Source organism: Streptomyces sp. TSRI0281 (assembly GCF_001905125.1).
Lineage (GTDB): Bacteria > Actinomycetota > Actinomycetes > Streptomycetales > Streptomycetaceae > Streptomyces.
The window spans coordinates 459,205-574,547 of sequence record NZ_LWLE01000023.1 but is presented as its reverse complement, the minus strand read 5'-3'; the positions used below and the strand labels follow the sequence as shown (position 1 = coordinate 574,547).

Here is a 115,343-nt window from a genome sequence, read left to right as displayed (position 1 = left end):
CCCTTCCCGGTGCGGGGCTCGGCCGCGTCACCGTGGCCGCCGCCCGGTCCGGCGCGCCCTCCTCGGCGTGTCACCCGTATGGCTCCGATCGGGTGACCAGGCCACGCGGCGAAGGTTGTTACCCCGTAGACCACTTGATGTCGTCCGTCCGGAAGGATCGTGCGCAGCGATGGCACCCCGTCTCACCGTCGTCGTCCCCCTCTACAACGTCGAGGAGTATCTCGGTGCCTGCCTGACCTCGCTCGCCGAACAGACCCTGCCGGACCTGGAGGTCGTCATGGTCGACGACGGCTCCACCGACGGCAGCGGGCGCGTCGCGGAGGAGTTCGCGGCGCGGGACCCGCGCTTCCGGCTGATCCGGCAGGAGAACGGGGGACTCGGCGCCGCACGCAACGCCGGGGTCCGTGAGGCCGGGAGCGGCGGGGAGTTCCTGGCGTTCGTCGACAGCGACGACCTCGTGCCGCCCGGCGCGTACGAGCGGATGATCGCCGAACTCGACCGCTCCGGCTCCGACTTCGCCACCGGCAATGTGCTCCGGATGCGGGCGAACGGGGCGCTCGAACAGTCCCCGATGTTCCGCAGGCCGATGGAGAAGGCCCGTCCCGGCACCCATGTCACCCGCGACTGGATCCTGCTCGGCGACCGTATCGCCTGCAACAAGGTGTTCCGCAGATCCTTCTGGGACGAGCACGCCTTCGCCTTCCCGTCCGGCGTGCTGTACGAGGACATCGCCGTCGTGCTGCCCGCCCACTTCCTGGCCCGCGCGGTCGATGTCGTCGAGGAGCCCGTCTATCACTGGCGGGACCGCGACGGGTCGATCACCAGCCGCCGCGCCGTGCCCAGGGGCATCCGCGACCGGGTCACCGCCGTGAGCACGGTCAGCCGGTTCCTCGCGGACCGGGAACTGCGCGACGCCAAGCGGAAGTACGACGCCCACGCGCTCTCGGGCGACCTGTGGCTGTTCATCGAGGCGCTGCCGGACGGGGACGCCGCGTTCCACGAAGCCTTCCTCGAACACGCCAACGCCTTCGCCGCCACCGTCGAACCGGGCGTACTCGCCGGGCTGCCGCTGCAGCTGCGGGTCAAGTGGCAGCTCATCCGCGAACGCCGGATGCCGGAACTCCTCGCCCTGCTCGCCGACGAGAAGGCCGACCGCGACGCCTTCCATGTACGCGGACGTCTGCGGCCCCATGCCCAGTACCCCTCCGTACAGGGCCCGTTGCCGTCCTCCGTCACCGCCCTGACCGCACCGGACCTCCCCGTGCACGCCCATCTCACCGAGGCGGTGTGGAAGGACGGGCTGTTGCGCCTCACCGGGTACGCCTACGTCCGCAACGCGCCGGGACGGTCGGCCGGAACCGGCTGGCTGCGGTCCGGGCGGCGGCTGATCCCGCTGCGGGTGCGGTCCGCGCCCACGGACGAGGCCGCCGCCCGCTCCGGCCGTTCGCTGCACCGCTACGAGCGCTCCGGGTTCGAAGCCGTCATCGACCCGCGCCGCCTCGCCGCCAAGGGGGCGGGGCGCGGCGGTCGCACCACGTGGAAGCTGGAGTCGGTCGTTCTCGGCGCCGGGCGGCCCCGGCGCGGACCGATGCGGCTGCTCGGGAACCCGGCCCCGCCCGCCATCGTCCACACCGACGAGCGCACCCGTATCGTCCCCGTCCTGTCCGGCAACAAGCTGGAGCTGCGTACCGAGCGCGTCGACGCCCTCCTCATCGCCCAGAGCGCGGTCGCCGGGGCGGTACGCCTGGAGGTGAAGGTCCTCGGCGACGGCGGACCGGTAGCCCTGCGCATCCAGGAGTGGCGCACCAAGGAGACGCGGGAATTCGCCCTGCGGGGAACGCCCGCCTCGCGCGTCGCCGACATCCCGCTCAGCGCCTTCCGGGGATGCGACGACGTCTGGGGCGTGCAACTGGTCGGCGGAAAGGGCCGGTTGACCGTCGCGGCCCGGCCGGACGGTGCGGAGGGGCGGTATCCGCTGCCCGGCGGCCGTGAGCTGTACGCGGCCGCCAACCCGTCCGGCGACCTGGTCCTCACCGACCGGGCCGTGCAGCCCGTGGTCACCTCGCTCACCTGGTCGGATGCCGGGCAGCTCGTCATCGAGGGCGCGTACCCGGAACGGCCCGGCCGCGCCCACGAGCTGGTCCTGCGGCACGGCGGACACCAGGAGGAGGCCGTCCTCGCGGTGCACGGCACACCGGGCGCGGGGGCGGACGGCGCCGCGGACGCTTCCGGGTTCCGTGCCGTGCTCGCTCCCGACGCCGTCGAGGGGCCGGGAGGTACGCTCCCGCTCGCCGAGGGCCGCTGGGACCTCTTCCTCCGCGAGCCGGGCGAGAGCGACCCGGAGCGGTACCGGCCGGTCCGCGTGCGGCCGACGCTGCACACCGCCCTCCCGCTCCACCGCGAGGCGGGCGGCCGGCGCTTCACCCTCCGGCGGCGCCTCCACGACCGGCTCGCCCTGGAGTCCGGCAGCGCCCTGCCCGTCCGGGAACGGGGGGCGTACGGGCAGCGGCGGCAGCGCGAGCGGTACGCCGCACTGCGCGCGGGCGGCGCCGGACTGCTCCCGGCCGTCCTGTACTCCAGCTTCGACGGGCGCCAGTACTCCGACTCGCCCCGCGCGATCCACCAGGAGCTGGCCGGCCGCGACTCCGGCATCGAACACCTCTGGGTCGTACGCGACCAGCAGGCCGCGGTCCCCGCCGGGGTCCGCGCCGTCACCCTGCACAGCGCCGAGTGGTACGAGGCCCTGGCCCGCAGCCGCTGGATCGTCACCAATACCCAGCTGCCCGAATGGTTCGAGCGGGCCGAGGGCCAGTTCGTCGTCCAGACCTGGCACGGCACCCCGCTCAAGCGCATCGGCCGCGACCTCGCGGGCACCCCGAACGCCGACGCCGCCTATATGGCGTCGATGCCCGCACGCGCTGCCCAGTGGAGTGTGCTCGTCTCCCCGAACAGCTTCTCCACCCCCGTCATGCGCCGCGCCTTCGGGCACACCGGCGAGGTCCTGGAGTGCGGCTACCCGCGCAACGACCTCCTGTACGCGCCCGACCGGGGGAAGGTCGCCGCCGCCGTACGGGAACGGCTCGCGATCCCCGACGACAAGCGGGTCGTCCTGTACGCGCCCACCTGGCGGGAGGACCGGCCCAAGCGGGGCGGCCGGTACGAGCCCGATCTCCCCCTCGACCCGGACCTGGTACGGCAGGCCCTCGGCGACGATCACGTACTCCTCGTACGGCGCCACTACCTCGTCGGCGGCAGCGTTCCGCAGGACGACTTCGTCCGCGACGTCTCGCGCTACCCGGACGTCACCGAGCTGATGCTGATCAGCGACTGCCTGGTCACCGACTACTCCTCCCTGATGTTCGACTTCGCGCAGACCGGCCGGCCGATGCTCTTCCACACCCATGACCTGGAGCACTACCGCGACACCCTGCGCGGCTTCTGCTTCGACTTCGAGAGCCGGGCCCCCGGACCGCTGATCCCCACGTCGGACGGCGTGGTGGAGGCCCTGCGCGATCCCGAGTCCGCCACCGCGGCCCACCGGGGGGCCTACGACCGGTTCCGCGAGGCGTTCTGCGACCTCGACGACGGCACCGCGGCCGCCCGCGTCGCCGACCTGATGCTCAAGGGGGAGCAGGCGTGAGCGACTTCAGCTGTGTGGTCACCGAGGGCGGTGGGACAGCGGCGCTGCGGTCCTCCGTGGAGTCCGTACTCGGCCAGTCCCTGCGCGCCTGCGAGGCCGTCGTGGTCCTCGCGGCGGACGGCGACGCCGCCTCCCGTGCCGCCGCCGAGGCGCTGGCCGCAAGCGCGGGAGGCCGGGTCCGGACGATCGTCGCCGAACCGGGGGAGCGCTCCCCCGGGGCGCTGCGCAACGCCGGTCTGGACGTGGCCTCCGGCCGGTACGTCCTGGTGCTCGGTACGGGCGAACAGCTCCAGCGGCACGCCTGCCGCAATCTGTGGGAGGCCGGTGAGCGCACCCGCGCCGATCTGGTCGCCGGGCGCTGGAGCCGGATCACCGCGGAGGGCGGCAAGGAGCAGGAGCCGCCCTGGCAGGAGGCACTGTACGAGCGCTCCCGCACCGTCGGCCGCTTCACCGAGGCACCCGAACTGACCGTCAGGGACGCCCTGGTGACCGGCTTCTGCCTGCGCCGGGAGGCCGTGGAGCGGCACGGTCTGCGGTACGAGGAGGACCTCGGCCACAGCGAGGTGCTCTTCGGCCCGGTGGCCGCCGCCTCGGTGGGCCGGATCGCCCTCGTCCGCCGGATGATCGTGACCGGGCGGGCCGCGCCCGACCGGGGCCGGGACCTCGCCGCGGCGGTGCGGGCGCACCGCCGCGTCGGCGACCTGCTGGCGGGGTGGGGGCTGCACGGGCTGCGGGAGGAGCGGGAGCGGGCCTTCGCACGCGACCATCTGGTGCCGCTGGTCCGGACGTTCCCGCGACTGCGCGCCGACGAGCGGGAGCGGGTCGCCGCAGCCGCCGCCCGTGCCCTGACCGGCCCGGTCCCGGCGGACCTGCCACCGCTCGAACTGGTCGCCGTACATCTGCTGGCACGGGGAGACGCGGAGGGGCTGCTCACGGCGGCGTACGCGCTGAGCCGGCCCGGCACGGTGGCCGCCCCGCTCACCGCGGGCGAGGACGGGCGGGTGCACTGGAAGGTCCCCGCCGCGGACGCGGCCGACACCGGACCGGACGAGACCCCCGGCGCGGCTCCCGGAAGCGGCCGGGACGAGACCCCTGGCGCCGCTCCCGGAAGCGGCCCGGACGAGACCCCCGGCGCGGGCGTCCCTTCCCGGGGCGGTCCCGAAGAGCCCCGTTCCGGCGCGGAGGCCGTGAGCGTCGACGTCAGCGAACTCGGCCACCAGCACCGCGTGTTCGGCGAACTCCGCCTCATGAACCGGCTCACGCGGTGCACCGCCGACGCGGGTCACCTGTTGCTCGAAGGGCGCCTCGTCCTGCCCGCGCATGCCGGCCCCGATCCCGAACTGCCCCTCACGGCCCGGCTGGAGTTCCGGGTACGGGACGGCTTCCGCGCCTTCGTCCTCCCCGTCGACGAGCTGCGGCGCGAGGCCACCGGGATCGTCTGGCGGACCCGCGCGGACCTGACCGGGGTCCTGCGGCCGTTCGGCGCGCGCGACACGGTGTGGGACGCCCGGATGACCGTGGAGGCGGGTGGCGCGCGGTCCGTCAGCGACCTCTTCGCCCCGCAGGACCTCGTGGGCGGGGCGGACGGCACCGGCCGTCTCCCCGCCCGTCCCCGGCTCGGCCGCCTCGCCGGGGACACCTGGCAGCCCTACATCACGCTCAAGGACCACCTGGCACTCCGGCTCCTCGCCCGCCGCCGCCCCGCCCGCCTGCTGCGCCGCCTGGTCCACTACGCCACGCACTTCCGCCCCGCCCGCAACGCGAAGCTCCTCCGGCGCGCCCTGCGCAAGCGGCTCGACCGCTACCGCTCCCGGGGATTCAAGGCGCCCGTCTACAACACCTGGCTCCGCCGCCTGCCGATGCGCAGGGGGTCCGTCGTCTTCGAGAGCCATATGGGCAAGTGCTACGGCGACAGTCCGCGCGCCCTCCACGAGGAGATCCGCAGACAGGGACTGAGGCTGCACTCCACCTGGTCCTACGAGGACTCCCCGACCGGCTTCCCGGGCGACGCGCGGCTCGTGCGGCGCTGGTCGTGGCAGTATCTGTGGGCGCTCGCCCGTGCCGAGTACTGGGTCGACAACCAGGGCTTCCCGCAGCACCTGCGCAAGCCCGCCCGCACCACGTACCTCCAGACCTGGCACGGCTCCGCGTACAAGCGCATGGGCTTCGACGAGACCCGCGTACGGATGCAGAACGCACCCCTGCGCCACCGGCTCCAGCAGGCCGTGCACCGCTTCGACCACTTCCTCGTCCGCTCCGAGCACGATGTGCGCACCCTGGCCCGCGCCTACCGGCTCCCCGAGGAGCGGCTGCTGCGGACCGGCTACCCGCGCAACGACGCCCTGTTCGCGGCACGGGCCCGAGACGAGGCCGGGGGAAGGCTGCCGCGCCCGCCGCTCGCCGAGGCACTCGGGCTGCCCGACCACAAGAAGGTCATCCTGTACGCGCCGACCTTCCGGGGCGGCCCCGGAACGTACCGTAAGCGTCGCCTGCCGTTGGACATCGCACGGTTCACCGAGCGCTTCGGCGACGAGTACACCCTGCTCGTGCGGGCGCACTACCTGGAGGCCGCGAAGCTTCCCGGCTGCCCGCCCGGCACCGTGGTGGATGTCTCGCGCCATCACGACACCGGGGAACTCCTCGCGCTCGCCGATGTGCTGATCACCGACTACTCGTCGATCATGTTCGACTTCGTGCTGCTCGACCGGCCGGTCGTCCTGTTCGCCCCCGATCTCGACACCTACGCGGCCACCCGGGGCAGCTACTTCGACCTCCGGAGGAAGGCGCCGGGCCCGGTGACGGAGACGGAGGACGAACTGTTCGCCGTACTGGCGAACCTGAAGGAGACCGACACGGAGTACGCCGGGGCGCGGAGCGCCTTCGCCGCCGAGTTCGGCGGCTACGACCTGGGCGACGCCGCCCGGCAGGTCGTCGGCCGGGTGTTCGCCCGGTACGCCACGAGCCACCAGGAGGCCGGTCGATGAGCCGCGACGTCTTCATCGTCTCCAACAGCACCGACGAACTCGGCGGGGTCACCGGCTGGATGCACCAGACCGCCCGGCTCCTCGCACGCCAGGGCCACCGGGTGCACACCGTCGGCATCCACGCCGCCGAGCTGAGGATGGCCCTGCCCACGCCGCCCGACTACCCGGTCACCGCCCTGTACCCGGCCCACCCGCCGACCCCCTGGACGCCCCGGGGCGTCGGGGACCGCTTCCGGCTCCCGTCCCGGCGGAGGGAAGCGGTACGGGCGGCCGAGAAGCGGCGCGCGGTGCGGCGGCTCTCGGAGCTGTTCCGCACCGCACGGCCCGGCGCCGTGGTGATCGTCACCCAGGTATGGGCGATGGAATGGGTCGGCGAGGCCGACACCACCGGGCTGCGGGTGATCGGGATGAGCCATGAATCCTACGACTACTCCCGCGCGAGCCACCGCTACCGCTGGATCAAGAAGCACTACAGCGACCTCGACCACTGGCTCGTCCTCACCGAGGAGGACGCCGACATCTGGGCGGGCGAGGGCATGAACAACGTCGGTTTCCTGCCCAACGCCCTGTCCGCACTGCCCGAGGTGCCGTCCCCGCGCAGTGCGCGGACCGTGGCGAGCATCGGCAGGCTCTGCGACCAGAAGGGCATCGACATGCTCCTCGACACCTGGGCCCTGGTCGCCCCCGAACGCCCCGACTGGCAGCTGCGCGTGTACGGCGCGGGCGAGGACGAGGCCGAACTGAGGGCGCGGTGCACGGCGTTGGAGCTGGACGGCTCCGTGCACTGGATGGGCCGCACGGACGATGTGGCGGGCGCCCTCGCGGACGCCTCCGTCTTCGTCCAGTCCTCGCGCGGCGAGGGCTTTCCGCTGGCGCTGCTGGAGGCGATGGCCAGCGGGGTGCCGTGTGCCGCGTTCGACTGCGCGCCCGGGGTGCGCGAGATCGTCCGGGACGGCGAGGACGGGCTGCTGGCGCCCGCCGGGGACAGCGCCGGACTCGCCGACCGGCTGCTGCGGCTGACCGGGAACCCGCGGCTGCGGGACGCGATGGGCAACCGGGCGCGGGTCAATGTGCAGCGGTTCTCCGAGACGGAGATCCTGCGGCGCTGGGAGGAGCTGTTCGCGTTCCTGGAGCGCTGAGACACCGGGAGGAACCGCCGGAGGGAACCCGGCGGGGGCGCGGGCCCGTTCTCAGTTGCTGAGGAACTCCCGGGCCGTCCCCTGCGCGGGCACGCCCCGGCTCGCGGGCCGCCGCTGCTTGACCGGTACCGGCAGCGGCAGCCCGGCCGTCTCGCCCAGGAAGAGCCGCCGCACCACCCGCTCGGCGGCGTACCCGTCGTCGTACGGACAGAACCTCGCCCGGAAGGCCGCCCGCAGCTCCGCGGAGCGGGCACCGCGCCAGTGGTCCGTGGAGAAGACGTCGAACAGCTCGTCCTGGCTGTGCGCCACGGTGCCGGGCGGGAAGGAGGGCAGGTCGAAGTAGGTGCCGCGGGCCGCCTCGTACGCCTGGCTGTCGTCGAGGTGGATGACGACCGGCCGGTCGAGATTGACGTAGTCGAACATCAGCGACGAGTAGTCCGTGATGAGCGCGTCCGAGGCGAGGGCGAGCGTCTCGACCGACGGATGGCCGGTGACGTCGATGATCCGAGGATGCGCGGTACGGCTGCCCGCCGGGGCGGGGCCGTACAGATAGTGCGAGCGGGTCAGGATCACGAACTGCGGTCCCAGGACCCGCAGGAGCCGTTCCAGGTCGAGGGCGGGGTGCTGGGCGCGCCGGTAGTCGCGGTGCGTCGGGGCGTACAGGAGGGCCGTGCTGCCGGCCGGGACCGACAGCGACTCGCGCAGCCGGGCCACCTGGGCCGCGCTCGTACGGTGGTAGACGTCGTTGCGCGGGGAGCCGTACTCCAGCGTTGTGTACGCGGACGGGTAGCACCGCTCCCACACGAGCGTGGAGTGCCGGTTGGCCGACAGGGAGAAGTCCCACTTGTCGGTGTTGCGCAGCAGCTGCTCGAAGTCCGTGTCACGGGCCGCCGCCGGACGGTCCAGGAGATCGGTGCCCATGGTCTTCAGCGGGGTCCCGTGGTGGGTCTGGAGCAGGATCTGGCCGCGCCGCTTCACCAGCCGCCGGTCGAAGTTGACGTTGTTCACCAGGTACTTGGAGCGGGCGAGCGCCGTCCAGTAGCCGAAGGTGCCCGGGGTGAGCCGGCGCGTGGCGGTCGGCACGGTGTGGGCGTCGGCGGGACGGCAGATCCAGGCGGTCCGCAGCCCCGGGACCAGCTCGCGGGCCTTCGCCTCGATGGCCGCCGGGCTGCACGCGTACCCACGGTTCCAGTACGCGGCGAACACCGCGTCCCGGGAGCGGACCGGCAGCCGGAGCTGTACGCGGTAGTGCGCCTGGAGCACGGCCCCGCGCACCACCCGGCGCACGGCCGCCGAGCCCCGCCGCAGCCTGCCGCGCAGCCGCTGTGCCGCCCACAGCGTCCGGTACGTGCGGTGGGCGCCGAGCCGGAACAGGCCGTGCCGCAGCCGGGCGCGGAGCGGGACGGGGGCGCCGGGGGTGCGGTAGCGGTGACAGTGCTCACGGGCGCGGCGGAAGAACGCGGCGCGGCTGCCGCGCGGCAGCCTGCCGTGCGAGGTGAACAGTGTGGAGAAGTGGTCGAGCATCCGGCGGAACATCGCCGGCCGCCACACGGCGAGTTCGGGGCGCGCGTCGATGAACGCGAAGACCCGGTCGTACTGGTCGAAGACGTCGAAGTGCCGCTCGCTGGTGGTGGAGAGGATGTTGCCGCGGCGGCGCTGCCGGTAGGAGACGCAGATCCGGTCCAGGACCGCGATCGATCCGGCGGCCATCAGCACCGGATAGGTCCAGGGGGTGTCCTCGTAGTAGCCGGGCGGGAAGGTGAAGCCCTCCGCCTGGACGAACTCGCGGCGGTACGCCTTGTTCCAGACCACCATCAGGACCTTGAGCAGCTCGGGGCGGTCGGCGAGCCGGAAGGTGGCGGGGCCGCACTCGGCGAGGGGGGCGGGGTACGCGCTGCGGACGCGCTCGCCGGACCAGTACGTGCGTGCGTAGTCGTAGACCAGCACATCGGGCCCGCCGGTCGCGTCGAGCCGGTCGGCGATGGCCTGCAGGGACTCCGGTTCGAGCGTGTCGTCGCCGTCGAGGAAGAGCAGGTAGTCCCCGGCGGCCCGGGAGACACCGGCGTTGCGGGCCGGGCCCAGACCGGCGTTGCGGGGCAGATGGAGCGCGGTGACCCGGTGGTCCCGGCCGCTGTACTCGTCGGCGATCGGACCGCAGGCGTCCGGCGAGCAGTCGTCCACCACGATGATCTCGTAGTCCTTGAAGGACTGGTTCAGCACGGAGTCCAGGCACTCGTGCAGATACGCCTGGACCCGGTACGCGGGCACGATGACACTGAACCGGGGCACTACACATCCAGGGGTCGTTCGCGGGGTTGCAGGTGGCCCGCAAACGGCCGAAGGAGTGACCTGGTTACGCCATACGCGGCATTCGGGGGACGCGCACGGCGAAGCGGCCCGGTTCCGGGGAGCCGGGCCGCTCGGTGTTGACGTACAGCCGTGCGGGGGCGGTTACTTGACCCCGCCCGCCATGACGCCGGAGACGAACTGCCGCTGGAAGGCGAAGAACACGACCAGCGGGATCACCATCGACACGAAGGCGCCGGGCGCCAGCACGTCGATGTTGTTGCCGAACTGGCGTACCTGCTGTTGCAGGGCGACGGTGATCGGTGGCGAATCGGAGTCCGCGAAGATCAGCGCGACCAGCATGTCGTTCCACACCCACAGGAACTGGAAGATCCCGAGCGAGGCGATCGCCGGACCGCCCAGCGGCATCACGACCCGGGTGAAGAGCCGGATCTCACCCGCTCCGTCGAGCCGTGCGGCCTCCAGCAGTTCGCGCGGGATCTCCGCGAAGAAGTTCCGCAGGAGGAAGATCGCGAACGGCAGGCCGAAGGCCGTGTGGAACAGCACCACGCCCAGCGTCGTCTCGAAGATCCCGATGGTGCCGAAGAGCTCGGACACCGGGATCAGGGCGACCTGTACGGGCACCACCAGCAGCCCGACGACCAGCAGGAACCACCAGTCGCGGCCGGGGAAGTCCATCCAGGCGAAGGCGTATCCGGCCAGCGAGCCGATCACCACCACCAGGACGGTGGACGGGACCGTGATCATCACCGTGCTGAACAGGGAATCGGTGATCGTCGAATTGTCCAGCAGGCGCTGGTAGTTGTCGAAGGTCATCTCGGACGGGGCGGTGAAGACCTTCCACCAGCCGGTCGCCGCGATGTCGTCCGCCCCGCGCAGCGAGGAGAGCAGCAGGCCGATCGTCGGCATCAGCCAGAACAGGGCCACCAGCAGGAGGACGACCCGCATGACGCCGCCGCCCGCACGCGTCGCCAGCCGTGCGCCGAGGGACCGCTTCTTCGTCGCGGCCGTGGTTGTCGCGCTCATCGGCGCCCCTCCTTTCGTATCCGGCGGATGTTGCTGTGTTCTCCCGGGGGACAGCCCCCGTACCCCCGGCCGGGGGGCGGTGTCAGGTCGACCGGACCCTTCATCGGCGCCCCTCCTTCCGTATCCGGCGGATGTTGAACAGCATCACCGGGATGACCAGCAGCAACAGCAGTACGGCGATGGCGCTGCCGATGCCCAGGTCCGCGTCCGTGCCGAACGAGGACCGGTACAGCTGGAGCGCCAGCACATTCGCGTCGTCCTGGGAGGAGCCCGGCGCGATGATGAAGACCAGGTCGAAGACCTTCAGGACGTTGATCATCAGCGTGACCAGCACCACCGCGAGGACCGGGGCGAGCATCGGCACGGTGATCCGGCGGAACACCTGCCACTCGTTGGCACCGTCCACCCGCGCCGCTTCGAGGAGTTCACGCGGCAGTCCCGCCAGGCCCGCGGCGATGAGCACCATCGCGAACCCGGCCCACATCCATACGTAACTGCCGATGATCCCGGGCGTCACCAGGGACGGGCCGAGCCAGTCGACACCGTTGTACGGTTCCCTGAAGTTGTCTGCCGGGAGCCGGAGTTGGGCTCCGTCGGCCGAGGCGGGCAGCGTGAACACGCCGTTCGCCCCGGCCGTCGCGGTGGCGACGACCTTGCCGTCCTTGACCGCTTCGACCTTGATGCCCTTGAGACCGAGCTCCTTCGGGTCGACGACATTGGGTTTGCCGCCGCCGCCCCGGGTGAAGTCCAGCCACGCGGTTCCGGTGATCTCCCCGCCCGACGCCGTGGGCGCCTTCGCGGGCTGTGCGTCGCCCGGCATCTTCGCCGGGGCCACGCCGACCAGCGGCAGCATCGCCGGCTGCCCCGCCCGCACCGGGTCCTTCGTGATGAACGATCCGGCGCCGCCCGGCTTCAGCGGATGCACGGGCAGCGGATGCGCCTTCGGGAAGCCCGCCGACTCGTTGAACGTGTCGTGCACTCCGACCCAGACGGCGTTGGCGACACCGCGCTCCGGGGCCTGGTCGTACACCAGACGGAAGATGATGCCCGCGGCGAGCATCGAGATCGCCATCGGCATGAAGACGATCAGCTTGAACGCCGTGCCCCAGCGGATGCGCTCGGTCAGCACCGCGAAGATCAGGCCCAGCGCGGTGGAGACCGTCGGGGCGAGCACGACCCAGATCGCGTTGTTCTTCACCGCCGTGCGGATGGTGCCGTCCGTGAACAGCGCCTTGTAGTTGTCGAAACCGGCGAACGCCGTGCCCGCTTGGTCGAAGAACGACCGGTAGACGGAGTACACGATCGGATAGACCACGAGCGCGCCGAGCAGCACCAGGGCGGGCAGCAGGAACGCCGCCGCGAGGAGCTTGCGGGTACCGGTCACGCTCCGGCGGGGTTTGTCCGGTGGGGGGGTGTGTGGGCTCTTGTCGGCGGGGGACGCCGCTGCGGCGTCCCCCGCGGTAGCTGTCGTCACCGCGTCAGCTCTTGTACGCCTTGGCCGCGTCGGACTCCAGTTTCGCCTGGGTCCCCGCGATGTCCTTCGGGTTCTTCAGGAAGTCCTGGAGGATCTTCCACTCGCCCTTCCCGGGCGTCCCGCCGAACGACTGCGGGGCCTGGTCGGACATGTCGAACCGGACGTCGTCACCGGCCGCGATCAGCGCCTCGGCCATCTTGCGCTGCACCTCGTTGGGGTACGCGCCGGCGTCCAGGCCCTTGTTCGGGGAGATGAACCCGCCCGCCTCGGCCCATATCCGCGCCGCGTCCGTCGAGGCCAGCCAGGTGAGCAGTGCCTGAGCGCCCTTGCTGTCCTTCAGGGCCACGGCCGCGTCGCCGCCGGTGACCACGGGGGAGTCCGTGCCGACCGCCGGGAACGGGAACACCTTGGCGTCCGTACCGACCTTGGCCTTGGTCTGCGCGATGTTGATGGAGACGAAGTCGCCCTCGAAGACCATGGCGCCCTTGGGCTGGTCGCCGCCGGTGAACGTCTGGGTGACGGACGCCGGGAACTCGGTCTGCAGCGCACCGTCGGCGCCACCCGTGATCAGGTTCGGCTTGCCGAAGAGCTGGGCCAGCGTGGTGAGCGCGTCCTTCACGGACGGGTCGGTCCACTTGATCTCGTGCTTGGCGAGTTGGTCGTACTTCTCCGGGCCCGCCTGGGAGAGATAGACATTTTCGAACCAGTCGGTGAGGGTCCAGCCGTCCGCGCCGCCGACCGAGACCGGGGTGACGCCGGAGGCGGAAACGGTCTCGGCGGTGGCCAGGAAGTCCTTCCAGGTCTTCGGCTCACTCGCGCCCGCGTTCTCGAACGCCTTGGTGTTGTACCAGATCAGGGACTTGTTGGCGGCCTTGAAGTAGACGCCGTACTGGGTGCCGTCCACCGCGCCGAGGTCCTGCCAGACCTTCGCGTAGTTCTTGGCGAGCTGCGCCTTCGCCTCGGCGCCGACCGGCTTGGCCCACTTCTTCTGCACCGCCTGCTGGACCGCGCCGACCTGCGGGATCATCGCGACGTCCGGCGGCTGACCTCCCGCGATCTTCGTACCGAGGAAGTTGACGATCGGGTCCTGCGCCGGGACGAAGGTCACCGTCGCGCCCGTGCGCTTCTCGAACTCGTCCAGCACCTTGGTGAAGTTGGCCTGCTCCGGTCCGGTCCAGACCGCGGCGACCGAGATCTTCTCACCGTTCAGTTTCGGCAACGTGACGCTCGACGGGCTCTTGCTGCCCTTCGCGGAGCCGTCGCCCGCTTTGTCCTTCCCGCCGTTGTCGTCACCGCAGCCGGTCAGCGCCAGTGCGCCTACCGCGGTGAACACCAGCGCGGCCCTACGTATCCGAAGGGTTGTGCTCATTACTGCCCCGTCTCTTCTGTACGCGCCCGACCACGTCTCTGTGCGCGGGCTACGTCGTCCGTGTCGACAGTCCTACGCCGGGCGCACGGGTGCCGCAATACCGTCCGGGGTTCCAACCGCCCTATCGTTGTGGGCTCGTGACGTCGCATCACTGCAGGGGAGGGGGTGTTTCCGCCACTTTTTCAGGAAGAGAACGGGATAAGCGGAGGGAGTCGTTCAGCGTTCACCGAACGGGCCGCGCGCTCCAGCGCACTGGCGAGCAGCGCCAGGTCCGTCGGCCCGTTGCCGAGCTCCCGCAGCGGCCGACGGGTGGGCGGATCGCCCATCCGCTCCCACTCCAGCGGTACGACGGTGGGGCGCAGGGTCGCCGTGCGGGGGATGCGGCCCGTGACCCGGCCGCCCTGGAACGGCGTCACCCGGCCGTCCGGGTGTCCCAACCGCCCACGTCCCGGCGCCGGTTCGTCCGGGGAGGGCGGCAGGACCGGCGCGTCGAGCACGATGCGCAGCCGGGCGCCGCGGGCCAGCTCCGTGTCCTCGGTGCGGTCCGGGCGGGCGGAGGTGGCGACCAGATGGACGCCGAGCCGTCCGCCGTCCCTGGCGACGGCCTCCAGCGCCCGTACGACCGAACCCGCGGCAGGGCGGCCGGGGCTGCCGAGCGCCGGGGCGACCAGGGCGTCGAAGTCGTCGGCGAGGACGACGAGCCGGGGCAGCGGGGAGGGGCCAGGGTCCATGGCCCGTACGGCGGCGGGCCGCAGTCGCAGGGTGCCGCCGGCGGGGGAGTCCAGGTCGCCGCGCTGTTCGGCGGCGCTGGGCGGACGCTGGCCCACGAGCCGCTGCGAGACCTCGTGCTGGGCGTGCCACGCGGCGAAGTCCAGCGGGCCGAGCAGCTCGGCCCGCCGCTTCAGCTCACCGCCCAACGCCTGTGCGAACTCGCGCATCCGTACGGGGTCGGACGCCATCAAATGCGTGAACACATGCGGGAGTTCCGTGCAGGGGCGCAGCCCTTCGCCACGCTCTCCGTGTTCGCCCGCGGCCCCGTCGACCAACAGGATGCCGAGCCGGTCGGGGCGGGCGGCGGAGGCGAGCGAGGCGGCCACGGCCCGCAGCAGCTCGGTGCGCCCGCTGCCCGCCGGTCCCTCGATGAGGAGGTGCGGCCCTTCGTCGGCCAGATCGACGCTGAGGGCGCCGCGCGGCCCCGCCCCGAGCACGAGCACCGGCCGCCCGGCGTAGACGGTGGCGCCCGACGCGGGCTGCGCTGCGGTCTGCGGGGCGGCGTGCGGGGCGGTCCGGGATGAGGGCTGTGGGGCGGCGTGGGGGGCGGTCCGGGACGAGGGCTGCGGGGCGGCGCTGCCGGGATACAGCGTGCGCCCGGAGCCACGGGAGTCCGTACCCGGGTAGGGCGTGCGCCCGGAGCCACGGGTGTCGGTGCCGAAGTACGGCGTGTGGTCGGAGGCGGTGCCGGGGTAAGGGGTGCGCCCCGAGCCCCGGGAGTCCGTGCCGGGATACGGCGTACCGCCCGAGCCCCGGCCGTCCGTGCCCGGATACGGCATGCGTCCTGAGCCCGTCGGTTCCGGGGCGCGGTGGTACGGGTCGTGGCCCGTGCGCTGGGCGCCCACGCGGGGGCCCGTGCTGAGGGTGCGGCCCGAGCCCGGGGTGTCGAGGTCCGACCGGGGCGCGGCGGCCGTGGGCCGGACCGTGGCGCCCGGCTGGCTCTCCGCCGTGGACGCCCAACGCGCCATCAGCGACGCCGGGGTGGCGCGGGCCAGCCCCAGCTCGTCGAGCAACCGGGCGGACGGCGGCAGGGCCGCTGCCGTCGGGCGGCCCGGCAGCGCGGCCGAGCCCTCGTCGCGCAACGGCGCCAGGGCCCGCCCGAACCGCTCGGCCCAGGCGGCCGACACCGCGTCCACCGCGGCAACCGTGCCGTGCCCCGCGACCTGGCCGCCCGCCGTGCGCAGCAACCGCAGCGCCGTCGCCACATCGCCGCTCAGCATGGCGACCGCCCCGCACTCGCGGAAGGCGATCGAGGTCTGGCACGCGGTCTCGTAGGTCGCGGTGACCGGCGACGTGGGAGACGCGGCGGGAGTCTCGGCGAGGCAGATCAGATGGATTCCGGCGGCAGCCCCCGCACCGGCCAGCCTGGCCGTGGTCTCGCGCAGCACCGAGGAACCGGGGTCGCCGTCGACGATCACCACGGTGTGCGGACCCGTATGGGCGCGGGCGGCCTCGGCCACCGCGGACCGGTCCACGCTCGGCCAGCCGGGGCCGAGCGGGCCCTCGTCCAGGCGGCGGACCAGCTCCGCCGTACGGGCCATGGCCTGCTCACGGTCGTACGCGAGGAGGAGCCGGCAGTCCTGGCCGTGCATCGGGCGCAGATGCGGCAGCCACCCCAGCCAGGCCCACTCCCGCCGCCGCTCGTCCGCGGAACGGGCCCGGTCCGTGCTGATCAGCACGATCTCCAGGTCGAACGGGGAGTGCAGCGCGGCGAGCTGCGCCACGGTCGAGCGGGCCAGACCCGCCAGCCGTTCGCGCGGTCCGGCGAGGCCGAGCGAACCGGCCTCCCGCAGCCCCACGGTCACCGGCACGGCGGGCAGCTCGGCCCGGTCGGTCGTCCCCAGCCGCACGACGAGCGCCTCCGGGTGCGCGGCGTCGCGCTCCCACAGCCGGGGTCCTGGGCCGAGCGCGGTCAGCAGCACGGCCGCCGGATCCGGCCAGGTCCCCGCGGGCGCGGAGGAGAAGGGAGAGGGAGAGGAGGAGGACGGGGAGAAGGAGGAGGGGGCGTCGAACGAGGCGTGCTCCGCGTGGGAGGACTGCGCCCGGTCCGGGGAGTCGGGTGCCGCTCTCCCCGGTGCGCCCGCGTCCGGGTCCTGTGCCGGATCGCCCTTGCCGCCGGTGAGCCGCCGGGCCCAGGCGCCTATGCCGCCGCGCCGGGGCGCCTCGCTCTCGCCGTACCGGGCGCCGCGTGCGTGCGTGGAGTGGCGCCGGACGGTGTCCGGCCCGTGCCCGTGCTCCCCGCGGCCTTCGTCGTCCTGCCGGTGCGCGTCGTGCCCCTGCGGTCCGGGATCACCGTGGGAGGGGGCCTGGCTGTAGGTGTGCCCGGAGCCGTCCGGGTCCTCGTCGCCGAAACCGCCCGCGGTGCCCGCGAAGCCGCCTCCGGCCATGGGGCCGCCCTCCGGGGCGTCGGCTTCCGCCCGAGCCACCCGCAGGTGCCCCTCACCGTCCGGCGCGGTCGCCAGCGTCGCCGTACGGGAGCCCGCGGTGAGCCGGAGCGTCGATTCGCCGAGCCGCAGCAGTGCGCCCGGGAGGAGCGGGACCGGGCGGTCGCGGACCTCCGTACCGTCCAGCGAGGTGCCGTTGGTGGAACCCAGGTCGGCGACCGAGACCCGGCCGTCCTCGGAGACCGTCACCGCGCAGTGCAGCCGGGACACGTCCGGGTCGTCGAGCGGGACGTCCGCGTCGGCCGAGCGGCCGATCCGGATCTGCCCGCCGTGCAGCAGGTGGACGCCGCCCGCGTCGGGGCCCGCGACCACATGCAGCTGCGCCGGGACGGTGTCGTCCGCCGCTTCGTCGTCACCGGGCATCTGGAGCGAGAGCACCGCGCCGTCCACCAGGGGCGGATCGCCCAGGGCGATGCGGTGCGCGTCGAGCCGTTCCCGTCCGGCGAACAGCACCACCGCTCCGCCGCCGAGAGAACTGTCGGGCCCCGAGACGGCCGCGGCCAGGCCGGAGGCGACGGCGGCGAGCGCCGTCCCGGCCGGGGCGGTGACGAGCACGTCGCAGGCGCGTGCCGGGGTCTGGCCGCTGCGCGGCGCGAGGACGGTCAGCCGGATCTGCATCGCCGTCAGCGGTCCCTTCTGCGCGGGGTGCCCGGCAGGGGAAACGCCCTGTGATGTCCCCCCGGCCGGCACGGACGCGTCGTCCGGTACAGGTCGACACGGACCGCGAGGTTCCCGACCCCATGGTTCCGTGCTGGAAGGCATCCTCGCACCTGCCACTGACAACACGCCCGGGGGCCACCTTCAAATGATCTTGAATGGCTGAGTGTGGACGTAAAAATGCCTGCTTGGGTCCGGTTCGAGCCGTCCGGGGAGATCCCGGCCGTACGCGGGGCAGCTTCATAGAACGTTTGTTCGGCAACCATCTGTCCCCTGTGTGCGTCTTCCTCCGGACACGGCAGGACACCCGCCGGGACGACTTCACGACGCGGCGGACCGAGACCGGAAGACGACCGGCCGGTGCCACCTCCGGCGGCACTAGAGTGGACCGGAACATCCGGGCGGGCCCGGGGGGACCGCAAGCACCACGATCAGCAGGGAGCGCATGACGTGCGGCCGGTAGGCAGCAAGTACCTGCTCGAGGAGCCGCTCGGACGCGGCGCCACGGGCACCGTCTGGCGAGCCCGCCAGCGGGAGACCGCGGGCGCCGAGGCGGCCGTCGCGGGTCAGCCCGGCGAGACCGTGGCGATCAAGGTCCTCAAGGAGGAGCTCGCCAACGACGCCGATGTGGTGATGCGGTTCCTGCGGGAGCGCTCCGTGCTGCTGCGGCTCACCCACCCGAACATCGTGCGCACCCGGGACCTCGTCGTCGAGGGCGATCTCCTCGCCCTGGTGATGGACCTCATCGACGGTCCCGACCTGCACCGGTATCTGCGCGAGAACGGCCCGCTCACCCCGGTCGCCGCCGCCCTGCTCACCGCTCAGATCGCGGACGCGCTCGCCGCCAGCCACGCCGACGGCGTCGTCCACCGCGACCTCAAGCCCGCCAATGTGCTGGTCGACGAGCGCGACGGCCAGATGCACCCGATGCTCACCGACTTCGGCATCGCGCGCCTCGCGGACTCCCCGGGGCTGACCCGGACCCACGAGTTCGTCGGCACCCCCGCCTATGTGGCGCCCGAGTCCGCCGAGGGCCGCCCGCAGACCTCCGCCGTGGACATCTACGGCGCGGGCATCCTGCTGTACGAACTGGTCACCGGACGACCGCCGTTCGCCGGGGGCACCGCCCTCGAAGTCCTGCACCGGCACCTCAGCGAGGAGCCCCGCCGCCCCAGCACCGTCCCCGCGCCGCTGTGGACGGTCATAGAGCGCTGCCTGAGCAAGGACCCCGACCGGCGGCCCAGCGCCGAGAACCTCGCCCGCGGACTGCGTACCGTCGCCGCGGGCATCGGCGTACACGCCAACTCGGCCCAGATCGCGGCCGCCGACGGTGTGGGCGCCCTGCTGGCACCCGACCCGGCGCCCGCCGCGGTCCCGGAGACCCCCGGGGCGGCCGACCCCACGCAGATGCTGCCGAGCAACGCGGGTTCGTACGACCCCGCCGCCCCGACCAGCGTCCTGCAGCAGACCCCGGGACAGGGCGGTTTCGGCCAGGGGGGTGCGGGTGACGCCGACCCGACCTCGGTCATGCCGCCCGTACCGCAGCACCCCGACGGCCCTCCGCAGCCCGACGGCCCGCACCCCTGGCAGGGGCAGCTCCAGGCCGCGCGTGACCGCAACGACCAGACACAGGTCCAGTACCTCGACCCGGGCCAGGACCCGCTGCGCCGTCGGCCCCAGCGCCAGCAGCCGCCCCAGCAGCCTCCGCAGCGGCAGCAACCGCCTCAGCACCAGCAGCGGCCTCAGCACCAGCAGTACCCGCCGCAGCAGCAACCCCAGCGCTACCAGCAACCGCAACCGCCTCAGCAGCCCCAGCGGCAGCAGTACGCGCCCCCGCAGCAACAGCAGTACGCGCCCCCGCAGCAGCCGCCGCCCCAGCAGCCGGCCGCGCCGCGCCAGCCGAGGCAGCGCAGCGCCAACCCCATGCGCATCCCGGGTCTCGGCTGCCTCAAGGGCTGCCTGTTCACTGTGGTGTTGCTGATCATCGCGGGCTGGCTGATCTGGGAGCTGACACCGCTTCAGGACTGGGTCGCCCAGGGCAAGAGCTTCTGGGAAGCGATCGGTGACGCGATCAGCGCCGTGACCGACTGGGTCTCGAAGATCGGTGACAGTGGCAGCAGCAGTAGCGGCAGCAGCGGCGGCGCCTGAACAGTCAACTCTGTACCTTTGTCGACTTCTCCGGGCCCATTTGGTCCGGAGAAGTGAAGGTTGGCGCCATCCAGGGCACGCAACACCCCGAACGCCGCGTAACTTTGTCGACCGGGGGTCCACCGCCAGCCGCTGAGGGAGCAGTCTTGGCACGGAATATCGGCAGCCGGTACACCGCCCACCAGATCCTGGGGCGCGGCAGCGCCGGCACGGTGTGGCTCGGCGAGGGGCCCGAGGGCCCCGTCGCCATCAAGTTGCTCCGCGAGGACCTCGCGTCCGACCAGGAGCTTGTGGGCCGCTTCGTGCGGGAGCGCACCGCCCTGCTCGGGCTCGACCATCCCCAGGTGGTCACCGTCCGCGACCTCGTCGTCGACGGCAACGACCTGGCCCTGGTCATGACGCTCGTACGCGGCACGGATCTGCGCACCCGCCTCGACCGCGAGCGCCGCCTCGCCCCCGAGGCCGCCGTCGCGATCATCGCGGACGTCGCCGACGGCCTCGCCGCCGCGCACGCCGCCGGGGTGGTCCACCGCGACGTCAAGCCGGAGAACATCCTGCTCGACATGGAGGGGCCGCTCGGCCCCGGCGGTTCGCACCCCGCCCTGCTCACCGACTTCGGCGTCGCGAAGCTGATCGACACCCCGAGCCGCACCAAGTCCACCAAGATCATCGGTACGCCGGACTATCTGGCCCCCGAGATCGTCGAGGGACTCCCGCCGCGCGCCGCCGTGGACATCTACGCCCTCGCGACGGTGCTGTACGAGCTCCTCGCCGGGTTCACGCCCTTCGGGGGCGGCCACCCCGGCGCGGTCCTGCGCCGCCATGTGACCGAGACCGTGGTCCCGCTCCCCGGCATCCCCGAGGAGCTCTGGCAGCTCCTGGTCCAGTGCCTGGCCAAGGCACCGGCCTCCCGGCTGCGCGCCTCGGAGCTCGCGCACCGGTTGCGCGAGCTGCTTCCGCTGCTGGCGGGGATACCCCCGCTCGACGTGGACGAGCCGGGCGCCGAGGAGACGGAACCCCAGGCACCGGCCTACGACGAGCAGCAGTACACACCGTCCGAGGAGCCCCGCCGCCGCGGCGCCGTCCCGCTGGTCCCCGGCTCCGCCCCGGACTCCAACCGCGACACCCACACGAGCATGCGCGTCCCGGCCCCCGACGAGCTGGCCGGCGGCCCGCTGGGCACGGCCCGGGCCCCCCGGGCGCCGGGCCGCCCCCGCCCCGGATCGGCCCGCAACAAATCCGCCGCCGTCCGCAAGCGCCGCATCACGCTGGGCGCCGCCGCGGTCGCCCTGTGCGCGGCCGTCGCCGTGGGTGGCTGGCTGGCGGCGGGCGGCGACGACGCCGACGCGACTCCCCAGGACACCAAGAACTCGGCCCCCTCGTCCCCGTAGGGCCGGTTCGCGGGTAAGCCGGGACGGGGGCCGTGCGGGACCCGCCCCCGGAGCCTTCGGGGACCGTTCGCGGGAGCCCGCTCACGGTCCGGCCACCCCGCCCGGCACGGGTCCGGACCGGCTTCGCGACGGGTCGGGACCGGGTCAGGTCCGGGTTCGGATCCGGACCGCACCGGGACCGGGTTCCGGGTGAGGGCAAGCTTCATCCGCCCAGCCGTTACGCTGGACCCGTGGCAGTCGTCGATATTTCCGAAGAGCTGAAGTCCCTCTCCTCGACCATGGGGTCGATCGAGGCCGTCCTGGACCTGGATGCGCTGAGGGCGGACATCGTCGCGCTCGAGGAGCAGGCGGCGGCGCCGTCCCTCTGGGACGACCCGGACGCGGCACAGAAGATCACCAGCAAGCTTTCGCACCTCCAGGCCGAGGTCCGCAAGGCCGAGACCCTGCGCGGCCGCATCGACGACCTCGAAGTCCTCTTCGAGCTCGCCGAGGACGAGGGCGACGCCGATGCCCTCGCCGAGGCCGAGTCCGAGCTGGAGTCCGTCAAGAAGGCGCTGGACGAGATGGAAGTCCGCACGCTTCTGTCCGGCGAGTACGACGCCCGTGAGGCCCTCGTCAACATCCGGGCCGAGGCGGGCGGCGTGGACGCGGCCGACTTCGCCGAGAAGCTCCAGCGCATGTACATCCGCTGGGCCGAGCGGCACGGCTACAAGACCGAGGTCTACGAGACGTCGTACGCCGAAGAGGCCGGCATCAAGTCGACCACCTTCGCCGTCCAGGTGCCGTACGCCTACGGCACCCTCTCCGTCGAGCAGGGCACCCACCGCCTGGTCCGGATCTCGCCCTTCGACAACCAGGGCCGTCGCCAGACGTCCTTCGCGGGCGTCGAGGTGCTCCCCGTCGTCGAGCAGACCGACCACATCGAGATCGACGAGTCGGAGCTGCGCGTCGACGTGTACCGCTCCTCCGGCCCCGGTGGTCAGGGCGTCAACACCACGGACTCCGCGGTGCGCCTGACGCACCTGCCGACCGGCATCGTCGTCTCCTGCCAGAACGAGCGCTCGCAGATCCAGAACAAGGCCTCCGCGATGAACGTCCTCCAGGCGAAGCTCCTTGAGCGCCGCCGCCAGGAGGAGCAGGCCAAGATGAACGCACTCAAGGGCGACGGCGGCAACTCCTGGGGCAACCAGATGCGTTCGTACGTCCTGCACCCCTACCAGATGGTGAAGGACCTCCGTACGGACTTCGAGATCGGCAATCCGGAAGCGGTCTTCAACGGCGAGATCGACGGCTTCCTGGAAGCCGGCATCCGCTGGCGCAAGCAGCGGGAGAAGTAACCCCGGTCGTACGTCGGTTGAGCCCGGACAGGCAGCTGTCCGGGCTCAGTCGTGTGGTGCGGGACCGCACGCAGTTGCGGGGAAGTCGTGCTCAATGCGTCACAGTCGTGATTCCGAATAGCCGTCAAGAAGCCCCATAACGGTGCGTATTACACGGAACGGCCTTGACGTAATCCTTAACTCTGGCCAGGGTGCTAGAGCAGCATGCGTATGTCTGGGACGGGTGTGAACCGGGGGGCGGGCGGGAGACCACGGCACGATGTGGCCCTGCCCCGAGAGCGAACCCCGCAGGGCCGTGGCCCCGCACATATGGCTGCTCCACTGACGAGATCGGCTACTGGGGGTAGCAACAGATGACCAAGAAGACGCGCATCCGCGTCGCGCGGATAGCCGCTGGTGCGGTTATTGCCGCGGGTGCCTCGCTGACCGCGGCCGGTGCGGCGCAGGCCGTCGGCATCGGCATCGGGATCGGTGTTGACGGCGAGGACGGCGTCACCGCCAAGGCCGAAGTGAACGGCGGCGACAACCCGGCGGGCGGTGCTGACCAGGGCGGAACGTCCGGTGAGAACCCCATCGGCGGCGCTGACGCCGGTGCCGACGGTGGCTCGGACGGTGGCGCTGACGGCGGTGCCGATGGTGGCGCTGACGGCGGTGCCGATGGTGGCGCCGATGGCGGTGCTGACGGTGGTGCTGATGGTGGCGTCGACGGCGGTGCTGACGGCGGTGCTGACGGTGGTGCCGATGGTGGCGCTGACGGTGGCGCTGACGGTGGTGCTGATGGTGGCGTCGACGGCGGTGCTGACGGTGGTGCCGATGGCGGTGCTGATGGTGGCGCCGATGGTGGTGCTGACGGCGGTGCCGATGGTGGCTCGGGCAACAACGGCGGTTCGGGCAACAACGGTGGTTCGGGCAACAACGGTGGCTCGGGCAACAACGGTGGCTCGGGCAACAACGGTGGCTCGGGCAACAACGGCGGTTCCGGTAACAACGGCGGCACCACCGACGGCGGCGGCGACAACGGTGGTTCCAGCAATGGCACCTCCGGCTCCGCCACCTCCGGTTCGACCACCGGTGGCGGCGACGCCGGTACCTGCACGGTGGACCTCGACGGTGCCGAGTGCGCCGACAACACCGACACGGACAGCGTCGGCAACCAGCCGGTCGAGCAGGGCAAGGGCAAGGACGAGCTCGCCGAGACCGGTGCGGCCGAGACCACGTTCCTGCTGGTCGGCGCCGCGACGATGATCGCCGGTGGCATCGGCTTCCGTATGCTGCCGCGCCTGGTCGGCGGCGGTCGTACGGTCGCCTAAAGGCCCGTACACGCACGGAGAGGGCCCGGGAGGCCGCGTACAGCCTTCCCGGGCCCTCTCGGCGTACGCGGCGGTCCTGCGGCCCGTACGTGGACGTATCAGCCCTCCGGCTCCCGCGGCGGGCGTACCCGGCCGGACAGGGGGCGCCGGACCGGTCAGGCGGCCTGGTGCGCCAGCAGCGCGAGCGCCGCCACCAGGATCACCATCAGAGCGATCAGCATCGCCGGATTCAGTCCGGCGAGCGGGCCCTGGTCCTGCTCGTCCTCCAGCTGCTGCCGCACGGCCCGGCAGACGCGGCAGCGTCCCTCGTTCACCGGCGCCGCGCAGTTCGCGCACACCAGTCGGTCATAGGTCATGCGCTTTCCTCCTCCCGCGCGGCGGAGCCGCTTTCTGCTTCCTCTCCGCACAACGCTCCGGGAAACGCAACCGTTCCCCCCACCACTGTGCCAGCTCGCGCCGATTTCGGCGCGGCCCGCCGGACAAGGTCCGGCACGACCCGTTTCGTTCCGACCCAGGTTCTGCCATAAATCACCCATTGCCGGACGCCGCCTGCACGCGTGAGCCCGGTTCGCGTATGGTCACGCACACCTACTCCCGGCCGACCGTGGTGCATCCGTGATCCGATTCGACAACGTCTCCAAGACCTACCCGAAGCAGACCCGCCCGGCTCTGCGCGATGTCTCGCTCGACATCGAGAAGGGCGAGTTCGTCTTCCTGGTGGGCTCCTCCGGCTCCGGCAAGTCGACCTTCATGCGACTGATCCTGCGCGAGGAGCGCGCCAGCACGGGCATGGTCCATGTGCTCGGCAAGGATCTCGCGCGGCTGTCCAACTGGAAGGTGCCGCAGATGCGCCGCCAGCTGGGCACGGTCTTCCAGGACTTCCGGCTCCTGCCCAACAAGACCGTCGCCGAGAACGTGGCCTTCGCGCAGGAGGTCATCGGCAAGCCGCGCGGCGAGATCCGCAAGGCGGTGCCCCAGGTCCTCGACCTCGTCGGTCTCGGCGGCAAGGAGGACCGGATGCCCGGTGAGCTCTCCGGTGGTGAGCAGCAGCGCGTGGCGATCGCGAGGGCCTTCGTCAACCGCCCCATGCTGCTGATCGCGGACGAGCCGACCGGCAACCTCGACCCGCAGACCTCCGTCGGCATCATGAAGCTGCTGGACCGGATCAACCGGACCGGCACCACTGTGATCATGGCGACGCACGACCAGAACATCGTCGACCAGATGCGCAAGCGCGTCATCGAGCTCGAACAGGGCCGTCTCGTACGCGACCAGGCACGCGGCGTGTACGGATACCAGCACTGAAGAGGGTCCGCCCTCCGAGCATCGAGTACTGAAAGGACGCCATGCGCGCCCAGTTCGTCCTGTCGGAGATCGGCGTCGGTCTTCGTCGCAACCTCACGATGACCTTCGCGGTCGTGGTCTCCGTCGCCCTCTCGCTCGCCCTGTTCGGCGGCGCGCTGCTCATGCGCGAGCAGGTCAGCACGATGAAGGACTACTGGTACGACAAGGTCAACGTCTCGATCTTCCTCTGCAACAAGAGCGACGCCAAGGACGTACCCAAGTGCGCCAAGGGTGCCGTCACTCCGCAGCAGAGGAAGGAGATCAAGTCCGATCTCGAAGAGATGGACGCTGTCCAGAAGGTCAGCTTCGAGACGGTCGACGAGGCGTACAAGCACTACCAGGAGCAGTTCGGCGATTCGCCGATGGCGGGCAACATCACGCCCGACCAGATGCAGGAGTCGTTCCGGGTCAAGCTCGACGACCCGAAGAAGTACAAGGTCGTCGCCACGGCCTTCGCGGGGCGGGACGGGGTGCAGTCCGTCCAGGACCAACGCAGCATCCTGGACAACCTCTTCGGGCTGATGAACGGCATGAACGTCGTCGCGATATACGTGATGGTGCTGATGCTGGTCATCGCGCTGATCCTGATCGTCAACACCGTCCGGGTCTCGGCGTTCAGCCGCAGACGTGAGACGGGCATCATGCGGCTCGTCGGTGCCTCCGGCTTCTACATCCAGATGCCGTTCATCATGGAGGCGGCCGTCGCCGGCCTGATCGGCGGTCTGCTCGCCTGCGCCATGCTGCTCGGCGGCCGTTACTTCCTGATCGACGGCGGACTGGCGCTCAAGGACAAGCTGAACCTGATCGACTTCATCGGCTGGGACGCGGTCCTGACCAAGCTGCCGCTCGTCCTCGCGATCGGGCTGCTGATGCCCGCCGTTGCCGCGCTGTTCGCGCTCCGCAAGTACCTCAAGGTGTGACATGCGCCCCCTGGGGCGTGCGGCCGAGTAGCCGTGCGCCCCAGGGGGCTTGTCCTAGACTCGACGCCATGTCAGGCCCCACGCACCGTTTCGGGCCCCGCGGTCTCTGCCGCGGGGCGGCTCTGACATTGGTCTTCGGATGCGTCCTCGCCACGGCCGCGGCCACCGGGTCCTTGCCGTACGACGGGGAACAGGGCCCGGACATCCAGGCCCGCTCCATCGCCTCCACCTTCGCCCCCGTCGACCGCGCCGAGATCGAGGACGCCGCGGCCGACGCCGAGGCCGACGGGAAGTCCGGCACCGCCGCGGCCGAGGAAGCCGTCAGCCGCAGCGGGGACCGCTGGGGCGCGGTGTACGACGAGCGGGAGTACGAGGAGTTCGAGCAGGCCCTCGACGGCTCGTACACGGGTGTCGGGCTCTCCGCCCGGCGCACCTCCGGCGGCAGGGTCGCCGTGGCCCGGGTGCAGGGCGGCAGCCCCGCGGACCGGGCCGGTATCCGCAAGGGTGACCTGCTGCGTACGGTCGACGGCGGCCGGGTCGCCGAGCGTCCCGTCGCCGAGGTCGTCGCCCTGCTGCGCGGGGACGGTACGGGAGCGGCCGAGGGCAGCACCGTGGTCCTCGGCCTCGAACGGGGCGGGCGCGCCTGGACCACGACCCTGAGCCGGGCCCGGCTCACCACCGAGGCGGTCACCGTCCGGCGCCTGGGCGACGAGCCCTCGTCGGCGGTCCTGATCAAGGTCGCCGCGTTCACCAAGGGGGCCGGCGGCGAGGTCCGCGACGCGGTACGCGCCGCACCGGGCGACGCCGGGATCCTGCTGGACCTGCGCGCCAATTCCGGCGGCCTGGTCACCGAGGCGGCCGACGCCGCCTCCGCCTTCCTGGACGGCGGGCTGGTCGCCACGTACGACGTGCACGGCGACCAGCGCGCCCTGTACGCCGAGACCGGCGGCGATACGGCCCGGCCCGTCGTCGTTCTCGTCGACGGGGGCACGATGAGCGCGGCCGAGCTGCTGACCGGCGCCCTCCAGGACCGGGGGCGCGTCGTCACCGTCGGCTCGCCCACCTTCGGCAAGGGCTCCGTACAGATGCCGAGCAAGCTTCCGGGGGGTTCGGTGGCCGAGCTGACCGTCGGGCACTACCGCACACCGGAGGGCCGCAACGTCGACGGCCGGGGCATCACACCGGACGTCGTGGTCGACGCGCGGGCCCAGGAACGGGCCGAGACAGTATTGAGTGGCCTCGGGGGTGGGTCGTAGTGCGAAAATGACCGCACTATGGCCAAGGAAAAAGACACCGGGCGCAAGATGATCGCGCAGAACAAGAAGGCGCGGCACGACTACCACATCCTCGACACCTACGAGTGCGGGCTCGTCCTCATGGGTACCGAGGTCAAGTCCCTGCGGATGGGCAGGGCCTCGCTGGTCGACGGGTTCGTCCAGATCGACGGCCACGAGGCGTGGCTGCACAACATCCACGTCCCCGAGTACGTCCAGGGCACCTGGACCAACCACGCGGCCAAGCGCAAGCGCAAGCTGCTGCTGCACCGGGCCGAGATCGACAAGCTGGAGTCGAAGTCCCAGGAGACGGGCCACACCATCGTGCCCCTCGCCCTGTACTTCAAGGACGGCCGGGTGAAGGTCGAGATCGCGCTCGCGAAGGGCAAGAAGGAGTTCGACAAGCGTCAGACGCTGCGCGAGAAGCAGGACACGAGGGAGACGAACCGGGCGATCGCGGCGGTCCGCAGGCGTCAGCGGAGCGCCTGAGCAGGAATACGCTGGCATCGTCCGGCGTTGGTCACGTACGATGGGCCGTGCACCTCACAGCGGGTGCGCGTTTGAAAAATCAACATGGGGATGATCGGTTTCGACAGCGGATGTCGAAGCAGGGGAAGCGAGTCGAGGAAGCGGCAATGATCTCGTAAACCATATGTCGCAAACAATAATCGCCAATTCCAAGCGCGATTCCTCCGCCTTCGCCCTCGCTGCCTAATTAGCAGCTAGCGAAGACTCTGCGGAGTGTCAGCCCGGGGGTGATCCCGACCCGGATCCTGGCATCAACTAGGGATCTAAACTTCTCAGCCCGGTCACGGGGCTGAGAAGGAAATCAAACAGTGACTGGGCCTGTCGGAGGCTTGTTCGTGTGACCTCCGGGGCCGAGAAAAGCGCAGCGAACTGCACTCGGAGAAGCCCTGGTTCTGCACCGTTGGACGCGGGTTCGATTCCCGCCATCTCCACCACCACCCCATGTAAGCCTCCGCCCCGCGAGTTCACTCGCGGGGCGGAGGTTTTTTCCTGCCCTGCGGCGCGGGCGGATCATCGAGGCCCCGGTCCCGCGCGGCCCGATCGAGGCCCCGGTCTCGCGCCGCCCGCCGGTCATACCGCTCGGCGGGTGCGCCGTGCGGCGGTCGCCGCCGCGATGACCAGGGCCAGCCCCGCCGCGCACATCGGTGCCGCGTAGCCGGTCACCGTCCCGGCGTGCTCCACCAGCCAGCCGCCGGCCGCCGCCCCCGCCCCGATCCCGCCCAGCAGCGCGGTGACCGCGAGCGTCATGCCCTCGTTCAGCTGTCCCGCGGGTGTCAGGCGCTGGACCACCGTCATGCCGGTGACCATGGTGGGCGCCGTCGCCGCGCCCGCCAGCAGCAGACAGAGGGCGAGCACGGTCAGGGAATCGGTGGTGGCGGCGGCCAGCAGCGGCAGCGACATCAGCGCCGTCATGCCCGCGAGGCAGAACAGCAGCCGGTGCCCGACGTTCGCGGCGGGCCGCAGCGACCCGTACAGCAGCCCCGCCACGCACGAACCGCCCGCCTGAAGGGCGAGGATCGCGCCCCCGGCGTGCGCGATCGAGACGACCTCCATGGTCCCGAACACCGCCCCCGTGGCGAGGAAGACGCTGAGCAGGGCGGGCATGCCGGGGGTACGGAGGGGAGAAGCCGCGTGGGTCCGGGGGGCGACCGGCGGTTCGGTCGCGCGCTGGGCGGCGAAGATCAGCATGCCGGTCATCAGCAGGACCGCGCCGACGAGCGTGCCGGCCTCGGGGAACAGCCCCGCGCACAGGAACGCGGCGATGACCGGGCCGAGCATGTAGCAGAGTTCGTCGACGGACTGCTCGAAGGAGTTCGCGGTGTGCAGGGCCGCCGGATCGCCCCGGTGCAGATACGCCCAGCGGGCCCGGGACATGCCGCCGGTGTTCGGGGTGGTCGCGGTCGCGGCGTACGCGGCGAAGAGCGTCCAGGCGGGGGCGTCGTAGTGCACGCAGAGCAGGAGGGCCACGGACCCGAGCACGGCGATCGCGGTGGCGGGCACGGCGATCCGGGCCTGCCCGTGGCGGTCCACGAGCCGTGCGGTCCAGGGGGCGACCACCGCCGTCGCGGCCAGGCCGGTCGCGGTGACGGCCCCGGCCAGGGCGTACGAATCGCGTGACCCGGCGATCATGATGACCGCGCTGACGCTGAACATGCCCTGGGGCAGCCGGGCGATGAGGTTGCCCGCGGTGAAGGCCCGAGCGCCGGGGGTGGCGAGCAGACGGCGATAGGGGTTGGCCGTGGGAGGGAGCTTCGCGGGGGGTTCTGCCCCGGGCGGCCGTTCCCCGACGGTTTCCGCCTCGGGGCGGAGCGGGGCGGAAACCGTCTCGGGGCGGACCTGGACGGCCTCCGCCTCGGGAGGGACGGCTACGGCCTTCGCCCCGGGCCCGGCCGGCGCCACCGGATTCCGGGGGGCGATGATCAGCAGGTCGCCGCAGACGGTGTGCAGCGGGCCGGTGGCGGGTCGATCGGGGGCGGCGGAGGGCATCGGCATGGCTCAAGCCTCATGGCGCCCGGTCCGTACGGTCCAACACCTTCTCCGTACCCATTCACGCACCCGTGTTGTAAATTCTGCGGGGTGAGCGTCCCCGACACCGACCCCCGGCTCCTGCGCGCGTTCCTCGCCGTCGCGGAGGAGCTGCACTTCACCCGCGCCGCCGCCCGGCTCTTCCTCGCCCAGCAGGCGCTGAGCCGGGACATCCGACGCCTGGAGCGCGAGCTCGGCGCGCAGCTGTTCGTCCGGACCACCCGCCAGGTCTCGCTCACCCCGGACGGCGAACGGCTGCTCCCGTACGCCCGGCGGGTCCTCGACGCGCACGCCGAACTCGCCGCGGCCTTCGCCGATCCGGCCGCCCGGCCGCTGCTCGTCGATCTGAACACCGACGGGATGACCGCGGCCAGGGTCCTGGCCCGTGCGCGGGATCTCGCTCCGGCGTGCGAGCTGATGGCGCGCTTCGAGTCCGGGCTGACCCGCGCGGCCGACGAGATCCTCGCCGGACGGCTCGACGTCTCGTTCGGGCGGGCAGCCGGGCTCGATCCCTCGGTGCGGGCCCGGCTCCGCGTACAGCCCGTGCGGTACGAGCCGATGGCCGTCCTGCTCCCGGTCGCCCACCCCCTGGCCACGCGGGAGTCCGTCGCACTGGACGACCTGGCCGGGGAGACCGTCTACGCGGGGGCCGGCAATGAACGCACCCGGGAGTGGACCGCCCTGGCCGCCCTGCTGTTCGGCGCGTACGGCATCGAGCTGGCGCCGCCCGCCCCGCTCGCCGTCGGGGTGGCCGAATTCCAGCGGGTGATGGCCAAGACGGGGAACCCCGTACTCGCGGTCGTCGGCTTCCCGCCCCTGCCGGGCACCGTGCTGCGCCCGCTCGTCGCTCCCGTGCCGCTCTCCCCGCTGATGATGGTCTGGCGCGAGGGTCTGCGTCATCCGGGACTGGACGCCCTGCGGGCGGCGGCCGGTCAACTCGCCGCGTCGGAAGGGTGGATGGTGCGGCCCCCCGGCTCCTGGCTGCCCGAGGGCGATGCGGCGCTGATGCGCGAACCCCCGCCGGCCACCGGGCGCTGAGGCGCGAACCCCCGCCGGCCACCGGGCGCTGAGGCGCGAACCCCCGTCGGGCCACCGGGTGCTGAAGCGGCACACCCCCACCGGGCGGTATACCTTCGGCGCGCCGTCACCGTGCCCGCGAAGCCCCGGCACGGCGCCGCGGAGGTGTGAGGATGACTCCTGGGCGTCGAGCGACGTAACGGCCGGGAAATACGGGCGAACCGAAGCCGACACGCGGGGTTGGCAGTCTCGGCCCTCCGCACCACCGAGCACCAGCGGGACCACGAGAGCCGGGTATCACGCCATGCAGGACGACGACGCAACGCACGGGCCCCTCGCGGGCTTCACGGTCGGGGTGACCGCCGCCCGTCGTGCGGAGGAGCTGGGCACCCTCCTCCGGCGCAGGGGCGCCGCTGTCATGCACGCCCCCGCGCTGCGGATCCTGCCGCTCGCGGACGACAGCGAACTCCTGGCCGCCACCGGGGAACTCGTCGAGCACGCCCCCGATGTCGTGATCGCCACCACCGCGATCGGCTTCCGGGGCTGGGTGGAGGCCGCCGACGGCTGGGGCCTGGGGGACCGGCTCCTGGACATGCTGCGGGGGGCCGAACTGCTGGCCCGTGGCCCGAAGGTCAAGGGCGCCATCCGGGCGGCCGGGCTGACCGAGTCATGGTCGCCCGGCTCGGAATCGTTGGCCGAAGTGCTCGACCGGCTCCTCGGCGAGGGCGTCGAGGGCCGCCGCATCGCCCTCCAGCTGCACGGCGAACCGCTGCCCGGATTCATCGAGTCGCTCCGGGCGGCGGGTGCCGAAGTCGTCGGCGTACCCGTATACCGCTGGATGCCGCCCGAGGACATCGCCCCGCTCGACCGGATGCTCGATGTCACCGCCGCCCGGGGCCTGGACGCGATCACCTTCACCAGTGCCCCCGCCGCCGCCTCGTTCCTGAACCGCGCCGAGGCCCGCGGCCTGTTCCCGGAGATCCTGGGCGCCCTGCACGACGACGTCCTGGTGGCCTGCGTCGGCCCGGTCACCGCGCTCCCGCTACAGGCCCGGGGCATCGGCACCCTTCAGCCGGAACGCTTCCGGCTCGGCCCGCTCGTCCAGCTGCTCTGCGCTCAACTCCCTTCCACAGTGCGTACGTTGCCGGTCGCCGGGCACCGCGTCGAGATCCGCGGGCACGCCGTGCTCGTCGACGACGAACTGTGCCCGGTGCCGCCTGCGGGCATGGCCCTGCTGCATGCGCTGGCCCGCCGGCCGGGCTGGGTGGTGGCCCGTGCCGACCTGCTGCGGGCGCTGCCCGGCAGCGGCTCCGACGAACACGCGGTGGAGACGGCGATGGCCCGGTTGCGCGGTGCGCTCGGCGTACCCCGGCTGATCCAGACCGTCGTCAAGCGCGGCTACCGGCTGGCGTTGGACCCGTCGGAGGGCACCACGCAAGCGGGGTAGGCCGGGGGTACACAAGGGGAGATAGCGTGATCGGATGATGAACGCCACCCACTCCCTCGCTCAGGACGTGATCCTGCGGCCCGCCGCGCTCACCGACGCCGAATCCTGCGCCGCCGCGCTCACCCGCAGCCGTGCCTACATGAGCCCTTGGGAGCCGATTCGCCACGAGTCCTTCTACACGACCCGGGGTCAGGCCGAACGTCTCGCCGGACTGCTGGCGGAGCGGGACGCCCGGCACGCCATGCCCTGGGTCCTGGCCGATGGTGAGGACCGGGTGATCGGCGCCCTCACGCTCACCGGCATCGTCCTCGGGCCCTTCCGCAGCGCGGCCCTCGGCTACTGGGTCGACGTCGACCGGGCGGGCCAGGGCCTGGCCACCTCCGCCGTCCGCGCCGTCTGCGACGCCGCCCGGGACGAGCTCGGGCTGCACCGGATCGAGGCCGGAACGATGCTCGACAACATGGCCTCGCAGCGGGTCCTCGCCAAGTGCGGCTTCGAGCAGTTCGGCACCGCCCCGCGCTATCTCCACATCAACGGCCAGTGGCGCGACCACCGGCTGTTCCAGCGGATTCTGCACGACGGTCCACCGCGGCTCTGATCCCCGCCGTACCCGCGTGGTGGCAGGGGTTCCGGCCCGGCCCGAGTACGGGCACTCTGGGGGTGGCATCCCGACGGAGACCGGTGACCTGAAGGCGGTGGCAGGCTCATGGCGACGGGCATGGGCGCGAACCGCTGGCGGTTCGACTCCGGCCGGCTCTGCCTCGATCTGGTGGCGACCGGGTACACCACGTCCGGTGTGGGCGAACAACTCGCCGGCCCCGAGCGGCTCGCCGAGTGGCTGGTGGCCGCCCGGCTGGTGCCGGAGGGGACCGTGCTGACCGCCCTGGACGGCACCTGGGTGACGCGCTTCCAGCAGCTGAGGGCGGGCATCGACCGGCTGCTGACCGCCGAACTCGCGGGTCGCGGCGCCGACGCGGCCCTGGAGCGGGTCAACGCCCTGGCAGCCGGTGCGCCGCCCGGAGTGCGGGCCGTGCGGAGCAGCGGCGGCACCCTCGTACGGAAGCTGAGCGCCGAGCCCGGCTGCGGGGCGCTGCTCGCGGCCGTGGCCAGGGACGCCGTGGAACTGCTGACGGACCCGACGGCCCGTGCGACGCTGCGGCGGTGCGAGGGGGACGCCTGCCGCCGCCTCTATCTGGACACCTCGCGCGGCGGGCGTCGGCGCTGGTGCTCCAGCGAGGTGTGCGGCAACCGGGAACGGGTCGCCAGGCACCGGCGCCGGGTGGCCGCGGTCGGCACCGACGCGTGACGGACACCCCCGCCCGTGGAGCGCCGGGGGCGCCCCGCCGGGGCAGCGATCCCGGTCGGCCGCACGCCCCGTGAGGAATCCCGGCCGCGGATTGAACACTTCGGCGCCCGCCCTCGTACCGATGGTCGAAGAGCTGGTCCAGGGTCTCGACCGGGAGGTACGGGTGCGCGAAGATGCCGCCGTGGCCGGTGACCGTCCGCACAGGTCCCGGCAACGCGGTGAACCGTCCGCGGGCTCCGGGGACCCCGCCGAGGAGCTGATGCGGGCGCTCTACCGCGAACACGCCGGGCCGCTGCTCGCGTACGTGCTCCGCCTCGTCGCCGGTGACCGGCAGCGGGCCGAGGACGTGGTGCAGGAGACGCTCATCCGCGCCTGGAAGAACGCCGGCCGGCTCGACCGGGCCACCGGCTCCGTCCGGCCGTGGCTGGTGACGGTCGCCCGGCGCATCGTCATCGACGGCCACCGCAGCCGGCGGGCCCGGCCCCGCGAGGTCGAGCCGTCGCCGCTGGAGGAGATGCCCGCGAAGGACGAGATCGACCGGGCGTTATGGCTGATGACCCTCGTGGACGCGCTCGACGACCTCACACCGGCCCACCGGGAGGCGCTGGTCGAGACGTACTTCAGGGGCCGCACGGTCAACGAGGCCGCCGAGGTGCTCGGTGTCCCCGGCGGGACCGTGCGGTCCCGGGTGTTCTACGCACTGCGTTCGATGAAGCTCGCGCTCGAAGAAAGGGGGATCTCCGCATGAGCGACCACGAGTGGGAGCCGTTCGGGCCGAACTCCCCGGACCTCTCAGCCCTCCCGGACCTCTCCGGCCTCTCCGGCCTCTCCGGCCTCTTCGCGCGGCCCGGCGAAGGGCCGGAACACGACGCGGCGGCGGCCTACGCCCTGGGTGTCCTGGACGATGCCGGGGCGAGCGCCTTCGAAGCCCATCTGGCCGGGTGCGCGCGGTGCGCCGCCCGTCTCGACGAGTTCGCCGGAATGGAACCCGTGCTCGCGATGCTGGCCGACGCGCCCGCCCCTGCCTCCACCGAGGTCTCCGGTGCCCGCCCCCTCCCGCATCTCTCCCCGGAGCCCCGGCCCCGGCTGCTCGACGGGCTGCTGGGCGAGGTCGCCCGCGGCCGGAAGGCGCGGCGGCGCCGCGCCCGGTATCTCGTGGCGGCGGCAGCGGCCCTGATCGTCGGCGGCCCGGTGATCGCCGTCGCGGTCACCGCGGGCGCCGGTGAGGACGGCGGGTCCGTCGCCCGGGGAGCCCCGTACCCCACCGGCCCCGCCGAGGACGCCTTCCCCGCCCGTATGGAGAAGGTGCGGGCCACCGACCCCACCACCGAGGTCGACGCCACGGTCGGCATGGAGGCCACGGCGTGGGGCACCCGCACGGTCCTGGAGCTCAAGAACGTCAAGGGGCCGCGGAAGTGCACCCTGATCGCGGTCTCCAGGAGGGGCGAGGAGGAGGTCGTCACCTCATGGTCCGTACCGGAACAGGGGTACGGAACCGGGGGCTCCCCGTACGGTGCCGCGACGGCCCCGCTCTATGTGCAGGGGGGCGCGGCGATGGCCCGCGCGGACATCGATCACTTCGAGGTACGCACCTTCGACGGCCGGCGGCTGGTGGAGATCGACACCTGAGCATCACACGCACCGGAACGGCAGGTGCGCAGGGGCCCCCGGGTCGCATAAGGTTGACGGCTGCCCAGTGCACGTCAGAAGGGGGTCTCAGTGGCCGCGCAGGATGCCGCTGTCGATTCGTTGCGGGACCGGGAAATCGGAGTCGAGCAGGAACATCTGGACCGGGTTTACCACCGCCTCGAAGAGAAGATCCACGAGGCGGAATTTCTCATGCACGACGCCGTCAAACGCGGGCAGGTCGGCACGCCCGGCGCGCTCGCCGAGCGGGACGCCCAGGTCTTCCGGGCCGGCGTCCACCTCAACCGGCTGAACAGCGAGTTCGAGGACTTCCTCTTCGGACGGGTCGATCTGCTGCTCGGCAAGGACGGTGAGCGCGGCCCGGACGGTGCGTTCACCTCCGTCGAGCCGGCCGACGACGCCGTCCGCGAGGACGCCACCGCCGATATCGCGGAGACGCTGCACATCGGCCGTATCGGAGTCCTGGACTCCGACTACGCGCCCCTGGTGATCGACTGGCGGGCCCCGGCCGCCGCGCCGTTCTACCGCTCGACCCCGAAGGAACCCGGCCGGGTGGTACGCCGCCGGGTCATCCGCTCCAAGGGCCGCAGGGTCCTCGGGGTCGAGGACGACCTGATGCGGCCCGAGCTGACCGCGTTCCTGGACGGCGACAAGCTGCCGGTGATCGGCGACGGCGCCCTGATGGCCGCGCTCGGCCAGGCCCGCAGCCACACCATGCGGGACATCGTCTCCTCCATCCAGGCCGAGCAGGACATGGTGATCCGGGCCCCCGCCGCCTCCGTCACGGAGGTCACCGGCGGACCGGGCACCGGGAAGACCGCGGTCGCCCTGCACCGGGCGGCGTACCTGCTCTACCAGGACCGGCGGCGGTACGCGGGCGGCATCCTGATCGTCTCGCCGACCCCGCTCCTGGTCGCGTACACCGAAGGGGTGCTGCCCTCGCTCGGCGAGGAGGGCCAGGTCGCGATCCGTGCGGTCGGCTCGCTGTCCGACGAGGCGGCGGGCGTCGCCGGGGCCACCACGTACGACGAACCGGCCGTGTCCCGCGTCAAGGGCTCCTCCCGGATGCTCCACGTGCTGCGCAAGGCCGCGCGCGGAGCCCTGGAGACACCGGGCACCCGTTCGGCGCCCCAGGAGGGTCAGCTCGCTTTCGGCGAGGAGGCGCCGGAGGGGCCCGAGGGCACCCCGACCCGGCTGCGGGTGGTCGCCTTCGGTGCCCGGGTCGAGCTGAACGCCGACGAGCTCCAGCGCATCCGGCACAACGTGCTGGGCGGCACCGCACCGGTCAACCTGTTGCGCCCGCGCGCCCGCAAGCTGCTGCTGGACGCCCTGTGGAGCAAGTCCTCGGGCCGGGGCCGCTACACCGACCCGGAGCTCGCGGCGGAGCTGCGTTCCTCCTTCGACGAGGACGTCTCCACGGAGACCCCGTTCCTGGTGTTCCTGAACGCCTGGTGGCCCGAGCTCACCCCGCGCGGGGTGCTCGCCGCGATGGCCGACGAGAAGCGGCTCGGCCGCTGGGCGCGGCGGGTGCTCAACCAGGGGGAGGTGCGGCGGGTGGCCCGTTCGCTGAAGCGGCTCGACGCCGAGGGGAAGGGCCCTCTGTCCGTGCACGACGTGGCGATCCTGGACGAGCTCCAGGCGCTGCTCGGCACCCTGTACCGGCCGAAGAAGAAGCGCGAGTTCGACCCGCTGGACCAGCTCTCCGGGCTGGAGGAGCTGATGCCGCAGCGTGAGGAGACCCAGCGCGAGCGGGCCGAACGGCTGGCGGCGGAGCGCACCGAGTACGCGCACGTCATCGTCGACGAGGCGCAGGACCTGACCCCCATGCAGTGGCGGATGGTCGGCCGCCGGGGCCGGCACGCCACCTGGACGATCGTCGGCGACCCGGCCCAGTCCTCCTGGTCCGACCCGGACGAGGCGGCGGCGGCCCGCGACGAGGCGCTCGGCAGCCGTCCGCGCCGTCGCTTCACCCTCACCGTCAACTACCGCAACCCGGCCGAGATCGCCGAACTCGCGTCGAAGGTGCTGGCGCTGGCGATGCCGGGGACGGAGTCTCCTTCGGCGGTGCGTTCGACCGGTGTGAAGCCGCGCTTCGAGACCGTGCGGGACGGCGACCTGGCCGGCACCGTCCGCGAGGAGGCGCGGCGGCTGCTCGCCGAGGTGGACGGGACGGTCGGCGTGGTGGTGGCGATGAACCGCCGCGCCCAGGCCCGTACCTGGCTCGCGGAGTTGGGGGAGCGGGTGGTGGCGCTGGGGAGCCTGGAGGCGAAGGGCCTGGAGTACGACGCCACGGTCGTCGTCTCTCCGGCGGAGATCGCCGACGAGTCCCCGGCCGGGCTGCGGGTGCTGTACGTGGCGCTGACCCGGGCGACGCAGCAGCTCACGGTGGTGTCGGGGGAGCGGGACATGCCGGACGAGGACGGTGTTCCGGACCTGCTGAGGGACTGAGGCCGACGACGGGCGGGCCGGGGGGACGATTCGATTTCGGGTCAACCCGTCGTGAAGGAATCACTTCTCGGGGGTGTTTGTTAGCCTGGTGTTGGCACCGGCTCGATCCAAGCCCCCGGGCCCAACCTTCGTCGCTTCGAGCGACCACTTGCCGCGAGGCGAGCATGGCGGGTCGGTGCCACCTAACTGAAGAAGACAGGCCCGCGTCACCTGATGGTGGCGCGGGCCTGTTCTTGTTGGGGGAAGCGGCAAGACCCTGCGCGGGAGGCGGCTGGGGGTTCCGCCGGGAGGGTGACTTCTCGTATGGTGGAAAAAACTTTCCGAAACGTGGCAGTCATTACCGGCTACCAGTCAGTAGGTGCGACGATCGGGAAGCGTGTACGGGGCGACTGCCCCGGCCGCGTAGCAATGAAGCTAAGGAAAGCGAAGGACTCGGCCATGGCAACGGCGCCCAGCGTCTCGTACTCGATGACGGTCAGGCTGGAGGTGCCCGCGAGCGGCACAGCAGTCTCCCAGCTCACCACGGCCGTGGAGTCCTCCGGGGGGTCTGTCACCGGCCTCGACGTGACCGCTTCCGGCCACGAGAAGCTGCGGATCGACGTCACCATCGCAGCTTCCTCCACCTCGCACGCGGACGAGATCGTCGAGGGTCTGCGCGACATCGAGGGTGTCGTGCTGGGCAAGGTCTCCGACCGTACGTTCCTGATGCACCTCGGCGGCAAGATCGAGATGCAGTCGAAGCACCCCATCCGCAACCGTGACGACCTCTCGATGATCTACACCCCGGGTGTCGCCCGGGTGTGCATGGCGATCGCCGAGAACCCCGAGGACGCCCGCCGCCTCACCATCAAGCGCAACTCCGTCGCAGTTGTGACGGACGGCTCCGCGGTGCTGGGCCTCGGCAACATCGGCCCGATGGCCGCGCTGCCGGTCATGGAGGGCAAGGCGGCCCTCTTCAAGCGCTTCGCCGGTATCGACGCCTGGCCGCTCTGCCTGGACACCCAGGACACCGATGCCATCGTCGAGATCGTCAAGGCGATCGCCCCGGGCTTCGCGGGCATCAATCTGGAGGACATCTCCGCACCCCGCTGTTTCGAGATCGAGGCGCGGCTGCGCGAGGCCCTGGACATCCCGGTCTTCCACGACGACCAGCACGGCACCGCGATCGTCGTCCTGGCCGCGCTGACCAACGCGCTGCGTGTGGTGGGCAAGGGAATCGGGGACGTACGGGTCGTCATGTCCGGTGCCGGAGCCGCCGGTACGGCCATCCTGAAGCTGCTCATCGCCGCGGGCGTCAAGCACGCGGTCGTCGCCGACATCCACGGTGTGGTGCACGCGGGCCGCGAGGACCTGGTCTCCGCCGACCCCGACTCGCCGCTGCGCTGGATCGCCGACAACACCAACCCCGAGGGCGTCACCGGCACCCTCAAGGAGGCCGTCGTCGACGCCGACGTCTTCATCGGCGTCTCCGCCCCCAACGTCCTGAACGGCGACGATGTCGCGGCGATGGCGGACGGCGCGATCGTGTTCGCGCTCGCGAACCCGGACCCCGAGGTGGACCCCGCGATCGCCCGTCAGACGGCGGCGGTCGTGGCCACCGGCCGTTCCGACTTCCCCAACCAGATCAACAACGTGCTGGTCTTCCCGGGTGTCTTCCGCGGTCTGCTGGACGCTCAGTCCCGCACCGTCAACACGGAGATGATGCTCGCGGCGGCCGGTGCCCTCGCCGACGTCGTCGCGGAGGACGAGGTGAACGCGAACTACATCATCCCGTCGGTCTTCAACGACAAGGTCGCGGGAGCCGTCGCGGGAGCCGTCCGGGCCGCCGCGAAGGCCGCGGGGGCCGACGGGGCGACCCCGTCCACCCTGGCATGACAGACGCGTTCCGCGGGTGCCGGCCACGGTCCCCGCGGAACGTGCCGTACCTCACGCGGGCCGTTGTACGGCGCGTCGTGGGTCGCGGCGCCCCAAACGTCCCTTTAGGGTGGGCGGGCAGCGGGCCCCGCACGGCCCGGCATCCGCTGCGGACCGCTCAGGCCAGTCGACGGAACGTCACCACGAGCAAACCGTGGCGGCTTTCGTGTGACCCCGGAGGGTTCCGGATTGGCTTTCCCGCCGCAGGTGGGGGCAGGATGCGTAATCGGGCGCGAGGGTCTGACATCAGACCCGGGTCCGGGGACTGTCAGAGGGCCCTGGCAGCATCGGCTTCGATCTCACGCCTCACAGGCAAGAAGAACACGGGAGTAACAACATGAACCGCAGTGAGCTGGTGGCCGCCCTGGCCGACCGCGCCGAGGTGACTCGCAAGGACGCCGACGCCGTGCTGGCCGCGCTCGCCGAGACCGTCGGTGAGATCGTCGCCAAGGGCGACGAGAAGGTCACCATCCCCGGCTTCCTGACCTTCGAGCGCACCCACCGTGCCGCTCGCACCGCTCGTAACCCGCAGACCGGCGACCCGATCAACATCCCGGCCGGCTACAGCGTGAAGGTCTCCGCGGGCTCCAAGCTCAAGGAAGCCGCCAAGGGCAAGTAAGTCTCCTACGGCCCGTCTCGGACGGCGGGCCCTGGACACGAGAAGGGCGGCCACCCCCGACCAGGGGTGGCCGCCCTTCGCCGTGCCGTGAAGTGTCCGCGGGGCGTCCGCGGAGTGTCCGCGGGGCGCGCGGCGCCCATAGGGGCCCCTCCACCCCGTGCGGCGGCCGGACGGGCTCGGGGCGCGGCAATGGCCTGTACGGGCCTGTACGGGCGCCCAGTGGCCCTGTAGGCCCCACGGGCCCGTGGGGCCTACAGGGCCACGACGCCGTACGGTCCCGCGGCCCGAAGCGCCGCACGAGCCGCGGTGCACGGCGAACAGCCCGCCGCCCCGGTCCCGAGTGACGGGGCCGGGGCGGCGGGCTGTTCGCCTGCGAACGTACGGGCGGACCTTGCCGTGCGGTGTGCGGCAGCACGGTACGGGCGGCCGTGGCCGACCGTCAGACGAGCGAGCCGCCGGGCAGTTCGACCTTCGCGCCGAGCTTTTCGAGCTTGTCCATGAAGTTCTCGTAGCCGCGGTTGATCAGGTCGATACCGTGCACCCGGGATGTGCCCTGGGCCGCCAGCGCGGCGATCAGGTACGAGAAACCGCCACGCAGGTCAGGGATGACCAGATCCGCGCCCTGGAGCTTCGTCGGCCCGGAGACGACCGCGGAGTGGAGGAAGTTGCGCTGGCCGAAGCGGCAGTCGGAGCCGCCCAGGCATTCGCGGTAGAGCTGGATGTGCGCACCCATCTGGTTGAGTGCCGAGGTGAAGCCGAGCCGGGACTCGTACACCGTCTCGTGGACGATGGACAGGCCCGCGGCCTGCGTCAGCGCCACCACCAGGGGCTGCTGCCAGTCGGTCTGGAAACCGGGGTGCACGTCGGTCTCCAGCGCGATGGCGTTCAGCGCGCCGCCGGGGTGCCAGAAGCGGATGCCCTCGTCGTCGATCTGGAAGGCACCGCCGACCCGGCGGAAGGTGTTGAGGAAGGTCATCATCGAGCGCTGCTGGGCGCCGCGCACATAGATGTTGCCCTCGGTCGCCAGCGCCGCGGACGCCCAGGAGGCCGCCTCCAGGCGGTCCGGGATCGCCCGGTGCGTGTAGCCGTCGAGCTTGTCGACACCCGTGATCCGGATCGTCCGGTCGGTGTCCATGGAGATGATCGCGCCCATCTTCTGCAGTACGCAGATGAGGTCCTCGATCTCCGGCTCCACGGCCGCGTTGGACAGCTCGGTGACGCCCTCGGCGAGCACCGCCGTCAGCAGCACCTGCTCGGTGGAGCCCACCGACGGGTACGGCAGCCGGATCTTCGTGCCGCGCAGTCGCTGCGGGGCCTCCAGATACTGGCCGTCCGCCCGCTTCTCGATGGTCGCGCCGAACTGGCGCAGCACCTCGAAGTGGAAGTCGATCGGCCGGCCGCCGATGTCGCAGCCGCCGAGACCGGGGATGAAGGCATGGCCCAGCCGGTGCAGCAGCGGGCCGCAGAAGAGGATCGGGATGCGCGACGAGCCGGCGTGGGCGTCGATGTCGGCGACGTTCGCGCTCTCGACGTGCGACGGATCGAGAATCAGTTCGCCCGGTTCATCACCGGGGCGCACGGTCACGCCATGGAGTTGCAGCAGTCCCCGGACCACCCGTACATCACGGATGTCGGGCACATTGCGGAGTCGGCTGGGCCCGCTGCCGAGCAGCGCGGCGACCATTGCCTTCGGCACCAGGTTCTTGGCGCCTCGGACGCGGATCTCGCCCTCCAGCGGGGTGCCGCCGTGGACAAGCAGGACATCGTCTGTGCCGGTCATGTATCTCGCGTTCCGGAGTGGTCGGGCGGGGGGCCAACGAAAAGGGTAATGGCCTCCTACCCCCCTTCCGTAAGGCGAAGGGGGGTGTACGAACGTCATGAATCCGCCACAACACGTTCCGCTCCCCGAATGTTGCGGAGGGTCACCGTCCGCAACGGCCGCCGCGCAGTGCGCTCCTTGTGCATCAGTGCGCCCTGAGCTGCGCTCGCCCGCCGCGGGTGGGCGGCCGCGCCATCCGGTGCCCGCGGGGGCCGAACATGCGGGATCATTTCTGTCATGACCGAGGTGTCCTCCCTCACAGGGCGATTGCTCGTGGCCACACCCGCCCTGGCGGACCCGAATTTCGACCGGGCGGTGGTGCTTCTTCTCGACCACGACGAGGAGGGCTCACTCGGCGTGGTCCTGAACCGGCCGACGCCCGTCGGCGTCGGTGACATCCTCGCGTCCTGGGCCGGTCTGACCGGTGAGCCGGACGTGGTCTTCCAGGGCGGCCCCGTATCGCTGGACTCCGCGCTCGGCGTGGCGGTGATCCCCGGCGACGAGGGCCCCCTCGGCTGGCGCCGGGTGCACGGGGCGATCGGTCTGGTGGACCTGGAGGCCCCGCCGGAGCTGCTGGCCGCGGCGCTGGGCTCGCTGCGGATCTTCGCCGGGTACGCCGGATGGGGCCCCGGTCAACTGGAGAGCGAGCTGACGGGCGGCGCCTGGTACGTGGTCGAGTCGGAGCCCGGGGACGTCTCCTCGCCGCGCCCGGAGAAGCTCTGGCGGGCCGTCCTGCGCCGCCAGCGCAGCGAGCTGGCGATGATCGCGACGTATCCGGACGACCCTTCGCTGAACTGACACCCGCGGCTTTCAGTACCCTTGGCGGTTATGAGCACTCTTGAGCCCGATCGTGGGGCAGGTACGGGGACCCTCGTAGAGCCGACCCCACAGGTGTCGAACGGCGACGGCGACCACGAGCGCTACGCCCATTACGTCCAGAAGGACAAGATCATGGCGAGTGCCCTGGAGGGCACTCCCGTGGTGGCACTGTGCGGCAAGGTCTGGGTGCCGGGGCGCGACCCCAAGAAGTATCCGGTCTGCCCCATGTGCAAGGAGATCTACGAGTCCATGGGCGCCGGCGGCGACAAGGACAAGGGCAAGGGCGGCAAGGACAAGAAGTAGTCCGCAGCCGGATGTGACCCTCCGGTACCTGGCCCCCGGGGTGTGCAGAGATGCGCGCCCCGGGGGCTTTCGCATGCCCGGCGGGTGTCCGGAAAGAGTTCTGTGAGGTGCTTCGCGTTGCACGGGCTGCACCCGCGGGTCACAGAGTGGTAGAGACCACTTGTCGGCGCTCAGGTCCGGACCTACCCTCCTGCCAGTTGTGCAGAACGAAACGCGCGTTGCGCATGATGCAACGACCGATCTGTAGGGGTTCCGGATGAAGTTATCTGCCCGAATTGCCGCCCCGGCCGCGGCGCTTGTGCTGGCGGGCCTCACCGCCACCGCGTGTGCGCCGCAGACCTCCGACACCAGCGCCAAGGGGGACGAGAAGTCCGGCACGCTGCGCGTCTGGCTCTTCCAGGAGGTCGGCAACAAGCCCAAGGAACAGGTCGTCGACGCGGCCGTGGCCGACTTCAGGAAGAGCCACAAGGACGCGAAGATCGAGATCGAGTACATACCCGTCGACACCCGCGCCCAGCGGATCAAGGCCGCCTTCAACGACCCCAAGAGCGCCCCGGACCTCATCGAGTACGGCAACACCGACACCGCCGGATACGTGAAGGACGGCGGACTGGCCGATGTCAGCGAGGAGTTCGCCGCCTGGGACGAGGCCAAGGACACCGACCCGACGGCCAGGCAGTCCGTCACCGTCGGCGGCAAGGTGTACGGGGCCCCGCTCTTCGTCGGCGTACGCGCGCTCTACTACCGCACCGACGTCTTCAAGGACCTCGGCATCGACGCCCCCAAGTCCCAGGCGGAGCTGATCTCCACCGCCAAGAAGATCCACAAGGCGAAGCCGGACCTCTACGGTCTCGCGGTCGGCGGCGCGTACACCTACGGGGCGATGCCGTTCATCTGGGCGAACGGCGGCGAACTGGCCGGGGAGAGCGGCGGTACGTACAAGGCGGCCATCAACAGCGACAAGGCGCGCAAGGGCATCGAGGCCTACACCTCGCTCTTCGGCGACGCCAACTGCCCGGCCGCCAAGTGCGCCTCCATGGGCGGCAACGCCACCGTCACCGCCTTCGCCTCCGGCAAGGCGGCCATGGCGATCGGCGGCGACTTCAGCCACGCGGCGGTCGAGGCCGGCGCCGTCAAGGGCAAGTACGCCGTGGTCCCGCTGCCCGGCGTGGCCGAGGGATCCATCGCTCCCGCCTTCGCGGGCGGCAACAACATCGGCGTACTCAAGAGCAGTGCGCACCGCACGCTCGCCGTCGACCTGCTGAAGTCGCTGACCGGCAAGCAGACCCAGGCGAAGCTGTTCGACGCGATGGGCTTCCTTCCCACGTACACCGACGTGCTGGCCAACGCCGCGAAGAAGCAGCCGTTCGTCGCGCCGTTCGTCCAGACGCTGGGCGCGGGCGCCAAGTTCGTACCGGCCTCGGCGGGCTGGGCCCAGATCGACGCCTCGCTGGTCCTGCCGACGATGTTCCAGGAGGTCGTCAGCGGCCGCAAGGACGTGGCGCGGGCCTCGGACGACGCGGCGAAGAAGATGGACGCGGCGTTCGCTGCCGCGGGCTGACGATGACCGCGGACACGACGGCGTACAAGTCTCCCGGTCCGGCCGGCCCGCCCGGCCGCGACGGCCCGGTCACCGGCCGCCCGCCCCGGCGGCGCCGCTCCGGCTCACCCGCGCGGCGCCCCGGCTGGACCCCCTGGCTCTACCTGCTGCCCGCGCTGGTCCTGCTGGCCGGGCTGCTGGTCTACCCGATCTACCAACTCGGCCTGATCTCCTTCCTGGAGTACACCCAGGCCCAGGTCAGCGGTGGCGAGCCGACCACCTTCAAGGGCCTGGGCAACTACGCGACCCTCTTCGACGACAGCCAGTTCTGGCAGGTCCTCCTCGCCACCGTCGTCTTCGCCTCGGTCTGCGTGCTGGCCACCCTGCTGGTCGGCTGCGCCCTCGCGGTCCTGCTGACCCGGATCCGCGCCCTGCCCCGGCTCGCGCTGATGGTGGCCGCGCTGGGCGCCTGGGCGACACCCGCGATCACCGGCTCCACCGTCTGGGTGTTCCTCTTCGACCCCGACTTCGGACCGGTCAACAAGGTGCTGGGGCTCGGCGACTTCTCCTGGACGTACGGGCGCTACAGCGCCTTCGCCCTGGTGCTCCTGGAAGTCCTCTGGTGCTCGTTCCCGTTCGTCATGGTGACCGTGTACGCGGGCATCCGGGCCATCCCCACCGAGGTGCTGGAGGCCGCGTCGCTGGACGGTGCCTCCCAGTGGCGGATCTGGCGGTCCGTCACGGCTCCGATGCTGCGCCCGATCCTCGTCGTCGTCACCATCCAGTCGATCATCTGGGACTTCAAGGTCTTCACCCAGATCTATGTCATGACCAACGGCGGCGGCATCGCGGGCCAGAACCTGGTGCTCAACGTGTACGCGTACCAGAAGGCGTTCGCGTCCTCGCAGTACAGCCTCGGATCGGCGATCGGCGTCGTGATGCTGGTGCTCCTGCTGGCCGTCACGCTGGTCTATCTGCGCCTGGTACGGCGCCAGGGGGAGGAACTGTGAGCCCGACCGGTGCCGGTACCGCTGCCACCGCGGGCGGCCGGCTGCGCTCCGCCCTGCGCATCCGGCGGCCCGGCAGGCTGGCCGCCGAGGCCGCCGCACTGCTCATCGCCGCGGCCGTCGCCTTCCCGCTGTACTGGATGGTGCTCTCCGCCGTGAAACCGGCGGGCGAGATCCAGTCGGCCGAGGCCCGCCCCTGGACCCTGTCCCCGTCGCTCGACTCGTTCCGCCGGGTCTTCGAACAGCAGGATTTCGGCCGCTACTTCCTCAACAGCCTGCTCGTGGCGGGCACGGTCGTCATCGCGTCCGCGCTGATCGCCTTCCTGGCCGCCACGGCCGTGACCAGATTCCGCTTCCGGTTCCGCACCACCCTGCTGATCATGTTCCTGGTCGCGCAGATGGTGCCGGTCGAGGCGCTGACCATCCCGCTGTTCTTCCTGATGCGGGACTTCGGGCAGCTGAACACCCTGGGCTCGCTGATCCTGCCGCACCTCGCCTTCTCGCTGCCGTTCGCGATCTGGATGCTGCGCGGCTTCGTCAAGGCGGTCCCGGAGGCGCTGGAGGAGGCCGCCTACATCGACGGGGCGAGCCGCACCCGCTTCCTGTGGCAGATCCTCTTCCCGCTGGTCTTCCCCGGCCTCGTGGCGACGAGCGTCTTCTCCTTCATCACGACCTGGAACGACTTCCTCTTCGCCAAGTCGTTCATCATCAGCGACACCTCCCAGTCGACGCTCCCGATGGCACTGCTGGTGTTCTTCAAGCCCGACGAGAACGACTGGGGAGGGATCATGGCAGCCTCGACGGTGATGACCATTCCCGTGCTGGTCTTCTTCGTACTCGTACAGCGACGCCTGGTCTCGGGACTGGGCGGAGCGGTTAAGGACTGACGTCATGCCCATCGACCTGATCCCGGCGCCCGGACGCCTCGGTGACGCGGGGCGGTGCGGATTCGTTCCGGACCGGTCCACCACCATCACCGCGGCTCCGGGCACCGAGAACACGGAACGCTGGCTGCGCGCCACGCTCGGGGCCGCGTTCGGCCTGCCCCTGGCGCCGGGCGCGGGGCGCGGGCCGGGCGCCGGGCACGCGGGGCATGCCGGGCACGCGGGGAGTACGGCGGGTGGCGGGGGCACTGTCCGGGCCGGGAACGCGGGGAATACGGCGGGTGGCGCGGACACCGTCCGCGCCGGGAACACCGTCGAGCTGCTGATCGACCCGGACCTGGCGCCCGAGGGCTACCGGCTGTCCGTCGACCCGGAATCCGGCGTCCGTGTCGCCGGGGGCAGCGCCGCGGGTGTCTTCTGGGGCGCGCAGACGCTTCGCCAGCTGCTGGGTCCCGACGCCTTCCGGCGGGCCCCGGTGACCGCGGAACCGCACCCGGGCATCCCCGCCCTGGAGATCGAGGACGCCCCCCGCTTCACCTGGCGCGGCCTCATGCTCGACGTCTCACGGCACTTCATGCCCAAGGACGAGGTCCTGCGCTACCTCGACCTCCTCGCGGCCCACAAGCTGAACGTCTTCCACTTCCACCTCACCGACGACCAGGGCTGGCGCGTCGAGATCAAGCGCCACCCGCGCCTCACCGAGGTCGGCGCCTGGCGTGCCCGTACCAAATACGGCCACCGGGCCTCCGAACTGTGGGACGAGACCCCGTACGGCGGCTACTACACGCAGGACGACATCCGCGAGATCGTCGCGTACGCGGCGGAGCGGCATATCAGCGTCGTCCCCGAGATCGACATCCCCGGCCACTCGCAGGCCGCCATCAGCGCGTACCCCGAACTGGGCAACACCGACGTCATCGACACCACCACCCTCTCCGTCTGGGACACCTGGGGCATCAACCCGAACGTACTCGCCCCCACTGACAACACCCTGCGCTTCTTCGAGGGCGTCTTCGAGGAGATCCTGGAACTCTTCCCCGCCGCCACCTCGCCGTTCATCCACGTCGGCGGCGACGAATGCCTCAAGGACCAGTGGCGGAAGTCCCCGACCGCCCAGGCCCGGATCACCGAACTCGGTCTGGCCGACGAGGACGGGCTCCAGGCATGGTTCATCGGGCACTTCGACACCTGGCTCACCGAGCGCGGGCGCCGCCTCATCGGCTGGGACGAGATCCTCGAAGGCGGCCTCCCCCAGGGCGCCGCGGTCTCCTCGTGGCGCGGCTACGCGGGAGGCATCGCCGCCGCCGAGGCGGGGCACGACGTCGTGATGTGCCCCGAGCAGCAGGTGTATCTGGACCACCGTCAGCACGGCGGCCCCGACGAGCCGATGCCGATCGGCTTCGTCCGCACGCTGGAGGACGTCTACCGCTTCGAACCCGTGCCCCCGGGCCTCTCCGAGGAGGCGGCCCGTCACATCCTGGGCACCCAGGCCAATGTCTGGACCGAGGTCATGCAGAACCGTGCCCGCGTCGACTACCAGGTCTTCCCGAGGCTCGCGGCCTTCGCCGAGGTCGCCTGGTCGGCCCTGCCCGCCTCCGTCGACCGGGACTTCGCGGACTTCGAGCGCCGCATGACCACGCACTACGCCCGGCTCGACGCCCTCGGCGTCGACTACCGCCCGCCGGGCGGCCCGTTGCCGTGGCAGCGGCGCCCCGGCATCCTCGGACGCCCGCTGGAAGGCCCGCCCCCGAACGTGTGAGCCGCCGCGCCGGGCGAGTTCCGGCCACTGCTCCGCCTCCGCGCCCGCGCGAAGACCCGCTCGGGCGCGGAGGGTGCGGAAGGCGCGGGGGTGCGGGACGGGGGTGCGGTGCGGGGGTGCGGTGCCGGCGTGCGGAAGGTGTGCGCAAGGCGCGCGGAAGACGGGAATTCGCGCGGGCGCGAGGCGTGCGCGACGTGCGCGACGTGCGGAACGAACCGAATAAGTCGTACAAGCCTCGCCGAAGAGTGGCAATTCACACTCTGCGCCGAAGACGTGCGAAAGCGGATTTACCCTCTGGTCAGGGACGGATGCGTCCTTCGTGGACCCTCGCGTCGGTCCGGTCGGAAGATGTGCCAGAGTTGCCACGTCCGGGCTGTGAGCACGTACCGTACGGCGGAACAGGCGGGACTGCCGGGACACCGGGAAGGGGCAGCTGGGTTGACCACGCACGCACCGCAGGCGATGCAGTCGGTGACGCTGCCGGCCTCGCTAGACGAGGCCGTGGCGGCACTCGGCGCCATGCCTGCCGCCGTCCCCGTGGCCGGTGGCACGGACCTCATGGCGGCCGTCAACAAGGGGCTGCTGCGCCCCTCCGGACTGGTCGGCCTCGGCCGGATCAGCGAGCTGCGCGGCTGGCACTACCAGGACGGTCACGCGCTGCTCGGCGCCGGACTCACCCACGCACGCATGGGGCGGCCCGACTTCGCCGCCCTCATCCCCGCGCTCGCCGCCTCCGCGCGCGCCGCGGGCCCGCCCCAGATCCGTAACGCCGGGACGCTCGGCGGCAACATCGCCACCTCCGCGCCGACCGGTGACGCCCTGCCGGTGCTGGCCGCCCTGGAGGCCGAACTCGTCATCGCGGGTCCCGGCGGCGCCCGCCGCGAGATCCCGGTGTCGCACCTGCTGGCCGGCCGGGAGATGCTCCAGCCCGCCGAGCTGATCGGCTTCGTCCGCGTACCGCTGCTGCACGCCCCCCAGGTGTTCCTGAAGGCGACCGGCCGCACCGGGCCGGGCCGCGCCACGGCCTCCGTCGCCATCGTCCTGGACCCGGCCCGGCGCGGCGTGCGCTGCGCGGTCGGCGCCATCGCGCCGATGCCGCTGCGGCCGCTGGAGGCCGAGCGCTGGATCGCCTCGCTGATCGACTGGGACGGCGAACGCGGACTGGCCCCCGACGCGCTGGCCGCCTTCGGCGAGTACGTCGCCGCGGCCTGCATCCCGGACCAGGAACCACCGGCCGACGGGGGAGAGGCGCCACCGCTGTCCCCGGCCGTACTGCACCTGCGGCGTACCGTTGCCGCGCTGGCCCGACGCGCGCTGGGGAGGGCACTGTCGTGAGCAACGAGGAACATCCCGAACACCAGGGCCACCCCGAGGGGCCCGATCCCAGGTACGGAGCCTGGCAGCCGACGCCGCAGACCGGTGAGTACGACGCCGACGCCACCGCGTTCGTCCACCTGCCGCCGGAGGACCTGGCCAACGCGCCGCTGGCCGCTCCCGGCCACGGGTACGTACCGCCGATGATCCTGCCGCTGACCCCGGCGGCGGGCCTGGACCCGGCGGCGACGGGCAGCTGGGTCGTGCAGACACAGACCCAGCAGGCCCAGGCCGAGGCGCGGGCGCGGAACGAGACCCCCGGGGCGGTGCACTGGCCGGACCCGAACCAGCAGAACGCGCACGCCCAGCAGCACGACCTGCCGGGTCAGCGGAGCGCGTACACCCCGCAGTACAACCTGCCCGGTCAGCGAAACGAGCGCGGCCAACAGGACATGCAGGCGCAGCAGGGTCTGCACGCCCAGCAGGACATGCAGGCGCAGCACGACATGCGCGCTCAGCAGGACATGCGCGCTCAGCAGGACATGCACCCCCAGCACGAGGTGCGGAGCCGGCAGGACCTGTCGGATCGGCACTCGGATCAGCAGGACCTGTCGCGCCCGTACATGTCGCCGTATCAGGAGACGTCGCACTCGACGGCCCAGTGGAACTTCAGCGAGGTCACGGGCGAGCCCGTGGCCGAGCAGGCGGGTGCGCCGGATTCCGTGCCCGTCGAGGCCGTGGGCCACACCGGCCAGTGGACGATCCCGGTGGCGGACGGCGACCTTCCGGACGAGTCGGGCGAGTTCATGGCCTCGGCACAGGCGTCCCAGTGGTACGCGGAGAGCGCGCCCCCGGCCACGCTGCCGGGCGGCGCACCCGCACCGTGGGCGACTCCGGAGCCCGCTCCCGAGGTGGCGGAAACGGCGGCAGAGGCCGAGCGCACGGCGCCCGCGGCCGAATCCGACGAGGGCCACGCCGAGTACGCCGGACGGACAGCTCTCGGGGACGTACCCGGCGACGCACCTCTTGAGGAGACCGCCGACCCGGTCACCGAAGAGGCTGCCGAAGCGATCACCGAGCCGGTGAATGAAGAGACGACCGAATCGGGCATCGGAGAGACTGCCGAACCGGTCACCGAAACGGTCACCGAATCGGTCGGGGAGACGACCGGAGCGTTCACCGACGAGACCGCCGAGACCGCCGAACCGGAACCGGTCACCGAAGCGATCACCGACGTCCCCAGTGAGCACCCCGCCGCCTCCTACCTCCTGCACGTCAACGGCGTCGACCGTCCGGTGACCGACGCGTGGATCGGCGAGTCCCTGCTCTACGTCCTCCGCGAACGCCTCGGCCTCGCCGGTGCCAAGGACGGCTGCTCCCAGGGCGAATGCGGGGCCTGCAACGTCCAGGTCGACGGCCGTCTCGTCGCCTCCTGCCTGGTCCCCGCGGCCACGGCGGCGGGCAGCGAGGTCCGTACGGTCGAAGGTCTCGCCGTCGACGGCGAGCCGTCCGACGTCCAGCGGGCCCTCGCCACCTGCGGGGCCGTCCAGTGCGGCTTCTGCATTCCCGGCATGGCCATGACCGTCCATGACCTCCTGGAGGGCAACCACGCCCCCAGTGAGCTGGAGACGCGTCAGGCACTCTGCGGCAACCTCTGCCGCTGTTCCGGCTACCGGGGCGTGCTCGACGCGGTGGCCGAGGTCGTCGCGACCCGCGAGGCGAGCGCCGAGGCGGCCGCGACCACCACCGCGCACGACGAGGACGAAGCGCGCATCCCGCACCAGGCCGCGCCCGGAGCGGGCAGCGTCCAGCAGCCCCACCCGCACCAGGGAGGCGGGCTGTGAGGCACGCACGCGGATCCGCCGCACAGCACCACGGCGCGACACCACAGGTCACCATCCGCTGCCGTCGCAGCGGGGCGAACGACAAGGAGGCGGCGTGAGCAGCGACGCAGCCACCGCGGCCAACGCGACCAGCACCACCCTGCCCAGGATCGACGTCGCGGGCAGCGGCCCCGGCCCGGACGAGGCGACGCCCGCGATCGGCCTCGGGGCCTCGCTCCCGCCCGCCGATGCCCGCGCCAAGACCGAGGGCACCTTCCCGTACGCGGCCGACCTGTGGGCCGAGGGCCTGCTGTGGGCGGCCATACTGCGCTCGCCGCACCCGCACGCCCGGATCCTGTCCGTCGACACCTCCGCCGCCACGGAGATGCCGGGGGTACGCGCCGTCGTCACGCACGAGGACGTGCCGGGGGACAGCGCCTACGGCCGTCAGGTCGTCGACCGCCCGGTGTTCGCGTCCGACCTGGTACGCCACCACGGTGAGCCGATCGCCGCGGTCGCCGCGGACCACCCGGACACGGCGCGTCTGGCGGCTGCGGCCATCGCCGTCGAGTACGAGGTCCTGGAACCGGTCACGGACCCGGAGAAAGCGTTCGCCGCCGAGCCCCTGCACCCCGACGGCAACCTCATCCGGCACATCCCGCTGCGCTACGGCGACGAGGAGGCCACCGGCGACGTCATCGTCGAGGGCCTCTACCGCATCGGCCGCCAGGACCCGGCCCCGATCGGCGCGGAGGCCGGGCTCGCCGTGCCCCGGCCCGACGGCGGCGTGGAGATCTACACGGCGTCCACCGACCCGCACACCGACCGCGACCTGGCCGCCGCCTGCTTCGGCCTGGCTGCGGACCGGGTGAAGATCGTCGTGACGGGCGTCCCCGGCGCGACCGGCGACCGCGAGGACCCGGGCTTCCAGATCCCGCTCGGCCTGCTCGCCCTGCGCACCGGCTGCCCGGTGAAACTGGCCGCCACCCGCGAGGAGTCCTTCCTCGGCCACGCCCACCGCCACCCGACGCTGCTGCGCTACCGCCACCACGCGGACGCGGCGGGCCGGCTGGTCAAGGTCGAGGCCCAGATCCTGCTGGACGCGGGTGCGTACGCCGACTCCTCGTCCGAATCCCTGGCCGCCGCCGTGGCCTTCGCCTGCGGTCCGTACGTCGTCCCGCACGCCTTCATCGAGGGCTGGGCGGTCCGTACGAACAACCCGCCCTCCGGCCATGTGCGCGGCGAGGGCGCGATGCAGGTCTGCGCCGCGTACGAGGGCCAGATGGACAAGCTGGCCGCCAAGCTGGGCCTGGACCCGGCGGAACTGCGCCTGCGCAACGCCCTGTCCACCGGCGACATCCTGCCCACCGGCCAGACGGTGACCTGCCCGGCCCCCGTGGCGGAACTCCTTGGCGCCGTACGGGACTTCCCCCTTCCTGCTCTGCCCAAGGACTCCCCGGAGGACGACTGGCTGCTCCCCGGCGGCCCTGAGGGCGCGGGCGAGCCCGGCGCCGTACGCCGCGGTGTCGGGTACGCGGTGGGCATGGTCCACATGCTGGGTGCCGAGGGCACGGACGAGGTCTCCACGGCCACGGTCCGGGTGCACGACGGCATCGCCACGGTCATCTGCGCGGCGGTGGAAACCGGCCAGGGATTCACCACGCTGGCCCGCCAGATCGTCCAGGAGACCCTGGGCATCGAAGAGGTCCACGTCGCCTCGGTCGACACCGACCAGCCCCCGGCCGGCCCGGCGACGCACGGCCGCCACACCTGGGTGTCGGGCGGCGCGGTGGAACGGGCCGCCAAGATGGTCCGCACCCAGCTCCTCCAGCCGCTGGCCCACAAGTTCGGGATGTCCACCGAGCTTCTCCAGATCGCCGACGGCAAGATCACCTCGTACGACGGCGTCCTGTCCACGACGGTCACGGAGGCGATGGACGGCAAGGAACTCTGGGCCACCGCCCAGTGCCGCCCGCACCCCACCGAACCGCTCGACGATTCCGGCCAGGGCGACGCGTTCGTCGGCCTCGCCTTCTGCGCGATCCGCGCGGTGGTGGACGTCGACATCGAGCTCGGCTCGATCCGGGTGGTCGAGATGGCGGTAGCCCAGGACGTGGGCCGGATCCTCAACCCCGCCCAGCTGGCGATCCGCATCGAGGCGGGCATCACCCAGGGCATCGGCGCGGCCCTCACGGAGAACCTCCGCACCGCCCGTGGCCTGATCCGCCATCCCGACCTCACGGGGTACGCGCTTCCGACTTCTCTGGACGCTCCGGACATTCGCATCGTCAAACTGATCGAAGAACGCGACGTCGTGGCCCCCTTCGGCGCCAAGCCGGTCTCGGCCGTCCCCGTCGTGACCTCCCCGGCAGCAGTGGCCGCCGCCGTCCGTTCGGCAACCGGCCGCCCCGTCAACCGCCTGCCCGTCCGGCCCCAGGCGGCAGTGGCAACACCCAGGTCCTGAATGGCCAATTGACGATGTGATCCGCGTTGCACGTGCAACCCAGGGGTGCGAGTTGTCAGTCATGCTGACTAAAGTGATCCCCAAAGCTGTAGCCAGCTGTAAACGGGGAGGGTGCTGTGGAGCCGACTGAGGCTGCCGTAGCGGGATTCGCGGCGATGCCGTTCGGACCAATCATCGGGGCCGCGCACAGCGCGGTAGGCGAGCTGGTCACCGAACTGTCGTCATTCACGAAGTTCCGCGATCGGATCGACGAGCTGCTGACGGACCTCAAGGCGTCCCCCGCCGCCCCGAACAAGCTGGGCGAAGACCCGGTCGGCAGGAGCGAGTTCGGCGACCCCAGCTGGGCCGAGGCGACCGGCCTGTACACGACGTACAACACGGTCATCACCGAGCTGGAGACCCTCTCGAAGCTCCTCTCGGACTCCATAGAGGGCATGGGCATCGCGGTACTCGCCTCCCACAACGGCTACGAGAACCTAGACATCGACATCCGGCGCCGCATGCTGGCGATCAGCGCGGACGCGACTCAGCACTACGGCGGGGCCTACGACCCGTCGAAGCACGATGGCAAGTCGACACCGGCGCCCACGTCCACCGAGTCCACCGGTGACGGCATCTGATGACAACGACGATCAATGGCATGACACGGGGATAGCGGGGGCTTGATATGGGAACGTCGTTCGAGAACATGTCTCATGAGCAGATGCTGGCCTGGCTGGACCAGGCGAACAGCGGCGCTGTTCAGGGGGCGGCCGACCGACTGCTGAGCGCGGCTACGGAGATCCGCAAGATCGCGGAAGACCTGAAGGTCCGCCCGCAGATGGTGGAATGGAAGGGCGAGGGCGCCGACGCCTTCCGCACGTGGAGCGCGGACCTGGCCAACTCGACGCTGCGCCTGGGCAAGTACAGCGAGGGCGCGTCGGAGTGGCTGGCCAGGGCCTCGGACGCGATCGCCTCGGCACAGGTGGCGATCCCCCGCACCCACGCCGGCGCGGCGGCGAACCTGGCAGCGGCCAAGGAAGCGCGCAACGACCCGGACGCGTCGTTGGTCGCGCAGGAGGCCGCGGCGACCCTGATCGCGGACAAGGAGGCGAACCGCCAGGAAGCGGCCGCGCAGATGCGGAAGCTGGCGGAGTCGTACGCGTTCTCGTCATCGCAGATAAAGGGCCTTGAGAAGCCGGTGTTTCCGCCGCCGCCGGCGATCATTGTGCCGGAGAATCAGGGAAATCTGGACAGTGAGAGTGGGAACTACGCAGTTGGGGGAGCGGGTACGGGCGGAGCCGCCGGACGTTTCACAGGGAGCGCTACGACGTACGCACATGGCCCTGAGTCGCCAGACGGCCAAGTAACACCGCCAGGCGTGCCTACGTCATCCCCCTTGTCGCACGCAACTGTGCCACGGCCGGTGGGCATGGAGATCGACAGTGTCGCTACGCTGCCTGACACTCCAACGGTGCCGTCGACGACTCCGCCCAGCTTGCCGAGTGGCGGCAAGCCTGATGGCGGATATCCGCCGGTAGTGGGAGCACCGCCGCCCGCTGTCGGTAGGAACCCCGCTATGCCTCCCTCGACAAGCGGTGGGGGCAGGGTTTCCCCTTCTGTTCGTCCGCCCGTGTCGGGTTTGGGAAACCCGGGCCCGGGCCTTACCACCCGGCCGCCCGCTACAAACGGAATTTCAGGCGGTCGCCAGGTCCCTCAAACCTCTGGCCGACCGATGGGCGGACTTCCCCGCGGGAATGTCATCGGCAATGAGAACACCCATGGGGGGCGTGCACCCATGGGGCATGGTCCGGCTATGGGTGGCGGTGGCGCGAACCAGAGCGGCATTGTTGGCGGTCGACGCCTTGCAGGTGAGACCGGTGGAATCGTTGGAGGGCGACCGCAGCAGCCCGGTCGCGCCAATGCCCGCCCGTTCACACCCGGCGGAACTGGTTTGGTGCGTGGTTCATCTGACGGTGGCCATGCCTCTGGCCCGATGGGTCGAGGCGGCGCCGGGGTGACGCCGCGTTCAGGTGAGTCACGTCGTGATGAGGGCAGCGACAGGCCGGATTACCTGCTGGAGGACGAGGAGACTTGGCAGCAGGGCGGCCGCCGTGTCGTGCCTCCGGTCATCGACTAAGGCAAGAAATCACTCAAGGGAAATGAATGCGTACCAGCAGTAGTCGCAAGGTAGTTGCTCGGCGAGGGACTGTGGCATCCACTGCGTTGGTTCTGCTGCTGGTTGGCGCTGCTCCTGCATCGGCGGACTCGGTGCGAGGGGATCAGTGGCATCTGGATGCCATGAAGGCTGAAGAGATGTGGGCGGTGAGCACCGGCGCGGACGTGACCGTTGCGGTGATTGATACCGGTGTGGATGCTTCAAACGCCGATCTGCTCGGACAGGTTCTCAAAGGCAAGGATCTTTCTCCTGGGTCACCGGGTGACGAGCGGGATGACTACGACACACATGGCACAGCGATGGCTGGCCTGATTGCTGGCACCGGCAAATCGAATGGAGGCAACGGCGCCTTCGGACTGGCTCCTGGGGTCAAGATTCTCCCTATCCGTATGAGAGATGACGCTGGCAAGGTCAACGGTGCTACGGGGAGTAAGAACTTTAGCGAAGATGTTTCTGCTGGTATCCGATTCGCGGCTGACAGTGGTGCCAAGGTAATCAACGTTTCTCAGGGTAATCAGGCCGGATCGCAAGAGCTGTCCGACGCCGTGAAGTATGCCCTCGAAAAGGGCTCGCTCATTTTTGCTGCGGTAGGAAATACTGGAAATTCCGGGAATCTTGCGCAATACCCTTCGGCAACGCCTGGAGTTGTTGGAGTAAGCGCTATTGATCGAGATCTGAAAAGATCTAAGGAATCTCAGTACGGAACCCAAGTGGACCTTGCTGCTCCTGGAGTGGAGATGGTCCACGCATGCGGGGGGGAAACAGGAATTTGTAAATCTCGCGGCACCAGTGATGCCAGTGCCCTTGCCTCTGCCTCCGCCGCCCTGATTTGGTCCAAGCATCCCGACTGGACCAATAACCAGGTGCTGCGCGTCATGCTCAACACGGCCGGTGGGCCGGTCAGCGGTGATGAGCGCACCGACGCCATCGGCTATGGCATCGTCCGCCCCCGCATCGCCCTGAAGACCCCGGGCGACCCCGGTCCCGCCGATGTCTACCCGCTTCCCGACCTCGCCGCAGCCGAGTCCGCCAAGCCTTCTGCCGAGCCGTCGCCAGCCAAGGGCGGCTCGGAGGCGAACGAGACCCCGGCAGCCGCTGCCCCCGCCGCCGACGACGAGGCCGGTAACACGGCGCTCTGGGTCGGACTCGGTGTCGGGGCGGCCGCTCTCATTGGTGGCGTGGTGGCCGTCACGGTCGTCCGGTCTCGCCGCCGTAGTGCGGCTACTTCCGCCGTACCGCCGTATCAGCAGAGTCAGCTGAGCTACCCGGGCTACGGCCCGCCCCCGGGAGCGCCGGAAGGCCAGCCCCCGTACGGCGGCCCGCCTGCACAGGGCCCGCGCACCTGAGTCCGTCGCCGTCACGGGCACCGGTGTCCACGACGACTTCATGCGGGAGTCGGGCTCCTGGCCGGAGCGACGGCTGTCTTCGTGCTCGTCCGGTCGGGCGGCCCGCCACAAGGTCGTGCCTGAGCTCGCCGAGTTCGGTGGTGAGCTGAGCCAGACCTTGCGGTGAAGGTGGTCGGCCCCTGTGGATAGCCGGGTCCGGCAGCCCTAGCCCTGCGAGCCCGGCTTTCAGTCCTGGACGAGGAGCCCGAGCGGCGTCTCGATCTGCAGCCTCTGCAGGCCGCGCACGATGAAACCGTAGTGGCACAGCGCCGCCGACCACTTCAGGTCGACGTCCAGATCGGCGGCCTGATCTCGGTGTCCAAGCTCAACGAGTATCTGAAGTAACCACGGGGAAAAGATCATGCTGAAGTACGAGGACATCGTCGACGCACCGGTCGACAAGCTGAAGGCGGCCGCGGACGACTGGTCGGAGATGGTCACCAAACTGGACCGGCTGGCCGAGGATGCCACCAACGGAATGAAGGCCAAGGCGGACAAGGCCGAGTGGGAGGGCGAGAACGCCGGTATCACCAAGGCGTTCATCGGCAAGACCGCGAAGGAATTCAAGGACGCGGCGGCCGAGGCCAAGGGTGTCAAGCTCATCCTTGAGGACGCCCACACCGCCATCAAGAAGGCCAAGGACGACCTGGTGGTTGTCCGGGACGTCGACGGCCCGGCGGCGGGCATCCATGTCGACGCCAAGGGCAAGGTCACGGCCCGGCATCCGCTGGAGAACGACAACACGGCGCGGCACGACCCGGACTACAGCGAACTCCTGCGCAAGCAGCGGGATTCGCTTGAGGCGTGGCAGAAGAAGATCGACCTGATCGTCGACAATTGCAACGAGACCGACGTATCGCTCAAGCGGGCCCTGGAGGCCAACGTCAACGAGGGTAAGGACTTCGACGCTCCCGCGTACGACAGTCTCGGTGAGGAGCGCGCGGCCACCAAGGCGGCAGAGGACATGGCGCTGCTGGCGAAGACCAAGGGCGACGATATGTCGCCCGAGGAGTTCAACCGGTTCAGTCAGCAGTTGGCGAAGTACAAGGATGATCCGCTCTTCCAGGAGACGTTCGCCACCACGCTCGGGCCGCGCGGAACACTCGACTTCTGGGCGGACCTCGCCGATCCGAACGACGGCGGTGATCTGGTGCGTAACCACCGGGGAGACATGGCCGAGTTGCAGAAGAACTTCAGCCTGGTGCTGGCGGGCGCCACACAGTCGGACAGCCCGGCGATGCAGAGCTGGGAGCGCGACATGGTGAAGCTCGGCGACGAGCGGATCCAGACCAAGGGTTCTCAGGCCTACGGCTTCCAGATCATGAGCAATTTCATGAGGGTCGGTGACTACGACGACAAGTTCCTCAAGGAATACGGTAACGCGCTGGTCTCCACGGAACAGAAGATGAAGCTGCCCTCCCACTACTGGGAGAACTCGCTGGGCGGACCTGCTGTTCCCAAGCTCAACTTCATGGGTGAGGAATTCGGCCGCGACCCGATGACCGGGTTCATGACCGCACTGTCCAACAGCCCCGATGCAGCGACCGATTTCTTCAATGCGAAGGAACCGAACGACAACGCGCAGTACCTCCTCTCGGGGAAGCGGGACACGTTCGACGACACCCCGCTGAACAGCGGCGATTCGAATCACGCCAATGCGGCAACGGGTAAGGCGCTGCTCGCGGCCGCCACAGGTATGAACCCCCACGACCCGGGCAGCGAGGTCGTGCCGCACACTCCCGAGCACCGGGAGGTGTTGGAGCGCTCGATGAAGTACATAGCCGAAGCAGGCGATGACTTTCCGTCGGAAATGCGGCAGGACATGGCCACGGTTCTGGGAAATCACTCCGATGAAGTGCACTACTCCGCAAGCGCCCAGGCCGATGATCCGAACGACCCGAAGCTCCTTGACCGCAATGATCTGATCGAGGTGACAAAGCAGGTCTCACGTGATCAGCAGGCGTACGGCGTCCTCAATGAGGCCCTCAACCAGGAGATGGTTCGGGACATCCACCAAGACCGTCCCACGGACCCCAAGGAGACCCTGGTGAGGGCCGGGCAGACTACGGGATTCCTTGAGGAAGCCCGCTACCAGGCACTGGAAACCGACAAGAGGGATCCTTCCTGGGACGCCAAGTGGCTCTACCACGGCTTCGGAGGCGCCGCAAACTTCATCCCGGTGGTCGGCGATGCCACCCAGCGCGGAGTGGATGCCCTCGCCTATCGGTGGCAGCTGGAGGAGCAGGGGCGTATCGACGACGAGAATCAGCAGCAGAACGGCAAGGTCTTCACCCAGCGGGAGCAGCAGCTCTCGGAGCTGGCCCGTCAGTGGTCGGCGGTCAACCCGGCCCACGGGCAGAATGCCTACACCCTGACAACTGACATCAATGCGGCGGCGTTCGACGGAAACGCCAGGGCCCGTGGACTCTCGGGGGATCAGTGAACACTCGAACGCACCGGAGCGTACGACGCTCCACCCGGTACACGGTGGCCGTCGGTCTGGGCATGGCCATTCTGGCCCTGACATCGTGCGGCGACGACGGTGGCCGTGGGTACGCCGTACCCGATCGTCTCTGCGGGATCGAAATCGACGCGGATGCCCTGGCCCCATTGCTGCCGGATGGCAAGGAGATCACGGAGCGAAAGTTTGATGTCGGGTCCGAACGGCTCTCCTGCACGCTTTCGGTCGACTCGGACTTCTCGCTGAGTGTGAAGGGAGACCTTCTGGCGGCCGACGCAGATCCCTTCAAGTCGGCCGACTGGAGCATGCGCCTGGGAGGCGACTCCAGGCCCTCGCCCAGCGCACTGGAAAGCGGCGCGTTGATCAGGGACAGCTTGGCGGTTGCCGTGAAACCGTGCCGTTATGAGGACTCCGCCAGGAGGTATGCCGTTCTGGTGGAATTGGTAGGCAGCAATCAATCGCCGGAGGACTCCGCGGAACGTGGTCTGGCTCTGTCGAAATTCGCCGATGATTTCGTTCCGGCCGCGGTCCAGGCCCAGGGCTGCGCCTGAGTCGGGCAGCGTCCCTGTGACTCGGTCACCGGTACGCCGTCCCGTGAGAAGCATGGCCGCAGGAAACGCTTCCGCGCCCTGATCCCCCCGCTCCCCCGCGGCGTACCTCGCGTCTCGGCTGACTTCAATGGCCGCCGCACAGGACATCACGGTGATCGCGGTCGATCCGGCCTGCACCAGCAGGTGGGGCACTCAGCACTGGCAAGACCCCCTGACCACCCCCACGCAACAGACCGCCTGGGATGATGCCGCAGGCATGGTGATCGGAAGGCGCGCCCAGGATTATGGGGCGCGGCGACGGGCGGCACCGCCCCATGTGACCTGAGCGATCGCATGGGGCATCGGACGGCCTCGGCCGCACACCCCGTCCCCTTGGGCATGAGGGAATCCGACCACCCCGGACCGGCCCACCACCACGAGTGGTGCCGTCGGCGGGACGCGAAAGCGGCAACCCACCTCGCCCAACACGCTTCGGGACGAGCGCAGCGAGCGGGAGTGGACGAGCGACCCACTCCCGCTCATGGAACAGAACGGTTATCAGCGGCGACCCCGAGCACCCCCGGCCTCCGCCGCTGACCAAAGTGATCTCCGAGCTTCGACGGGGAGGTTGCTGCGCTGCGGCCGTTCTTGTTGGTGCCGGTGTGGCGGTCGTGGCCGTCCGGTCGCGTCGCCGAAACGCAGCCGCAGCACCGCCGGCTGCTCCGTATCCGCCGCAGTACCCAGGGCAGGCGCCGCCCGCGTACCAGCAACAGCCGCAGGCTCAACTTCCGCACCTGGGCTACGGGCCGCTGCCGAGTCCTCCTCCGCCCAACCCGCCATACGGCGGCACTCCCGGGCAGGATCCCCGGGGCTGACTTGTACCGAAGCGGCGCGGTGCCGATATCGGACGGTCTACTGAGCCGTCTGCGCGTCGGAATCTCTGTGAGTCGGGAGCAGGTAACTGAGAGGTTGGCGGAGTGGCGGAAGCCTTAGGCGGCTGGCGGCCACTCCGTTCTCCCGAGGAAACCTCAAGGAACGGGTCAGTGTGAACGGGTCTCCCCGTACTTCCTGACGCGTACAGGTGCCGGGCGGGGCGGGGCGAGCCAGACGAGGGTGGTGGGACGTCGCGTGATGCGACGTCCCACCACCCTCGGTGCTGTTTCGGGTAGAGGCGGAGCGGCCGGAACGTAACCCTGCGGATGGCTATATGTAGTTGGCGCGGGAAAGTGGTCTCATTCTGGGCTGTGGGAGCCGATGCCGAGCGACTAACGTGGTTGCGCTTAGGGAAGAAGCGATCGGCTTCGGTGGCATCTGGGATTGAGTACGGGGGATTACGTGACGTTCGACTCAGAATGGGCGACGCTTCGTGCCGAATCGACGCAGCGGGTCGATATGAGATTGAACGGTGTGCTGTCGGGGCCGGGTAGTCCAGACGAGCCATCATCCGCCGATCTCGCTGTCAACCAGGACAGCTTGGCCACCATAGGACATGAGGCATACGCTCTGCGGACGCGACTGACGGCGGACAGTGATTGTGCCCGCGTCTCCACCTTCGACGCGTCCACCAAGCTCACCAACGGGAACTTCGATTGCGGATCGGGGCTTCTGAAGGTCCACGACCAGTGGAACACGCACCGCCACACGCTGCTCGACGCGTGTGCTCAGATTTCGAATCATCTCAATTACACGAAGTCGGCCCACCAGAAGGATGACGTCCAGATCGGCGCCGATCTGATTTCGGTGTCCAAGCTCAACGAGTACATGAAGTAATCCGCAGGGGAATAGATCATGTTGAAGTACGAGGACATCGTCGATGCGCCTGTCAGTCAGCTGAAGGCCGCCGCGGACGACTGGGACGAAATGTTCGCCAAGCTGACCAAGCTGGCCACCGCTGCCGAAGAGGGAATGAAGGCCAAGGCGGACAAGGCAGAGTGGGAAGGCGTCAATGCGGGTATCACCAAGAAGTTCATCGGGAAGACCGCCCAGGAGTTCAAGGATGCCGCTGCTGAGGCCAAGGGTGTCAAGAAGATCCTGAACGAGGCCCATACGGCGATCAAGAAGGCCAGGGATGACCTGGTGAACATCCGAGATGACGAAGGGCGCGCGGCGGGCATTCATGTCGATGCTAAAGGAAAGGTGACGGCACGCCACCCGCTGGGTAAGGACGATGCTGCACGGCGCGAGCCCGACTACGCCGAACTCCTGCGCAATCAGCGGGAAGCCGTCGAGATGTGGCAGAAGAAGGTCGATGTCATCGTGGACAACTGCAATGACGTGGATGCGGCGGTCAAGCGGGCACTTGAGGCCAACGTCTCCGAGGGGCGTGACTTCAGTGCACCCAAGTACAAGAACCTGGACCAGGAGGAGGCGGCCTATGCTGCCAATTTGGCATCCAAGGGTCCAGGCATCACACATACGGAACTGCAATCGCTGAATGAAGTGCTGCGCGAACGAGGGAAGTCCCCTGAGTTCGCTAAGGCGTTCTATGAAAAACTCGGCCCCGAGGAATCGCTCACCTTTTTCGGTCAACTCTCGACGAGCGCGCACGAGTACGGAAAGGTGGACAAGGAGCGGCTGGCAGATGTCCAGGCACTCCAGCGCAACCTAGGCCTGAACCTGGCTACCGCATCGCACGACAAGGCATTTTCGGTCGAATGGGGGCCGGAGCTGCGCAGGCTGGGTACGGAGCAGATTCCGCTGGCCAAGAATGACCGCGGTGGTGCGTATGGTTATCAGTTGCTGGGTGGGATTATGCGGTACGGGAACTATGATGCGAAGTTCCTCAACCCGATTGCCGAGCATGTTATGCAGCTGCACCAGAAGAACCCAAACTTTTTCGCGAATACCAATCAGGCCACTGCCTACGTGGGAAACCCGTTCAACCCTTCGGCGCAGAATGGATCCGGTTTCGATCCGACCACAGCGATGCTGGAGGCGTTGGGTCACAGTCCGGATGCCGCAAAGAAGTTCTTCACCGATGACCCGACTGCGTACAACGATGACGGCACGGTCAATAAAGAGGGTACGGCGGACTTGGGTAAAGGGGAGGGCGGTGAGCCGATTGAGAAGTATCTTGACTTCTTCGGTAACGATAAATGGAAGTCGTTCCCGGACACCGGCCTTGACAACCCAGGTGCTTCTGATGCGACCCGCCAGTACATGCCGGACGCGCTCGGGCATGCTCTGGAGTCGGCGACCCTCGGGTATCCGTACGACAGCCCGGATGCGAAGGTGGTGCGGGACTCCGACAATGCGGCGATCATGCAGCAGGTCATGGAGAAGTACGGTTCGGACGCGGGGCTCCTCAATGAGCAGAAGGCGATGGCGGACAGCCTGGGAGTCATGGGCGCCGGGTACATCGACGACATCAACTGGGCCCTGGAGAAGAACGAGAATGACAGTGTCTTCGCGCCCAGTAGGAACCTGGACGGGCATCTGAAATTTGACGATCTCAACGGCACGGAAAGTCGCTCCATCGCACGCGATTTTCTCAGTGTCCTTGGGCAGCACCCTGACGCTTATGCGACGATCTCCAAAGCGGAGCAGATTTATACAACCAGCGTGCTGGAAACACAGGTCGGCGATAGCGGGAAGATTGACATCGGTGGTGCACGGGCGGCCGTGGGCACCGGTGCCGAAGTGCAGGGAATGCTCGACCAGTCGAGGGCGGACCAGGTCGGGGCGGAGTACCAGAAGAAGCACGAGGAATACGAGAAGGCTGTAGCAGCCCGATCTGGATGGGTTGAGTTCGGTGCCACTACGGCACTTGTTGCTGGTGTTGCCTTTCTCCCGGTTACTGCCGCTGTGGGTGCCGCTGCGGTTCTTATCCCGTTGGCTACTGATACCGCTGCCGCCGGTATGGAGCAACTCATCGGACAGGTCATTGGTGATGTCTCCGCCAACTCGGTTGATGAGAACAAGGAGAAGATTGAAGACCTTAACGAGGAGCAGAGGAAGAGGATCTACTTCGCCGGTGAATACATGGCAGAGGCACCCATGGAAAGGTTTTTGAATTATCACGCGGCAGACGTGGACAGTAAATTCAAGCAGGATCTGAAGGAATCGATGCGGATCGGATACGCGGCTGGGAACGATCGGGAGAATCAGCAGGGAAGTGACCCTGAGACCGGCTGACCGCAGGGCGCGCCGGGTGGTGAAGGGTGCGAGGGCGAATGGAGCGTGAGCGGTGCGGGCGAAAAATGCGCTAACAGTAACGGCACTGCTGCTGGTCGTTGGGGCCAGCGCAGTTGCCTGCGGGGCCGAGGGGAGGCCGGAGCCGCCGTATGTCGGCGCGGGTGAAGTGTGCGGGGGCGTGTTCGCCGGGCCGTTGGAGGAGACGGTCGAATCCGTCGTGGGTGCCGCATCCTTCGACCGGTCGGACACCAAGGGCATGGATCGGGTGGTCGAGGCGCTCAGGGATGGTCACGCGTCGGGCCGCAGCTGGTCGTCCAGGAAAGAACTATGTGAAATGAGCCCTGAGGGCGTAAATCCTCGCAACGTTGCCAGGATCTCATTCTGGAACTATGCGCCGCGGGACGTAGGGGATCCGAATCTCGATAGCGGGGGCCGTCTGTTTGCTGTGGGCAAGGAGGCCACGGCGGGGCGTGCTTCTGCATCCCTCTATTTCGAGTGTTCAAGTCCCCTGCTCAAGGGGTCGCGGGAGCGTCCGGCGCGCATCGCGGGAGCGCTCGGGGCCGGGAAGGATCGAGGGGCGGAGGTGGAGTACCTGGCGGCCAATCTGACCGTTCTGCATGCCGCATCCCTCGCCGTCGCCAAGGAGCTCGAATGCGAGAACAACGCCGGGCTGCCCGAGAAGCTGGATCCGGACCTTCAGCCTCTGCCGTAGGGCTTGTGGGGGCTGAGTCCGTATGGCAGGGACGCCGCTCGGATCGAGCGGTCTGACCGTTTGTGTTGAGCGGATGACAGCGCCGGCAGCGAGCCGTCGGCACCGTTGTCCGATATCGGATTCGACAGGTGGTCTGACCGGACACCGTCGCGGCTGCCGGGTGGGACGGGACGTCGGTCCGGCTGCACGGGCATCGGCATCCGGTGAGTGGTGGGTGTCGTCATCTCTGAGCGGACGCTCTCCCGCGTGAGCGACTTCGGTGGACTCTGTGTCGGTGATCCGGTGATCCGGTGTCCGCGAGGGTGGGCCTCCCTGGGTGGCGGCCGACAGGGTGGTGCTCCGTCGTGGGCCGGGCGGGGTGGGCGGGGTGGTGGAGCGGTTCGTTCCGGGGGAAGGCGGCGCGCCGTGGAGTGGCCATCGGAAATGGAACCGTCTGCCTGGCTTTATGCGTTTGGGGGCGGAAAGTGATCTCGTCCCGACGTGACTTGGCCGAAACTGAGCCGCTAGCGTGGGTGTCATTGGTAGCGGAGCGGCAGGCTTCGGTGGCATCTGGGATTGAGTACGGGGGATTACGTGACGTTCGACTCAGAATGGGCGACGCTTCGTGTCGAATCGACGCAGCGGGTCGATATGCGGCTGAACGGTGTGCCGGCGGAGCCGGGAGGGCCCGGTGGGCCGGTCACCGCGGATCTTGCGGTGAACAAGGACAACCTGGGTGCTATCGGGCACGAGGCGTACGGTCTGCGGACCCGGGTGTCGAAGGATGGTGATCATGCCCGTCCTTCGACGTTCGACGCGGCCATCGCGCTCACCAACGGGAACTTCGAGAGCGGGTCGGGGCTTCTGAAGGTCCATGACCGGTGGAACACGCATCTGAAGACGCTGCTCGACGCGTGTGCGCAGATTTCGAATCACCTCAATTACACGACGTCGTCTCTCCAGAAGGACGATGTCCAGATCGCCGGGGATCTCATCTCGGTCTCCAAGCTCAGTGAGTATCTGAAGTAATCCCCGGGGGAATTGACGTGCTGAAGTACGCAGACATTGTCGATGCGCCCATCGGCAAGCTCCAGACGGCTGTGACCGACTGGACGGAGATGGTCACCAAGCTGGACAAGCTGGCCACGGATGCCAATGACGGGATGAAGACCAAGGCGGACAAGGCCGAGTGGGAGGGCGAGAACGCCGGTATCACCAAGGCGTTCATCGGCAAGACCGCCAACGAGTTCAAGGACGCCGCCGCCGAGGCCAAGGGTGTCAAGCTGATCCTGGAGGACGCCCACACGGCCATCAAGAAGGCCAAGGACGACCTGGTGAACATCCGGGACGTCGAGGGGCGTGACGCGGGCATCCACGTCGATGCCCAGGGCAAGGTGACGGCCCGGCATCCGCTGGAGGATGACAACACGGCCCGGCACGACCCGGATTACCCCCAGCTGCTGAGCAAGCAGCGGGCGTCCATCGAGGCGTGGCAGAAGAAGATCGACCTGATCGTCGACAACTGCAACGACACCGACGTGGCTTTCAAGAACGCCCTTGAGGCCAACGTCACCGAGGGCCAGGACTTCAGCGCCCCGAAGTACCAGAACCTCGACCAGGAGGAAGCGGCCCGCGCCGCCGACCTGGCCTCCAAGGGCCGCGACATCAATCACACCGAGCTCGCGGCGCTCAATGAACTCCTGCACGACAACAGCAAGTCGCCGGAGTTCTCGAAGAACTTCTACGAGAAGCTCGGCCCGGAGAAGGCCCTCGCGTTCTTCGGGCAGCTCTCGACCGACACGTACGACTACGGCAAGGTCGACAAGGAGCGCCTGAAGGACGTCCAGGACCTCCAGAAGAACCTCGGCCTCAACCTGGCCACCGCCTCGCAGGACCCCAAATTCACGGCCGAGTGGGGGCCGGAGCTGCGCAAGCTCGGCACCGAGCGCATCCCGCTGGCCAAGTACGACAGCAACGGGCCGTTCGGCTACCAGCTGCTCGGCGGCATCATGCGGTACGGGAACTACGACGCGAAGTTCCTCAACCCGATCGCCGAGCACGTGGCGCAGCTGCACCAGAAGGACCCGTACATGTTCGCCGACAACAAGCAGGTGAACAGCCCCTTCAAGAACCCGTTCAACCCGTCCGGGGTGAACGGTTCAGGCTACGACCCGTCCGTCGCCATGCTGGAGGCCCTCGGGCACAGCCCGGACGCCTCGAAGCACTTCTTCACCGATCCGCCGACCGCGTACAACGAGGACGGCACCGTCAACAAGGGTGCGACGGCCGACCTCGGCAAGAAGGACGGCGAGGCGATCGACAACTACCTCGACTTCTTCGGGAACGAGAAGTGGGAGTCCTACGGGGACGTCGACTCGCTCGACCCGGACGAGCTCAAGAGGTCGCTCAACTACATGCCGGACGCCCTGGGGCACGCCCTGGAGTCGGCGACCCTCGGGTACCCGTTCGACAGCCCGGACGCAACCGCCGTGCGGGACGCGGACAACGCCGATGTCATGCGTCAGGTGATGGAGAAGTACGGCTCGGACGCGGGTCTGCTCAAGCAGCAGGAATCGATGGCCGACAGCCTCGGGAACATGGGCGCGGGCTACATCGACGACATCAACTGGTCCTTGGACAAGAACAACCCGGACAGCGTGTTCGCGCCGACCAAGAACCCCGAGGGGCACCTCGACTTCTCCGACCTCGCGGGCCAGGACGGCGGCCGGGACGCCGCGCGCGGCTTCCTCAGCGCTCTGGGGCAGCACCCCGACGCGTACGCCACCGTCTCCAAGGCCGAGCAGATCTACACCACCAGTGTCCTGGAGGCGCAGTACCAGGACGGGAACATCAAGGAGGGCGCGGCCCGGTCGACCGTGCACGTCGGCGCCGAGGTGCAGGGCATGCTCGACCAGTCACGGGCCGACCAGGTCGAGGCGACGAACCTCAAGACCCACGAGGACTACGAGAAGGCCGTGGCCAAGCGGGCCGGCTGGGTCGAGTTCGGGGCCGGTGCGGCGGTCGCCGCCGGTGTCGCGTTCCTGCCGGTCACCGCGGCGGTGGGGACGGCGGCCGTCCTCATCCCGCTGGCGACGGACACGGCGAGCGGGGCCGCGGAACAGCTCATCGGCCAGGTCGTCGGCGATATCTCCGACAACTCCGTGGACAAGAACAAGGAGAAGGTCGAAGAACTCACCAGGGAGGAGAAGACCAAGGTCTACTCCGCCGGTGAATCGATGGCCGAGGCGCCCATGGAGAAGTTCATGGCCCTGCACCACATCGACATCAACAGCGATCTGGGCCAGGACCTCAAGGAAGCGATGCGAATCGGGTACGGGACCGGTAACGACCGCGAGAATCAGCAGGGCAACGACCCCGAGACCGGCTGACGCGGCGGGTGCGTGGACACGAGGGCTGTTCCGCCACGGAACGCGGGACAGCCCTCGGGCGGAAGGATCGGCGATGAAGGGCGTGGGACCGGTGCGAGTAGTGAGGGCGCTGTCCGTGATCGGGCTGGTGCTGACCGTCGGGGCGGGCGCGGTGGCGTGCGGTTCCGAGGAGAAGAAGGAGTCGCCGTACGTGGGCGCCGGGGAAGTGTGCGGGGGTGTGTTCGCCGGTCCGTTGGAGAAGACCGTCGAAACCGTCACGGGCGCCACGTCCTTCGACCGGACCGGCGGGAAGCGCATGGACCGGGTGGTCGAGGCGATCAAGAAGGGCCATGAATCGGGCCGCAGCTGGGCGACGGGCGCCGATCTCTGTGTCCTGGGTGCGGAAGGCGCCGGCCGGCGCGACGACGTGAAGATCAATTTCTCGATCTACGCGCCCCAGGATGTAGGAGACACGGACCTTCGCGGGGGCGCCCGCATGTTCTCCATGGGCAAGGAGGCCACGGCAGGGACTGTCGGGGCCCGTATCAACTTCGAATGCGTCAGCCCGCAGCTGGAGGGTTCGAAGGAACGGCCCGCGCGCATCAAGGGGGGCTTCGGGAACGCGAAGGACCGGGGGCCCGCCCCGGAGAATCTGGCAGCCAACCTGACTCTCGCCCATGCCGCGTCGCTCGCCGTGGCCAAGAAGCTCGGATGCGAGGACAACGGTGGTCTGCCGGAGAAGCCGGACCTCCAGCCCCTGCCGTAGCCGGTCCGCCCGCAGGCCGCGGCCCGCCCCCCGGTGAGCTGCGGCCCGCTGGAGGGGACCGCCGCGCCCCGCACGCGGAAGAGGCCGCCCCGACCGGGGCGGCCTCTTCTCGTGGATCGCGTACAGCGGAACCGGAGACCGTGACCGGATTCGAACCGGTGTAACTCGAGTTGCAGTCGAGCCCCTGAGCCTCTCGGGCACACGGTCGGGGTGTGGTGCCTCCTGCTTCGGGGTGTTTCCCCGTCGCTGCTGTCGACCGTAGAGCGGGCGGGGGTGGCACTCAAGGGGTTGGGGCGCGCCGCAATACGACTGCCATACGCCGTTCACGACCGGAGCCGCCGGGCCTACGACCAAGGGATGAGTCCGGGGCGGTACATCGACAGGGTTCAAACGTTTTGTCGCCCCTTACGCTTGGGCCATGACCGCCCCCGAACCCCGTGACGTCGACGTCGCGCCCCCTGTGCAGCACCCCGCCCCGGACCCGATGCCGGAACGGATATCCGACGTCGCCGTCGGCGACCCGGGCGATGCCGGAGAAGGGGTCCTCGGGCGGACCTACCGGGCGCTCAGCATCGGCATCGTCTCCGTCGTGCTCCTGATCGCGTTCGAGGCGACCGCCGTCGGTACCGCGATGCCGGTAGCCGCGCGGGAGCTGAACGGCATTCCGCTGTACGCGTTCGCGTTCTCCGCGTACTTCACCACCAGCCTGTTCGCCATGGTGCTCTCCGGGCAGTGGGCCGACCGGCGCGGGCCGCTCGGGCCGCTCGCCACCGGGATCAGCGCCTTCGCGGTCGGGCTGCTGCTCTCCGGCGCCGCGAGCGGCATGTGGATGTTCGTCGCGGGACGGGCCGTCCAGGGGCTCGGCGGCGGACTGGTGATCGTCGCCCTGTACGTGGTGATCGGGCGGGCCTACCCGGAGAGGATCCGGCCCTCCATCATGGCCGCCTTCGCGGCGAGCTGGGTGATCCCCTCCGTCGTCGGACCGCTCGCCTCCGGAACGGTGACCGAGCACCTCGGCTGGCGCTGGGTCTTCGTCGGTATCCCCGTGCTCATCGTCTTCCCGCTTGCCCTGGCGCTCCCGGCGATCCGACGCATGGCCTCCGGCCCTGCGGACCCGAACGCGCCCGCCCTGCCGTACGACCGCCGCCGCATCCGGCTCGCGCTCGGCATCTCGGTGGGCGCGGGGCTGCTCCAGTACGCGGGGCAGGAGCTGAACTGGTTCGCCCTGCTGCCCGCTGCCGCGGGGGTCGCGCTGCTGGTTCCGGCCGTGCGCGGGCTGCTCCCGCACGGCACGGTGCGGGCGGCGCGCGGGCTGCCTTCGGTGGTGCTGCTGCGCGGGATCTCCGCCGGTTCGTTCATCGCCGCCGAGTCCTTCGTACCGCTGATGCTGGTGACCCAGCGCGGGCTGACCCCGACGATGGCCGGGCTCTCCCTCGCCGTCGGCGGCGCGACCTGGGCGCTCGGTTCGTACGTGCAGTCCCGGCCGCGCCTGGAGGTGCACCGGGAGCGGCTCATGGTGACCGGCATGGTGCTGGTCGCCGCGTCGATCGCCGCCGCGCCCTCCGTACTGATCGAGGCCGTACCGGTCTGGGTCGTCGCCGTCGCGTGGGCCTTCGGGTGCTTCGGCATGGGCATGGTCATCGCATCGACGAGCGTCCTGCTGCTGAAGCTGTCGGCCCCCGAGGAAGCGGGGTCCAACTCCGCCGCGCTCCAGATCTCGGACGGTCTCTCGAACGTCCTGCTGCTGGCCGCCGGGGGCGCCGCCTTCGCCGCGCTCGGCGGCGGGGCGGTGGGGGCGGCGCACGGGGCGGTGGAGTCGGGAGCGTCCGGTTCGCACCCGGGGGCGTTCGCCGCGGTCTTCCTGCCGATGGCGGGGGTGGCGCTGGTGGGGGCGTGGGTGGCGGCCCGGGTACGGGTTAAGTAGCGGCACCGATGGTACCGCGCGGTACCATCGATCCATGGCTGGTCTGAATCTGCGGTTCACCGAGGAAGAGCTGGACGCCCTGCGCGCACGCGCCGAGGCGGAGGGGCGGAGCATGCAGTCGTTCGCCCATGACGCGGTGATCACCGCCATCAACGAGCACGCCCGGCTTTTCAATGAGGCTGCGGATCATGTCCTGAAGGCGAGCGAGGAGCTCAACCGGAGGCTCGCCTGATGCAGTACCTGACGCTGCCCGAGCTGCTGAGCCTCGCGGAGCGACTGGGAGCGGCCGAGGTACGCGACTACGGGCTGCTCGATTCGGCTCTGGCGAGGCCGCAGGCGAGTGTGTTCGGCCAGGACGCGTATCCGGACGTGTGGCAGAAGGCCGCGGCTCTGATGGAGTCCCTGGCGCGCAACCACTCGCTGGTGGACGGCAACAAGCGCATCGCCTGGTACGCGACCTGGGTCTTTCTGCACATGAACGGGCATCCGCTCAACGCGAGCTTCGATGTGGACGAGGCGGAGACGTTCGTGCTGGATGTGTGCCAGGGCGCCCTGGACATGCCCAAGATCGCCGAACAGCTGCCCGGGTTCGCCGTGTAGGCACTCCTGTGAAGAGCGTCTCAACGGGCCCGAACCACGGCTCGTTCGTACGGGGTTCCGGCCGGCCCGCCGGTAAGGTGGCCCGGTTGTCGTATCTCGTACGAGGTCGTGCGAGCTCACTACGGACAGCGCCCCACGTACCCGAGAGCCCCGAACCGGAGACCGTGACTACTACCGCCTCCCACCACCTCTCACCCGCCTTCCCCGGCCGTGCCCCCTGGGGCACCGCCGGCAAGCTGCGAGCCTGGCAGCAGGGCGCCATGGAGAGATACATCCAGGAGCAGCCGCGCGACTTCCTCGCCGTCGCGACGCCCGGCGCCGGAAAGACCACCTTCGCGCTGACCCTCGCCTCGTGGCTGCTGCACCACCATGTCGTCCAGCAGGTCACGGTCGTCGCGCCGACCGAGCACCTCAAGAAGCAGTGGGCGGAAGCCGCCGCCCGGATAGGGATCAGGCTCGACCCCGAATACAGCGCCGGTCCCGTCAGCAAGGACTACCACGGTGTCGCCATCACGTACGCCGGTGTCGGCGTCCGCCCGATGCTGCACCGCAACCGCTGCGAGCAGCGCAAGACCCTCGTGATCCTCGACGAGATCCACCACGCCGGTGACTCGAAGTCCTGGGGCGAGGCGTGCCAGGAGGCGTTCGACCCGGCCACCCGGCGGCTCGCGCTGACCGGTACGCCGTTCCGGTCGGACACCAACCCGATCCCCTTCGTCGCGTACGAGGAGGGGAACGACGGGATCCGCCGGTCGTCGGCCGACTACACGTACGGATACGGGAACGCCCTCGCCGACGGCGTCGTCCGCCCCGTCATCTTCCTCAGCTACAGCGGCAACATGCGCTGGCGCACCAAGGCCGGGGACGAGATCGCCGCACGGCTCGGCGAGCCGATGACCAGGGACGCCATCGGGCAGGCCTGGCGCACCGCGCTGTCGCCCACCGGTGACTGGATCCCGAACGTCCTCTCCGCGGCCGACAAGCGGCTCACCGAAGTGCGCAAGGGGATTCCGGACGCGGGCGGACTCGTCATCGCGACCGACCAGGAGTCGGCGCGCGAGTACGCCAAGATCCTCAAGAAGGTCACCGGCGAGAAGGCGACCGTGGTCCTCTCCGACGAGAGGGCCGCGTCGAAGAAGATCGACCAGTTCACCGAGGACGGATCGCGCTGGATGGTCGCGGTCCGCATGGTGTCGGAGGGCGTCGACGTCCCGCGCCTGGCCGTGGGGGTGTACGCCACCACCATCTCGACCCCGCTCTTCTTCGCACAGGCCGTCGGACGCTTCGTGCGCTCCCGCAGGCGAGGTGAGACGGCCTCCGTCTTCGTACCGACCATCCCGATGCTCCTCGACTTCGCCAACGAGATGGAGGTCGAGCGGGACCACGTCCTCGACAAGCCCAAGAAGGGCAGCGACGAGGAGAACCCGTTCTCGGAGGAGGACAAGCTCCTCGCCGACGCCGAGAAGCTGGAGGACGAGGAGACCGAGGAGCAGCTGCCCTTCGAGGCGCTGGAGTCCGACGCGGTCTTCGACCGGGTGCTGTACGACGGTGCCGAGTTCGGCATGCAGGCCCACCCCGGCAGCGCGGAGGAGCAGGACTACCTGGGCATTCCGGGGCTGCTCGAACCCGACCAGGTGCAACTGCTGCTCCAGAAGCGCCAGAGCCGGCAGATCGCGCACAGCCGCCAGAAGCCGGCCGAGGAGGCCGACCTCCTGGAGAAGCCCGCGGACGCGCGCCCGGTCGTCACGCACAAGCAGCTGCTGGGGCTGCGCAAGCAGCTCAACACGATGGTGTCGGCCTACACCCACCAGAGCGGCAAGCCGCACGGAGTGATCCACACCGAGCTGCGCCGGGTGTGCGGCGGGCCGCCGAGCGCGGAGGCCACGGCCGGGCAGATCCAGCAGCGGATCACGAAGGTCCAGGAGTGGGCCACCCGCATGACGTGAGGTGATGTCGTGAGGTGGCGTGAGGTGATGTGACGCGGGGGCGGTCCGGCGACGGGGGTTCCCGGTCGCGCCTTCCTGGCGGGAGGCCGGGGGTTGCCGGTCACCCTTTCCGGGCCGGAGGCCGGGGTTCCCGGTCACCCTTTCCGGGCCGGAGGCCGGCGGGTTCCCCGTACCCCTTCCGGGCCGGGGCAGGAGTGCGTCTCCTGCCCCGGCCCGGTCCCGTTTCCGGGGGCTACCAGACGAACGCCGCCGACTGGTTCGCCGTCGCCACGCACGGGACCGTCGCCGAGGTCGGGGACGAGGCGACGATCTGGAGCGACCAGTTGGTGGCGCTCGGGGGAGAGGGCAGCACCACGGAGTTCGTCGTGTCGCCCGCGGCCAGAGTGCCGGTCGTGAGCTTCAGCGGGCCCAGGCTGATCGGACTGCCACCGCTCATGCCCGGGTTGGTCTTCCCGGAGAACCGCACCTCGCTCGTGACACCGCCCGAGGTCTTCTTCAGCTTGAGCGTCGTGGTGATGCTGTTCGGGTTCGCGCTCGTGCCGGGCGGCATGGTGATCGCCGTGGAAGTGATCTTGATGGTCTTGCCCGCGGTGCTGTCGGCCGCTGTCAGCGTGGCCGACCCGCTGCCCCAGCTGCCGCAGTCGTACGTCGCGGTCGCGGTGAGCGGGGTGACGGCGGCCGAGGTGGTCGACAGGGCGAGCGTCGCCGCGACGGAACAGGCCGCGGTGACCGCCAGCAGGGACAGGTGTCTTCGGCCCGGCCGTCTCGGCGGGGTTGTTGCCTGTGATGTGTTCGACATGACGGGAAGAACTCCTTCCGGTTGAATTCCACAGATCTGCTTCGCTTGCCGATCTGGGTGCCGGGCCCGGCATGTCGGGTGCAGTGAAACGGCGCCCATCGGAGAAGTCAATAGACGCCGGGAGCGGGTAATTCGCTCGGGGAAATGCCTTTCGGGCATTTCCCAAAGGATCAAATAATTCTCTCTTGACTTCTCTGCACGCGACCTCCTCAATGTGCGCAATCAATGGGGTGTGGAGGGATGTGGTGCTGATGAGTCGAGTGACGCGGGTGACGCGAATGACCCGCCGGCGAAGATCCGGCAGGTCTCACCGGCCGGGCCGGGCCGGCCTGCTCGCCGCCTGCTTCGTGCTGTCGCTGAGCTGTGTCGGAGCCACCGCCGGTGCCGCCGGAGCGGGGCCGGGGGCAGGGTCGGGGGGTGGAGCCGAAGCCGGTGTCGGCGCGGCCGGTACGGTCACGCCGACCGTGCACTGCGTGCTGCCCGCCGGGCAGGGGGAGGCCACCGGACCCCAGGAGATCACGGTCGAGCTGACCCCCGCCGTCGTCGCCCCCGGGGGCACCGTGCACGCCGAGGTCACACTCGGGCCGTCGCCCGCCACCAGCGGCATCGCTCTGGAGGACGTGGCCACCATCCCGAGCCTCGACCTCGCGATGACGGGTGGGGCCACCGGCACGGTCACCGTGCGGGGCGCCGAGTTCACCATGGACATCCCGGCCGGACAGCCGATCGAGATCCCGCCGTACGAGGGGGACTTCCTGGTCCCGGCGGATGCCTCGGGCGAGATCTCGTTCGCCCCGCTGCGCACACTCACGCAGACCAAGCTCTTCGGATCGGTCTTCGAGACCCCGTGCGACGTGGTCGGCGGCTCCGGTCCCGTCGGTACGGTCGCGGTCGAGGGCGACGGCGGCGAGCCCGCCACCCTGAGCGCTCCCGCCGAACCCGTGCGTCCCCACACCGCCGTACGGCTGGGTGGTTCGGGGTGGACGCCGGACGCCTCCCCGGTGCCTTCGCTGTGCGCGGTCGGCGGCGGTGGCTGCGATCCGCTGAAGTTCCCGGCCCACGCCCTCCGTATCGACTCCTACGGGACCCTGAGCGGCACGGCGACCCTCGCCGAGGCCGGGGCGGTACCGGACGGGGTGTACGAGGTGAAGGTCAACGACGGTACGAAGGAGGCCACCGCCCCTCTGACCGTCAAGGCCGTCGCCGCGGGCAACCGGGAGATCTCCCTGTCGCGCGGCAGCGGCCCGGTGGGCAGCGTCGTCACCGTCAGCGGCAGGAACTACCACCCCGACCGCTGGATCAACGTCATCGGCCTCGACGCGGCGGGTGGCGTCCTCGATGACACGGCCGTCTACAGCAAGAGCGGTACGGACGGCACCTTCTCCGCCGACTTCACCGTCACCTCCGACGCCGTCGCCGCCATCCAGGCGGACGAGGGCAACGACCCCGCCACCGTACGGACGGCACCCTTCACCGTCACCACGGGCGGCGGCGGGGACGGCGGCACGGCCGAGCAGAAGCTCACCGCCTCCGTCCGGGCCGGCACGTTGAGCATGGTCCAGGACGGCGACACCGTCGACTTCGGTACGACGGTCCTGGGCACCGGCAGCGGTGTGCAGCGCGCCCGTCTCCACCGGGTCGAGGTGGAGGACGCGCGTGGCGTCAACAGCGGCTGGTCACTGACGGCCACGCTCACCGACTTCACCAGCACCGGTACCGGCGTCAGTGGCTCCGAACCGGCCACGATCCCGGCCGACGCGGTCCGCTGGACCCCCAAGTGCCGTGCACAGAACGGAAGTCTCGGTACGCCGGTGGCGGGGGCGCCCACCTCGCTCGGCAGTGCCGCCGCGAGCCTGTGCCGAATGGACCCGGACGGATCGCAGCCGTTCACCGGCGGACGCTTCGACGCCGACGCCGATCTCACCCTGACGGTCCCCGGGTCCGCACCTCCCGGGGACTACAGCGCCACGCTCACCCTCACCCTGCTCTGAGCCCTGCTCCGGGCCACGTTCCGGGGCTCGCTCTGAGCCGCGCCCCAGGTCCCGCTCCGGGGCACGCTCCGCGCATGGCTCCAAGTCCCGGTACGAGTACCGGTGTTCGCGAAGAGCCCGCCCGATCCGTATCGCCATGGACAGGGCGGGCTCTTCCCGGTCCGCGCCAGGTTCCGGTCCGCGCCCCTCGCCGGCACCTCTTCCCCGTCGTCCGCCCGCCCGCCCGAAGGAGAGACCCATGTCCCCGTATCCGTCCACGCATCCGCATCCGTATCCGTACCGAAGACGGTCCTTGCGCCGCGCCGTCGCCCTCGCCGCGGGCGCCGTCCTCGTCTGGACCGGCGGGGCCGTCGCCCTGGCCCCGGCGGCCCACGCCGGCACGGTCACCCCGACCGTCCACTGCACCCTGCCCGCAGGACAGGGCGAGGCCACCGGGCCGCAGCAGATGAACGTCGAACTCACCCCCGATGTCGTCGAACCGGGCGGCAAGGTGCACGCCGAGGTCACCCTCGGGCCGTCGCCCGCCACCAGCGGGCTGAGCCTGAACGACGTGCCCACCACGCCCAGCATCGACCTCGCGATGTCGGGCGGCGCCACCGGCACGGTCACCGTCACCGGGCCCGAGGTGAAACTGAACATCCCGTCCGGGCAGCCCATCGAAATCCCGCCGTACGAAGGGGACTTCCTCGTCCCGGCCACCGCGAGCGGGCCGGTCTCCTTCACCCCGCTGGGCAATCTGACCCGTACGAAGGTCCTGGGCGGTACCTATCGCACCCCCTGCGACGTCGTCAGCGGCAGCGGCTCCATCGGGACCGTCACCGTCGAGGGCGGCGCCGGACAGCCCGCCACCCTGATCGCGCCCGCCGGCCCGGCCCGGCCCAGTTCCCCCGTCGCTCTCTCCGGCAGCCGGTGGACCGTCGGCGGCACCCCCGTACCGTCCCTGTGCGCGCCCGGCGGAGGAGGCTGTGACGCCGGGGCGTTCGCCTCGCACTCGCTCACCGTCAACGGCTCCGGGCAGCTGACCGGCAGCGCCGTCCTCGCCGACGCGGCCACCGTGCCGGACGGGGCGTACCTGGTGAAGGTCAACGACGGCACGAAGGAGGCGACCGCGTCCCTCACCGTCCGGGCGTTCGTCCCGAGCGGCCCGCGCGCGGTCACGCTGTCGCGCACCGGCGGCCCGGTCGGCACGGTCGTCCGGGTGAGCGGCGTCAACTACCTCCAGGACCGGTGGATCAACACCGTCGGCCTCGACGCGACCGGCGCCACGCTCGACGACACCGCCGTGTACGTGAAGAGCGGGCCCGACGGCACCTTCTCCGCCGACTTCACCGTGCTCTCCGACGCCGTCGCCGCCATCCAGGTCGACGAGGGCAACGACCCCGCCACGGTCCTGACCCGCCCGTTCACCGTGACCGACACCGCCGCCACGCTCACCGCCGGAGCCGGGAAGGTGAAACCCGGCGGGACCCTCGCGCTCGGCGGGGGCGACTGGCCCACCGGCGCCACCCCGGCCGCCGCACTGTGCGCGGCCGACGGCACCGGGTGCGACCCGGCCCGGATCAGCGGCTCCACCCTCCGTATCACCGCCGAAGGCACGCTGGCCGGCACGGTCACCGTGGCGGGCTCGACGCCGAAGGCCGTGTACGCGCTCCAGGTCACGGCAGGTGCGGCGCAGGCCGTCGTCCCGCTGACCGTCGCCCCGTCCTTCGTCGTCCTCACTCCGTCGGCGGGCCCCAAGGGCACCGCGGTCACCGTCCTCGGGCAGGGCTTCGCCAAGGTGGCCACCGTCTCGATCGTGGGGCTGCGGGCAAACGGATCGCAGACCTCCGACCCGGCGCGGACCAAGGTGGTCGGGCTGGACGGGGCGTTCTCGCAGACGTTCACGGTCAACGCCACCGACACCGTCGCGATCCGGGTGCGGGAAGTCCTCGTCAACCCGAGGACGGAGACGGCGGCCTTCACCGTCCGGGACGGCACGGTCCCGGCCGGACCCTCCTTCCAACTCTCCCCGCCCGAAGGGCCGGCGGGCACCGTCGTCCAGGTGACCGGACGCGGCTTCGCACCCGTGGCGACGGTCGTGGCGACCGGGCGCACCGCGGACGGGAAGCAGACCGCGGACGGCTACGTCACCCGGATCGTCGGGCTCGACGGCACCTTCGCCCTCAACTTCACCGTCCGGGACCCGGCGACGAAGTCGATCAGGGTCTGCGAGGTCCTGGTGAACGGGAAAATCAGCCAACATGTGTTCACGGTGAGTTAACGCCGGTTCACGAGTGATGCACGGAGTGTCGCGAGGGCGTCGCCCGACCTGGACGCGCGTAGATGTTCGGTTTCCGGACGATGCCCCGCTGACCGGCGGTTATGCTCCACCGGCTCCGTCGCGTTCCGGCGGGCGACCGGATTCTGGACGAGGTCTTCCGCTGAGCGGACTGGCTCGCTACTGTCCCCCGCAATATGAACGCCCCGTGGCAATGTCGCCGCGGAGCGCAGCCGGTGCCTTGCCAGACCGGCGGCTTCTCCGTGCGTCGCCGCTGGGACCGGCGTCGCAACCGCCGGGAGACGGCCGCCGTCGCTCACCCGAAGAGGAGAGGGCGTCGTGACCGCGGAGACTTCCCAGACGCTCGACCGAGGACTGCGTGTCCTCAAACTGCTCGCCGACACCGATCACGGTCTGACCGTCACCGAGTTGTCCAACAAACTCGGTGTCAACCGCACCGTGGTCTACCGCCTGCTCGCCACCCTGGAGCAGCACGCCCTGGTACGACGTGACCTGGGCGGCCGTGCCCGGGTCGGCCTGGGGGTGCTGCGCCTCGGCCGTCAGGTGCATCCGCTCGTCCGGGAAGCTGCGCTGCCCGCGCTGCGCTCCCTGGCCGAGGACATAGGGGCCACCGCCCACCTCACGCTCGTCGACGGCAGCGACGCACTCGCGGTCGCCGTCGTCGAACCGACCTGGACCGATTACCACGTGGCCTACCGGGCCGGCTTCCGGCACCCGCTGGACAAGGGGGCCGCGGGCCGGGCCATACTCACCGCCCGGCAGAAGACGCTGGCCGACCACCCTGGCTACACCCTCACCCACGGCGAGCTGGAGGCCGGCGCCAGCGGCGCGGCCGCCCCTCTGGTCGGGGTGTCGGGGGTGGAGGGCAGCGTCGGAGTGGTGATGCTCGCCGACGCCGTACCGGAACGGGTGGGCCCGCGGGTCCTCGACGCGGCCCGCGAAGTGGCGGACGCGCTGCGGTAGCCCCCGCGACGGTGGCGGGCAGGCAGGGGCAGCCCCCGCGACGGTGGCGGGCAGGCAGGGGCAGCACCCGCGACGGTGGCGGGCAGGCAGGGGCAGCACCCGCGACGGTGGCGGGCAGGCAGGGGCAGCCCCCGCGACGGTGGCGGGCAGACAGCGGCCGGGGGCCGGGCAGATAGATTGGGCGGGTGCTCACTCGTCTCTCGCGCCCCCTTGTTCTCGCCCTCTGCGCGCTGCCGGTCCTCGCTCTGTTCGGTACGGCCGCCTTCGCACCGCTGCCGTTCACCCTGGCGCAGCCCGGCACGACCGCGAACGTCCTCGGGAAGAACGACGGCCGGCCCGTGATCACCATCACCGGCGCCCCCACCCGCACCACGGAGGGGCAGTTGCGGATGACGACCATCTTCGCGACCTCGCCGAACGCCGATGTCGGTATCGGTGATGTGCTCGACGGCTGGTTCAGGACGGACCGGGCCGTGATGCCCCGGGACTCCGTCTATCCGAGCGGCGGTTCCGAGAAGGAGATCGAGCAGCACAATCTGAACGACATGAAGGAGTCGCAGAACGTCGCCGTCGACGCGGCCCTGAACTACCTCGGCCGGGACCTCGGGTCGATGAGGATCGGCCTGGACCTCGGCGATGTCGGCGGTCCCAGCGCCGGGCTCTTCCTGACCCTCGGCATCATCGACAAGCTGGACGGCGACGGCTCGGGCGGAGATCTGACCGGCGGCCGCACCATCGCGGGTACGGGCACGATCGACGCGGACGGCAAGGTCGGCGCGGTCGGCGGGGTGTCGCTGAAGACGCAGGCCGCCCGCCGCGACGGGGCGACGGTCTTCCTGGTGCCGAAGGCCGAGTGCAAGCAGGCGAAGGCGGAGCGGCCCGACGGTCTCCGGCTGATCCCCGTCACGACGCTCAAGGGCGCCGTGGACTCGCTGCGCTCGCTGGAGCGGGGCGAAAAGGTCCCGAACTGCTGACCGCGCCGTCCTTGCTGTTTTTCCCTGCCGGGGTGGGTACGGGCTCGGACACGGGGACGCGCTCGGACTCCGGTACGGGATCGCGCCCGGACTCCGGTACGGAATCGCGCTCGGGCGCAGGCTCGCAATCGCGCTCGGGGGAGTCCGACGGTCCTTCCATCGTCCGCCACGCCGGGAACACCAGCGGGCTCAGGGTCGCCAGGAAGTACACCCCGCCCATCGCCAGCAGCGCCCCCGTCGCCCCCATGCTCTCCACCAGCAGGCCCGCCGCGAGGCCGCCCACCGGCATGGCGAGCTCGCAGCCCGCGGTGAGCGCCCCGGAGACGCGGCTGCGCAGCCGCTCGGGGACGCGTTCGTACGTCACCGTGGTCAGGATGGGGTTCAGCATGCCGCCCGCGACCCCGCCCAGCAGCATCGTCACGGCGAGCGGCAGCGTGCTGCCGGTCAGCGCGGCCACCAGGAACCGCGGCGCCCCGCACAGGATCACGCACACGGTGAACACGGTCCGCCGGGAGAACCGGTGCCCCACCGCCCCGTACAGCAGGGCCCCCGTCAGTCCGCCCGCGCCGAACAGGGCCGTGAGCAGCCCGAGGTCGGTGGCCCCGCCCAGCTCGCCCTCGGCGTGCACCGGCAGCAGGACGGCGTTCCAGCCCTGGTCGGTGCCGTTCATGAACATCACCATGATCACGACGGCCAGCAGCAGCCGGTTGCCGAGCAGGTAGGCGTATCCCTCGCGCAGTTCGGCGCGGTACGTACGCAGCGAGACCGGCGCCGCGGCCTTGCGGGGCTCGGCGGCCCGGACCCCTCGTACCCCTGCGGCCACCAGCAGCGCGGACAGCCCGAACGTGGCCGCGTCCAGCAGGAGTACGGTCTCCGCCCCGACCAGCGCGATCAGCAGCCCGGCGAGTGCCGCCCCGACCATGCGGGCGCCGCGCGAGACGGCGTCGAAGAGGCTGGCGGCGCGGGCGAGCGTGGTGCCCGCGTGCTCGGCGAGGTCGGGTACGAGGACGTAGCGCGCGGTGTTGCCGGGTGTGTGGACCAGGCCGTTGAGCGCCATCAGCGCACAGAGCGTCCAGAATTCCAGCGCCCCCGCGTAGTGCAGCAGCGGGATCGTGGCGATGGCGAGGCCGCAGACGGTGTCGGACGCGACGGCGACCCGGCGCCGGCCGATCCGGTCGATGACCGGTCCGCCGATCAGCGCGGAGATGACGATCGGCAGCGTGGCGCAGAAGGCGACGACGCCCGCCCGCCCCGCACTGCCCGTGGTTTCCAGGACGAACCACGGGACGCCGATCAGGGTGAGCGAAGTGCCCGCCGTGGATATGGAGTTGGCCGCGAGAACGGCGACGAGCGGTGTGCGGTGACCCATGTTCTTCCCCCCGGTCATGGTTACGCGGTACGCGGCATACGGCGCACCACCACGGGGGCGGGGCGCTCCTGGACCAGACGGAGGCCGAACTCGACCATCCTCCAGCCCACTTGGGACTTCAGTCCCTGACGGACCGGCCGGATCGCCGCGGCCTCGCGGTGCAGTTCGGCGGAGTGGTAGGTGTGCAGGAGGGAGTGGATGTCGGAGTGCATGGGGGTGATCCCTTCAGTCGAGGGGGCGGCAGGTTCGGCCGGGGCGGCACAGCGGTGCGGCGGCGGTGTCGGCTCAGGCGGTACGCCGGTGCGGTGCGGGGTCGGCTCAGGCGGTTCGCCGGTACGCCGGTGCGGTGGCGCGGCGGCACGTTCGGCTCGGGCGGTGCGTCGGCCCGGTCGGCTCAGTCGGAGTGGCGCGGGAAGACGTGCACATGGCTGCGGACGGTGGCCGATCCCTCGGTGCCTTCGGGGACCCGGCCGCGGTAGCTCTCGATGAGTTCGTGGATCTTCTCGGCCAGTTCCAGGGAGAGTTCGGGCGTGAGGCGCACCTTGAAGTCGCTGACGTCCCAGCTGTGCTGCCACTCCTCGGACCATTCGTGCAGGGTGCCGAGCCAGGTGTCGAGTTCCTGGGTGTGCGAGGTGGTGACCTCGCGCAGGACGACCCCGATGGCCTCGCGCACCTCCGGGTTCGGGTCGCGGAGGAAGTCCGCGCTCCTGTCGAACGATGTGCCCAGGTGAACGGCCCGCCACCACCGCTCGCGCCCCTTGCCGAGCTCCGGGGCGTCCTCCACGAAGTCGTACGAGGCCAGTTGGCGCAGGTGGTAGCTGGTGGCGCCGCTGGATTCACCGAGCCGGTCCGCGAGGCCGGACGCGGTGGCCGGACCGAACTCCCTCAGGGTGCTCAGCAGTCGCAGCCGCAGGGGGTGGGCCAGCCCGCGCAGGGTGCGGGCGTCCACCGTGTGGATGTTCGGGGTGCCGGTCGGCCGGGCGTCCCGGTCGGCCTCGTTCTCTGCCATGCCGCAACTGTAGAGTTACAAAGACTCCTTTGCAACAGGTTCTTTGTAGCGTGTTCTTTGGAACTCGTGGCCGGCTCCCCCCGTCACCCCTCCTCGATGAACCCCTCCGCCACCAGCCACTCCTTCGCCACCTCGTGCGGGTCCTCCCCGTCCACGTCCACCTTCGCGTTGAGCACCTGTGCGACCTCCGTCGTCAGCTTCCTGCTGACCGGGTCCAGCAGCCCCGCGATCTCCGGGTACTTCTCGAAGGTCGCCGTGTGGATGACGGGGGCCGCGTTGTAGTTGGGGAAGAAGTGCTTGTCGTCCTGGAGCACGTCCAGGTCCATCGCCTTGATCCGGCCGTCCGTGGTGAACACCTCGCCCAGCAGGCAGGAGCTGGACTTGGAGACCTGGGTGTAGATGATCCCGGCGTCCATCTTCCGGATGTGGGAGGCCGGGATCGACATCCCGTACGCCTTCTCCATGCCGGGCAGCCCGTCGTCGCGGGCGGCGAACTCGTTCTCCACGCAGATCGAGACCGCGTTCGGGTCCTTCTTCGCCAGCGCGGCGACGTCCGAGAGGGTCTTCAGCTTGTACTTCGTGTTGTTCTTCTTGCTGATGGCCAGCGCGTACGTGTTGTTGAGGGTGGACTGCGGAAGCCAGGTCACCCCGTTCTTCCGGTCCTCGTCCCGGACCGCCTCCCACTGCTTCAGCGGATCGACGATCGGCTCGGCGTGACCGAGATACGTGATCCAGGCGGTGCCCGTGTACTCGTACATCGCATCGGCGTCGCCCTTGACGATCGCCTCGCGCGCACTGATCGAGCCCGGCAGGTTCGTCCGGTCCAGGACCTCCGCACCGGCCGCCTTGAACACCAGGCCGATCATCTGGCCCAGGATGATGTTCTCGCTGAAGTTCTTCGAGGTGACCGTCAGGGAGGCGCCCTTGAGCGGCTCGCCCTGCCCGACCGACCCCGGCACCACGTCGTCCACCATCGGTGAGCCGCTCTTCAGCCCGCACCCGGCGAGCACCAGCGACAGGGCCAGGACGGCCGGCAGACCGGCCCCGGGCCGACGCATCACGGCACCTCCAGTCCGCGCGGCGTGAGCGACACCTCGACCAGCGAGGCCATCCAGTCCACCAGCAGCGCCAGCACCACCGTGAGCACGGACCCCAGTACCAGCACCGGCATCCGCTGCGTCTGGATGCCCGAGGTGATCAGGTCACCGAGCCCGCCGCCCCCGCCGAACGTGGCCAGCGTCGCCGTACCCACATTGAGCACCAGCGCCGTCCGCACCCCCGCCAGGATCAGCGGAACGGCGAGCGGCAGCTCCACCTTCCGCAGCGTCCCGAGCCCCGACATCCCGATCCCGCGCGATGCCTCCACGAGCGTCGGATCGATCGCCTTGAGGCCGGCCACCGTGTTGGACAGCACCGGCAGCACCGCGTAGATCACCATGCCCACGATCGCCGTCGACGGGCCGATGCCCAGCCAGATCACCAGCAGCGCCAGCAGACCGATCGCCGGGGTGGCCTGTCCGATGTTGGCGATCGCCGTGACCACCGGGGCGCCCTTGCTGAGCCCGCGCCGGGTCAGGGCGATGCCGAGCGGGATCGCGATGATCAGCACCCAGAAGGTGGAGATCGCCGTCAGCCTGATGTGCTGCCACAGCCGCAGCTGCACATTCCCGCCGGACAGCGAGTTCTCCGCGATCGAGTCGAGGTGGATGTTGGTGATCCACATGTAGGTGACCGCCAGGACGACCGCCAGCACGGCCGGCATCACCACCAGCTTGCGCCAGGTAATCCGGCGCGGCGGACCGGCGGGCGGGGGCGAGGGCTCCGACTCCTCGTCGCGGAAGGCGTGCCCCTTGACGTCGTGTTCGCCCGGCGGCCGTGTCTTGGACACGCCGGGCTCGGGAGACCCCGGATGGCTGGGACTCATACGCCGCCACCACCCCCCTCCAGCTCCTGCTCGGTCTGGTGGGTGCGCAGGTCCTCCAGATGGTGCTGGTGCTCCATGGCGGTGAGCCGGTCGGCCTCCAGGAGCTCCTGCACGTTGTCCATGAGGGTGTGCATGTCGACGACGCCGATGAACTCGCCGCGCCGCCCGGTCACCGCGACCCGCCCCCCGCTGTCGGTCAGCACCGCCTCCAGCGCGTCGTGCAGGGTGGCGTCCCGGGTCACCGTGTCGTGCACCAGCTGTCCGGCGCGGGCCAGCGAGCCGCGGGCCCGCATCAGGTCGCCGCGCCGCAGCCACTTGTACGGGCGGTTCCTGCGGTCCAGCATCAACAGCTCGTTGTGCGGGCCGCTGCGCAGCTTGTTGAAGATCGACTGGAGCGGGTCGTCGACGGTCACCGTCGGGAAGTCGGCGATGCCCACATCCCGTACGCGCGTCAGGTTGAGGCGTTTGAGCGCCGCGCCCGCGCCCACGAACCCGGAGACGAAGTCGTCCGTCGGGTTGGTGAGGATCGCCTCCGGGGTGTCGAACTGCGCGATGTGCGAACGCTCGCGCAGCACCGCGATCCGGTCGCCCAGCTTGATCGCCTCGTCGAAGTCGTGGGTGACGAAGACGATCGTCTTGTGCAGCTCGTGCTGGAGCCGGATCAGCTCGTCCTGGAGGTGGTCGCGGGTGATCGGGTCGACCGCGCCGAACGGCTCGTCCATCAGCAGCACCGGGGGATCGGCCGCCAGCGCCCGCGCGACCCCCACCCGCTGCTGCTGCCCGCCGGACAGCTGGCGCGGGTAGCGCCCGTGGAACTCGCGCGGGTCCAGCCCCACCAGGTCGAGCATCTCCTCCACCCGGTCCTTCACCCGGGACTTGGACCAGCCGACCATCTTCGGTACGAGGGCGATGTTCTCGGCGACCGTCATGTGCGGGAAGAGCCCGGACGACTGGATCGCGTACCCGATCTTGCGGCGCAGCTTCACCGGGTCGATGTCGGTGACGTCCTCGTCGTTGATCCTTATTCGGCCGGAGGACGGCTCGATCAGCCGGTTGATCATCTTCAGGGTGGTGGACTTGCCGCAGCCGGACGGCCCCACGAAGATCACGGTCTCACCGGCCTTGATGTCCATGGAGACGTTCTCGACGGCCGGGTTGGGGTTGCCCGGATAGACCTTGGTCAGTTCCTCCAGCTGGATGGTGGCCCCGGAGGTGGCCGTGGCGGCGCCCCCGGTGCCGTGGGTCCCGTCCCTTCGGCGGGTCCCGCCGGCGCCCCCGGTGCCGTCGGTCCCGCCGTTCTCCTCGGCTCCCAAGGGGGTCTCGAAGGGAGGTCCGGACTCGGTCTCAGACACGGATCCCCCTGGGGATGGTCAGCCGTCCGAGCAGCACGTACGCGGCGTCGAAGAGCAGGGCGAGAACGACGATGCCGAGCGTGCCCGCGAGGACCTGGTTGATCGCGTTGGCGCTGCCCAGCGAGGCGATACCGCGGAAGATCTCATTGCCGAGGCCGGGCCCGGAGGCGTACGCGGCGATGGCGGCGATCCCCATCAGCATCTGCGTGGAGACCCGGATTCCGGTGAGGATCGGCGGCCAGGCGAGCGGCAGCTCCACCTTGCGCAGCCGGGCGAACCGTGACATCCCGATGCCCTTCGCCGCGTCGACCAGCGAGGGATCGACGCCGCGCAGCCCCACGATGGAGTTGCGGACGATGGGCAGCAGCCCGTACATCGTCAGGGTGATGACGGTGGGGGCGACGCCCAGCCCGACCAGCGGGATCAGCAGACCGATCGCGGCGAGGGAGGGGATGGTGAGGACCGTCGCCGTCGAGGTGATGGCCAGCGAGCCGGCCCAGCCGCTGCGATAGGTGACCACACCGATCAGCACCCCGAGCGCGGTCGCGATGACCATGCACTGGAACACGGCGCTGACGTGCTGGAACGCATCGGTGAGCAGCTGTTGGTGCCGAGTGCTCAGGTACTCCCAGAAGCTCACACGTCACTCCTCGGCTTGGACAGTGTCCTTTGCAGCCTGCTCCACGAGCGGGAGAATACGCAGCGGCACAGGGTTTTCCATGACGATGGCCGTGGAGGCCCGGACAATGCCATCAAAACCGACAACCCGGTCGATCACCCGTTGGAGATCGGCGTTGGAGCGGGCGACGAGACGGCAGAACATGTCGCCGTGCCCGGTGGTGGTGTGCAGTTCGAGCACTTCGGGGACGCCGCCCAAATGGGCCCGTACATCGGCCCCTTGGCCTTGCTTGATCTCCAGCGTCGCGAATGCGGTGACGGGGTAGCCGAGCTTCGCCGGGTCGACGTCCGGTCCGAAGCCCCGGATGACGCCATTCGACTGAAGGCGGTCCAGGCGCGCCTGGACGGTGCCGCGCGCCACGCCGAGCCGCCGGGACGCTTCGAGCACACCGATCCGGGGTTCGCGGGCCAGCAGCACGATCAGCTGCCCGTCCAGATGATCGATCGCCATACCGCTGCCTCCGATGGTCATCCTGTACAGAACGCCCGACCATAGTGCCCATGACCTGCACAGGTTGCCCAGTGAATGCGCGAACTGTTGCGCACCTTGCGATGCGAGGGGAGCCTTCGATTATGACTGAGACTCTGCACACCACCCCTGACACCGCCCGGCAGGCCGATCCCTTCCCGGTCAAGGGAATGGACGCGGTCGTCTTCGCCGTGGGCAACGCCAAGCAGGCCGCGCACTACTATTCGACCGCCTTCGGCATGAAGCTCGTCGCCTACTCCGGACCGGAGAACGGCAGTCGCGAGACCGCGAGTTACGTCCTGACCAACGGCTCCGCCCGCTTCGTCCTCACCTCCGTCATCAAGGCGTCCACCGAATGGGGCACGTTCCTCGACGGCCATGTCGCGGAGCACGGCGACGGCGTGGTCGACCTCGCCATCGAGGTACCGGACGCCCGCGCCGCGTACGCCTACGCGGTGGAGCACGGCGCCACCGGTCTCACCGAGCCGCACGAGGTGAAGGACGAGAACGGCACCGTCGTGCTGGCCGCCATCGCGACGTACGGCAAGACCCGCCACACCCTCGTGGAGCGCTCGGGTTACGACGGCCCGTACCTCCCCGGCTACACGGTGGCCTCCCCGATCGTCGAGCCGCCCGCCAAGCGCACCTTCCAGGCCATCGACCACTGCGTGGGCAACGTCGAGCTCGGCCGGATGAACGAGTGGGTCGCCTTCTACAACAAGGTCATGGGCTTCACCAACATGAAGGAGTTCGTGGGCGACGACATCGCCACCGAGTACTCCGCCCTGATGTCGAAGGTCGTCGCCGATGGCACCCTGAAGGTCAAGTTCCCGATCAACGAACCCGCGATCGCGAAGAAGAAGTCGCAGATCGACGAGTACCTGGAGTTCTACGGCGGCGCGGGTGTCCAGCACATCGCACTCGCCACGAACGACATCGTCGCCTCGGTCCGTACGATGCGCGCGGCCGGTGTCCAGTTCCTGGACACCCCCGACTCGTACTACGACACGCTCGGCGAGTGGGCGGGCGAGACCCGCGTCCCGGTGGAGACGCTGCGCGAGCTGAAGATCCTCGTCGACCGCGACGAGGACGGCTATCTGCTCCAGATCTTCACCAAGCCGGTCCAGGACCGTCCGACGGTCTTCTTCGAGATGATCGAGCGGCACGGCTCGATGGGCTTCGGCAAGGGCAACTTCAAGGCCCTGTTCGAGGCGATCGAGCGCGAGCAGGAGAGGCGCGGCAACCTCTGACCGTACGGCGAACGGCAGGGACCGCGGTACGGGGCGGGGCATCCGGAGGACCGGGTGCCCCGCCCCTCGCGTGCGGCCCCCTTGCGTAACGCCCGCACTCCCGCTTTGGTGAGCTGGATCACATCCGGGGACGAGCGGGAGGACGTCGGCGATGGCGGAAGCGACCGACAGCGGCATCGGCAGCGGTACCGAAAGCAGTGCCGGCACCGATACCGGCAGCGGTGCCGATACCAGCAGCGGCACCGTTGACGGCAGCGGTGCCGAGACGCCCCATGCCCGGCCGCGCAAGTCGAGTTGGACGTACATCGGGCCCGGCATCGTCGTCGCGGCGACCGGGGTCGGAGCCGGTGACCTCGTCGCGACGCTGATCGCGGGCAGCAAGTTCGGCTACACCTTGATGTGGGCCGCCGTCATCGGCTGCGTCGTCAAGATCTCCCTGGCCGAGGCGGCCGGCCGCTGGCATCTCGCCACCGGGCGGACCCTCTTCGACGGGTGGCGCAGCCTCGGCCCGTGGACCACCGTCTACTTCGCGATCTACGTCGTCATCTGGGGCTTCATCTACGGCGCGACGGCCATGTCGTCGTCCGCCCTGCCCATCGTCGCGCTGTTCCCGGACGGTCCGAACCTCAAGACATGGGCGATCATCACGGGCCTGATCGGCCTGGCCTTCGTCTGGTTCAACCGCTACGCCGTCTTCGAGAAGGTCATGACCGTCCTCATCGGCGTGATGTTCGTGGTGGTCGTGTACGTCGCCGCACGCGTCGGCCCCGACGTCGGCGCGTCCTTCGCGGGGCTGGCACCCGTGCTGCCGGACGGCTCGCTCCTCTACACTCTCGGGCTGATCGGCGGCGTCGGCGGCACGATCACCATGGCGGCGTACGGCTACTGGGTGAACGCCAAGGGCTGGACCAACTCCTCCTGGATGAAGGTGATGCGCCTTGACAACCGGGTCGCCTACCTCACCACCGGCATCTTCGTCGTGGCGATGCTGGTCGTCGGCGCGGAACTGCTGCACTCCTCCCAGATCGCCCTCACCAAGGGGGACCGGGGTCTGATCGACCTCGGCGTGATCCTTGAGGACCGCTACGGCGCGACGACCGCCAAGCTGTTCCTGGTCGGCTTCTTCGCCACGTCCTTCTCCTCCCTCATCGGGGTGTGGAACGGCGTGAGCCTGATGTTCGCCGACTTCGTCGACCGCTTCCGGCGCGACCGGGCGGGAGCCGGGGACGGCGCGAGCACGGTGGAGGAGGTGGCGGCCGGGACGAAGGAGCGCTCCCTCCCCTTCCGGGCGTATCTGCTGTGGCTGACGTTCCCGCCGATGACGCTGCTCTGGCTGAACCAGCCGTTCGGACTGGTCGTCGTGTACGGAGTGCTCGGCGCGTTCTTCATGCCGTTCCTGGCGCTCACGCTGGTGTGGCTGCTCAACTCCTCGCGTACGCCGACGGAATGGCGCAACGGCCTCCTCAGCAACGTGATGCTCGTGGCGGCCGGTCTGCTGTTCGTCGTGCTGTGCGTGCAGCAGCTGCGGGAGCTTCCCTGGTAGGCGCCGCGCCCCGGCCGGTGCGCGGCGGTGCGCAGGTCACCCCGACGCGGACGGTTTCGCCGGTGACGCCGGAGGCGGCCCCGCCGCGCCCGGCCGCTGCGGCTCGGGGCTGTGCTGCCTCGCCCTCGACGGGGCGGGGGACGGGGCCGCCGATGGCTTCGACGGGGCGGCCCTCGTCGGCGCGGGCTCCGGTTCGGGCTCCGGCTCCGGCGACGGCGCGGAGGACGGCTTCGGCTCGGGCCGCATGTCCTTCGGCCCGCCCGACGCGGGTTCACCCAGGTCCGCCAGGGCCTCCTCGGCACGGGGCGCGGCCAGCGGCGAGAAGGACGGGTTGGTGCGCAGGGACTCCTCCAGATGACGACGGGCCGAACCGTACTGGGCCAGCTCCCGTTCGATCGTGCCCAGGTGGTACGCGTACGAGGCGTTGCGGATGCCCGTGTCGACGGCCCGCCGCGCGTACTCCAGCCCCTCCTGCGAACGGCCCGACCGGTGCAGCGCCCAGCCCAGCGCGTCCGCCACCGCCGCGCTGCGGTGCTGCCGTGACCACTCCGCCCGCAGCAGCTCCACCGCCGCGTCCGCGTCACCGTGGTCGCTCTCGTAACGCGCCCGGAGCAGGGACTCGTTGACCCCGGCGTCCTTCGCCCGTGACAGCAGCGTGCGCAGCTTCGCGTACTGGGTACGGGCGTCGCCGTCCAGGCCCAACGACTCGTACAGTTCGCCCAGTTCGAGGACGTACTCCGGGCTGGGGAGCTTCTGCACCACCGCCTGGTACGCGGCCAGCGCCTCGTCCGTGCGGCCCAGGGCCGTCAGGGCGCGGGCCCGGCCCACCAGGGACACGTGGTGGCCGCCGTCGGTGTGCAGCGCCGCGTCGTACTGCGCCACCGCCTCCTCCGGTTCGCCGCGCTCCCACGCCAGGTCGCCGAGGCGGTGCAGGGACGCCGCCTTCTCGGCGGGGGTGGTGGCCCGGTCCGCCGCCTCCCGGGCGGTGGCCAGGGCGTCCTCGCGCCAGCCCTGGGCGCGGTACATGTCGGCCGTCCGGGCCAGCGCCGGAACGCCCTTGCGCAACTGCCCGAACTTCTCCGTCGCCCTGCCCGCGGCCTTGTAGTCGCCCAGGCCGTTGTACGCGTCGATCAGGACCGGGTACGTGCTCCACGTCTTCGGCTCGCGTGCCCGTACCGTCTCGCCCCACCGTTTCGCCGCGACGAAGTCGTGCCGCGCGTTGGCGAGCGCGGCCAGGCCCACCCAGGCCTCCCCGTTGCCGCGTTCACCGGCCAGGGCCTCCAGCGACCGCTTCAGGGCCTCCTCGGCCCGCGCGTAGTACGCCGTGTCCGCGGACCGCTGCCCCCACTCCACGTACGCCGTACCGAGCAGCGCCCACGACGGTGCGTCGGTCGGATGCTCACCCACCCACTTCTGCCGGTCCCCGATCAGCGCGGTCAGGTCGGAGAGCGAGGCAGGGGAACCCGCGGTCGCCGCCGCACGGGCCCGCTCGACCGGCCCCGGCACCTTCGGGCCCGCGTTGCGGTCGCCGTCCGGAACGGCCACCACCGCACCGGCGACCAGTACGGCCGCGGCCACCGTGCCGAGCGCGGCCCTGCGCAGCGTCGTACGGAGCGTGGGAGGCGGCGGCGGGACCGCGGTCGCGCCTTCGGGCTCCGTGAGGTGGGGAGGGAGACCCCTCGCGCCTTCGGGCTCCGTGGAGTGGGAAGGGAGATCCCTCGCGCCTTCGGGCTCCGGCGGGTAGGGGGACGGCTCGGGCGGCTGGCGGGGCTCCGGGTCCTGCTGCGGCGTGACATCCATGGCGATCACTCTGCGTCAGTACGAAGAGCACACCGCTCCTTGGGAACGCCGTCGCAGACGGGTTCACACCATTGGCCCCGGGTGCCAGTCTTGGATCATGAGCGATCTCCTCGGACAGCTGCGCGCGGGCCTGCCCGCCGAGGCACTGATCACCGACCCGGACGTCACCGCCTCCTACGCCCACGACATGGCGAGCTTCTGCGACGCGGGTGCCCCGGCCGTCGTCGTGCTGCCGCGCACGGTCGAGCAGGTCCAGCACGTCATGCGCACCGCCACCGCGCTGCGTGTCCCGGTCGTCCCGCAGGGCGCCCGTACCGGCCTGTCCGGCGCGGCCAACGCCTCCGAGGGCTGCATCGTGCTCTCCCTGGTGAAGATGGACCGGATCCTGGAGATCAGCCCGGTCGACCGGATCGCCGTCGTCGAGCCGGGTGTCATCAACGCCGTCCTGACCCGCGCGGTGAACGAGTACGGCCTCCACTACCCGCCGGACCCCTCCAGCTGGGAGATGTGCACCATCGGCGGCAACATCGGCACCGCGTCCGGCGGCCTGTGCTGCGTGAAGTACGGGGTCACCGCCGAGTACGTCCTCGGTCTCGATGTCGTCCTCGCCGACGGGCGGCTCCTGACCACCGGCCGCCGCACGGCCAAGGGAGTCGCCGGATACGACCTCACCCGTCTCTTCGTCGGCTCCGAGGGCAGCCTGGGGATCGTCGTCAAGGCCGTCCTCGCGCTGAAGCCGCAGCCCCCGCGGCAGCTCGTCCTCGCCGCCGAATTCCCCTCCGCGGCCGCCGCCTGCGACGCGGTCTGCCGGATCATGGAGCGCGGACACACTCCGTCACTCCTCGAACTGATGGACCGTACGACCGTCCACGCGGTCAACGCGATGGCGGGCATGGGGCTCCCCGAATCCACCGAGGCGCTGCTGCTCTGCGCCTTCGACACTCCCGACCCGGCGTCCGACCTGGCAGCCGTCGGCGCCCTGTGCACGGCCGCGGGCGCCACCGAGGTGGTCCCCGCCGATGACGCCGCCGAGTCCGAACTCCTGCTCCAGGCACGCAGGATGGCGCTCACCGCGCTGGAGGCCGTCAAATCCGCCACGATGATCGACGACGTGTGCGTACCGCGCTCGAAGCTCGGCGCGATGCTGGCGGGCACCGCCGCCATCGCCGAGAAGTTCGACCTCACCATCGGCGTCTGCGCCCACGCGGGCGACGGCAACACCCATCCCACCGTCTGCTTCGACCACCTGGACCCCGACGAGTCCCGCCGGGCCCGCGCGTCCTTCGACGAGATCATGGCGCTCGGCCTCGAACTGGGCGGCACCATCACCGGCGAACACGGCGTCGGCGTCCTGAAGAAGGAGTGGCTCGCCCGGGAACTGGGCGAGACCGGCGTGGAGCTCCAGCGCGGCATCAAGGCGGCGTTCGACCCGCTCGGCCTCCTCAACCCCGGCAAGCTCTTCTGAAACCCGGAACCCTTCCGAAACCCCGGCGAACTCGTCCGAAACCGCGGCGAACCCTTCCGAAACCCTGGCGAACTCGTCCGAAACCGCGGCGTACTCGTCCGAAACCGTGGCAGAAACGTCCGGGCCCGGCGCGCGAGGCGCGCCCCTCACGCCTCACCGTCCTGCGACGGGGACTCGTCCGACGGCCACGGGTCGCTCAGCCACAGGTCGTCGGCCGGCAGCGGTGCCAGCAGCTCGGCGAGCGCGTCGTCGATGCCGAGCCGCTCACTCTCCGTCCCGGGCGGCACCACCCGCAGCGTCCGCTCCACCCACGCGGCCACGGCGGCGGACGGCACCTCCAGCAGGGCGTTGCCGTCGGGCGAGGTCAGGGCGACGAAGATGACGTTGCGGTCGTCGATCTTGGTCGGCCAGATCCGTACGTCCCCGTGCCCGCACGGCCGGAACACCCCTTCCACCAGCAACTCCCGGGCGAACGTCCAGTGCACGGGGGAGTCGGAGCCGATGTGGAAGGCGATGTGCACGGCGTACGGGTCATCGGCGCGGTACACCAGCCGGGCGGGTACGGGGATGGAGCGCTCGGGCGACAGGACCAGCTTCAGTTCCAGCTCGCGTTCCACGACGTTCAGCATGTCAGTGCACGACCTTCCGGTGCTTGTGGACCGGTCCCATGACCGGCCCGCACAAGGAGAGAGCGCCCTCCTCGCCATCCATTACGCGACTTTTCAAAAAAACTTCGGACGGCGTGGAAAGTGGTCCCAAACGGCGGGACCGGCCCGTGGACACGCGGGCGTCTGATAGATGTGGACCCTTGTATTGAGGCCGTCCGCTTCTCTGTGCCGGACGGCCTGAGGCCTCGAAGAGATACGGGACCACGGTGATGAGCGCCCCAACCCCGGCACCCGGTGACGACAGCCCCCACGAGGGCTACTACCCCGACCCCTCCATTCCCGGATACGTCCGCTACTGGAACGGCGCGTCGTGGGTTCCCGGTACGAGTCGGCCCGCGCCCCAGCAGGGCGGGGCCGCGCCCGTGCCGCAGCCCTCGGGCGGGGCGGCCGCCCCGCCGCCGGCCACCGCGTCCGCCGCCCCGGTGGAGGAGACCGGCCCGATCTTCTTCGACGAGGTCGACGAGGCGAGCGAGCCGGGTGGACCGGGCGAGCAGGGGCAGGGCGGCGGCAGCCGTCCGGAGCCGGAACCCGCTTCCGTCTGGCAGGCCGACACCTCACGGCAGACCGGCTTCGGCGGCGAGCGCGACCGGCGCGTCTCCTGGGGCGGGCCGGAAGCGGTGTCCGGGCAGCCGACCACGCCCGCTCCCGCTGCGGCTGCGGCTCCGGTCCCGGCCCCTGCTCCTGTTCCTGCTCCGGTGGACCCGCGCACGCCCGGCGCGCCGGACCCGACGCGCGGTGCCCTGCCGGCGACACGGGAGAGCGGTGACACCGGTGGCCGTCGCGGCGACGGGGACCGTCCGCCGACCGACGGTACGGTCACGATCCGCGCCGTGGGGCCGGGCGGTGAAGCCCGCACACCGCGTCCGCGCGACGCGGGACCTGCGGCCGGCGACGGCACGCTGACGATCCGTGCGCTCGCACCGGGCACCACGCCACAGGGGCCCCAGGGTCCGCAGGCGTCACAGGCACCACAGACCCCGCGTCCGCCCCGGATTCCGCAGACCCCACAGGCGCCGTACGCTCCACAGCCTGCCCAGCCCCAGCCCCAGCCCCAGCCCCAGCCCCACGCCCTGGCGCCGACACACGTGTTGCCGTCCGCGCAGGTCCCTGCGGCCACCCAGGGCCCGGTCCAGGTGCCCGGACAGAACGCCCCCGCGCCCGTCGCCCCGACCCCCTGGGCGCAGCAGTCCCACCAACCGGCCCAGCCCGAGCTGCAACAGCAGCAACAACACCAGGTGCAGCCACAGCAGCCGCAGCAGGCGCAGCAGCAACAGACGCAGCTTCCGCCGCAGCATCAGCTCCCGCCGCAGTCGCACCAGCAGATGTCGGCTCAGCAGATGCCGGCCCAGCAGCAGGGTCCCGCCGGGGCCGATCAGCCCGTCGTGCCCTGGAAGCCCCCGGTCGACGACCCCTTCCAGCAGCTCGCCAGGGCGCAGACGTCGGCCAGGCCCGCCGGGCTCGGCAAGCGGTTCGCCGCCCGGCTGCTCGACACCCTCGTACTCGGCGCGGTCGTCGGTGCCGTGAGCTTCCCGTTGGTCAGCCGGGCGTTGGACCACATCGACGGGAAGATCACCGCGGCGAAGCAGTCCGGCGAGACGGTCACCGTCTGGCTCGTGGACGGCACCACGTCCGGGCTGTTCGGGGCCGTGCTCGGCGCGTTCCTGGTGCTCGGGTTCGTCCTGGAGGCGCTGCCCACCGCCAAATGGGGCCGTACGCTCGGCAAGAAGCTCCTCGGGCTCGACGTGCGCGACATCGAGTCCCACGACGCACCCACGATGGGCGCGGCCCTGCGCCGCTGGCTGGTCTACGGGGTGCTGGGCATCCTGGTGATCGGCGTGGTCAATGTGCTGTGGTGCCTGATCGACCGCCCCTGGCGCCAGTGCTGGCACGACAAGGCGGCCCGCACCTTCGTGGCGGGCTGAGCGGGCCGCCGGGCTGAGGGCGCCGGCCGGGCTGAGTGGGCCGAACCGGCTGGGCGGCTGACCGGTCGAGCGCGCTGACCGTCCGCACCGGACCGGCCGAGCGCGCTGACCGTCCGCACCGGACCGGCCGAGCGCGCTGACCGTCCGAACCGGACGAGCCGAACCGAACAGTCGCCCTTAGGCTCGTGGGCTGACGCCCCGTCCCCCGAACGCACCTGAGCCGTTGCGGGCGCCGGTGGGCCGGGGTGCACTGCCCCCATGAGCAACGACCAGCCGACGCCCGGCCAGCCGCCCGAGGACGACGATCCGTTCCTCAAGAAGCCGCAGGAGCCCCCGCCGCCGTCAGCGGGTTCGCCGTACGGCAGCGCGCCCCCGCCGCCCCCGCCACCGCCGTACGACCCGGGAGGCTACGGCGGCGGATTCGGCGGGGTGGATCCGCTGGCCGGGATGCCGCCGCTCGCCCAGCCGGGCAAGCGGATCGTGGCGCGGCTGATCGACTTCCTCATCATCTCGATCCCGCTGTATCTGATCTCGCTGCCCTGGGGCGGCGCGATCGACGTCACGTCGGACAACGGCGACGACGGATTCGGTGACGCCGTCAGCAACTCGTACAGCGGGCATCAGCTGGTGTGGTCGCTCATCGGGCTGGTGGTCTACGTCGCGTACGACACGTACTTCACCCATAAGGACGGCCGGACCCTCGGCAAACGGCTGCTCAAACTGCGCGTCGCGATGCTCAACGACGGGCGGGTGCCGGACACCAGCTCGGCACTGATGCGGGCCGTGGTGCTGTGGCTCCCGGCGCTGCTGTGCTGCCCGTGTCTGTGGTGGCTGATCAACATCGTGCTGATGTTCACCGACAAGCCCTACCGGCAGGGGCTCCAGGACAAGGCGGCGAAGACCGTGGTCGTCAGTGTCCCGTGACAGGGCACAGCCTCGGATGCGGATGCGGGCGGTCGGCGGTGGTCAGCGGTGGTCGGCGGTGGCTCAGCGGCGCAGCGAGTGCTGTCCCGCGCTCTCGGAGGAGTGGGCCGCGGGAATCCTCGCGCCGATCTCCTCCAGGGCCTGTTGCGTACGGGCGGCGGCGCGAGCCTCCGCCGTCCGTGCCCCCCGCACCGTTTTCCCGCGCTGCGGGGCGGGTACGGTCACCGCCACCAGCAGACCGAGCGCGAGCGCGGCGGCACAGACGACGGCCACGCCGAGGTCCGTGCCCGTCCGGGACAGCAGCAGCATGGCGAGGGCAGTGAAGACGACGGTGACCGAACCGTAGACAAGCTGTGCGGCAGTCGGACGCGGCATGGCGGTATCCGTCCTAGGGACATCGGATGGGGCGGTCGCTGAATACGGAATCGCCCGGCACGGTCGCACGGTCGTCCGGTCAAGCGACTCTACGACGGTGGATGCCCGAGCCGGGCCGGTAGTAAGCACGGCCTAAGCCGCGGTGTCGGTGCACAGGGGGCGCACGGAGTCACGCGCCCCGCCAACCGGACAGGTCGGCGCGCCCGTTGAGGTGCGAAATCGTCCGGATACCGGAAAGGCGCTCCTGCATAGTGCACTTGGTCTGTTCAAGTCAAGGTCTGTCTTTTCTCTCGTAACTCCGATCAAATGTCGTCACTTGTGACGCGTTGAACGCGCGCGGCCCTTCTTCACCCCCCTTGGCCGCGGTCGCGGACGCCGGGGAGGACTGCATCAAGTGAGCACTAAGAGACGGGCGCTTCGCGCCACCGCTGTTGTCGTGGCCATGGCTGCGACGGCCGCGACCGCGTCGGCCTTCGCCACGGCCCAGGCAGATGACAAGACGTCAGGTTCGGGCGCATCCATCGTCGACCGCCGCGATCCGGGGTCGGCGAAGGGGCAGGAGCACAACCTGGAAGGCCCCTTCAGCGAGAAGCAGGACGCTCAGCGTCAGGCCGCGCTGGAGCAGGTACTCTCCGGCGACAAGAAGGTGTCGACCCGAGGCGGCTCCAAGGTCGTCAAGCTCGGCAAGAACAAGTACGTCGAGCTCGGCCGCGAGAAGACCGACAAGATCTTCACCATCCTGGTGGAGTTCGGCGACAAGGTCGACAACACGACCATGGTCGACCCGGACGGCGACGGCCCCAAGCCGCCCGTCCCGAAGTACGGCGGCAAGCCCGGCCCGGCGCACAACAAGATAGCCAAGCCGGACCCGGCGAAGGACAACAGCACCGCCTGGAAGGCCGACTACAACCAGGAGCACTTCCAGGAGCTCTACTTCGGTGAGGGCAAGGGCGTCAACTCGCTCAAGACCTACTACGAGAAGACCTCCTCCGGGCGCTACTCGGTCGACGGCGAGGTCTCGGACTGGGTGAAGGTCCCGTACAACGAGGCCCGCTACGGCTCCAACTACTGCGGTGCGAGCAACTGCGCCAACGTCTGGGACACCGTCCGCGACGGCGTCAACGCCTGGGTCGCCGACCAGAAGGCCAAGGGCCGCACCCTGGAGCAGATCAAGGCCGACCTGGCGGAGTACGACCAGTGGGACCGTTACGACTTCGACGGTGACGGCAACTTCAACGAGTCCGACGGCTACATCGACCACTTCCAGCTGGTCCACGCCGGTGAGGACGAGTCCGCGGGCGGCGGCGCCGAGGGCACCAACGCCATCTGGGCGCACCGCTGGTACGCCTACGGCACCAACGCCGGAGCGACGGGCCCGGCGGGCAACAAGGCCGGTGGCGCCGAGGTCGGCGACACGGGCATCTGGGTCGGTGACTACACCGCGCAGCCCGAGAACGGCGGCCTGGGCGTCTTCGCCCACGAGTACGCCCACGACCTCGGTCTGCCGGACCTCTACGACACCACCAACAACGGCGAGAACTCGGTCGGCTTCTGGTCCCTGATGTCGGCGGGCTCCTGGCTCGGCACCGGTACCGGCGAGATCGGCAACCTGCCGGGCGACATGACCTCGTGGGACAAGCTCCAGCTGGGCTGGCTCGACTACGACAAGGCCAAGGCCGGTACGAAGTCGACCCACAAGCTGGGCGTCTCGGAGTACAACACCAAGAACAAGCAGGCGCTCGTCGTCGAGCTGCCCGAGAAGGCCGTCACCACGACTGTCACCAAGCCCGCCGAGGGCTCGAAGCAGTGGTGGAGCGACATGGGTGACAACCTGGCGAACACCCTGACCCGCTCGGTCGACCTGACCGGCAAGTCCGCCGCGTCGCTGGACCTTTCGGGCTGGTACGACATCGAGGCCGACTACGACTACCTCTACACCGAGGTGTCGGACAACGGCGGCACCAGCTGGACCGCGCTCGACGGCACCGCCGACGGCAAGGCGCTCCCGCGCGACGCCAGCGACAAGCCGGCCCTGACCGGCGTCTCCGGCGCCGTCAAGAAGCTCTCCTTCCCGCTGAACGCCTACGCGGGCAAGAAGATCGACCTCCGCTTCCGCTACCAGACGGACGGCGGCGCGGGCGGCAAGGGCTTCACCGCCGACGCCCTCACGATCACCGCCGACGGTGCCGCGCTGTTCTCGGACAACGCCGAGGCCGACGACAACGGCTGGACCGCCAAGGGCTTCTCGCGGATCGGTGAGTCGTTCACCAACGACTACCCGCAGTACTACATCGCCGAGAACCGCCAGTACGTGTCGTACGACAAGACCCTCAAGGTCGGCCCGTACAACTTCGGCTTCTCGAAGTCGCGTCCGGACTGGGTGGAGCACTACGCCTACCAGAACGGTCTGATGGTGTGGCTCTGGGACACCTCCCAGAAGGACAACAACACCTCCGTCCACCCGGGCCAGGGTCTGATCCTGCCGGTCGACTCGCACGCCAAGCCGCTGACGTGGAAGGACGGCACGGTCCTGCGCAACAAGATCCAGCCGTTCGACGCGCCGTTCAGCTGGTGGCCGAACCAGGGCTTCACGCTGCACAACGCCGACGTGCCGCTGCGGATCAAGCCGTCGCTGGGCGTCCCGGTCTTCGACGACCGCAAGGGGACGTACTGGTACGAGGAGAACCCGACGGGCAGCGTCAAGGTTTCTGACACCAACACCCGGATCTCGATCGTCAGCGAGCCGCTCAGCGGCTCCACGATGACCGTCAAGGTTGGTCCGTCGACCAAGTAATCCGGTATCACCGCAGGTCAAAGCATGATCGGCCGTCGCCCTCTAGCGGGCGGCGGCCGATCGTGTTTAGGTGCGTCTTGTTCATATCCTTATTGACACGACGTCTCATGGGGGAGCGCGGAGCATGGCCGGCGGAGGTTTTTGCAGATTGCCCAACGGCACGGTGGTGGTGGCACTCACCCTGACGCGCCCGGCGGACGGAGCCGGGCCCGGAGCCCCGGTACGGGTGCTCGTGCACGCCGCCAACCGGGCGCGCGCCCTGACCCGGCTGCGCAACCTGGGGCTGCGCGCGGTCTATCTCCGCGGCAATGCCCAGCCGCCCACGCCGGACGAGATCACGGCGGTGCTGCACCACCCGGACGGCCTGCTGTGGCGGGCGGCGCCCCAGACCGGCCAGGAGCTCTGGCACCCCATCCGGGCCCTGCTGGGGCCCACCGGATACGCCGGCCCGGCCCGCCCCGCCGCATAGCCCCGTCCACGCGCGTAGCCCCGTCCTGCGGGCACCGGGCGAAGCCGCCGAACGCCCGGCGGGCGGGTCGGACACGCCCTACGGGGTACCGGCGACGACCGGCTTGCCGGAGAGCTCCACGCCCGCGGTACGGAGCTCCTCCAGCGCCCGCGCCGTGGTCGCCCCGGCGACCCCGGCGGTCAGCTCCAGCAGTACGTGGGTGGCGAAGCCCTCACGGGCGGCGTCCAGGGCCGTGGCCCGGACGCAGTGGTCGGTCGCGATGCCGACCACGTCGACCTCGGTGACGGAGCGGTCGCGCAGCCACTGGGCGAGCCCGACCCCGTTCTCGTCGAGCCCCTCGAAGCCGCTGTACGCCGCGGCGTACGCCCCCTTGTCGAAGACGGCGTCGATGGCGCCCGAGGCGACGGCGGGGGCGAAGTTGGGGTGGAAGCCCACCCCCTCCGTACCGGCCACGCAGTGCACCGGCCAGGAGTGCTCGAAGTCGGGCTGCGAGGAGAAGTGGTCACCCGGGTCGACATGGTGGTCACGGGTGGCCACCACATGGCGGTAGCCGGCCTGGGCCTCGCCGATCAGGTCGGTGATGGCGGCGGCGACATCGGCGCCGCCCGCCACCGCGAGGCTGCCGCCCTCGCAGAAGTCGTTCTGGACGTCCACGACGATCAAGGCGCGGTGCATGGCGGGTGTCCTTAGGTGGGGGAGAGGCGGCGCTTCGGCGGTGAGCGTACGGGTTCACGGGGATGTCATGGAGCGGGACGCCACCGAGCGTAGAGATTTGGCCCGCACAATCAAGCCCACCCGGCGATCGCGGGCATTCCCGGTCACGCCGGACGCCCCTGCCGTACGTCGCCACTGCCCCGCCCCCGTCCCCTCACACGTATTCGGTCGGAAGCACCGGCTCGCCGCGTGACAGCTGGATCGCCGACATCGGCAGCCCCTTGAGCGCCGTGACGTGCCGCTCCCGGGCCGCCTCCAGCGGTTCGCGGGCGACGACCTCGCCGCCCCGCACCAGCTCCACCAGCAGCTGCCGTCCGGCCAGCTCCTCGGGTACGGGGCCGGTGCCGACCACCTCCGCCTCGGCCACCCCGTGCTCGTCGAGCCGGCGCGCGGCCCACTTGCGTCCGCCCACCGACGACTTCGCGCCGAGCGACTTCTTCGCGACCGGCCGCATCGTCTCCGCGGGATCGGCGGACCCGGCGCGGGCGACCAGCTTGTAGACCATGGAGCAGGTCGGCTGCCCGCTCCCGGTGACCAGTTGCGTGCCCACCCCGTAGGCGTCGACCGGCGCCGCGGCCAGCGAGGCGATGGCGTACTCGTCCAGGTCCGAGGTCACCACGATCTTCGTCCCGGTGGCGCCCAGCTCGTCCAGCTGCTGCCGCACCCGGTGCGCGACCAGCAGCAGGTCACCGGAGTCGATCCGTACCGCACCGAGCTCGGGCCCGGCGACCTCGACCGCCGTACGGACCGCCTCGGTCACGTCGTACGTGTCGACCAGCAGCGTCGTGCTCCGGCCCAGCGAGTCCACCTGCGCCTGGAACGCGTCGCGCTCGCTGTCGTGGAGCAGGGTGAAGGCGTGCGCGCTCGTCCCCACGGTCGGGATGCCGTAACGGAAGCCCGCCGCCAGGTCCGAGGTGGTGTCGAAGCCGCCCACGTACGCGGCGCGCGCCGAGGCGACGGCCGACAGCTCGTGCGTACGGCGGGCCCCCATCTCGATCAGCCCGCGGCCGCCCGCGGCGGCCGACATCCGGGACGCCGCGGCGGCGATCGCCGAGTCGTGGTTGAGGATCGACAGGATCACCGTCTCCAGCAGCACGCACTCGGCGAAGGAGCCCTCCACCCGCAGGATCGGCGAGCCGGGGAAGTACACCTCGCCCTCCGGGTAGCCCCAGATGTCGCCGCTGAAGCGGTAACCGGCCAGCCATTCGAGTGTGGGCTCGTCGACGATGTTCTGCTGGCGCAGGAAGGCGATCATCTCGTCGTCGAAGTGGAAGTTCTCCACCGCGTCGAGCACCCGGCCGGTGCCCGCGACGACGCCGTAGCGCCGCCCCTCCGGCAGCCGCCGTGTGAAGGCCTCGAAAACGGAGCGCCGGTCCGCGGTGCCGGCCTTCAGGGCGGCCTGCACCATGGTCAGCTCGTACTGGTCGGTGAAGAGTGCGGTCGACGGCACACCGACCCGTCGCCCAAGGTCCGCTGAGTTCATGGCTGGGATGCTACCCCCTATTTCGTCAGAGTGACGAGATGTGGGGTCCGTTTGTGCGCCGACCCCCTCCGGGTGGCAGCATGGGGTAGGTGAGCGTTGCTGCCCCCGTAGAGATCGAACGTCCAGAGTCGGCCGAAGAGACCTTCGCGGTCCCCGAGCCGGACGTCCCCTGGGTGACGCTGGTGCACAACGACCCGGTGAACCTCATGAGCTATGTGGCCTATGTCTTCCAGGCGTACTTCGGTTATCCGAAGGACAAGGCCCGCAAGCTCATGCTCGACGTGCACCAGAAGGGCCGCGCCGTCGTCTCCAGCGGAAGCCGCGAGGAGATGGAGCGCGATGTCCAGGCCATGCACGGCTACGGCCTCTGGGCGACCCTGACCCAGGACCGCAACTAGCCCCGCGCCGCGCGTCCACCACGCTCCCGTACCGCCCCCTGCCCCGCCCGACCCACCATCGGAGAATCCATGGCCGGCCACTTCGAGGCCACCCCCGGCGGCGGCGCGGCCGTCGCGCTCGACGAGGTCGAGATCTCCATCCTGCGCTCCCTCGCCGTCCAGCTGCTGGAACTGATCGGTCCGGGCACCGAGCCCGCCGAGGGTGAGGACCCGCTCGCCGCCCTCTTCGCCGAGGGCCCGAGCGAACCGCCCGCCGACCCCGCCCTGGCCCGGCTCTTCCCCGAGGCGTACGGGGACGAGGACAAGGAGCTGCGCGAGGCGTCCGCCGAATTCCGCCGCTTCACCGAGAACGACCTGCGCACCCGCAAGCGCGAGGACGCCCTCGCCGTCGTACGGACCCTGGACGCGCTGACGCCCTCAGGGGACGGCGGCGCCGTCCTCGCGCTCACCGCCGAGGAGTGCCGCAACTGGCTCGGCGCCCTCAACGACCTGCGGCTCACCATCGGCACCCGTCTGGAGGTGTCCGACGAGGACGAGGGCCAGGAAGGCTCGCTCTACCGCCTCCCCGACAGCGATCCGCGCAAGCCGATGGTGATGGCCTACCTCTGGCTGGGCGCGCTCCAGGAGACGCTCGTCGAGTCGCTGATGCCCTGACGCGTCGAGACGCTGATGGCCTGAGGGACATGCCGTATTCCCGGACGGGCCGGCCTTCGGCGGGATGTGGAGCTTCGCTCAGCGGACGCTCAAATCCGGATAACGATCCCGTCACCTGAACGGCCTTTTTTGCAGCGGCTGGAAACTCTTGTCCGCTTTTTCCTGTGGTGTGCGCCACAGAATGTCCGGTGGATCGCCCGGGGGCCCGTGATAAATCTTCACGACCACCCGGGGACGCCACCCCTGTTCCCGGGGGCGCTACAAGTCGGCCGAACGCCGACGGCACTCCATCCATATCCGGGGGGATCAGGACCTGATCCGCAGCCTGCGAAGGCGCGGATCGGCATGGAGAAAGGCGCATCACCATGACATCGGCTGAGGTCGACAAGGGGCACGCCGGCCGGGAGGCCGAAGGTGCCGGAAACAGCGGCGAGGGATACCAGCGCGGTCTGGGCGCCCGCCAGATCCAGATGATCGCCATCGGCGGCGCCATCGGGACCGGGCTCTTCCTCGGTGCGGGCAAGGCCATCGACCGGGCCGGTCCCAGCCTCATCCTGGCCTATGCGATCGCGGGCCTGGTCATCTTCTTCATCATGCGGGCCCTCGGCGAACTCCTCATGTACCGCCCGGTGTCCGGTTCCTTCTCGGAGTACGCCCGTGAATTCCTCGGGCCGTTCTTCGGATTCGTCACCGGCTGGACGTACTGGCTCTTCTGGGTCGTCACCGGAATCACCGAAGTCACCGCCGCCGCCACCTATATGACGTACTGGTGGAACATTCCGCAGTGGCTGTCCGCACTGGTCTTCACGATTATTCTGTACGGCGCCAACCTGATCTCCGTGAAGCTCTTCGGCGAGCTGGAGTTCTGGTTCTCGATGGTCAAGGTCACCGCGATCATCGGCATGATTCTCATCTGCGCCGGAGTCCTCACGATCGGCTTCTCCGACGCCGCCGACACCGCGACCGTCGCCAATCTCTGGAATGACGGCGGCTTCTTCCCCCAGGGCATCACCGGCACGCTGATGACCCTCCAGATCGTGATGTTCGCCTTCCTGGCCGTCGAACTCGTCGGCGTGACCGCGGGCGAGTCCAAGGACCCCAGGACCGTCCTGCCCAAGGCGATCAACACCGTGCCGTGGCGCATCGCCGTCTTCTACGTCGGCGCGTTGATCATGATCCTTTCGGTGGTGCCGTGGAGCACGTTCAAGCCCGGCGTCTCGCCGTTCGTGAAGGCGTTCGAGGAGATGGGCCTCAGTCTCGGGGCGGCCGTCGTCAACTTCGTCGTCCTGACCGCGGCGCTCTCCTCCTGCAACTCCGGCATGTACTCCACCGGCCGCATGCTGCGTGACCTCGCCCTCAACGGGCAGGGCCCGCGGGCCTTCACCAAGCTCACGAAGAACGGCCTGCCGTTCATCGGCACCACCTTCTCGGCCGCGCTGATGCTCGTCGGCGTATGGATCAACTACCAGTGGCCGGGGCAGGCGTTCAACTACGTCGTCTCCTTCGCGACCATCTCCGGCATGTGGGCCTGGATCATGATCCTGTTCAGCCAGCTCCGCTTCCGCTTCCTGGCGGACCGGGGCGTGCTCCCGCAGTCCACGTTCAGGGCCCCCGGATCCCCGTACACCAGCGTGTTCGCGCTCGCCTTCATCGGCATGGTCATCGTGATGATGGCCATCGACAAGGAAGCCCGGATCTCGCTGTACTGCGCACCGGTCTGGGCCCTGATCCTCGGCGTCTCCTACCTGATGCTCAAGGCCCGCAACCCGGAGAACGCGGCCTTCACCAAGAAGTGACCCCCGTCCGGGCGTCCAGCATGCGGGCCCGTCCGTACCACTCCTCGGTACGGACGGGCCCGCTGCTTATCCTGGACGCCATGCTGACCATCACCCAGGCGCTGTTCGACCAGATCGTCTCCCACTCCCGCGCCGACCACCCCGACGAGGCGTGCGGAGTCGTCGCGGGACCGGCCGGAACGGGGCGCGCCGAACGGTTCATCCCCATGCTCAACGCCGCCCGCTCGCCCACGTTCTACGAGTTCGACTCGGCGGACCTCCTCAAGCTCTACCGCGAGATGGACGACCGCGACGAGGAGCCCGTGATCGTCTACCACTCGCACACGGCGACCGAGGCGTACCCCTCCCGCACCGACGTCACGTACGCCAACGAACCCGGCGCCCACTACGTCCTCGTCTCCACCGCGGACATCGACGAGGCGGGCCCGTTCCAGTTCCGCTCGTACCGCATCGTGGACGGCGAGATCGCGGAGGAGGACGTCAAGGTCGTCGAGACCTACTGACGCCCATGGCCTGCTGACGCCCACGCCCTACCGACGCCCGTGCCCAGCCGACACGTGCGACCCGCCGACACCCGCGACCCGGTGACGCCGTGACCTGCCGACACTACTGAGGGTCGCCTTACCGGGGCCGCGACCGCGTCTGGCACACTGCACCCAGACCCAACGAGGCGGCAGGACCCAGGAAGCCGGTGCGAGTCCGGCACGGTCCCGCCACTGTGACCGAACCCCGTCCACGAGGACCGGGGCTCGGCAGTCAGGAACTGGCCTGCCGCCTTCTCGCACCGACCAGGGGACGCGGAAATCCCCCGGAGAGGCCCCGCCATGTTCCGGCGCACCCCCGCGCTCACCGCCGCCGCCGTGCTGCTCCCGCTCGCCCTCACCGCCTGCTCCGCCACGGACGCCGACAACGGCTCCAAGGCCCCGGCCAAGGGAGCCGCGTCGTCCGCGGGCTTCCCGTACACCGTCACCAACTGCGGTGTCACCACGACGTACAAGGCACCGCCGAAGCGCGCCGTCACCATGAACCAGCACGTCACCGAAGTGATGCTGGAACTCGGCCTCGCCAAGTCCCTGGTCGGCACCGCCTACCTCGACGACAAGGTCCTGCCGAAGTACGAGAGCCAGTACAGGGCCGTGCCCGTCCTGGCCAAGGAGTACCCCTCGTACGAGCAGCTCCTCGCCGCCACCCCCGACTTCGTCTACGGCGGATACGCCACCGCGTTCGCCGCGGGCGACGGCCGCAGCCGCGAGGCGCTCCAGAAGTCCGGCATCGACACCCGGCTCAACACCGAGTACTGCTCCAAGGGCGACACCGCGATGGACGCCCTCTACGAGGAGGTCCGCGAGGTCGGCCACACCTTCGGCGTCACCCGCCGCGCCGAAACCTGGATCGACGAGGCCAAGGCCACCAACGCCGCCACGGCGAAGAAGCTCACGTCCGTGGAGCCGGTCTCCGTCTTCGTCTACGACAGCGGCGACAAGACGGCCTTCACCGCGGGCGGCAAGGGCATCGGCAACGAGCTGATCACCCGGGCCGGCGGCCGCAACGTCTTCGCCGACCTCGACAAGGCATTCGGCGACGCCTCCTGGGAGAACGTCGTCGCCCGCAAGCCCGACGTCATCGTCATCTACGACTACGGCGCCACCACCGTCGCCCAGAAGAAGAAGCGCCTCCTGGACGACCCGGCACTCGCCGACGTCCCCGCGATCAGGAACAAGCGGTTCGCCGTCCTCCCGCTCTCCGACGCGGTCCTCGGCGTCCGCGCCCCCGCCGCGGTCGGCAAGCTCGCCGCCCAGCTGCACCCGGAGATACCCGAAGGCACGCCCGGCGAGCCGACCACCGCGCCGTGAGCTGCCGCACCCCCGCCGCCCCGCGGCGGCTGCTGCGCTACACCCTGGTCACCGGTGTCCTCGCCGTCGTCCTCTGCGCAGCCGTACTCGCCGCGCTCGCCCTCGGCTCCGTCCGCATCCCGCCCGGCCAGGTCCTGGACATCCTGACCGGGCGGGCCGGACCGGGCCCGTTCCGCACGATCGTCCTCGACGTCCGGCTGCCCCGGGTCCTGCTCGGCATCGTCGTCGGCGCCGGACTCGCCGTGATCGGCACCGTCCTCCAGGCGCTCGTACGCAACCCGCTCGCCGATCCGTTCCTCCTCGGCGTCTCCTCCGGCGCCTCCACCGGCGCGGTCCTCGTGATCGTCCTCGGCGTCGGCGCGGGCATCGCCACCACCGTCACCATCCCCGCCGCCGCCTTCGTGGGCGCACTCGCCTCACTGCTGCTCGTCTACACGCTGGCCCGCGGCGGATCCGGCCTCACCACCAACCGGCTCGTCCTCGCCGGAGTCGCCGTCTCCTACATCCTGTCCGCCCTCACCAGCCTCATCCTGGTCACCTCGGCCCGCGCCGACCACCTCCAGGAAGTCCTCTACTGGACCCTCGGCGGCCTCGGCGCCGCCCGCTGGGACATGCTCGCGCTGCCGTCGGCCGTCCTCGTCGCCGGTACGGCCCTCCTCCTCACCCTCGCCCGCCCGCTCGACCTGCTGCTCGTCGGCGAGGAGGGCGCCACCGTCCTCGGCCTCGACACCGCACGCTTCCGGGCCGGGGTCTTCGTCCTCGCCTCGCTGCTCACCGGCGCCCTCGTCGCGTACAGCGGAGCGATCGGCTTCGTCGGCCTGATGGTCCCGCACATGGCCCGGATGGCCGTCGGCGCCGGACACCGCGCCCTGCTCCCGGTGGCCGCGCTCGGCGGCGCGCTCTTCCTGGTCCTGGCGGACCTGGCGGCCCGCACGATCGCCGCACCCCAGGACATCCCGGTCGGCGTCCTCACCGCCCTGACCGGCGGCCCGTTCTTCCTCTGGATGCTCCGCCGCCGCCCCGAAGGAGCCCCCGCATGACCACCCTGCGCACCGAGGGCCTCTCGTACGGGACCGGCGGTGGCCGTCACCTCGTCGACGCCGTCGACCTGACCGCCGCCGACGGTGAGACGGTCGGCCTCGTCGGCCCGAACGGCAGCGGCAAGACGACCCTCCTGCGCTGCGTGTACGGAACCCTGCGCCCCACGCACGGCCGGGTGCTGCTGGACGGCGACGACCTCGCCACCCTCCCCGTCAAGGCCCGCGCCCGCCGCATCGCCACCGTCCCGCAGGACGGCCAGGCCGGTTTCGAGCTGACCGTCTCCCAGGTCGTGGCCATGGGCCGGGCTCCGCACAAACGGTTCTGGGAAGCGGACACCGCCGCCGACGCCGAGCTGGTCACCCGGGCCCTCGACCGGGTGGGGATCGCCGGCCTCGCGCCCCGCGCCTTCGCCTCCCTCTCCGGCGGCGAACGCCAGCGCGCACTGGTCGCCCGGACCCTCGTCCAGGAGCCGTCGCTCATCGTCCTGGACGAGCCCACCAACCACCTGGACATCCGCTACCAGCTGGAGATCCTGTCCCTGGTCCGCGCACTCGGCACGACGAACCTCCTCGCCCTGCACGACCTGAACCTCGCCGCGTACTACTGCGACCGGCTCTATGTGCTCCAGGCCGGCCGGGTCGTCGCCTCGGGCACCCCCGCCGAGGTCCTCACGCCCGAGCTGCTGGCCGAGGTGTACGGAGTGACGGCCGAGGTCACCACCCACCCCACGACGGGCGCCCCGACGGTCGTCTATCTCCCGGGCACCCCTGTCGTTCCGCATGGTGAACGCTTGTCTTCCACCATGTGAGATCACACTCGGGATTCCCGGCCGGGAATCGATACGATGACCGCATGGTTCCCCATGACGTGAGCATCAAGACGCCGGGCGCGCTGCTCGTCGCGCGGCTGCACGTCGACCTGTGCAGGCTGTCCAGCGCGATCTGTCCTGGCTGAAGCCTGCCCGTGAGCCGCACGGCCTGAGCCGCGGTCCGAGCGCCACCCACACGCCCCACCCCCTGCGCGGGGCAGAAACGCGCGCCCCACGCCACCTCTCCGCATTCGACAGGAGCCCACGTCATGGCCATCGAGGTCCGCATCCCCACCATCCTCCGCACCTACACCGACGGCGCCAAGGCGGTCGAAGGCAGCGGGGAGACCCTCGCAGACCTCCTCGTCGACCTGGAGAGCCGCCACACCGGCATCCGTGAGCGCATCGTCGACGGCGGCGAGCTCCGCCGCTTCGTGAACGTCTACCTCAACGACGAGGACGTCCGCTTCCTCGACGGCATCGGCACCAAGCTCAGCGACGGCGACAACGTCACCATCCTCCCGGCCGTCGCCGGTGGCATGCGCTGATGCGGTACGACTCCCCACTGGCGGCCGTGGGCAACACACCTCTGGTGCGGCTGCCCAGGCTGTCGCCGTCCGACGACGTCCGTATCTGGGCCAAGCTGGAGGACCGCAACCCCACCGGCTCGATCAAGGACCGCCCCGCGCTCCACATGGTCGAACAGGCGGAGAAGGACGGCCGCCTGACACCCGGTTGCACGATCCTCGAACCGACCAGCGGCAACACCGGCATCTCGCTCGCCATGGCGGCCAGGCTCAAGGGCTACCGCATCGTGTGCGTCATGCCGGAGAACACCTCGCGGGAGCGGCGCGACCTGCTCGCCATGTGGGGCGCCGAGATCGTCTCCTCCCCGGCCGCGGGCGGTTCCAACACCGCCGTCCGCGTCGCCAAGGAACTGTCGGCCGAGCACCCCGACTGGGTCATGCTCTACCAGTACGGCAACCCGGACAACGCGGGCGCCCACTACGCCACCACCGGCCCGGAGATCCTCACCGACCTCCCGTCCATCACCCACTTCGTCGCGGGCCTCGGCACCACCGGCACCCTCATGGGCGTCGGCCGCTACCTGCGCGAACACAAGCCGGACGTCGCGATCGTCGCCGCCGAGCCGCGGTACGACGATGTCGTCTACGGCCTCCGCAACCTGGACGAGGGCTTCGTCCCCGAGCTGTACGACGCCTCGGTGCTGACCACCCGCTTCTCGGTCGGCTCGGCCGACGCGGTCACCCGCACCCGGGAACTCCTCCAGCAGGAGGGCATCTTCGCGGGCGTCTCCACCGGCGCCGCCCTCCACGCGGCGATCGGCGTCGGCCTCAAGGCGGTCAAGGCCGGGCAGAGCGCGGACATCGTGTTCGTCGTCGCGGACGGCGGCTGGAAGTACCTGTCCACGGGCGTCTACACAGCCCCCACCACAGAAGCCGCCATCGAAACCCTGCACGGCCAACTCTGGGCCTAAAGCGCTCTCAAGCCCGTCGGGCAACCTCCACCACCAGCCCGTCCGGCGATTGAGGACAAAAAAGGGGGCCCGGGGGCGGAGCCCCCGGTTTCGGGAAGGGGCGGGTAGGGGACAGGCCCGCCGCAGGCGCCCCCCGCCCGCCCCACCCCCGTCACCCCAGCCCCCGCACCCGCTCCCACACCCCCGGATCAACCCCACCCACCCGCCGCCGAAACCCCCGCACCGCCACATCCCGCAGCTCATCCGTCTCCAGGAAGCTCTGCCGCGCCCGCGCATCGCCCACCGTCCCCGGCGGCAGCGCGATCACCCCGGGCCGCTCCACGTGATGCTTGCTGGTGATCTTGGCGACGACGGCCCGGTCACCCCGTACCGACAGCACCAGGCACGGCCGGTCCTTCGCCCCGGGCCCGTCCTCGTACGGCACCTCGGCCCACCAGATCTCGCCCGGCCGCGGCGTACGACCGCCCCCGCGCCCCGGCGCCGACGGTTTCCCCGGCGGCCGGGTCCGCCCACCGGGCCGCTCCGCCCCACGGCCGGCCTCGCGACCCGCCCCGCGGTCCCGCCGCCGGGGCCGACGACCCGACCGGCCCCGCCCGTCCACCACCGCGGCGACGAGCGCGAGCAGAACCACGGCGACCAGCGCCACCCACCAGGTCGTGTTCATCCCCCGACCGTACCGGCGCCCGCGCGGCACGCCCGGCCCCGGCCCGCAGGGGCCTTCCATCGAACCGGTGACAGAGCAGGTGAGTTCCCCCACAACGGCAGGCCGCAGAGGAGCGACCAGCTGTTTCGCGCCTTACGCTCAACGAACCGTACGAACCGCACGAACCCTCCCCGTTCCCACGTCTCGGAGGTTCACGTTCCATGAAGCTCACCGTCGTCGGCTGCTCAGGCTCCTTCCCGTCCGCGGGTTCGGCATGCTCCAGCTACCTCGTAGAGGCCGACGGCTTCCGGCTGCTCCTCGACATGGGCAACGGCGCCCTCGGCGAGCTGCAGCGCCACGTCGGTCTCTACGACCTCGACGCGATCTTTCTCAGTCACCTCCATGCCGATCACTGCATCGACATGTGCGCCTACTTCGTCGTGCGCTACTACCGGCACGACGGCGGCCGCCCCGCCCCGATCCCGGTCTACGGCCCCGACGGCACCGAACAACGCCTGATCACCGCCCATGCGGACACCCCGTCCGACCAGGCGATGAGCGAGGTGTTCGACTTCCACACGCTCAAGTCGGGCACCTTCGAGATCGGCCCCTTCTCGATCCGTACGGAGAAGGTCTGCCACCCCGTCGAGACCTTCGGCATCCGCGTCGAGCACGGCGGCCGCACCCTCACCTACTCCGGTGACACGGGCACCTGCGAGGCCCTGGACGAACTCGCCGAGGGCGCGGACCTGTTCCTCTGCGAGGCGTCGTTCGTCCACGGCAAGGAGGACATCCCGGACCTCCACCTCAACGGCCGCGAGGCCGGTGAGTGCGCCGCACGCGCACGGGCGGGACGCCTCGTCCTCACGCACATCCCGCCGTGGACCGACGCCGCGCGCAACCTGGCCGACGCTCGCGCCGTCTACCGGGGGCCCGTGGAGCTGGCCGCGCCCGGCGCGGTCTACGAGATCTGAGAGCGGTGGGCGCGCCCGGCCGGGTGACTGCCGGACTGCCGGGATGATCGTCGGAATCGCGCGGGAACAGGACCTCGACGGATTCCTCGGCCTGGCGTCCCAGGTCGAGCGCTGGTTCGGCCCGATGGTCCAGGACGCCGGACTCCGGACCGCCGTGGAGCGGCACCTCCGTGCATCGGCGGCCCTCGTCGCCACCGCCACCCCGGACGTGGGTCCCGGCACGGAACTCCTCGGTGGCCTCCTCTTCGGTGCCGGGGCCCCGACCCGACCGTCCCCGACCGACGTCCCCGCCCGACCACCTGGGGCGGGCGGAACGTGACGAAGCCCCCGTCCTCCCGAGCAAGGGGAGGGCGGGGGCTTCGACGTCGGCGTACGGCTGCGGTCTACTTCGCCTCGGCCTTGAGGATCTCGGCGAGTTCCTCGTCCGACTCACGGCCCGGAGTCGGCAGATTGAATTTGGTGATCGCGAAGCGGAAGACCACGTAGTAGATGACCGCGAAGCAGAGTCCGACGAGCACCAGCAGCCAGGGCTTCGTCGCGATGCCGAGGTTCAGGAAGAAGTCGATCGCACCCGCCGAGAACCCGAAGCCGTCCTTCATCCCCAGGCCCCAGGTCAGGGCCATCGAGACACCGGTCAGCACCGCGTGGATCGCGTACAGCACCGGCGCGATGAACATGAACGTGAACTCGATCGGCTCGGTCACACCCGTCACGAAGGCGGTGAGGGCCAGCGAGAACATCATGCCGCCGACGACCTTGCGGCGCTCCGGACGGGCACAGTGGACGATCGCGAGGCAGGCCGCCGGAAGGGCGAACATCATGATCGGGAAGAAGCCGGTCATGAACTGTCCGGCCGTGGGGTCACCGGCCAGGAAGCGGTTGATGTCGCCGCTCTTGCCCTCGAACGAACCGGCCTGGAACCACGGGAACGAGTTCAGCAGGTGGTGCATGCCGACCGGGATCAGCGCACGGTTGGCGACACCGAAGATACCCGCGCCCACCGCGCCGGAACCGACCAGCCACTCACCGAAGTTGTGCAGCCCGGTACCGAGCACCGGCCAGATGTAGCCGAAGACGATGCCGATCAGCAGACCCGCGAAGGAGGAGAGGATCGGGACCAGACGGCGGCCGCTGAAGAAGCCCGCCCAGTCGGGCAGCTTGGTCCGGTGGAACTTCTGGTAGAGCAGGGCGACGACTATGCCCATCACCACGCCGCCCAGCACACCGGCGTCGACCGGCTTGTCGGCCATGACGATCTTGTTGTCCACGACGGTCGCGACCTTGGTCAGGTTGCTGTCGGTGAAGGTGGCGAGCACGTTCTTGAAGACCAGATAGCCGGTGACCGCGGCGAGCGCGGTCGAGCCGTCCGACTTCTTGGCGAAGCCGATCGCGATACCGACGGCGAACAGCAGGGCCATGTTGTCGAGGATCGCGTTGCCGCCCGCCGCCATGAAGCCGGCGATCTTGACGACGAAGTCCGGGAACGAGTCCCGCCCGAGCATGTCCGGGTTGCCGAGTCGGACCAGGAGCGCGCCCGCCGGCAGCACCGCGACCGGCAGCATGAGGCTGCGGCCGATGCGCTGCATGACGGCCATCACGCCTGCGCCCTTCTTCTTGCCGACCGCAGGTGCGGTGTCAGCCGTGGACATCAACTTCCTCCATGGGGCATGTGCCGCCCAGGTCATTGATGAAGGGAGGCGGCGACTCGAAGTAACGCGGCAGACGGCCACGTGGTCTGGACCACTCAGTGGTGTAGACCAGTTTTAGCACGGTGAGGGTTAGATAAGGAACCTGCAATTTGCCACTTCTTCGCAGTAGCAGATCGGGCACTTTCGGTGACATGACGAAGGCCCCCGGACCGGATGGTCCGAGGGCCTTGCGTGACCGGGACCGAAGTCCCGTCGGGGGGCTGCTACTTGGTGAGGTCCTTCTCGATCTCCTTCTCCAGCTCCTCGGGTTCGCGCCCGGGGGTCTGAAGATTGAACTTGGTGATCGCGAACCGGAAGACGACGTAGTAGATCACCGCGAAGCACAGTCCGATCGGGATGATCAGCCACGGTTTCGTGTCCAGATGCCAGTTGACCACGTAGTCGATCAAGCCCGCGGAGAAGCTGAATCCCGCATGGACCCCCAGTGCCCAGGTGACGCCCATCGAGACACCGGTGAGGACCGCGTGGACGCCGTACAGCAACGGCGCGACGAACATGAAGGAGAACTCCAGCGGCTCGGTGACGCCCGTGACGAAGGAGGTCAGTGCCACGGACAGCATCAGGCCCGCCACCTC

The 115,343-nt window shown here is 70.3% G+C and carries 93 protein-coding genes, 1 tRNA gene, 1 other RNA gene and 1 riboswitch (1 of these 96 running past the window's edge); of the genes, 67 read left to right on the top strand and 28 right to left on the bottom strand.

All coding sequences use genetic code 11. The features are described 5' to 3' along the window. Nucleotides 1-169 precede the first annotated feature (169 nt). The 3 genes from A6A29_RS27565 to A6A29_RS27550 are packed head-to-tail and all read left to right on the top strand — an operon-like array spanning nt 170 to nt 7,763. A complete protein-coding gene (locus A6A29_RS27565) occupies nt 170-3,640 on the top strand; it encodes a bifunctional glycosyltransferase/CDP-glycerol:glycerophosphate glycerophosphotransferase (RefSeq protein ID WP_073723847.1) in 3,471 nt (1,156 codons plus the stop codon). Next, entirely contained in the window at nt 3,637-6,624 is a 2,988-nt protein-coding gene (locus A6A29_RS43435) for a CDP-glycerol:glycerophosphate glycerophosphotransferase (RefSeq protein ID WP_079183038.1), read from the top strand. The genes A6A29_RS27565 and A6A29_RS43435 overlap by 4 nt, the downstream gene beginning before the upstream one ends. Further along, nucleotides 6,621-7,763 carry a glycosyltransferase gene (locus A6A29_RS27550; protein WP_073723845.1) on the top strand — a complete coding sequence of 381 codons (1,143 nt, stop codon included), beginning with the start codon at nt 6,621-6,623 and terminating at the stop codon, nt 7,761-7,763. Before A6A29_RS43435 ends, A6A29_RS27550 begins: the two co-directional genes overlap by 4 nt. 51 nt (nt 7,764-7,814) lie before the next feature. Here A6A29_RS27550 and A6A29_RS27545 read toward each other — a convergent pair whose 3' ends face one another. From A6A29_RS27545 to A6A29_RS27525, 5 genes are all read right to left on the bottom strand, one after another. Next, nucleotides 7,815-10,052: a bifunctional glycosyltransferase/CDP-glycerol:glycerophosphate glycerophosphotransferase gene (locus tag A6A29_RS27545; protein WP_073723843.1), complete on the bottom strand. Its 2,238-nt coding sequence runs from the start codon at nt 10,050-10,052 to the stop codon at nt 7,815-7,817. 162 nt (nt 10,053-10,214) lie between these two features. After that, the gene (locus A6A29_RS27540) at nt 10,215-11,096 is read right to left on the bottom strand and encodes a carbohydrate ABC transporter permease (protein WP_073723841.1); all 882 of its coding nucleotides are present in this window, start codon (nt 11,094-11,096) and stop codon (nt 10,215-10,217) included. Nucleotides 11,097-11,196: 100 nt separating this feature from the next. After that, nucleotides 11,197-12,570 (bottom strand): carbohydrate ABC transporter permease, encoded by a 1,374-nt coding sequence (locus A6A29_RS27535; protein ID WP_073723839.1) that lies wholly within the window; start codon nt 12,568-12,570, stop codon nt 11,197-11,199. Nucleotides 12,571-12,574: 4 nt separating this feature from the next. Further along, nucleotides 12,575-13,939: an ABC transporter substrate-binding protein gene (locus A6A29_RS27530; protein WP_198953301.1), complete on the bottom strand. Its 1,365-nt coding sequence runs from the start codon at nt 13,937-13,939 to the stop codon at nt 12,575-12,577. 182 nt (nt 13,940-14,121) lie between these two features. Then, nucleotides 14,122-17,772, bottom strand: coding sequence for an FHA domain-containing protein (locus A6A29_RS27525; protein ID WP_073723837.1), 3,651 nt, complete (start codon nt 17,770-17,772; stop codon nt 14,122-14,124). A gap of 489 nt (nt 17,773-18,261) precedes the next feature. Between A6A29_RS27525 and A6A29_RS27520 the strand changes: the two genes are divergently transcribed. From A6A29_RS27520 to A6A29_RS27505, 4 genes are all read left to right on the top strand, one after another. Beyond that, nucleotides 18,262-19,959 carry a serine/threonine-protein kinase gene (locus tag A6A29_RS27520; protein ID WP_073723835.1) on the top strand — a complete coding sequence of 566 codons (1,698 nt, stop codon included), beginning with the start codon at nt 18,262-18,264 and terminating at the stop codon, nt 19,957-19,959. Between the two features lie 146 nt (nt 19,960-20,105). Continuing rightward, entirely contained in the window at nt 20,106-21,350 is a 1,245-nt protein-coding gene (locus tag A6A29_RS27515; RefSeq protein ID WP_073723833.1) for a serine/threonine-protein kinase, read from the top strand. A 230-nt stretch (nt 21,351-21,580) separates the two neighbouring features. Continuing rightward, nucleotides 21,581-22,687 carry a peptide chain release factor 2 gene (gene prfB / locus A6A29_RS27510; RefSeq protein WP_073723831.1) on the top strand — a complete coding sequence of 369 codons (1,107 nt, stop codon included), beginning with the start codon at nt 21,581-21,583 and terminating at the stop codon, nt 22,685-22,687. A 353-nt stretch (nt 22,688-23,040) separates the two neighbouring features. Continuing rightward, complete coding sequence (locus A6A29_RS27505; protein WP_073723829.1) at nt 23,041-23,997, top strand: hypothetical protein; 957 nt, start codon at nt 23,041-23,043, stop codon at nt 23,995-23,997. 155 nt (nt 23,998-24,152) lie between these two features. Here the strand turns inward: A6A29_RS27505 and A6A29_RS27500 are convergent, their stop codons facing one another. After that, the gene (locus tag A6A29_RS27500) at nt 24,153-24,353 is read right to left on the bottom strand and encodes a hypothetical protein (RefSeq protein WP_073723827.1); all 201 of its coding nucleotides are present in this window, start codon (nt 24,351-24,353) and stop codon (nt 24,153-24,155) included. A gap of 259 nt (nt 24,354-24,612) precedes the next feature. Between A6A29_RS27500 and ftsE the strand changes: the two genes are divergently transcribed. The 5 genes from ftsE to ssrA all read left to right on the top strand — a co-directional run bounded on the left by ftsE (nt 24,613) and on the right by ssrA (nt 28,497). Next, nucleotides 24,613-25,302, top strand: a complete 690-nt coding sequence (gene ftsE, locus A6A29_RS27495; RefSeq protein ID WP_073723825.1) for a cell division ATP-binding protein FtsE — start codon at nt 24,613-24,615, stop codon at nt 25,300-25,302. Nucleotides 25,303-25,343: 41 nt separating this feature from the next. Next, complete coding sequence (gene ftsX, locus A6A29_RS27490) at nt 25,344-26,261, top strand: permease-like cell division protein FtsX (protein WP_073723823.1); 918 nt, start codon at nt 25,344-25,346, stop codon at nt 26,259-26,261. Nucleotides 26,262-26,329: 68 nt separating this feature from the next. Then, on the top strand, nt 26,330-27,517 hold the full coding sequence (locus A6A29_RS27485) for a S41 family peptidase (protein WP_073723821.1): 1,188 nt from the start codon (nt 26,330-26,332) through the stop codon (nt 27,515-27,517). Nucleotides 27,518-27,535: 18 nt separating this feature from the next. After that, a complete protein-coding gene (smpB, locus tag A6A29_RS27480; RefSeq protein WP_073723819.1) occupies nt 27,536-28,024 on the top strand; it encodes an SsrA-binding protein SmpB in 489 nt (162 codons plus the stop codon). An 86-nt stretch (nt 28,025-28,110) separates the two neighbouring features. Next, nucleotides 28,111-28,497: a transfer-messenger RNA gene (gene ssrA / locus A6A29_RS27475) on the top strand. A 136-nt stretch (nt 28,498-28,633) separates the two neighbouring features. Here ssrA and A6A29_RS27470 read toward each other — a convergent pair. Further along, on the bottom strand, nt 28,634-30,055 hold the full coding sequence (locus tag A6A29_RS27470) for an MFS transporter (RefSeq protein WP_107468330.1): 1,422 nt from the start codon (nt 30,053-30,055) through the stop codon (nt 28,634-28,636). An 84-nt stretch (nt 30,056-30,139) separates the two neighbouring features. Between A6A29_RS27470 and A6A29_RS27465 the strand changes: the two genes are divergently transcribed. The 9 genes from A6A29_RS27465 to A6A29_RS27425 all read left to right on the top strand — a co-directional run bounded on the left by A6A29_RS27465 (nt 30,140) and on the right by A6A29_RS27425 (nt 40,486). Further along, nucleotides 30,140-31,126: a LysR family transcriptional regulator gene (locus A6A29_RS27465; protein ID WP_073723817.1), complete on the top strand. Its 987-nt coding sequence runs from the start codon at nt 30,140-30,142 to the stop codon at nt 31,124-31,126. A 283-nt stretch (nt 31,127-31,409) separates the two neighbouring features. Beyond that, entirely contained in the window at nt 31,410-32,552 is a 1,143-nt protein-coding gene (locus tag A6A29_RS27460) for a uroporphyrinogen-III synthase (RefSeq protein WP_073723815.1), read from the top strand. A 34-nt stretch (nt 32,553-32,586) separates the two neighbouring features. Continuing rightward, complete coding sequence (locus A6A29_RS27455; protein ID WP_073723813.1) at nt 32,587-33,150, top strand: GNAT family N-acetyltransferase; 564 nt, start codon at nt 32,587-32,589, stop codon at nt 33,148-33,150. A 108-nt stretch (nt 33,151-33,258) separates the two neighbouring features. Next, nucleotides 33,259-33,858 carry a CGNR zinc finger domain-containing protein gene (locus A6A29_RS27450; RefSeq protein ID WP_073723810.1) on the top strand — a complete coding sequence of 200 codons (600 nt, stop codon included), beginning with the start codon at nt 33,259-33,261 and terminating at the stop codon, nt 33,856-33,858. A 121-nt stretch (nt 33,859-33,979) separates the two neighbouring features. Beyond that, the gene (locus tag A6A29_RS27445) at nt 33,980-34,606 is read left to right on the top strand and encodes a sigma-70 family RNA polymerase sigma factor (RefSeq protein WP_107468340.1); all 627 of its coding nucleotides are present in this window, start codon (nt 33,980-33,982) and stop codon (nt 34,604-34,606) included. Next, nucleotides 34,603-35,487 (top strand): anti-sigma factor family protein, encoded by an 885-nt coding sequence (locus A6A29_RS27440; protein ID WP_073723808.1) that lies wholly within the window; start codon nt 34,603-34,605, stop codon nt 35,485-35,487. Before A6A29_RS27445 ends, A6A29_RS27440 begins: the two co-directional genes overlap by 4 nt. Nucleotides 35,488-35,577: 90 nt before the next feature. Continuing rightward, entirely contained in the window at nt 35,578-37,953 is a 2,376-nt protein-coding gene (locus A6A29_RS27435) for a HelD family protein (protein WP_073723806.1), read from the top strand. 438 nt (nt 37,954-38,391) lie between these two features. Then, on the top strand, nt 38,392-39,828 hold the full coding sequence (locus A6A29_RS27430) for an NAD-dependent malic enzyme (protein WP_073723804.1): 1,437 nt from the start codon (nt 38,392-38,394) through the stop codon (nt 39,826-39,828). Nucleotides 39,829-40,204: 376 nt separating this feature from the next. Then, entirely contained in the window at nt 40,205-40,486 is a 282-nt protein-coding gene (locus A6A29_RS27425; RefSeq protein ID WP_003968811.1) for an HU family DNA-binding protein, read from the top strand. Nucleotides 40,487-40,925: 439 nt separating this feature from the next. On the opposite strand, the gene murA is transcribed toward A6A29_RS27425, so the two are convergent. Beyond that, nucleotides 40,926-42,266, bottom strand: a complete 1,341-nt coding sequence (gene murA / locus A6A29_RS27420) for a UDP-N-acetylglucosamine 1-carboxyvinyltransferase (protein ID WP_073723802.1) — start codon at nt 42,264-42,266, stop codon at nt 40,926-40,928. Between the two features lie 276 nt (nt 42,267-42,542). On the opposite strand from murA, the gene A6A29_RS27415 reads away from it, so the two are divergent. From A6A29_RS27415 to A6A29_RS27370, 10 genes are all read left to right on the top strand, one after another. After that, complete coding sequence (locus tag A6A29_RS27415) at nt 42,543-43,103, top strand: YqgE/AlgH family protein (RefSeq protein ID WP_073723801.1); 561 nt, start codon at nt 42,543-42,545, stop codon at nt 43,101-43,103. A gap of 30 nt (nt 43,104-43,133) precedes the next feature. Continuing rightward, nucleotides 43,134-43,427 (top strand): DUF3039 domain-containing protein, encoded by a 294-nt coding sequence (locus A6A29_RS27410; RefSeq protein WP_073723799.1) that lies wholly within the window; start codon nt 43,134-43,136, stop codon nt 43,425-43,427. 256 nt (nt 43,428-43,683) lie between these two features. Then, nucleotides 43,684-44,988, top strand: a complete 1,305-nt coding sequence (locus A6A29_RS27405) for an extracellular solute-binding protein (RefSeq protein WP_073723797.1) — start codon at nt 43,684-43,686, stop codon at nt 44,986-44,988. 2 nt (nt 44,989-44,990) lie between these two features. Further along, entirely contained in the window at nt 44,991-45,977 is a 987-nt protein-coding gene (locus tag A6A29_RS27400; protein WP_073723795.1) for a carbohydrate ABC transporter permease, read from the top strand. A gap of 41 nt (nt 45,978-46,018) precedes the next feature. Continuing rightward, entirely contained in the window at nt 46,019-46,861 is an 843-nt protein-coding gene (locus tag A6A29_RS27395; protein WP_107468339.1) for a carbohydrate ABC transporter permease, read from the top strand. Between the two features lie 4 nt (nt 46,862-46,865). Then, the gene (locus A6A29_RS27390; RefSeq protein WP_073723791.1) at nt 46,866-48,617 is read left to right on the top strand and encodes a beta-N-acetylhexosaminidase; all 1,752 of its coding nucleotides are present in this window, start codon (nt 46,866-46,868) and stop codon (nt 48,615-48,617) included. 438 nt (nt 48,618-49,055) lie between these two features. Further along, nucleotides 49,056-49,952 (top strand): FAD binding domain-containing protein, encoded by an 897-nt coding sequence (locus tag A6A29_RS27385; protein ID WP_073723789.1) that lies wholly within the window; start codon nt 49,056-49,058, stop codon nt 49,950-49,952. After that, the gene (locus A6A29_RS27380) at nt 49,949-51,775 is read left to right on the top strand and encodes a (2Fe-2S)-binding protein (protein ID WP_073723787.1); all 1,827 of its coding nucleotides are present in this window, start codon (nt 49,949-49,951) and stop codon (nt 51,773-51,775) included. Before A6A29_RS27385 ends, A6A29_RS27380 begins: the two co-directional genes overlap by 4 nt. Nucleotides 51,776-51,869: 94 nt before the next feature. Further along, a complete protein-coding gene (locus tag A6A29_RS27375) occupies nt 51,870-54,218 on the top strand; it encodes a xanthine dehydrogenase family protein molybdopterin-binding subunit (RefSeq protein ID WP_073723785.1) in 2,349 nt (782 codons plus the stop codon). 155 nt (nt 54,219-54,373) lie between these two features. Beyond that, a complete protein-coding gene (locus A6A29_RS27370) occupies nt 54,374-54,838 on the top strand; it encodes a hypothetical protein (protein WP_079183037.1) in 465 nt (154 codons plus the stop codon). A 121-nt stretch (nt 54,839-54,959) separates the two neighbouring features. On the opposite strand, the gene A6A29_RS43425 is transcribed toward A6A29_RS27370, so the two are convergent. Further along, nucleotides 54,960-55,424: a hypothetical protein gene (locus A6A29_RS43425; protein ID WP_079183036.1), complete on the bottom strand. Its 465-nt coding sequence runs from the start codon at nt 55,422-55,424 to the stop codon at nt 54,960-54,962. Nucleotides 55,425-56,363: 939 nt separating this feature from the next. On the opposite strand from A6A29_RS43425, the gene mycP reads away from it, so the two are divergent. Further along, complete coding sequence (gene mycP / locus A6A29_RS27360; protein ID WP_073723783.1) at nt 56,364-57,722, top strand: type VII secretion-associated serine protease mycosin; 1,359 nt, start codon at nt 56,364-56,366, stop codon at nt 57,720-57,722. A gap of 225 nt (nt 57,723-57,947) precedes the next feature. Here the strand turns inward: mycP and A6A29_RS44985 are convergent, their stop codons facing one another. Further along, the gene (locus A6A29_RS44985) at nt 57,948-58,124 is read right to left on the bottom strand and encodes a hypothetical protein (RefSeq protein ID WP_158074473.1); all 177 of its coding nucleotides are present in this window, start codon (nt 58,122-58,124) and stop codon (nt 57,948-57,950) included. On the opposite strand from A6A29_RS44985, the gene A6A29_RS27355 reads away from it, so the two are divergent. The 8 genes from A6A29_RS27355 (at nt 58,123) to A6A29_RS27320 (ending at nt 69,711) form a co-directional block, all read left to right on the top strand. Beyond that, complete coding sequence (locus A6A29_RS27355) at nt 58,123-60,204, top strand: hypothetical protein (protein WP_073723782.1); 2,082 nt, start codon at nt 58,123-58,125, stop codon at nt 60,202-60,204. The two genes, A6A29_RS44985 and A6A29_RS27355, sit on opposite strands and share 2 nt — an antisense overlap. A 62-nt stretch (nt 60,205-60,266) precedes the next feature. Continuing rightward, nucleotides 60,267-60,773, top strand: a complete 507-nt coding sequence (locus A6A29_RS27350) for a hypothetical protein (RefSeq protein WP_073723987.1) — start codon at nt 60,267-60,269, stop codon at nt 60,771-60,773. A gap of 1,314 nt (nt 60,774-62,087) precedes the next feature. Beyond that, entirely contained in the window at nt 62,088-62,522 is a 435-nt protein-coding gene (locus A6A29_RS27345; protein ID WP_073723780.1) for a hypothetical protein, read from the top strand. Nucleotides 62,523-62,540: 18 nt separating this feature from the next. Continuing rightward, nucleotides 62,541-64,886 carry a DUF6571 family protein gene (locus tag A6A29_RS27340; RefSeq protein ID WP_073723778.1) on the top strand — a complete coding sequence of 782 codons (2,346 nt, stop codon included), beginning with the start codon at nt 62,541-62,543 and terminating at the stop codon, nt 64,884-64,886. 52 nt (nt 64,887-64,938) lie between these two features. Further along, nucleotides 64,939-65,598 carry a hypothetical protein gene (locus A6A29_RS44980; protein WP_073723776.1) on the top strand — a complete coding sequence of 220 codons (660 nt, stop codon included), beginning with the start codon at nt 64,939-64,941 and terminating at the stop codon, nt 65,596-65,598. A gap of 573 nt (nt 65,599-66,171) precedes the next feature. Then, nucleotides 66,172-66,606 (top strand): hypothetical protein, encoded by a 435-nt coding sequence (locus tag A6A29_RS27330; RefSeq protein ID WP_073723774.1) that lies wholly within the window; start codon nt 66,172-66,174, stop codon nt 66,604-66,606. Nucleotides 66,607-66,623: 17 nt separating this feature from the next. Further along, nucleotides 66,624-68,966, top strand: coding sequence for a hypothetical protein (locus tag A6A29_RS27325; protein ID WP_073723772.1), 2,343 nt, complete (start codon nt 66,624-66,626; stop codon nt 68,964-68,966). A 73-nt stretch (nt 68,967-69,039) separates the two neighbouring features. Continuing rightward, complete coding sequence (locus A6A29_RS27320; protein WP_073723770.1) at nt 69,040-69,711, top strand: hypothetical protein; 672 nt, start codon at nt 69,040-69,042, stop codon at nt 69,709-69,711. Between the two features lie 135 nt (nt 69,712-69,846). Here A6A29_RS27320 and A6A29_RS27315 read toward each other — a convergent pair. Further along, nucleotides 69,847-69,918 (bottom strand) — tRNA-Cys (locus A6A29_RS27315). A gap of 211 nt (nt 69,919-70,129) precedes the next feature. Between A6A29_RS27315 and A6A29_RS27310 the strand changes: the two genes are divergently transcribed. From A6A29_RS27310 to A6A29_RS27295, 4 genes are all read left to right on the top strand, one after another. Next, complete coding sequence (locus tag A6A29_RS27310; RefSeq protein WP_073723768.1) at nt 70,130-71,635, top strand: MFS transporter; 1,506 nt, start codon at nt 70,130-70,132, stop codon at nt 71,633-71,635. Nucleotides 71,636-71,669: 34 nt separating this feature from the next. Continuing rightward, the gene (locus A6A29_RS27305; protein ID WP_073723766.1) at nt 71,670-71,867 is read left to right on the top strand and encodes an Arc family DNA-binding protein; all 198 of its coding nucleotides are present in this window, start codon (nt 71,670-71,672) and stop codon (nt 71,865-71,867) included. Next, a complete protein-coding gene (locus tag A6A29_RS27300; RefSeq protein WP_073723764.1) occupies nt 71,867-72,235 on the top strand; it encodes a type II toxin-antitoxin system death-on-curing family toxin in 369 nt (122 codons plus the stop codon). Before A6A29_RS27305 ends, A6A29_RS27300 begins: the two co-directional genes overlap by 1 nt. Nucleotides 72,236-72,399: 164 nt before the next feature. Continuing rightward, a complete protein-coding gene (locus A6A29_RS27295; RefSeq protein WP_073723762.1) occupies nt 72,400-74,181 on the top strand; it encodes a DEAD/DEAH box helicase in 1,782 nt (593 codons plus the stop codon). Between the two features lie 232 nt (nt 74,182-74,413). Here the strand turns inward: A6A29_RS27295 and A6A29_RS27290 are convergent, their stop codons facing one another. After that, nucleotides 74,414-74,980, bottom strand: coding sequence for a hypothetical protein (locus A6A29_RS27290; protein WP_073723760.1), 567 nt, complete (start codon nt 74,978-74,980; stop codon nt 74,414-74,416). Between the two features lie 278 nt (nt 74,981-75,258). Here A6A29_RS27290 and A6A29_RS27285 point away from each other — a divergent pair, with 278 nt between their 5' ends. The 4 genes from A6A29_RS27285 (at nt 75,259) to A6A29_RS27270 (ending at nt 81,186) form a co-directional block, all read left to right on the top strand. Next, nucleotides 75,259-76,971 carry a WxL domain-containing protein gene (locus tag A6A29_RS27285; RefSeq protein WP_073723758.1) on the top strand — a complete coding sequence of 571 codons (1,713 nt, stop codon included), beginning with the start codon at nt 75,259-75,261 and terminating at the stop codon, nt 76,969-76,971. 238 nt (nt 76,972-77,209) lie between these two features. Beyond that, complete coding sequence (locus A6A29_RS27280) at nt 77,210-79,231, top strand: hypothetical protein (protein ID WP_073723756.1); 2,022 nt, start codon at nt 77,210-77,212, stop codon at nt 79,229-79,231. 336 nt (nt 79,232-79,567) lie between these two features. After that, on the top strand, nt 79,568-80,212 hold the full coding sequence (locus A6A29_RS27275; RefSeq protein ID WP_073723754.1) for an IclR family transcriptional regulator: 645 nt from the start codon (nt 79,568-79,570) through the stop codon (nt 80,210-80,212). Between the two features lie 185 nt (nt 80,213-80,397). Further along, nucleotides 80,398-81,186, top strand: coding sequence for a S16 family serine protease (locus A6A29_RS27270; RefSeq protein ID WP_073723752.1), 789 nt, complete (start codon nt 80,398-80,400; stop codon nt 81,184-81,186). On the opposite strand, the gene A6A29_RS27265 is transcribed toward A6A29_RS27270, so the two are convergent. From A6A29_RS27265 to A6A29_RS27230, 8 genes are all read right to left on the bottom strand, one after another. Beyond that, the gene (locus A6A29_RS27265) at nt 81,125-82,555 is read right to left on the bottom strand and encodes an MFS transporter (RefSeq protein WP_107468337.1); all 1,431 of its coding nucleotides are present in this window, start codon (nt 82,553-82,555) and stop codon (nt 81,125-81,127) included. The genes A6A29_RS27270 and A6A29_RS27265 overlap by 62 nt on opposite strands. A 20-nt stretch (nt 82,556-82,575) precedes the next feature. After that, the gene (locus A6A29_RS27260; protein WP_073723748.1) at nt 82,576-82,767 is read right to left on the bottom strand and encodes a hypothetical protein; all 192 of its coding nucleotides are present in this window, start codon (nt 82,765-82,767) and stop codon (nt 82,576-82,578) included. 182 nt (nt 82,768-82,949) lie between these two features. Next, the gene (locus A6A29_RS27255; RefSeq protein WP_073723746.1) at nt 82,950-83,564 is read right to left on the bottom strand and encodes a winged helix-turn-helix domain-containing protein; all 615 of its coding nucleotides are present in this window, start codon (nt 83,562-83,564) and stop codon (nt 82,950-82,952) included. A gap of 83 nt (nt 83,565-83,647) precedes the next feature. Then, complete coding sequence (locus A6A29_RS27250; protein WP_073723744.1) at nt 83,648-84,622, bottom strand: glycine betaine ABC transporter substrate-binding protein; 975 nt, start codon at nt 84,620-84,622, stop codon at nt 83,648-83,650. Then, the gene (locus A6A29_RS27245) at nt 84,622-85,488 is read right to left on the bottom strand and encodes an ABC transporter permease (protein ID WP_073723742.1); all 867 of its coding nucleotides are present in this window, start codon (nt 85,486-85,488) and stop codon (nt 84,622-84,624) included. The genes A6A29_RS27250 and A6A29_RS27245 overlap by 1 nt, the downstream gene beginning before the upstream one ends. Continuing rightward, nucleotides 85,485-86,687 carry an ABC transporter ATP-binding protein gene (locus tag A6A29_RS27240; protein WP_073723985.1) on the bottom strand — a complete coding sequence of 401 codons (1,203 nt, stop codon included), beginning with the start codon at nt 86,685-86,687 and terminating at the stop codon, nt 85,485-85,487. The genes A6A29_RS27245 and A6A29_RS27240 overlap by 4 nt, the downstream gene beginning before the upstream one ends. A gap of 145 nt (nt 86,688-86,832) precedes the next feature. Continuing rightward, nucleotides 86,833-87,480: an ABC transporter permease gene (locus tag A6A29_RS27235; protein WP_073723740.1), complete on the bottom strand. Its 648-nt coding sequence runs from the start codon at nt 87,478-87,480 to the stop codon at nt 86,833-86,835. Between the two features lie 3 nt (nt 87,481-87,483). Continuing rightward, a complete protein-coding gene (locus A6A29_RS27230) occupies nt 87,484-87,969 on the bottom strand; it encodes an Lrp/AsnC family transcriptional regulator (RefSeq protein WP_073723738.1) in 486 nt (161 codons plus the stop codon). Between the two features lie 122 nt (nt 87,970-88,091). Here A6A29_RS27230 and hppD point away from each other — a divergent pair, with 122 nt between their 5' ends. Together hppD and A6A29_RS27220 are read left to right on the top strand one after the other, a co-directional pair. Further along, nucleotides 88,092-89,237 (top strand): 4-hydroxyphenylpyruvate dioxygenase, encoded by a 1,146-nt coding sequence (hppD, locus tag A6A29_RS27225; RefSeq protein ID WP_073723736.1) that lies wholly within the window; start codon nt 88,092-88,094, stop codon nt 89,235-89,237. A gap of 151 nt (nt 89,238-89,388) precedes the next feature. After that, on the top strand, nt 89,389-90,780 hold the full coding sequence (locus tag A6A29_RS27220) for an Nramp family divalent metal transporter (protein ID WP_079183030.1): 1,392 nt from the start codon (nt 89,389-89,391) through the stop codon (nt 90,778-90,780). Nucleotides 90,781-90,816: 36 nt separating this feature from the next. On the opposite strand, the gene A6A29_RS27215 is transcribed toward A6A29_RS27220, so the two are convergent. Continuing rightward, entirely contained in the window at nt 90,817-92,580 is a 1,764-nt protein-coding gene (locus A6A29_RS27215) for a tetratricopeptide repeat protein (RefSeq protein WP_073723981.1), read from the bottom strand. Between the two features lie 97 nt (nt 92,581-92,677). Between A6A29_RS27215 and A6A29_RS27210 the strand changes: the two genes are divergently transcribed. Continuing rightward, entirely contained in the window at nt 92,678-94,045 is a 1,368-nt protein-coding gene (locus A6A29_RS27210; RefSeq protein WP_073723734.1) for an FAD-binding oxidoreductase, read from the top strand. 146 nt (nt 94,046-94,191) lie between these two features. Here the strand turns inward: A6A29_RS27210 and A6A29_RS27205 are convergent, their stop codons facing one another. Further along, complete coding sequence (locus A6A29_RS27205; protein ID WP_073723732.1) at nt 94,192-94,674, bottom strand: SsgA family sporulation/cell division regulator; 483 nt, start codon at nt 94,672-94,674, stop codon at nt 94,192-94,194. A 248-nt stretch (nt 94,675-94,922) separates the two neighbouring features. On the opposite strand from A6A29_RS27205, the gene A6A29_RS27200 reads away from it, so the two are divergent. Together A6A29_RS27200 and A6A29_RS27195 are read left to right on the top strand one after the other, a co-directional pair. Beyond that, nucleotides 94,923-96,635: an RDD family protein gene (locus tag A6A29_RS27200; protein ID WP_073723730.1), complete on the top strand. Its 1,713-nt coding sequence runs from the start codon at nt 94,923-94,925 to the stop codon at nt 96,633-96,635. A 258-nt stretch (nt 96,636-96,893) separates the two neighbouring features. Then, nucleotides 96,894-97,559 (top strand): RDD family protein, encoded by a 666-nt coding sequence (locus tag A6A29_RS27195; RefSeq protein WP_073723728.1) that lies wholly within the window; start codon nt 96,894-96,896, stop codon nt 97,557-97,559. A gap of 63 nt (nt 97,560-97,622) precedes the next feature. On the opposite strand, the gene A6A29_RS27190 is transcribed toward A6A29_RS27195, so the two are convergent. Continuing rightward, nucleotides 97,623-97,934 (bottom strand): hypothetical protein, encoded by a 312-nt coding sequence (locus tag A6A29_RS27190; protein WP_073723726.1) that lies wholly within the window; start codon nt 97,932-97,934, stop codon nt 97,623-97,625. 394 nt (nt 97,935-98,328) lie between these two features. Here A6A29_RS27190 and A6A29_RS27185 point away from each other — a divergent pair, with 394 nt between their 5' ends. Both A6A29_RS27185 and A6A29_RS27180 read left to right on the top strand, forming a co-directional pair. Next, complete coding sequence (locus tag A6A29_RS27185) at nt 98,329-100,728, top strand: immune inhibitor A domain-containing protein (protein ID WP_198953292.1); 2,400 nt, start codon at nt 98,329-98,331, stop codon at nt 100,726-100,728. A gap of 124 nt (nt 100,729-100,852) precedes the next feature. Beyond that, complete coding sequence (locus tag A6A29_RS27180; protein WP_073723722.1) at nt 100,853-101,197, top strand: hypothetical protein; 345 nt, start codon at nt 100,853-100,855, stop codon at nt 101,195-101,197. Nucleotides 101,198-101,275: 78 nt separating this feature from the next. Here the strand turns inward: A6A29_RS27180 and A6A29_RS27175 are convergent, their stop codons facing one another. Together A6A29_RS27175 and A6A29_RS27170 are read right to left on the bottom strand one after the other, a co-directional pair. Then, complete coding sequence (locus A6A29_RS27175; protein WP_073723720.1) at nt 101,276-101,872, bottom strand: isochorismatase family protein; 597 nt, start codon at nt 101,870-101,872, stop codon at nt 101,276-101,278. Nucleotides 101,873-102,065: 193 nt separating this feature from the next. Then, nucleotides 102,066-103,394, bottom strand: a complete 1,329-nt coding sequence (locus tag A6A29_RS27170) for a nicotinate phosphoribosyltransferase (RefSeq protein WP_073723718.1) — start codon at nt 103,392-103,394, stop codon at nt 102,066-102,068. 89 nt (nt 103,395-103,483) lie between these two features. On the opposite strand from A6A29_RS27170, the gene clpS reads away from it, so the two are divergent. The 10 genes from clpS to A6A29_RS27125 all read left to right on the top strand — a co-directional run bounded on the left by clpS (nt 103,484) and on the right by A6A29_RS27125 (nt 111,442). Then, nucleotides 103,484-103,792, top strand: a complete 309-nt coding sequence (gene clpS, locus A6A29_RS27165; RefSeq protein ID WP_073723716.1) for an ATP-dependent Clp protease adapter ClpS — start codon at nt 103,484-103,486, stop codon at nt 103,790-103,792. Between the two features lie 69 nt (nt 103,793-103,861). Then, nucleotides 103,862-104,446 (top strand): DUF2017 domain-containing protein, encoded by a 585-nt coding sequence (locus tag A6A29_RS27160; RefSeq protein WP_073723714.1) that lies wholly within the window; start codon nt 103,862-103,864, stop codon nt 104,444-104,446. Nucleotides 104,447-104,811: 365 nt separating this feature from the next. Next, complete coding sequence (locus A6A29_RS27155) at nt 104,812-106,242, top strand: amino acid permease (RefSeq protein WP_073723713.1); 1,431 nt, start codon at nt 104,812-104,814, stop codon at nt 106,240-106,242. Nucleotides 106,243-106,322: 80 nt separating this feature from the next. Continuing rightward, a complete protein-coding gene (locus A6A29_RS27150; protein WP_073723979.1) occupies nt 106,323-106,745 on the top strand; it encodes a Mov34/MPN/PAD-1 family protein in 423 nt (140 codons plus the stop codon). Between the two features lie 155 nt (nt 106,746-106,900). Next, a riboswitch (cobalamin riboswitch) is annotated at nt 106,901-107,028 on the top strand. Nucleotides 107,029-107,066: 38 nt separating this feature from the next. After that, nucleotides 107,067-108,095, top strand: coding sequence for an ABC transporter substrate-binding protein (locus tag A6A29_RS27145; protein ID WP_073723711.1), 1,029 nt, complete (start codon nt 107,067-107,069; stop codon nt 108,093-108,095). Continuing rightward, complete coding sequence (locus A6A29_RS27140) at nt 108,092-109,135, top strand: FecCD family ABC transporter permease (RefSeq protein WP_073723709.1); 1,044 nt, start codon at nt 108,092-108,094, stop codon at nt 109,133-109,135. Before A6A29_RS27145 ends, A6A29_RS27140 begins: the two co-directional genes overlap by 4 nt. Next, the gene (locus A6A29_RS27135; RefSeq protein ID WP_073723707.1) at nt 109,132-109,944 is read left to right on the top strand and encodes an ABC transporter ATP-binding protein; all 813 of its coding nucleotides are present in this window, start codon (nt 109,132-109,134) and stop codon (nt 109,942-109,944) included. The genes A6A29_RS27140 and A6A29_RS27135 overlap by 4 nt, the downstream gene beginning before the upstream one ends. A gap of 44 nt (nt 109,945-109,988) precedes the next feature. Next, nucleotides 109,989-110,090: a putative leader peptide gene (locus tag A6A29_RS47885; protein ID WP_326677524.1), complete on the top strand. Its 102-nt coding sequence runs from the start codon at nt 109,989-109,991 to the stop codon at nt 110,088-110,090. A gap of 123 nt (nt 110,091-110,213) precedes the next feature. Beyond that, a complete protein-coding gene (locus tag A6A29_RS27130; RefSeq protein WP_073723705.1) occupies nt 110,214-110,492 on the top strand; it encodes a MoaD/ThiS family protein in 279 nt (92 codons plus the stop codon). Then, nucleotides 110,492-111,442, top strand: coding sequence for a PLP-dependent cysteine synthase family protein (locus A6A29_RS27125; protein ID WP_073723703.1), 951 nt, complete (start codon nt 110,492-110,494; stop codon nt 111,440-111,442). Before A6A29_RS27130 ends, A6A29_RS27125 begins: the two co-directional genes overlap by 1 nt. A 151-nt stretch (nt 111,443-111,593) precedes the next feature. Here A6A29_RS27125 and A6A29_RS27120 read toward each other — a convergent pair whose 3' ends face one another. Beyond that, the gene (locus A6A29_RS27120) at nt 111,594-112,106 is read right to left on the bottom strand and encodes a type II toxin-antitoxin system PemK/MazF family toxin (RefSeq protein ID WP_073723701.1); all 513 of its coding nucleotides are present in this window, start codon (nt 112,104-112,106) and stop codon (nt 111,594-111,596) included. Nucleotides 112,107-112,306: 200 nt separating this feature from the next. On the opposite strand from A6A29_RS27120, the gene A6A29_RS27115 reads away from it, so the two are divergent. Both A6A29_RS27115 and A6A29_RS27110 read left to right on the top strand, forming a co-directional pair. Further along, nucleotides 112,307-113,059, top strand: coding sequence for an MBL fold metallo-hydrolase (locus A6A29_RS27115; RefSeq protein WP_073723699.1), 753 nt, complete (start codon nt 112,307-112,309; stop codon nt 113,057-113,059). Nucleotides 113,060-113,102: 43 nt separating this feature from the next. Continuing rightward, entirely contained in the window at nt 113,103-113,378 is a 276-nt protein-coding gene (locus A6A29_RS27110) for a hypothetical protein (protein WP_073723697.1), read from the top strand. 64 nt (nt 113,379-113,442) lie between these two features. On the opposite strand, the gene A6A29_RS27105 is transcribed toward A6A29_RS27110, so the two are convergent. Both A6A29_RS27105 and A6A29_RS27100 read right to left on the bottom strand, forming a co-directional pair. Continuing rightward, nucleotides 113,443-114,708 carry a PTS transporter subunit EIIC gene (locus tag A6A29_RS27105; RefSeq protein WP_073723695.1) on the bottom strand — a complete coding sequence of 422 codons (1,266 nt, stop codon included), beginning with the start codon at nt 114,706-114,708 and terminating at the stop codon, nt 113,443-113,445. 263 nt (nt 114,709-114,971) lie between these two features. Continuing rightward, nucleotides 114,972-115,343, bottom strand: partial view of a PTS transporter subunit EIIC gene (locus A6A29_RS27100; RefSeq protein ID WP_073723693.1) — the end only. It continues 888 nt past the right edge of the window; the window shows 372 of its 1,260 coding nt (coding positions 889-1,260); its start codon lies beyond the right edge, outside the window; its stop codon occupies nt 114,972-114,974.

What these genes read in the sequence shown, in the direction of transcription:
- A6A29_RS27565 (WP_073723847.1), top strand. Translation starts at nt 170, where the DNA reads ATGGCACCCCGTCTCACCGTCGTCGTCCCCCTCTACAACGTCGAGGAG.
- A6A29_RS27550 (WP_073723845.1), top strand. Translation starts at nt 6,621, where the DNA reads ATGAGCCGCGACGTCTTCATCGTCTCCAACAGCACCGACGAACTCGGC.
- A6A29_RS27540 (WP_073723841.1), bottom strand. Translation starts at nt 11,096, where the DNA reads ATGAGCGCGACAACCACGGCCGCGACGAAGAAGCGGTCCCTCGGCGCA.
- A6A29_RS27530 (WP_198953301.1), bottom strand. Translation starts at nt 13,939, where the DNA reads ATGAGCACAACCCTTCGGATACGTAGGGCCGCGCTGGTGTTCACCGCG.
- A6A29_RS27525 (WP_073723837.1), bottom strand. Translation starts at nt 17,772, where the DNA reads ATGCAGATCCGGCTGACCGTCCTCGCGCCGCGCAGCGGCCAGACCCCG.
- A6A29_RS27505 (WP_073723829.1), top strand. Translation starts at nt 23,041, where the DNA reads ATGACCAAGAAGACGCGCATCCGCGTCGCGCGGATAGCCGCTGGTGCG.
- A6A29_RS27500 (WP_073723827.1), bottom strand. Translation starts at nt 24,353, where the DNA reads ATGACCTATGACCGACTGGTGTGCGCGAACTGCGCGGCGCCGGTGAAC.
- ftsX (WP_073723823.1), top strand. Translation starts at nt 25,344, where the DNA reads ATGCGCGCCCAGTTCGTCCTGTCGGAGATCGGCGTCGGTCTTCGTCGC.
- A6A29_RS27485 (WP_073723821.1), top strand. Translation starts at nt 26,330, where the DNA reads ATGTCAGGCCCCACGCACCGTTTCGGGCCCCGCGGTCTCTGCCGCGGG.
- smpB (WP_073723819.1), top strand. Translation starts at nt 27,536, where the DNA reads ATGGCCAAGGAAAAAGACACCGGGCGCAAGATGATCGCGCAGAACAAG.
- A6A29_RS27470 (WP_107468330.1), bottom strand. Translation starts at nt 30,055, where the DNA reads ATGCCGATGCCCTCCGCCGCCCCCGATCGACCCGCCACCGGCCCGCTG.
- A6A29_RS27460 (WP_073723815.1), top strand. Translation starts at nt 31,410, where the DNA reads ATGCAGGACGACGACGCAACGCACGGGCCCCTCGCGGGCTTCACGGTC.
- A6A29_RS27455 (WP_073723813.1), top strand. Translation starts at nt 32,587, where the DNA reads ATGATGAACGCCACCCACTCCCTCGCTCAGGACGTGATCCTGCGGCCC.
- A6A29_RS27450 (WP_073723810.1), top strand. Translation starts at nt 33,259, where the DNA reads ATGGCGACGGGCATGGGCGCGAACCGCTGGCGGTTCGACTCCGGCCGG.
- A6A29_RS27445 (WP_107468340.1), top strand. Translation starts at nt 33,980, where the DNA reads ATGGTCGAAGAGCTGGTCCAGGGTCTCGACCGGGAGGTACGGGTGCGC.
- A6A29_RS27440 (WP_073723808.1), top strand. Translation starts at nt 34,603, where the DNA reads ATGAGCGACCACGAGTGGGAGCCGTTCGGGCCGAACTCCCCGGACCTC.
- A6A29_RS27430 (WP_073723804.1), top strand. Translation starts at nt 38,392, where the DNA reads ATGGCAACGGCGCCCAGCGTCTCGTACTCGATGACGGTCAGGCTGGAG.
- A6A29_RS27425 (WP_003968811.1), top strand. Translation starts at nt 40,205, where the DNA reads ATGAACCGCAGTGAGCTGGTGGCCGCCCTGGCCGACCGCGCCGAGGTG.
- murA (WP_073723802.1), bottom strand. Translation starts at nt 42,266, where the DNA reads ATGACCGGCACAGACGATGTCCTGCTTGTCCACGGCGGCACCCCGCTG.
- A6A29_RS27415 (WP_073723801.1), top strand. Translation starts at nt 42,543, where the DNA reads ATGACCGAGGTGTCCTCCCTCACAGGGCGATTGCTCGTGGCCACACCC.
- A6A29_RS27410 (WP_073723799.1), top strand. Translation starts at nt 43,134, where the DNA reads ATGAGCACTCTTGAGCCCGATCGTGGGGCAGGTACGGGGACCCTCGTA.
- A6A29_RS27405 (WP_073723797.1), top strand. Translation starts at nt 43,684, where the DNA reads ATGAAGTTATCTGCCCGAATTGCCGCCCCGGCCGCGGCGCTTGTGCTG.
- A6A29_RS27400 (WP_073723795.1), top strand. Translation starts at nt 44,991, where the DNA reads ATGACCGCGGACACGACGGCGTACAAGTCTCCCGGTCCGGCCGGCCCG.
- A6A29_RS27390 (WP_073723791.1), top strand. Translation starts at nt 46,866, where the DNA reads ATGCCCATCGACCTGATCCCGGCGCCCGGACGCCTCGGTGACGCGGGG.
- A6A29_RS27370 (WP_079183037.1), top strand. Translation starts at nt 54,374, where the DNA reads ATGCCGTTCGGACCAATCATCGGGGCCGCGCACAGCGCGGTAGGCGAG.
- A6A29_RS43425 (WP_079183036.1), bottom strand. Translation starts at nt 55,424, where the DNA reads ATGATCGCCGGCGGCGGCGGAAACACCGGCTTCTCAAGGCCCTTTATC.
- mycP (WP_073723783.1), top strand. Translation starts at nt 56,364, where the DNA reads ATGCGTACCAGCAGTAGTCGCAAGGTAGTTGCTCGGCGAGGGACTGTG.
- A6A29_RS27355 (WP_073723782.1), top strand. Translation starts at nt 58,123, where the DNA reads ATGCTGAAGTACGAGGACATCGTCGACGCACCGGTCGACAAGCTGAAG.
- A6A29_RS44985 (WP_158074473.1), bottom strand. Translation starts at nt 58,124, where the DNA reads ATGATCTTTTCCCCGTGGTTACTTCAGATACTCGTTGAGCTTGGACAC.
- A6A29_RS27350 (WP_073723987.1), top strand. Translation starts at nt 60,267, where the DNA reads ATGGCCATTCTGGCCCTGACATCGTGCGGCGACGACGGTGGCCGTGGG.
- A6A29_RS27340 (WP_073723778.1), top strand. Translation starts at nt 62,541, where the DNA reads ATGTTGAAGTACGAGGACATCGTCGATGCGCCTGTCAGTCAGCTGAAG.
- A6A29_RS27320 (WP_073723770.1), top strand. Translation starts at nt 69,040, where the DNA reads ATGAAGGGCGTGGGACCGGTGCGAGTAGTGAGGGCGCTGTCCGTGATC.
- A6A29_RS27310 (WP_073723768.1), top strand. Translation starts at nt 70,130, where the DNA reads ATGACCGCCCCCGAACCCCGTGACGTCGACGTCGCGCCCCCTGTGCAG.
- A6A29_RS27305 (WP_073723766.1), top strand. Translation starts at nt 71,670, where the DNA reads ATGGCTGGTCTGAATCTGCGGTTCACCGAGGAAGAGCTGGACGCCCTG.
- A6A29_RS27300 (WP_073723764.1), top strand. Translation starts at nt 71,867, where the DNA reads ATGCAGTACCTGACGCTGCCCGAGCTGCTGAGCCTCGCGGAGCGACTG.
- A6A29_RS27290 (WP_073723760.1), bottom strand. Translation starts at nt 74,980, where the DNA reads ATGTCGAACACATCACAGGCAACAACCCCGCCGAGACGGCCGGGCCGA.
- A6A29_RS27285 (WP_073723758.1), top strand. Translation starts at nt 75,259, where the DNA reads ATGACCCGCCGGCGAAGATCCGGCAGGTCTCACCGGCCGGGCCGGGCC.
- A6A29_RS27280 (WP_073723756.1), top strand. Translation starts at nt 77,210, where the DNA reads ATGTCCCCGTATCCGTCCACGCATCCGCATCCGTATCCGTACCGAAGA.
- A6A29_RS27265 (WP_107468337.1), bottom strand. Translation starts at nt 82,555, where the DNA reads ATGGGTCACCGCACACCGCTCGTCGCCGTTCTCGCGGCCAACTCCATA.
- A6A29_RS27260 (WP_073723748.1), bottom strand. Translation starts at nt 82,767, where the DNA reads ATGCACTCCGACATCCACTCCCTCCTGCACACCTACCACTCCGCCGAA.
- A6A29_RS27255 (WP_073723746.1), bottom strand. Translation starts at nt 83,564, where the DNA reads ATGGCAGAGAACGAGGCCGACCGGGACGCCCGGCCGACCGGCACCCCG.
- A6A29_RS27250 (WP_073723744.1), bottom strand. Translation starts at nt 84,622, where the DNA reads ATGCGTCGGCCCGGGGCCGGTCTGCCGGCCGTCCTGGCCCTGTCGCTG.
- A6A29_RS27245 (WP_073723742.1), bottom strand. Translation starts at nt 85,488, where the DNA reads ATGAGTCCCAGCCATCCGGGGTCTCCCGAGCCCGGCGTGTCCAAGACA.
- A6A29_RS27230 (WP_073723738.1), bottom strand. Translation starts at nt 87,969, where the DNA reads ATGGCGATCGATCATCTGGACGGGCAGCTGATCGTGCTGCTGGCCCGC.
- hppD (WP_073723736.1), top strand. Translation starts at nt 88,092, where the DNA reads ATGACTGAGACTCTGCACACCACCCCTGACACCGCCCGGCAGGCCGAT.
- A6A29_RS27220 (WP_079183030.1), top strand. Translation starts at nt 89,389, where the DNA reads ATGGCGGAAGCGACCGACAGCGGCATCGGCAGCGGTACCGAAAGCAGT.
- A6A29_RS27215 (WP_073723981.1), bottom strand. Translation starts at nt 92,580, where the DNA reads ATGGATGTCACGCCGCAGCAGGACCCGGAGCCCCGCCAGCCGCCCGAG.
- A6A29_RS27210 (WP_073723734.1), top strand. Translation starts at nt 92,678, where the DNA reads ATGAGCGATCTCCTCGGACAGCTGCGCGCGGGCCTGCCCGCCGAGGCA.
- A6A29_RS27205 (WP_073723732.1), bottom strand. Translation starts at nt 94,674, where the DNA reads ATGCTGAACGTCGTGGAACGCGAGCTGGAACTGAAGCTGGTCCTGTCG.
- A6A29_RS27200 (WP_073723730.1), top strand. Translation starts at nt 94,923, where the DNA reads ATGAGCGCCCCAACCCCGGCACCCGGTGACGACAGCCCCCACGAGGGC.
- A6A29_RS27195 (WP_073723728.1), top strand. Translation starts at nt 96,894, where the DNA reads ATGAGCAACGACCAGCCGACGCCCGGCCAGCCGCCCGAGGACGACGAT.
- A6A29_RS27190 (WP_073723726.1), bottom strand. Translation starts at nt 97,934, where the DNA reads ATGCCGCGTCCGACTGCCGCACAGCTTGTCTACGGTTCGGTCACCGTC.
- A6A29_RS27180 (WP_073723722.1), top strand. Translation starts at nt 100,853, where the DNA reads ATGGCCGGCGGAGGTTTTTGCAGATTGCCCAACGGCACGGTGGTGGTG.
- A6A29_RS27175 (WP_073723720.1), bottom strand. Translation starts at nt 101,872, where the DNA reads ATGCACCGCGCCTTGATCGTCGTGGACGTCCAGAACGACTTCTGCGAG.
- A6A29_RS27170 (WP_073723718.1), bottom strand. Translation starts at nt 103,394, where the DNA reads ATGAACTCAGCGGACCTTGGGCGACGGGTCGGTGTGCCGTCGACCGCA.
- A6A29_RS27160 (WP_073723714.1), top strand. Translation starts at nt 103,862, where the DNA reads ATGGCCGGCCACTTCGAGGCCACCCCCGGCGGCGGCGCGGCCGTCGCG.
- A6A29_RS27155 (WP_073723713.1), top strand. Translation starts at nt 104,812, where the DNA reads ATGACATCGGCTGAGGTCGACAAGGGGCACGCCGGCCGGGAGGCCGAA.
- A6A29_RS27150 (WP_073723979.1), top strand. Translation starts at nt 106,323, where the DNA reads ATGCTGACCATCACCCAGGCGCTGTTCGACCAGATCGTCTCCCACTCC.
- A6A29_RS27145 (WP_073723711.1), top strand. Translation starts at nt 107,067, where the DNA reads ATGTTCCGGCGCACCCCCGCGCTCACCGCCGCCGCCGTGCTGCTCCCG.
- A6A29_RS27135 (WP_073723707.1), top strand. Translation starts at nt 109,132, where the DNA reads ATGACCACCCTGCGCACCGAGGGCCTCTCGTACGGGACCGGCGGTGGC.
- A6A29_RS47885 (WP_326677524.1), top strand. Translation starts at nt 109,989, where the DNA reads ATGGTTCCCCATGACGTGAGCATCAAGACGCCGGGCGCGCTGCTCGTC.
- A6A29_RS27130 (WP_073723705.1), top strand. Translation starts at nt 110,214, where the DNA reads ATGGCCATCGAGGTCCGCATCCCCACCATCCTCCGCACCTACACCGAC.
- A6A29_RS27125 (WP_073723703.1), top strand. Translation starts at nt 110,492, where the DNA reads ATGCGGTACGACTCCCCACTGGCGGCCGTGGGCAACACACCTCTGGTG.
- A6A29_RS27120 (WP_073723701.1), bottom strand. Translation starts at nt 112,106, where the DNA reads ATGAACACGACCTGGTGGGTGGCGCTGGTCGCCGTGGTTCTGCTCGCG.
- A6A29_RS27115 (WP_073723699.1), top strand. Translation starts at nt 112,307, where the DNA reads ATGAAGCTCACCGTCGTCGGCTGCTCAGGCTCCTTCCCGTCCGCGGGT.
- A6A29_RS27110 (WP_073723697.1), top strand. Translation starts at nt 113,103, where the DNA reads ATGATCGTCGGAATCGCGCGGGAACAGGACCTCGACGGATTCCTCGGC.
- A6A29_RS27105 (WP_073723695.1), bottom strand. Translation starts at nt 114,708, where the DNA reads ATGTCCACGGCTGACACCGCACCTGCGGTCGGCAAGAAGAAGGGCGCA.